We start from the raw sequence: 112,048 nt of genomic DNA on the forward strand, positions 1-112,048 counted from the left end.
GCACATGATCGCGCGCGTGCCGGGCATCGGCATGCGCAACGCGAAACGCCTGATCGAGTTACGGCGTTCGCGCCGTGTGCGCTACGAGGACCTCGTGCGGCTGCGTTGTCCGCTGGAGAAGATCAAGCCGTTTGTCGTGACGCAGGACTATCGCGCGGCGCTGCATGACGCGTCGTCGGCGCGATTGCGCCGGGTGTTGGCGCCGCCGGTGCAACTGGCGTTGTTGTGACGCGTCGCGATGCGTTCCATCGTTATCGAAGATCATTTCGTCGCGTGGCGCGCCGCGTCGCTTGGCGCTTTGGGCGAAGGCCTCGCGCCGGAGACGATCGAATGGCGCGTCAAGCAGGAACCTGAGTCGTCGCAAGAGCAGGCGCTGTTCGACTATGGCGCGACATCCCAAGCAGCGGAGCCCCGACTCTCTGCCGTGCATGTTTCAAAGGAACTGGCAGCGCTATTGCAAGACGCCGCGCTGTATCGCGAATCACAGCGCTGGGCGTTTTTATACAAGGTGCTGTGGCGTTGGCAGCACGGCGACCGCTCGGTCGCCTCGCCGGCAGACGCGGATGGAGCACAACTCCATCGCATGGCGAAAAGCGTGCGGCGTGCCAAGCACGACATGATCGCGTACGTGCGGTTTCGCAAGCAGACGTCAGCGTCGGCGTCAGCGGTGCAGACACCCGAATACATCGCCTGGTACGAGCCCGAGCACGATGTCCTCGCGTGGGCCGCGGAACATTTTGCGCAACGCATGGGACGCTCGACCTGGATGATCACGACGCCGCGCGGCGCGGCCTTCTGGGACGGTCAGCAACTGCATCTGGAGCAACGCCGCGCCCTGCCCGGCGACCATCGTCGCGATACCGCGGACGAAGCCGAGGCGTTATGGCTCGCCTATTACCGCAGCACGTTCAATCCGGCGCGCCTGAACGAAGCGGCGCTCGAGCAGCACATGCCGGTACGCTTCTGGAAAGGCTTGCCGGAGGGCCATCTGATCCCCGCCATGATCAGTGAAGCGAAAAGCGGCGCGCGCCGCGTGGCGCAGGCGAGCGGCGTCGGCGCGCTGGCCGGCAAAACCATTCCGATCGAAGCGGACATGGCGCAGCCGGTCCGCGATCAACCTTCGTCGCTCGATGCATGCCGACGTTGCGACCTGTGGCGTAATGCGACGCAAGCTGTCGGCAGTTCGGGGCCGAGCGGCGCGCGCATCATGCTGATCGGCGAGCAGCCCGGCGATCAGGAAGATCTGAGTGGTCAACCGTTCGTCGGGCCGGCGGGGCAATTGCTGACGATAGCGATCACGCGCGCCGGGCTATCGCGCGACCAGATTTATCTGACCAACGCGGTGAAGCATTTCAAATGGGAACCCCGCGGCAAACGCAGGTTGCACAAAACGCCGGGACAGCGCGAGATCGAAGCGTGTTCTTACTGGCTCGAACGTGAGTTGCGCACGGTGCGCCCGGCGGTGATCGTCGCGCTTGGCGCTACGGCGCTCACCGCCCTGTTGCGTGGCAAGGTCAGCCTGAGAGACCATCTTGACGCGCCGTTCAAAGTGGAAGGCGGCTGGGGCATCGCCACCTATCATCCGTCGTTCGCGTTACGGCAGCAGAACGACGCGGACCGCGACAAAGTATTGGCCGACATCAGCAAGGCGCTCATCCGGGCGCGTGAGTTGGCCGAATCCGCCACGCCGGCTGGCACTAAAGAGCAGTAAACAAAAAATGACGCCGCGGCGCCCTCTTTCGTGCTGTTGGACCACTGAATTTATTCCTGCTGGAACGTCATCGAGCAAAGAATCCTCGACGGTGGCGACAACCTCTGAGAATCTTCTCGCAGCATCACGATTCCCCGGCATCATCCTGCCGCACCAGCGCGACGACATTCTCGATTCCCTGCCGCGCCATCTTGGTGTAAGGGCAAAAGCGTTCGGTGTTGCGAACCAGTTCTTCGGCGACAACACGCCCGACACCTGGCAATCGAACACGGGTCTGCGCGCTCAGAATGAACAGCCCGTCCATCGGGTCGCGGCCAAAATCGACGGTGACTTGCACCGAGGCATCGGGAATCGGAATGCTCGCCTGTGCCGCAAGCAGACTCAGCGCGCCATGAAAGCAGGCCGCGTAACCCGCCGCGAACAACTGCTCGGGATTGGTGCCGCCGCCGGGCCCGCCCAGCGCCTTCGGCAATCGCAAATGGACTACGAGATTGCCGTCGTCAGAACGGGCGATGCCCGACGCGCGCCCGTGCCCCGCGTCCCCGCCTGTTACGGTGACGGTGGTCGAATACAGCGTTTGGAGGTCGCGCCCGTGATACTTGTCGAGCAGCGTCAGCGGCGGTGGACGCAACGTGGTCATGGCGCGTCTCCTAAGCTCGTGGCTTATTTCGCGGCTTGCGTCTGGGCGAACCACGCCTCGAAGGTCATCGTACCGAGACGCGGGTTTGCGCCCGGGACGAGCGTGTCGTCCTGCAACCTTGCGCCGAAATAACGGGCCTGTGGGTCTTCGACGACCTTGCGCGAATCGTGCGTCGCCACAAGGAAACGCTGCACCATGTCGGCGAGCCGCACGCGTTCCGGGCCCGCGATCTCCGCGATGCCGTTGCGCGGTTCGCCCGCCGCAAAGTCCGCGACGGCTGCCGCCACATCATCCGATGCGATCGGCTGGAAGAATGCCGGAGACAGCCTGATGGTCTGGCCGTCGCTACCCGATTGCGCGATGCCGCCAAGAAACTCGAAGAACTGGGTCGAATGGACAATCGTGTACGGCACGCCCGATTCGCGGATCAGCTTTTCCTGAGCGATCTTGCCGCGGAAATAGCCGCTTTCCGCAAGCCTGTCGGTGCCGACGACAGAAAGCGCGACGTGATGCTGTACGCCGGCGGCAATCTCCGCCGCAAACAGATTGCGTCCGGCCGTCTCGAAGAACTCGAGCACGGCGGCATCTTCGAACGACGGGGAATTGGCCAGATCGACCACGACATTCGCGCCCGCCAACACCTCCTTCAGGCCTTCGCCAGTGATGGTGTTCACGCCCGATGCGGGCGACGCGGCAACGACCGCATGACCGCGCGCGCGCAGATTCTTGACGACTTTGCTACCGATGAGTCCCGTGCCACCAATCACGACGATCTTCATGATGTCTCTCCATGAGCTTGTGCGCGGCTCTCGCGCCGCCGCCAATTGTTCGACTCCGGCTTTGCATCGCAGTGCGGAAGGTGCGGATGGGTTTGCCGGTGCTGTGCCGGACGGGCCGCGATTCGCGTGCCGTCCGTACAGAAAGCATGGTAGGCATGCACTGCGTCATGCGGTAGGGCCGCAGCGGGACGCACCGTGTTGCATGACGAGCATCAATCAACACAAGGTCGTTCGGATGCCGTCATTCGACCGTGGATAACGACGATCGCGTCGTCATCGTGGTCAGACACTGCAGGTCGAGCGCTCTCGTATGCTCGGTCATGTAGTCGACGAACACGCGGACCCGCGCGGGAAGTTGCTTGCGGCTGAGATAGCAGATGTAGTGGCCGCCATCTTCCGGCGCGTGCTGCGCAAGACAACTGACCAGCCGCCCATCGCCCAGCAGGTCGCAGACCTGATACGCAGGCAACTGCGCAACGCCCAGCCCGTCCAGCACCGCCTGCACGATCAGATCCGGGTCGTTGAATATGTGCTGTGCGACGGGTTGGCGCCGCTGCGGGAGCCCGTCGACCTTGAACTCCCACTCACTGATGCGGCCTGACGCGGTCAGGAAGTTGATGCAGCGATGATCCGCCAGTTCATCGACATGCCGCGGCAACCCGTGTTGTCGTGCATAAGCCGGCGACGCGCACACGAGCATCTGCATCGGAATCAGCTGGCGCGCCACGATCCCGCTGTCTTCCATGCGTCCGTCGTGAAACGAAACGTCGACGCGATCGGCCGTGAAGTCGGCGGGCCGATCGTTCAGCAGCAGTTCGAGGGCGATCTCGGGATAGCGCGTATGAAAGCCCCGCAGCAAGGGCGCCACGATCTTGCGGCCGAAGCCCGGCGTCGAGACGATGCGCAGATGGCCGCGAGGCGGTCCGTTGCGCAGTTCCCGCATGTCTTCCAGCGCCTGGGCGATGCGCTCTATGGCAGGCTGGCAGTTCTCGTAGAAGAGCTCGCCCTCGCGCGTCAACGACGTGCTGCGCGTTGTGCGCAGGAAGAGGCGCGCGTCGAGCTGGGCCTCGAGCTTCTGCACGTTGCGGCTAACGGAGGAGCGGCCGATACCGAGGCGATCTCCCGCGCGGGCAAAGCTGCCTTCGTTGGCAACAGCGAGAAAAGAAATGACGCCGGCGTAGCTGGTCGCAAAACTGCTTGCGAACGGGTCGGCGGCGCCGGCGATGGGACGGCGTGGCGGGTTGTCTGACATGGAAGCGCGGTTCGTGAAGTCCATAGCGACTAGACGTATCAGCGCTGCCGTTTGTGACACGGTCCACCATTTTTTTTAAACCGGATGCGGCGCCCAGAGGCGGCTATTTCTCCGGAATCAGAACGGGCGCGCCCTTATCCTTCAGCAATAGCACGATGAACCTGGCCGGCTTGGTCTGGCTTGCGTTGCGTCCAACCGTGTGAACATCGTTCGGACCTTCATAGAAGGTCTGTCCGGGCGTCAGCGTGACGGCCTTGCCGCCCTTGACCTGCATCACGATCGTTCCTTCCAGGACATAGATAAAACCGTGCGCATGATGTCGATGGACAGGATCCGCCGCTCCCGGCGGGTACTCGACGCTGATCATCAAGGCTTCCTTGCCCGGATAGTCGTCGAGCGGCTGCGTCATCAGCGGCGTGACGATTGCGGCGGGCGCCTCGGCGCGGGCCACACCCAACGACGCGCCCACGACGACGAGCGCGGCCAGAGCCGTATTTCTCAAACGAAGCATGATAGTTTGTCCTCAAGTAACGCGGCCCGCCGGCGCGGGCCTAACTGAAGAACCAGCGAAACGCTTCCGCTCAGACGAGGTTCGCCTTGTCCAGACCGAATGCCTTATCGGACGAACCCGGCACCGTCTTGAACGCGACATTCGCGCGGTTCCATCCGTTGATCGCCATCACTTCGAACGTCAGGTCCGAGAGTTCCTTTTCGGAGAACTGGGTGCGCACGCGCTCGTAGATATCGTCGGGCACGCCGTGTTCGGGAAGCCTGGTCAGCACTTCCGTCCACGCCAGTGCGGCGCGTTCGCGCGGGGAGAAAAGCGTCGACTCGCGCCACGTCGCGAGGTGATGGACGCGCAACTCGCGCTCGCCGTGAAGGCGCGCTTCCTTCACGTGCATGTCCAGACAGAATCCACAGCCATTGAGTTGCGACGCCCGGATCGATACCAGGTCACGGATCGATTCTTCGATTGCGCTGTCTTTCAGCAGATTGCTGAGTTCGAAAAACTTCTTGAACAGTTCCGGCGATTGCTGCACATAGTTGATACGCTGCGTCATGTTTTCTCCTGGCGACGTTGAGTGGCCACCCTGCCTTGCAGGTGCCGTTAGCGGCAGTGAGCCGCACGAATTCATCGTAGGCCAGGGCGGCGTGTCACGGTAGGCCGGTGGACGCGCTCACGGTGTTGCCCGCGAGACACCAATCGACGCGCCGCAGAGAGACCGGCGTTCAGCCGTTGGCGTGTGCCGACGCGATGCGTGCGAGCTTGTCAGGGTTGCGCTGCACATGGATGCGAACGATGCGCTCGCCGTCCGTTTCGAACGACTGTGCCGATTCGAGTTTGCCTTCGATAAAACGCAACAGTGCCCATTGACCGTTGAGCACCACGAGCTTGACGCTGAGTTCGTCGCCATAGCGCCGCGACGACGCGTAGAAAAGCTGCGCGATGCGCCGCCCACCCGCCATCGGCTTCGGGAAACTCTGGACTTTGCCGCCGCCGTCGCCGATCAGCGTCGCGTCTTCGGCCAGCAACGCGTTGATCGCGTGGAAGTCACCGCGCTGCAGCGCCTGCGCGAACGTTCCCAGCAAACGGAGATGCGTCTCGCGCGGGACCACATAGCGCGGACGATCGTCACGTAGTTGCGTTTTTGCACGGCTGACCAGTTGACGGCACGCCGCCTCAGTCTTGCCGATGGCTTGTGCGACTTCGTCATAGTCGGCGTCGAATACCTCGCGCAGCAGGAACGCCGCCCGTGCTTCCGGCGTCAGCCGCTCGAGCAGCGCCAGAAACGCCACGGAGACGTCGTCGGCGCGCTCCGTGGCCTCCTCTGGCGTAGCCGGGAAGTCCGTCATCTGTGGTTCGGGCAACCAGATGCCCGCATAGTGTTCGCGTTGAATCTTCGCCGCGCGCAAACGGTCGATGGACATGCGAGTCGTAACTGAGACCAGCCACGCTTCCGCGTTATCAATGGCTTCACGGGCTGTCGCATGCCAACGCAGCCAGACGTCCTGCACGATATCTTCGGCCTCGGCAACCGACCCCAGCATTCGATACGCAATCTTCTGGAGTCGCGGGCGCAGCCCGTTAAAGGCACGTGCATCTTCGTCCATGCACAGACTTCCTGTTATGTTGAAAGGACAAACGCTGCCCGAAGAGATGCTGGCAGCAAAGTATTGCCACGGATCGGACAAGCCTGATACGCCGGGCATTGTGTCCTTTCGATCTACAGAAACTGGAGCTCACCGCACACACTTGCAGAGCGCGGCTTCGTTTCAGGTAAAAATTTAAACTCCTTTTTCCCGCAGCGACGCGACATATTGCTTGGCTGCTTCGTTGCCATGCGCGAGCGCCCGTGACGCAAGAGAAAAACCCACCTGAGTTTCATGGGCGACTGCGCTGCGGTCTTCATCGAAGACTTTTGCCGCGCGCCGCAGATGTTGCGCCGCCTGCCCGTGAAGCTCCGACGCCGCCGCATGGTGTTGCGCGGCAGTCAAGCCGCTTTCAACGGACCCGGCCGGCAATGGCGCGCCTGAATGCTTGGCGGCGAGATTGGACTCCTCGATGGCGAACAGTGCATGGCCTTGCGCCAACACGGCCTGATGAGCCGCGTGATCGTAATTCTTGGCCGCCTCGTAGTACTGCGATGCCTCGCGGTGAAATCGCGCTGCTTGCTCGTGATGCGATGCAGCAGCATCGAGATGTACTTTTTTACCCTGCTTCGTATTCATGGCAGATCCTCCTGGAGCGGCTGCGCTTCGGTGGTAACCGGTTGCGGTACCTTTGTATAGCCAAACTCTTGCGCGACATGTCAGCGAACTGAACCGTCCGTGCATCGTTTGTGAATATCCTGACGTCCGGCATCGGCGCACACCTGCGCCGCTTCGCTCTGCAGTAATGCCAGGGACACCCGAAGCTGATTGGTACAGGCCTGATTGGCAAAAGCGTCTTGCGTCGAATACATGACTTGTTCTAATCGACGCGCGATTCACCGCGAACAAATACTACCTGAAATGTGCAGACCGCTCGGCCGCATCAGCGTTCGTTATGGGCGTCACGTATCCCTCTGCTCTTGTGCGTATTGAGTCGGCGGTAGTCCGACATAGCGAGTGAATGCAACGCTGAACGCACTCGCCGAACTGTAGCCGACGCGCTCCGCTATTTTCGCGACGCCGCTATCTTTCCGTCGCAGCAGGTTCTTGGCCAGGGCCATGCGCCAGGACAACAGGTACTCCATCGGCGCGACGCCTACCGCGCGGCTGAAGCGTTCGAAAAATGCCGAGCGGGAAAGCGCGGCTGCCGTCGCCAGTTGCGCCACCGTCCAGGACTTGTCAGGACGTTCGTGCATTTGACGTATCGCCAGCGCAAGGCGTCCGTCGGCGAGCCCGCGCACGAGGCCGGGCGACGCTGCCATTCCCGTCGACCGGAGCGCCTCGATGAAAAGAACTTCGAGCAGGCGCGCGAGCACGACATCCCGCGCGGGCCGCTGCTCGCGAGACTCCTCCCTGACGAGCTTCACCAGGGTGGCCAGCCTGCGCTCGCCGCGAACGTGCACGAGTTCAGGAAGAAGCGACACCAGCAAGGCGGCGTCCGGCGAACCGAACACGCAGTGGCCGACGAGCAGTTGAACGTCGGCTGGGTCGCCCTCGACGCCCAGCCTGAATCCGCCATCGAGCAGCGCGACGGGCGAGGTATCGGTGTCCTCCGGGTCGGGCGGCTCGAGGCTCGACATCGTGAAGCCGCATACCTCCGGGATCAGAACGAAATCATCTGCCTGAAGGATGACCGGTTCGCGCCCGTTCGTGACGAGGCGGCACGAACCATCGAGGATCGCACAGTAGAACGGCTGCCCGGCGTCCGAGCGGCGAACACGCCAGCGACCGGCGCCGCTGACCACCTTCGAGAACGTGGCGACCGGCTGTAGCAGCGTGACGATCTCGGCGAGAGGGTCGACCATAGCCGGACTCCTTCGAATGAAAACTGGACGTTCGATTGTAGCAAGTCCACCAAGGGCGAATTATCGTGTCGGTACTTCGACCTTCTACAGGAATCGCCATGAAAACCGTCCTGATCACCGGATGCTCGTCCGGATTCGGCCTCGAAACCGCCCGCTATTTCCTCGATCACGACTGGCGCGTCGTCGCCACCATGCGCACGCCGCGGGAGGAGGTTCTGCCGCGCTCCGAGCGTCTGCGCGTGCTCGCCCTCGACGTGACAGACCCTGAAAGCATCCGTCACGCCGTGGACGCGGCCGGGCCGCTCGACGTGCTCGTCAATAACGCGGGGATTGGCGTGCTGAACGCCCTCGAAGGCACGTCGATGGACATCGCTCGCGAAGTCTTCGAAACGAACACCCTCGGCACGATAGCGATGACCCAGGCGGTCCTGCCTCAGTTTCGGGAACGGAAAGCAGGCGTCGTCGTCAACGTCACCTCGAGTGTGACCTTGAGGCCGCTGCATCTGCTTTCCGTTTACACCGCCAGCAAGGCGGCGATCAACGCGTTCACCGAATCCGTCGCGCTGGAACTCGAGCCATTCAATGTGCGCGCGCGCCTGGTCCTGCCGGGACGCGCGCCGCAGACCCGCTTCGGCGAGAATGCGCAGTCCCGCATGCAGAGCGGCATTCCCGAAGCGTATTCGGATCTGGCACAGCGCGTTTTCACCCAATGGCAGCAGGAGTCGGCAATCACACGCTCGCTCGACGTGGCGGAAGCCGTGTGGCGCGCAGCGAACGATCCATCGAGCCCGCTTCGCATCGCCGCCGGTGCCGACGCTATCGCGTGGGCCAATTCACGGTGAAGCGGGAAGGCAAGCGCCGAGGTTTGTCGTCGCCGTGAGCGTTCTTCGTGGCGACGACCGGCTATAGCCTTCGATTCGAGGCCGGTGGCACATTCCGTTGCGTTTGCGTTCGAAAGGCTGCGATTGGGGATGCTACTGGCCAGCTAAACCGGACGGCGCCGGTTAGCGCACAGCGTTCTCCCCTTGCCCAAGCGGCAACATCGTCGGCACGAAATCGCCCTTGGCCAATACGGGCTACTTCTCAGCGCCAAACTCCCTGCTGACCGTAAAAGGGTCGCCGATCAGCCAGCGCCAACTGCCATCTTGTTGACGGCGCGCAACCTCGATCGCGTACACCTTCATCGGCTCCGGTCCGGAGACTGTCCATTCCGTATGCATCAGCGCAATGTCTCCGGTCTCGATCACCTGTTTGACCTGGAAGTCGAAGCGAACCTTCATCGCCGCGAGCGGCGCCAACTCCTGCCTTAAACCTTCCCGGCCCTTGCTGACGTCGCGCGATTGATTCAAGAAGACTGCGTCGGGGTCGTACACGCTCAACGCTGATTCAAGATCGCCCTCGGCCATGTACTGCTGGAACAGGCGACAGATCTCTTCAGGATTCCTGGCGGGCATGATGCTGCCTCCTATCTTTTCGGCCCGGTGGGCACTTCCATCGGGCACCGGGTTGGACCGGCCGAATGCGGAATGACGCCCGCATGTTGGGTGCCTTCCGCACAAAGGGGGATGGTTAGGATGCCGATCGTCGTTTGTGTACTCACAGGTAAGCCGGGTGCCGTCATTCAGGCGGCGAAGGCCCTCCGTTCCAGGATGATGCACTTGTTCTGGCCTTCCGTCCTCGATCGACGCCCGTGATCGGCTGTTGCGGCGCATCAACCGTAAGACCCACTCCGGGTGCGCGGAAAACTACACGTCCCGCCCTTTCAGCGCTCGTCCGCTACGCGTCGTCCAATCAAATTTGCATGGATTTTCCAGGGTTAACGTTGCTATCCGCGCGATTTCCGACACTTTATGCTGCACCTCACTTGCCATACCGACCGGTCGGTTAATTAATAAAAAACAAGGGCTTTTTGTCCTCAACCAGGAGATATCAATGGCAAATGAGAACGTCACGCGCCCAGACGGCGCGCGCACGCGGGTCACCCGGTCGTGTTTGGTATGGGGCATCGCGAGTCTTTGCAGCGTATTCGTCGCTGCCTGCGGAAGCGATGACGTGACAGCACCCACTGTCGCCAAGACTAATGCTTCCAGATGCGCCACGCTCAACGGCCAAACCATCGGCGGGATCCAGATTACGGCCACGAAGCGCACCGAAGCGAACGGCGACGTTCCCGCCTACTGCAAAGTGAGCGCGACCAGCGTTCACGGCACCACGCTCGACATCGAGGTCGATCTTCCGGATAACTATGCGAACCGGTTGTTCCATCAGGGCGGAGGCGGTTTCGACGGATCTATTCCGACCGTCGAATCTGTCAATCAGACTTACCCACTGACCAAACCGTTGCAACGCGGCATGGCCTTTACGGGCTCAAACGGTGGCAACCGGGACGGCAATCCTGCCGATTTCATTAGCAATGCCACGCAAAGACAAGACTACTCATACGCGGCATCGGGCACCACCGTGCATTTCGCCAAAGCGGTGGTAACCGCCTTTTACGGTCAAGCACCCAAGTACACCTATTTCCAGGGTGCATCGAACGGCGGCCGAAACGCTTACCTCGTCGCGCAGGATTGGCCGGGTGAGTACGACGGCATCATCGCTGGCGCCGAAACCATGAATATGGCGACGCAGACCATGGCATGGCTGAACATGGCCTCCAGGATCGGGACGCCCGCCATGCCAAGCAGCGCGCAGTGGACGGCAGCCTATCAGGCAGCGTTGCAACAATGCGGGAACGCAAACGGCGTGATACTGAACCCGGACGCCTGCACCTACGATCCCGCTCCACTTCAATGCGGAACGGCGGGCGCGCCGGTAGCGACCTGCCTCACACCGGCTCAATTGCAGACGGTCCGGCAACAGATCGGCGTGCTGAACACAGGTGGCGGAACGCTGCTCTATTCCGGTTACTACTGGGCCGACTTCGGCAGCCCGCTCGGTGTCGGCGCGTACGGCACGCTGGGAGGCGGATTCGCCGGGATCGCGACAGGCGATGGCAACTGGCTCTTACCGGCACCGACCGCAGGAAGTTTGCAGGCGACCTTCAACGTCGATAACGCCTATCCGATCATCACCGCAGGTTTGCAAACCGCGGGCGCCGATCACAGCCTTCAGGCTATCGCGCAGTATCTGGTTGCGGGCAAAAAGCTTATCTCGTTCCACGGCGGCGCCGATCCATTGCTGTCGGCTCGCGACCATCTCCGCAACTGGCTGACAATGACGCAACTCGCGGGATCGGCGGCCAATAACGCGCGGTTCTACCGTGAGCCCGGTGTAGGTCATGTACAAGGCGGTAATGGACCGGATCAGTTCGACTACATTGGTCCCATGATCGCCTGGGTCGAGCAAGGCGTCGCGCCTGGTCAATTGACCCTGACCAAACTCGACGCGAACGGCGACGTTACAGCGACACTTCCTGACTGCCCGTATCCGACGGTGCCCCACTACGACGGCTCGGGAAACATCAATCAGGCAGCCAGCTATAGCTGCGCAAGCAGTTAAAAGCGCAACGACCCGTGTTGCGGACGAGAGCGGGTCACGAGCGTTGTCACGCGTCCGACGCATGGGTCGTTTCCGGTTGTCAAGGTGGTTCGCGCCAAGGTCTGGGGACTCCTCGGCCCCGGCGTACCGGCATATCTCTACGCTGCGTTGCGCCAACCTCTTGCCTCGAGTGGGCTGTCACGACTTCTTCGTACGCGGCAGCGCCGCATTCAGAAACGGATTGAAACTGCTCGACTTGGCCGGCGTATCGACTTTGTTCGAGCGACGTCGCTTGCTGGGTTGAGCGCTGCCCGATAATTGCGCCAGCAGTTCGTCCGCGCCGGTGTCTTCGTCTTCGTCTGCGTCGGACGTTTTCTTGCTTCTGGTACGCCGTGGTTCAGCCTCTTTGGCGGATTTGCTCGCAGCGCTAGCCGAAAGCACGGTTTCCGCGATGTGTTCGACCACCGTCATGAACGACGTTGAAGCCGACTGCAGGTCATCGCGCGGAAGCATTGTCTGTACGACGATTTCATGCAGCGAGCGGCCGTCCACTGAACGGCCAGTGGAAGTGCCATGCCAGTCGGCACCCGCCTGCGCGAACGCGCCAATGACGCGCTCTAGCACCGCTGGCGACAGAACGCCGCCGTCGTAAAGGCTAATGACCACCCGCTCGAAAATTCCAAATGCAGTTGATGGAGAGGCTTTCGGCACGAGTTCTTGCTCCTTGATGGTCCCGTTGTTAAGCGCCTCGCAATGAGGCGGCCCATACCTCATGAACTGCACTCTGGAATGTACCGCCATCACGGGAACAGGCGTTGCTCGCTTCGTCTGAATTCAGTCCACGCATGCAATCGCTCGATGTACCCATGAAACAAATTGGCGACGTACGCATAGGCATTTCCGGTTGGCGCTACAAGGGATGGAGAGATAGCTTCTATCCCCATGGGCTAAAACAGGCCGCCGAATTGCAGTTCGCGTCGTCGCTTTTCCAGAGCATTGAAATCAATGGTACGCATTACAGCCTTCAGTCGCTCGACAGTTGGCGGCGTTGGTATGCCGAGACTCCTGCCGACTTTGTCTTCAGTGTGAAAGGCGCGCGGTATCTGACGCACCTATTGCGTTTCCGCGACGACAGCGCGCGAGTCGCCAGTGCCAACTTTTTCGCGCAGGGCCTCCTCTCGCTGAACGAAAAGCTCGGGCCTATTCTGTGGCAGTTCCCGCCTTCGTTCCGCTTCGAACCGGCGGCCATGGAACGCTTTTTACGTTTTCTGCCGCGCGACACCGCCGCCGCGCTCTCTTTGGCGGAGCAACACGATGAGCGCGTCAAGACGCCGTATCTCGCGATGGACCGCAAGCGGAGACTGCGCCACGCCATCGAGGTACGCCACGCCAGTTTTATGGACCCTGCCTTCGTCGATCTGCTCAGGCAGTACGAAACCGCGCTGGTTGTCTCCGACTCGACCGAACCGTGGCCGCTGGCCGAAGACGTTACCGCTGACTTCGTCTACATCCGACTGCACGGCACCGAATCGCGGTATTCCGGCGCCTACGCGGACGAAGCGTTAGACGACTGGGCCGCCCGGATCGATGCATGGCGCCGCGGTTCGCAGCCAGCCGACGCGCGGCTGATCGCGCCGCATCTCCGTCCACCCACTCGGGCGCGGCGAGACGTGTACTGCTATTTCGACAACGACGCCAAAACACATGCGCCCTTCGACGCGCAACGGTTGATGGAACGGCTTGGCTTACAGGCAGCGCAATCGGCGGCGTGAGCGCAAGGCGCTCGGTCCAGCGTGGGCTACGGCATCAGTTGGACCGCTTGTGCTTGCGACTCAGCTTGTCTGCGTCCTGAAGGGCCGAGACAATCGCGTCATACGCGCGTTGCCGCGTTGCGGCATCCGGCGCGCGCAATGCAAACGACGGATGATACGTCGCAACAACCGTCCGCTCGCCGTGCTCGATCGTTTTGCCGAGCGTGTCCTGTAACCGCGCGTACGAATCGTTCAGCACCGCCTTTAGCGCAGTAGCGCCTAACGCAACGATCACGAGCGCCGCTGTACTCCGCAGTTCCTGTTCGAGCCAGTATCCGCACGCTTCGACCTCCCGCTGTCCCGGCGTTTTGTGCATGCGACGCTTGCCGCGCGGCGTCCACTTGAAATGTTTGACGGCGTTCGTCACATAGACCTTTTTGCGTTCCAGCCCGGCCTCTTCGAGTGCCTTATCGAGCAGTGCTCCCGCTGGTCCGACGAATGGTCTGCCCTACAAGTCTTCGGCGTCCCCCGGCTGCTCGCCAATCAACATGATTGCCGCATGTTTCGGCCCTTCGCCGGCCACCGCTTGTGTCGCATTGCGCCATAGCGCGCAACGGCGGCATTCGTCTAATGTCGCCGGTTGCTGGTCGCGCTCGACATCTGGGTCGGCCTGCGTGCTGCCGCGCGGACGGCTCTTCGGTTTGTCTTCAGACATGGTCGGTTGTGGGGAGCCGCAAAACGTTGCGAGGCGTCGGAGGATGCAACGCCTGCTGTTGAATTGCATACCGCTATGGCTCGGTCTGGAAGCAAAACACAGGCCCGGCTGATGGATGTTCACCGCATGGCGCGCCAATGCTGGGGCATCGGTAATTCCGCCTGTATCCTGCCCTAGCGCCCGACGGTATGCATCTTGCGATAGGTTCAAAACATCCGCCAACTCTGGTCGACCGCCCTGCACGGAACCAGAGTAGGCGCTGAAGCGCCAACTCGGGTCGACAGGAGACCGGCATGACCACTCTAAAAATCGAACGCCTACGTCCCACCCAGATGACACACGGCGCACGGGAGGTCCGCGAAAAAATCAAACAATACAAAGCGCTGAGCGGGCACGATCTGGAGATGGCCATCGCAGAGAAACCGATACCCGTGGTCTACGGGCCGAACGACGCGCCGTTTGCGATCGATCATCATCACGTGGCCGCCGCGCTCTGGCACGTGGGCATCAAGTCCGTGCCGATTGTTTTGGTCAGGGATCTGTCCTCCTATTCACAGGCGTCATTCTGGCTCAGCATGGAAAACAAGCGATGGACATTCCCGTACGACGCCGAAGGCAGACGTCGGCCGTTTTCCGATTTACCGGAACACATCTGGGCGCTGGGGGATGACGAGTACCGCAGCCTCGCAGCGGCAGTCCGCGATGCCGGCGGCTATGAAAAAACCAGTGTCCCTCTGGAAGAATTCCGATGGGCCGACTTCTTTCGCTCGACTCTGCCGCGGCCGGACAGCGACGAGACATTCGCCGCGCTAGTGAACGAAGCGATCAGACTGGCAAAGAGCAACGCGGCACTGGGATTGCCCGGCTACCTCGGTCCGGACACGGACGGTTAGCCTCTGCACCACAGGAACCCGCGGGCGTAAGCCGAATGGAGATGAAACCGCCATGGAACTCGTCAATTGGAATGTTCAATGGGGACGCGGCGTGGACGGCAGGGTCGACCTCGCCCGAATCGTGAGCGAAGCGCGCGCGCTGTGCGATTTCGACATTCTTTGCATGCAGGAAGTCACGCGCGGTTTTCATGAGGACCCGATGTCGGGAGGTTTGGCCGGCCGCCCCTCCGCCGATCAATTCGCCGAACTGGCCGCATTGCTTCCGCAGTTCACGGTGCTCGACGCAGTGGGCTCCGATCTTCCAGCGCTCGGCGCGAGCCACCATCGGCGTCAGTTCGGCAATGCGATCGTGACGCGGTTGCCCGTCAGGCAGGTGTTGCGCCACGCCCTCCCGTGGCCTGCGGATCCCGCCAGACCGTCGATGCTGAGAGTGGCGCTCGAAGCCGTGATCGAAACCGATATCGGCGCGATACGGGTGGTCTCCACGCATCTCGAGTTCTATTCGGAGAAACAGCGGCTCGCGCAACTCGCCCGATTGCGGGAGTTGCACAGGGAAGCATGCGATCACGCACGAGCGCCCGCCAAGGCGGAAAAAATCGACAGCCCGTTTTCCGACACCGCGCGGCCTATGAGCGCGATTGTCTGTGGCGACTTCAACAGTGCGTTTGAAAGCAGCGCGTATTGCCGGATGCTTGAACCGATCGCCGATGCCCCTTGTTTTATCGATGCGTGGGCCAGCGCCCACCCTCGCGCGCCGCGCGCCCCGACGGTGGGTTTATATGATCACGAGCAGTGGCCGGATGGTCCATTCGCCTGCGATTTCATTTTCGTAACGGACGACCTGACATCACGCGTTGCGGCTTGCGAGGTCGATCCGGACAGTCAGGCCTCGGATCATCAGCCAATGTGGCTCGAATTGCGTTAGGTCGTCCATAGCTAACGAAGTGTGTGCGGATCGGACTCGTCGTTGAATATTTGCGCAGCGCCTCGAAGAAGACTGAGTGCCTGACGTCCGGCGGCTCGGAAATTGCTCGACCTCTGGACACTTAAGGCAACGAGCCGACGGGAGAACAGCATGGAATATCAGAGACGCAACGCCGGCTCCCGATCCAGCCGAGCAGGCAACGCAGTGGCCGTCATGAGGGACGCCGTCGAACGATTTTCGTCGGACCGGTGCGCGATGATGGGCGCGAGCATCGGCTTCTACTCCGCGTTTTCGCTGGCTCCGACTTTACTGATCGTTCTCGCGATTACGGGCTGGTTCGTCGGCCGCGACATCGCGCAGGGGCAGTTCTTCGGCCAGATCAGGCAGTTGCTCGGCAACGAGGCTGCCACTGCGATGCAGGCTGTTGTCGAACACGCGCATCGTTCGAGTGGCAGTGGCGTGGCTGCGGCATTCTCTGTCGTGCTGCTTCTCATCGGTGCTTCGGCGACGTTTTCGTGCCTGAATACAGCACTCGATGTGGTCTTTGCGGCGAAATCGCCTAGAGGCCTTGCCGGCCTGGCATGGGTGATACGGGCGCGACTCGTCTCGCTCGGCCTGCTCATGGGACTCAGCTTTCTGCTGGTGGTCTCACTGGTCCTCGACGCCGCGATACAGACAGCGGGCCGTGCTGTATTTGGCAGTTCGACCCTTAGCGTTCTTGCCGACGTCGCGCAGTCTATTTTTGGCCTCGTGATACTGACTTTCGGACTAGGTGCGCTGATCAAGTGGCTACCTGACAAGCGAGTCAACTTCCGCTCCGCGTTGATAGGCGGAGCCGTCGCGGCGGCGCTGTTTACCGTGGGCCGGCACCTGTTTGGGCTATACCTCGCGCACGCAGGAACGGCAGGCGCATTCGGCGCAGCGGGCTCGCTTGCAGTGCTGATGATGTGGCTATATTTTTGCGCCATCGTTTTTCTTTTTGGCGCGGAGGTCACTGCTTCGCTGGGTCAAACGCCGAAAGACGGCAACGCCGCGGACGTCAAGGCTCGCTTGAGCGCAGCGCATTGAATGACCAAAACAACGACCGGTGAAGTATCCAAGGCCGCGAGCGTCCTATATCGACGCTCTAGCGAGTGAGCCGCATCTGCGGTCGCTCGCGCCCGCGCAACGCCGGCGCTACCGTTTTTCTTTTCCTGCCGCATCCGCATCGCCGCCAGGCATGTCCTGCAGTTGCTCTTCCGGCGCAATCCGGCCGCCCCGCTCCCGATCCGCCGATTGATCGACGTTGGGTTCTGGACTGCCCTGCGCATCATCACCCTCGGCTTCGATCTGCCGGCGCGCTTCCTCCCAGTGCTTTTCGGCGTTGCTGTCCGGCGACGGATCATTTTCCCAGAGCTGATACGCCCGGGTGCGAATGCGAGCTTCGAGATCGTTGTCCATGCTGCGTTTCTCCATAAAATGCGGCGGCACCGCGCTACAGATGGCGTGCGGCGATGCGCGCCGATATCGCTGCCTGTCCGGCGCCTTGCTGTCGTTCGCAATCGACTCGTGCGCGATGGCAATGAAGGTGAGCCGCGCGCCGACCAGAACTACTGGCTCGCGCCCGAGGCGCCGCCGCTCATGCCACTCGCGGCAGACGGAGCGCTCATCGCTCCCGTGCTGCTGCCGGCATCAGCAGCTGCACCGCTGCTGTTGTCGGCGCGCTTGCAGCCTGCGCCAACCATCGTCAGTATCGCGATTGCCGTGATCACCATGACGTTCCTGAAGTTCGGTTTCATCGCTGAATCTCCTGCATGGTTGGAGTCGCGGCCAAACAACACGCCGCCCCTCCTCGACGGCGCAATAAGCATGCCCATAGATGCGTCGAGAAGATGCGGTTTTCATACGGCCTACGACGCTTTGCACAAATTGCAACGCAGCGTAAAAATTCGCGGGCACACGTGTTTCTTCTATAAACCGCTAAGGGCTTGAGCCCAGCGAAATCGCCGGTTGCCCTCTCTCGACTGAGCAGTCGCAGCATGGCAATGACATGCACGCCCTAGTGCGCAGAATATTGTCGATTTCGACGCGCAATCCTAACGTTCGATGAACTCGCGGACTATAACGATACTCATACAGCGGACGTCCTGCGAGCGGCCGATCGGCTCTGGCTCCTGTCCCGCATGACCGGCCATCCGGAGTTCAGTATGCAATCGACCGACGAGCAAATCGAAGCGGCACCGGACGATCCCGCCGTGCAGGGGATGACAACCCGGGACAGCGCACCGCTCCAGCACGATCGTTACCGGCTCACCGTGCGTGCAAAGGCAGGCAACTTGAGGGTCGTTGCCGCGTGGCAGGTTCTCGGTTGCGAGGCGCCCCAGGCGGACCACGTTCGGATCCGTGTGGATCGCCGTCACAGCTTCGAAGAAATGACCATTACGTTCGCGGCAGTGTCGCCCGATACACTCGCGACGATGGTGGGCCGCCTGGTCGCACTACCATGGGCGCTTGATGCGTACTTTTGCCCCTGCGCATTGCCTCAGGCGTAAAAACTTTCCTGCTCGCTTCCGCCGCCCGACGAGTACCCTGCGCGCACGCGTGCCGCGCTCGACGGATCACCTGGAGAACTCAGGAATCCGTGTCCGCCCTCGGCGATGACGCACTGTTGCCAATGCCGTTGTGTCCACCCGGAACACCGATTCCGCTGTCGTCCTTGCGCGAGCATCCGCTGCACGACGCGGCAATGACAACGATGAGAAGAATTTTCGTCAATGTGCTGACCATTGTGATCTCCACTCGCATAGCGCACGGGATATCGCGCGTGCGGCCCCTGACCATGCGCGGGCGTCGCAGCCTGCTCACGGACAGATGCATCGGACGGATTCCTCGCAGGCGCTTCGGATGATGTCCACGCCCACGCCGACTCACTTCCCTTCGATGTCGCCCCAGCCCTGAGCACCAATCAACGGTACAAAACGCACGAGGTCGAGCATTTCCTCGTGGTAAGTCGTGCTGCTGTTACGAGTCAGCCGGATCAGCCGCTGATGTTCCGGGCCCGGACCCACCGGCATCACGATCCGGCCGCCAATCTGCAGTTGCGCGCTCCACGCCGGCGGCACGCCCGGGCCGGATGCGGTGGCGACAATTGCATCGAACGGTGCATGCGCCGGCAGTCCGAGTGTGCCGTCCGCGGTGTAGACGTTCACGTTGTCGTAGCCGAGTGTGCGGAGCCGGTCCATCGCGCTCTCAGCGAGTTGCGGATGACGCTCGACCGTATCGACGTGTGCAACGATTTCCGCGAGCACGGCCGCCGCGTAGCCGGAACCTGTGCCGATTTCCAGTACACGGTCGTCCGGCTTGAGCCGCGCCGCCTGCAGCATCCGCGCTACCATGAACGGTTGGGTGATGGTCTGGCCGGCTTCGATCGGAAGGGCTGCGTCGGCATAAGCCCATGCGCGCAGGTCGGGACTCAGAAAGGCCTCGCGCGGCACGCGCCGCATCGCGTCAAGAATGCGCGGCTCCGCAATGCCGCGCGCAATCAGTTGCCGCTCGACCATCGTTTCGCGCGACACCGCCAGATCTTCATGCACAGTGCTTCTCCCCTTGTTGTGCAGCGGCTCGCTGTCCCGGGGGCTGCCCAACCATACATCACCATAGCGCGGAAAATGCCAAAAGACATGACCTGAGAAAGAAGACAGGTGTGTTCACGGCAGAATTCCGATTTTGATTCACACCCCTTTATCTTTTTTTCAGCAACTGACGTGCCTCAGGATCGCTTGCACGTGCAGCTCATCACGCCCGGCTACTCAGATGGAAGCGCCGGTCGACATGGGCGAGAATGCTGCGCGACAGACGTGCCGCGCGTCCCTGAATCATGCGGTCGGAGGCGCGCGAGAACGCATACGACGCGGCGAGCACGGCCAGCACGGTCGCGACGAAGAGCACAAGCGACGTCTCCCGGCCACTCTGCCCGAACACGCCTTCGAAAAAGTGCAACGTCGCGTAGACGCAGATGAAGTGCCACAGGTAGATGCCGTAGCTTTCGCGACCCAATGCGTCGGCACAACGGCGCATGTATGTACCGCGAGCATCGCCGCCCGGCGCGGACCGGTTGCGTGAGCAGACGAAAAGCAGAAACGCGACTGCGCTGCATGCGGCGAAGACCGGCGCGAGTTCGTGCGCTTTCGCGAGCCACACGCCGAGCGCCGCCGTCGCGAGCGCGAAACCCGAGGCGAGCGAAAAAATCAGCCACGTCGTGCGCCGCGTCACGCTGGATCTGCCCGTCAGATGCGAGCGGAATGCGTACCACGCCCACATGCCGACGATGAAGCATGGCCCTTGCACCGGCGGCCAGAAATAGCTGAACGAGTTGTTCGTTACATGACAGTCAAGCGTGCCGTGACAGTCACCGATCGACAATGCCACGACCGACAGCGCCAGCAACGACACCGTCGCGATCAGCAAGCGCGTGCGGTTCATCGCGACGAAAAACAGCAGCGGCGCGATCAGATAGAACAGCATCTCGACACCGATCGACCAACCGCCCGGCACCACGTTGTTGATCGCAGTCGGCGACAGCGCATGCAGAAACAGCACGTTGAGCAGAATATCCGTTGCGCCGTGGGCACCGAGCACCCATGCGGGTTCGTAGCCTGAGCGCGTCGCGCCGTAACTGATCAGTCCATACACGGCGATCGCGGCGTAATACATTGGGGCAATGCGAAAGAAACGCTTGATATAGAAACGCAATGTCACGTGACGTGGGCCCGCGCAACGTTCGTGGTCCGCTTCAAGCGTCATGAAAATCGTGATCGCGCTGATCACGAAGAACAGCTGCACGCCGTATTGGCCCATGCGCGCCAGCAGCGTGACGCTGTGCGGCAGATTGGGAAACTGGAACGACAGGTGTACAGCAACGACACCGACGATCGCGAGCGCCCGACCGACGTCGAGCGCGGCAACACGTCCTTTTTCCATCGATACGTCCTCCTCGCGGTTCATGCCGCCCGCTCAGGCGGGGGCGAGCTTCGTGGACAAGGCACGGTTCGCGGAAGTTCCTACTTTTTTCGCTACTGAATGGCGCTTGAGAGTTCGTGCAATCGATCGGGTTTCTGATCGTGTCGCGATGAACGGGGTCGTGAACGGCGTCGGCGTTGCGCTTGCGCTCGCGGTTGTGCGGTTCCTGTGGCGTGCGTGGCGTCCGCGGTCGCGTCGATCAGATGAAGGGCTATCGCGACGTCGCCCGCAATCCTGAGGGCCGTTGCGTTCCGGGGCTCGTCATGCCGCGGTGGGATGCCACGTTCTTCTTCGCCAACACGGAGATTTTTCGCGAGCGCATGCTGCAGGCCGTGCGCGAAGCGGCGACAAAAACTTCATGAATCGCCCTCGCAACACTTCTTTCCTACTGTCGGACGGGCGTTAAATCGCTATCTGGAGTCGCATCCGGTCGGATGGCACGAATGGGAGGATCACGCCTACGCGTGTCGCGTTACAGAAGCGGCGTGGTGGCGGTTGTCTTGGTATGGAGAATTCTGCTGGTCGAGCTGACCAGCAGAATCCGCGGGCGATCACCGCGCCTGCAAGCGCGGTAGCGCAGCTCAATGCCGGGCGCTGCTCCAATGCCGCCAGTAGTGATGGTGCCCCATCTGTCTGAGTCGTTTTCGACGCATTTGCTCCTGGTGATAGTGAGCGGCGACGAATACGGCTGCCGTCGCCATCACGAACGAACCTACGACGATTGCCACTGCTTCATTCATCGGAACCTCCGTTGCCGACTATCGGCTTCATTGCAGGTGTTGCCCGCCGTTGATGGCAATGTTGGCTCCGGTCACGAAACCGGCTTCGCGCGAGCACAGGTACAGCACGAGTGCGGCGACTTCGTCGGGCTGTCCAAGCCGGCCGACCGGAATCTGCGGAATGATCTTCGTCTCGCGGATCTCCTCGGGCACCGCCATCACCATCTTCGTCGCGATGTAACCTGGCGAGATAGTGTTGACCGTGACGCCTTTCTTCGCCACTTCGAGCGCCAGCGATTTCGTGAAGCCATGCATGCCGGCCTTCGCCGCCGCATAGTTGGTCTGCCCGAAGCCGCCCTTGGAGCCGATGATCGACGACACATTGATGATGCGACCCCAACCCCGCTCGACCATGCTGTCGCACACCGGCTTCGTCATGTTGAACACCGAATCGAGGTTGGTTCGGATTACCGCGTCCCAATTGACCTTGTCCAGCTTCTTGAAGCTTGCATCGCGCGTGATGCCGGCGTTGTTGATCAGGATATCGACCGGTCCGACTTCTGCCTTGATCTGCGCCATGCATTTTTCGCACGAGTCGTAGTCGGCGACATCGACCGCGTACGCGCGGAACTGTCGTCCCTGGGCTTCCATCCGTGCGAGCCACTCGTTCGCGCCGGTGTTGGCCGGCGAACAGGTGACCACGACTGCATACCCGGCGTCATGCAGCTTGACACTGATTGCTTCGCCAAGTCCGCCCATTCCACCCGTCACCACCGCGATCTGCTTTGCCATCGAATCGTCCTCGCAAAAAATTGGCCTCGTAGATAACTTGAGCCACACTGCATTCAGTCAAGAACTTGATGTATTGGAAAAACCGGATTCCGCCACTCCCTAAGTATTCCTTCATATAAATCGAGTGCGGCAACGCGGGCATCGCTGCCCGCGTCGGCCTTATCCCTTCGCGCCGGCGGCTGCGGGAACCTGCTCGGCGTTGCGTCGCGCGGCCTTTGACGCTGTGGCTGTTACCGCATCGAAATTATCTCCGGCGACCAGCACGGCCTGTTGCCCGGTCTTCTGTAGCGTTTCGTACAGAGTCGTGGTGGCGCCGATCGCGGATTTCCACGCAGCAATCGCCGCTTCGGAACCTGCCGGAGCATTCTTCGCCGCTTCCTCGACGAATGCCTGCACACGGGCGTTGTAACGCTCGTACTGCGCCTGTGCGAATTGAGTGACTTCAGCCTGCGTAGTCGATGCGATGTCGAACACTTGCCGGCCGTACGACAGCGATTTTTCCGTGAAAGGTCCGGTGAAACCTGATTGCAGCGCGAACCACTGCAGCGGGTCTGTCGTGCCGGGCGCCTTCGTCATATTCTCCTGCGCCTCGGCCAGCGTGGACCTGACGACCTGCAGGTTCAACGCGGCCAGTTTTTCAGCGCCTTCAAAGACCTTCCCGGTCAATCCGAAGAATGCGTCGAGGCTGGCCTTGGCGGCAGCGGCTTGCTCGGGACTCGATAGAGCCATGGTTGAATTCCTCAAAATTCGATCCGATGCACGAAACCCCCGGTCGGACGGGTGTGTTGCGACGGATCGCGATGGTGGATAAATCAAAGCGCAAGGACGCCTGTCAGGCAGAATGCGTCGCGAGAACTTCGACGGTCGTTACATCAACAGGCACTACAAACCAACCCGCAACTGAGACGTTTCGTTCATGACTGTTTCGTCGGCGCGTTCGCCGGGAGGCGCACGCCGCAGATGGCTAGCGCATCCGGGCGACGGCCTTGAGAATGGAATCGCCGTCGCTTGTGACTTGAGCACGCGGGCGTCCTGAGGCAAAGTTTTCCAGTGATATGAGTTGCCGCTCCAGCAGCGTATCGAGTTCAGCGCGGCCCAGTTCGAGCTGGTCCGGCGCGTCCTTGACGAGCATCAAGGTGGCGAATTCATGGGGACTCAACATGGCGTCTCCTCGATTTAGTCTCTCTGCGCGGAGAGCATCAATTACCTCTCCTGCGTGAATGCCGGCAAATATTCCTGCCGCCCCCTCCGTGACGCAATCATGCGAGAAATCGAATCACGGAGACGCCATCATAACCGCTCAATTTTTGAACGCAATATGTGAAATGCTTTTTTTACGGCCATCGGTTTTATTTTTATATCGGAGGACAACGCGCTGCATGTTCTGTCGGTCAATGTCACCGCGGAGAAGCCCGACCGGCCTGGATTGCATTTATCAGGAATGCATATTACAGTTTTAATAGCTCACTTACTTAACAACACCAATTCAACGGAAATCTATTGATCGATTTATATGTGAATATCGTATTTATAGGCCGCCAGCCTATTGTTATCATTACTCCAGAATTGCGAAATATTTATTACAGCGCACGGATTGGGCTCGTTGCGCCGGGGTACAAGATGGGCTATCGCTCGGAGCGCTCGGCAGGCCATGTCGGCCGTCTGTGGCTTCGCTGAGAGAGTCAAATACTGGCTTGAGCGGATACGTTCTGTGTCTCCGACAGAGTTATCATGGTCGTTGCTGGTCACGTCCGCGTAGGAGGAAATCATGCCCTCAACCCCGACCACACGCCCCATTCACCGGCCAGGAATTCCGGACCATCCCGTCCGCGGGGTTACGCCGGGCACACGGTCGCCGGCTCCTAAACCTGCGCCACGCACCAAGGTCGATCTTCCGGATGCTGCGGAAGCGGAGCCGGTGCCGCACGAGCATCTGCCGCCCAGGTCGGATGACAATTGAGCGCCCTGTGCGTTTGGCGTAGTGCCACCCGCCGCGTTCCATTGAGCCGACCTGGACAAGCATGCAGAGCTCGGCGGCGATTACAACGCGGCGGCCACTTCGGGATCCGCACGTGGACGTGCGTTGCAGTCGGCGAAACGAACGGCCAGGTCGGAGATCGCTCGGACTAAATTTTTTTTGCAAACCTGGCGTCTTTTCCAGAACCAGAAGCATCGCTGACAAGTCTCACGGATACCCTTGTGCATATCGCTGGCCCCTGCTCCGCGCGGCCAGTTCGACCACGAATGATCTATAACGATATGGCGTCGCAGAGTCGACGGGCTGCGTGCTGCCCGGCCAACCGACCCTGAAGTCGGCAATTCACCCGCGGAGGTTTAGCGAATACAGCCTGACGAATCCATGCGTTGTCTGTTCGAATCGCGCTTAGCAGGTATTGGAGGCAATCATGAAGTACGAGTACGGCGGCTGGGTCATTGACGCAACCCCGGATTTTTCGCTTGGTCAGTTCTTCGCGCATGCGCGGATCATCCGGGCGTCGCCTGACGACGATGTGGACACGGAAATGCACATCGAGCGCAATCTCGCCTGGTTCGAAACCGAAGACGAGGCAATCGAGGTCGCGCGGCAATGGGCGATCGATTGGATCGACGCGCGCGACGATAACCTCACCGTCACGAAGGCTGCTTCATTGAGCCGGCAGAACGATATGTCGGCGAAGGCCCCGGCCAGATGAAACTCCGCATACCGTGGTTCTGATGCCGGACGACTGACTGGCCCTGTGGCCATTGCGCAACGCCGTCGCCAGCGATGACCCAGGCTCGCTACACGGCAGACGCGGCAATACGGCCGCTCGCAAATACTCAGACGAGACACCTGATTGCTTCAGAAACGCGGATGTGTAGGATGGAATCAACGTCAGCGCTCCATGCGCGGCGTGTGTTTTCAGGCCGCAGCGATGTCTGCGGCTTTTTTTCGTTCAGGAATCTCGCCAGCATTTGCACGAGTCGTCCGGCGGCTTTGACTTCGAGGGTACAGACGATACAGGCGATACAGGCGATACCAAAGGGCCGCCACAGGAACAATCCGCCAATCAGAACTGTTCAGTAACGAACCGTCGTCAGCGTGCGAACGTGTCGTCCACTACGCGCTGCCCGGCGCTATACCCTGCCATGAGCGCCTCGGCCTGTGTCGGGAAGGGTTGCTGGATGGTTGCCCCGAGGCGGATCGGAGCAACCACGGGGCGCGTTGCGCCCACCGCGCCCATCGTTCTGACCTGCACGACGGCGACGAAGCCGCGCGGGGGCAGCAGCGTGACGCTGCCCGCGGTCTCCCACACCGGCTCCAGCTCCACGGTGACCTCAAAGCCTTTGTACCCGTAGATTCTTTTCATTGATGATCCTGCGTGTTCTGCCCGGCCCTGAAACCGTGGAATGCCCCTGCTGGAAAGTGTACATCGCAGTTGCAGCATGGAGGCGAAGGGAATTTCCGAATAGTTCCTGCCGCAATATCAGGTTCGAAAACTGTTGCCGTTCTGACCGGGTTGGGGACCGCTTCACATGGGCTCAGAGCCTGTGTGCGATGGACGCGGAGAGCACACGCGTCATTCACATCATCCGCTTGACGGTCCTCTATTTGCGCGCACACTGCATATCTACGGTGACTGCCTCCAGCAAAGGAGACCAACCATGACCAAGCCTTTTCAGCAGTGGAAAGTCTTGCCGCACGGCAAGCTCACAGAAGTCGACGAAAACGTTCTCACCTTGACCGGCGAACTCCATATGCCGCTCACCGACCTCCCGCGACGTATGACGGTGGCGCGTTTGAACGACTCGCGACTGGTCATATTCAGCGCAATTGCGCTCGATGAACTCGAGATGCAAGCGCTCGAAGACTACGGGCGCCCCGCCTTTCTGGTGGTGCCCAACGACCATCATCGGCTGGACGCAAAAATCTGGAAAGAGCGCTACCCGTTAATGCAGGTCGTTGCGCCCGAAGGGTCGCGGGCGAAGGTGGAAGAAGCGGTGCACGTCGACACGACGGACCCCGGCTTCGGAGATCCGAACGTGCAGTTCGTCACGGTCCCTGGAACGCGTGGACATGAGGCGGCGCTCGTCATCCGCACGCAGAACGGCACGACGCTGGTATTGAACGATCTGGTCGGCAACATTCGCCATGAATCCGGGTTCGGCGGCTGGTTCCTGCGCATGATGGGGTTCGCGGGAGACGAACCGCATATTCCGAAGCCGGTGAAGCTGATCCTCGTCGCGGATAAAGAGGCGCTGCGCGCTCAGCTTCTGGAGTGGGCGGAACTGCCGTCGCTGAAACGCATTCTCGTGTCGCACGGTTCGCCCATCGAAGATGATCCGAGCCAGACTCTGCGCGCTCTGGCGAACTCGTTGGCGTAACGCAGAAGCGCACAACAGCAGCGGCGTGCGGAACGCTACTGCGCCCGGAAGCGGACTCTTACCCACGACGGTGCGTGGCCGCCCGAACCACAGCGATTTCCACCTCGAATACCGAAGTGAGCGCCGTCAGCGCAGGTCGGCGCGAAGATCGCGCACTCCCCGTCCCAGGCGCTGACGCAAAAGTGTTCGTAACGTCGCTCCGTCGACGTAACCTACCTCGGCAGCGATGGCGTCGAGGCCGAGACCGCTGCCGTGCAGGAGAGACTGCGCACGTTCGACACGTAGATCCTGGAAGTAGGCCAGCGGCGATTTGCCGAGCACCTCCTGACACCGGCGTTGCAATGACCGCGCGCTCGTCGCCAGCGCGTTGGCGGCTTCCTGCAGCGAGAACCCGGCCTTGAGATGGTCTCGCGCCCACCGTTCGAAGCGAAGAATAAGCGGATCCGCCTGCGCCAGATGGTTGGGAATGATGTAAGGCGCCTGCGAGGAGCGAATATCGGCTAGCAGGTAACGGGAGACGACGGTCGCCAGTTCGGGGCTAGCCTTGCGTATCAACCACAGGGCGAGATCGAGATGCCCCATCGCCGCGCCGGCCGTCACGCCCACGTCTGTCGGCACCAGCATGCGAGACTCGTCGAGCAAAACATTTGGATAGCGTTGCCGAAATAGCGGACCGAGCCACCACGTGGTCGTCGCTTCCCGGTGATCGAGCAGTCCGGTTTCCGCCAGAAGGAACGTCCCGATGCAGGACGCGGCGATACGCGCGCCTTCAGCATGCCATTCCACCAGTTGCGCCTTGGCTTTCCTCACGTCCGGTCGATCGAGAGCTGGGATCAGTTGCTCCGGCGTTCCGGTATTCAGTGCAGGAACGATGACCCAGTCCGGCTTCAAGTCCGCGGTGACTGCGTGCACGGGTATGACCAACCCTTGTCCGGACCGAACCCTCTTTCGCACGCCGACGATCGACACATCGAAATAAGGTGTTCCGCCCATTTGCAGGGCTGAAAATTTATTGGCGAGCGTGAACGCGTCGAGCAGGACGGTGAGCCCGGTGTCGAACAATCCATCAAGGGCAAGTATGGAAATGCGCATGGCGTAAACGACCCTAAAGTTGGCATTTACGACGATACCGGTTTTTCTGCCCGACCGCTACAGTGATCCCCGTTGCACATCCCAATGAAGATTGACTCAGGAGGTCACTCATGAAAGTTTTCGCTATTGGATCGCTCGTTCAGCCGCTCACGCCAGACCAGCGCCAGCAGATCATGCCGAAGGAAGTTCCCGACACGCTCAAGCTCTACCTCGATGGCAAGATCGAACAGTTCTGGTTCCGTGAGAACGCGGCCGGCGTGATCTTTCTCATGGAAGTCCAGTCGGTCGAACACGCCAAGGCGGCAGTGGATGCGTTGCCGCTCACCGCTTCTGAGCTGATGAAGTTCGATCTGTTGCCCGTCGGCCCGCTCGCTCCGCTTGGCATGCTGATTCAAGGCAAGTAAGCATTGCCATGAACGGCGATCCATCTCAGCTTCGTGATCCTAACGAGCAATCGAATAAGGTTGCGCTGGCGATGGATCGCCCGCTTCGAGGAGCCGATCCAGAAAGATACCCAGCATGCACGACTTGATTAAGTCTTCGATCGAAGCTCACGGCGGCCTCGCGTGGTTTTCGAGTCGGTCCCTCTTGCCACGCGCAAGGGAAGACTCACCCGGCAAGAATGCGGTCTGTGCTTGAATCTATTCGATAAGCGGGATCGCGATTCTTGGCTTGGTACATCGCGAAGTCCGCCTTCCTGATGAGTTCACACGAGTCCTCACCCGCATTCAGAATAGCAATACCGAAGCTCGCACCGACCGTCTCAACACCCCAACGTGAATTCAGGGGAGCCTGCAGAGCAGCCGTCAATTCGGTGACCATCTGTTCGACTACGTCGGTTATAGCGTCAGTCGTGAGTACAAGAAGGAACTCATCTCCGCCGAGGCGCCCTACTACGCCACGCTCCTGTACGGTAGCCTGGAGGCGCGCCGCCACCATAGCCAGAACTTCGTCGCCGCACTGGTGGCCGTACGTATCGTTGAGGTCTTTGAAGTTATCCAGATCGACAAAAATGACAGCGACTTTTCCGACCGCGCCCGGTGCCGCGATCGCCTCGTCGAGCAGGTCCACAATTTTGCCGCGGTTCGGTAAATCAGTCAGCCGGTCCGTTTGAGAAAGACGCCGCAATTCTTCTTTACCGTTGAGGAGTTTGACGATCAGAGCAGTAATCCAGGTCGATAGTGCCGCGAGCATCACCGTGATGGTCGCGGCCATCGTCACATACACGCGACGCATCCTGTAGTAATCGTCCAGCGCCTCGTCGACGGAAAGGCCGGCGACGACGGTCAAACCATATTTCTCGAGATGGCGGCTAGCTACCACACGTTCGACATGATCGATCGGATCGGAGAAGTCGGCCAGCACCGTCTTGCCGAGTGGAACATAGCTACTCGGCAGCGCCTCACCAGACCGGCTCGGTGAATTACCCGCACGACGCGACAATATGAACCCACGACCGGACAAAACGGCAATCATGCCCCGCTCGCCCAGTGCGGCATTGTTGTAGAAGCCATCGGTCAGATAAGCCGGATCTTCCGAGACGATCACTACCCCGCCGAAACCTCCGTCAGGGCGATCGATACGGCGGGTTGCCTGAACGGACCACTGCCTGGAAATACGTCCGATCACAGGCTGGCTGATGAAGAGCCCAATGTTGGCAGGGGAAAGGTGGACCCGGAAATGTTCCCGGTCCTTGAGATCAACCGTCCCCGAAAATGGCAAAGTCGATGCAATCACGCGGCCGTCGGCACCCGCAATGGTGACCTGTAGTGCCGTGTCCGCGGTAATCAGCCCGTAGGCACGATACGCTGCCAGATCGAAGGTTTGCGGCGTACGTTCGTATCCGTATTTGACCAGCAACGCGATCTCGTCGACATCGTGGACGGTCTTCAACGTATGGGTTTCTAAAGCATCGGCCAGCGTGCGGGCAGCCACGCGCGTGTCGCGCATCACGGAAGCTTTCTCGACCTGCAAGCGCAACAGTATGGTTACCCACAAGATGCCGAGGACCAGAACGGTCAGCGCGGGCACCAGAACGAGCGCGTGGCGGGAGGATCTGATGCTGTTCGTGGCGTAAATTGTTCGATCCATGGTTCATTTTCACACTACACAGGCGAACGCGAATCTCTCAGTGCACCGAAAGTAACGGGCCGGGCGTTTCTTAGGTCGCGCAATGCTTTAACGACAAACCTCGCAAAAAGTTTATTGTTTCTGGCGAAATAAAAAAGGACGATCGTATTGTCTGATGAAATAGATGAAGTGCTATACGCGGTAGACTGAGTATCCAATCGTCGGTCGATGACGGCTGCTCCGCGACTGGCACGCCCGGAGCCTAAACTTGGAACAGTCGCGATTCCCTTTTGGCAAGCGAGAAACTTTATATTCCATTGAATTCCGACAACTCAAATATTCCGCTATAAATCAATTATCCAATGGAATGATTTTTCCATTACCAAATAACCTCCCGCTGCCGTGGCGAGCGACTCAATAACGAAACTGTCGTCGCTCCGGATTCGGGAATGTGTCGCCCGATCCGCGCCGATTTGTCCGCCGGCGCATCGCTCAGTGGCCCGATCCCCGCGTATTAGTGCTCGCGTACGTATCGCCGACGATCAGATGCACGATCTCATCGCCGTTAGTCCCGGCCACGAGCCGCTCGCCGGCGACCTCACCGCGCCGCAGCACGACGATGCGATCGGCAATGGCAAAAATGTCGTGAAGATTATGCGAGATCAGAATCACGGACACGCCTTGGGCTTTCAGCGCGGCGATCAATTCCATGACCTTGCGTTGTTCGGGTACGCCGAGCGCGGCAGTCGGCTCGTCCATGATCAGAACACGCGCATTCCAGTAAATGGCGCGGCCGATCGCAATCGCCTGCCGCTGGCCGCCGGAGAGCATCTTCACCGGACCACCGAGCTTGCGCTCGGGAATCACGATATCGAGGCGCTCGAGCACTTCGCGTGCGACCTGCGCCATGCGCGGCCGGTCGATGACCTGAAGCCCGAATTGCCGGCGCGTCGGCTCGCGTCCGAGGAAGATATTGCTGCCGACATCGAGGTTGTCGGCGAGCGCGAGATCCTGATAGATCGTCTCGATCCCCTGCGCGCGAGCATCCTGCGGGTCGCGCAGCTGCAAGGGTGAGCCGTTGAACAGCAAGTGGCCCGCGTCGGCATGGTAGACACCGGAGAGGATCTTGATGAGCGTCGACTTGCCCGCGCCGTTGTCGCCGGCGAGCGCGAGCACTTCGCCCGCCATCAGTTGCAGCGAGACGCGCCGCAACGCCTCCACTCCGCCGAAGCGGATCGAAATATCGCGCGCCTCGAGGATCGGGGTGCTCATTGGGCGCCTCCGAGACGTTCCTTGTACTGATCGATCAGCACCGACATGATGATGACGATGCCGACCACGATGAACTGCCAGAACGCGTTGACGTCGATGAATACCAGTCCGAACTCGATCACCGCGATGATCAGTGCGCCAATCAGCGTGCCGATGACATTGCCGGTCCCGCCGAATAGACTCGCCCCGCCGATCACGACTGCCGCAATCGAGTCGAGCAGCATTGGCTCCCCGGCGTTGGCAGCGCCCGCGGCAAAGCGCGCCGTATAGACGATGCCGCCGACAGCGGCAAACGCAGCGGCGATCAGATAGATCACCAGCAGATGACGCCTGACATTGATGCCGGCGCGGATCGCCGACTGTGGATTGCCGCCGATTGCATAGGTGTACTGGCCGAACCGCGTCTTCGACAGCACGACATGCATCACGACCAGCAAAACGGCGGTCAGCGCCACCGGCGTCCAGCCGCGCCCGAGCCACGCGAGGCCGGCATTGTCCACCGCCACGGTCATGCCGCTGCCCGCCGCCAGAAAACCCACACCTCGTGCGACACCATACATGCCGAGCGTGCCGATGAAGGCGGGCACACCGAGCCGCGCAATCAGTACGCCGTTGACGAGCCCCGGAATCGCGCATACCCCGACGGTCAGGGGAATGGAGAACAGCAGGATCCACGGCGAGCCGCTGCCCAGTAGCGTGAATTGCGCGACACACACGGCAGCCAGCCCCATCACAAAACCTACCGACAGATCGATGCCCGCCGTGATGATCACGAACGTCTGGCCGATCGCGAGCAGTAGCGGCGCGCTGGCCGCCAGTCCGATCGACTGCAGGTTGTAGGCGTTGAAGATGAACGAGCGATGATCCGCAATCCGCGCCCAGACTTCGAAAAACACCAGTAGCGCACACAGGAAAAGCCAGGGCCAGAGCCTGCTGATCAGTGCGAGCCTGTCGAGCCGTGAGTTGTCCATCGAGTCGTCCGGGAAATCGGAAATGACGTGCGTGCGCGCTGCGGCGCACGCCGGGATAGGTCCTCGTTCGACAGCGCTTGGCTAGTTCGAATAGATGTACTTCTTCATGTCAGGCTGATCGATGTTCGTCTTGTCGAGCACCACGAAGCCGGTGCTCTTGAAGGGCGGAATCTTCTTGCCGCGAATCACGTCTGCCGCGAACTTCACACCGTAATAGCCGATTTCATCCGGGCGCTGCGCGATCGCGATATCCACGAGGCCGCTTTTGATCTGCTGGTCGATGCCAGGCACGGCGTCGAACACCACCACCTTGACAACGCCCTGCTTGCCGGCCGCCTTGACGCCTTGGGCGGCGCCGCTGCCGGAGAACGTGTTGGCACCGAACACGCCGGCAAGGTCGGGGTTGCGCGCGAGCACCGCGGCGACGTGGGATGCAGCGCGGTTCGCATCGTCCTCGTTATATTGCGTCTGCAGCACCTTGATGTTCGGGTGCTTCTTCATCTCGTCGAGGAAACCCTCGGCACGCGCATCGGTACTCGATATGCCCGGCTTGTTGTTTTCGCAATAGACCGTGCCCTTGTCGCCGATGGCCTTCGCGAGCGAGCGCGCCGCCACGCGCCCGCCTTCCAGGTTATCCGAAGCAATGTAGGACAACGGGAAATCCGCGTCGCCCTTGCCGGTCTGATAGTGGCCGTCGCCGATATACGTATCGACCGTGATGACCTTGATGCCGGCGTCGGCCGCTTCCTTCAGCGGTCCGATCAGTTGCTGCTTGTCGACCGGTGAAACCAGCAGGACATCCGGGCGTTTGGCAATGAACGCCTTGAGGATCGGCACCTGCTCGGTGGTGTTCCATGCCTTCGGCACCTGGAATAACAACTGGACGTGTTCTTCGTTTGCGGCCCGCTCGGCGCCGCGGTGCATCGTGAAGTAGAAAGGATCGGTGACGCCCGGCAGCAACGCGACGACGGGATGCGCGGCATCCGCATACGCCGGCCCCGTGAGCGAAGATGCAACGATCGTTGCAAGTGCAATCAGATAGTGGGAAACGTTGCGCTTCATTTTTGTCTTCCTCCTGTTGAGTCCGACGAACGGCGCCTGACCTGACTCGTTCTGACTTCCCGAAGTGACGGCGTCCGGCAGTTGGCCAGTATACTGACGAGCGTCAGGAGCGACCCTGGTGTTTTCCTGCATCGTTTCCGCATAGTCGCGCTGATGGGCCGGGATTGCCCTGTGCCGTGGCTGCGGTCTCGCCTACCAGGCGCCGCGTCGGCGGCGCAGCCTTGCGGCCTGTATGGTGGTGTCTCACGGCGCCAGGTCCCGGCGATTCGAATCGATCGACCTTGAGGCAATGCCGTGCCGTCCGCCAGCACGCACGCGGTCAGTCCGGCATGCCATTGTGATCACCGATCGGCCTGATCGGCCAGTCCGTCCAGCGGTCCGCGCGCGTCAGTTCGTGCGCTTCGTTGAGCGGATACCGGATACGGTTGTCTTCGCGCGGCCGCTCACCGATCACCATCAGCCTGACTTCGTCATCGGTATTGTTGATGAAGGTGTGGCAGATACCGGTGCCGGCCGGAAACGCCACCGAGTCGCCTTCAGCAAGAGCATGCAGAACGCCGTCGATCCAGACATCGGGCTTGCCATGAAGCACGTAGACGAACTCCTGTTCGGTGCTTTCGGCGTGCGGATATGAAGTGCGCCGACCCGGCAGAAGCCTCACATGATGAATGCCGATCCGCGTAATACCCATCGCGGCGGAGAGTGGCGCGTCAAGGCCCATCGGCTCGGAATCGCCGCGATAGCAATGCGCATGGGGTTCTTCCAGTTCGGTCCAGTGTTTGATGAAATCGGGGCGACCCATCGCTTTCTCCTTGAGGACGAAAAACGATGATAACGGGTTACCGAGAGTTCGACGAAACGCCGTCATTCGCCGCACGGGCGCTGATCGACTCTCACGTTCGGCCCGTGCTGCCAGCATCAATTCAATGCGCCACTCCTTATCCGTTCCAGCGACGCCAGTATCGGCGCGACCTTCGCCAGCTCTGCGCGCATCTCGTCGATCAGCCATTGGGACACCTTGCGCACCGATCCCGATGGCTCGCGCGTACGGCATTCCAGCACGTAATTGCAACCCGTCTCCACCAACCGGTCCGACGCCGGCACGACCGCCCCTGTATTGAGCGGCGCGGCGACCGCGAGGAGCCAGCCGAGCAGCGCCCCGTGCCCGAGCATGGCGCCCTGCAGCGCGAGGCCCGGATCGGAGTAGCTGGCGTGTTTCGCGGATGCATGGTTCATCACCCGCGTCAGCTCGAAATAGTCGGCCCACGTATGCGTCGTCGGCTCGAGGTGAATCAGCGTGTGGCCGCCCGCCTGACGCGGCGCGTCGAGGGGGCCGTGCTCCGCGAGATAGCCCGGGCTGCACACGGCGATGATCAGCTCCGGACAGAAACAGAGCGCATCGTGCTCGGAACCGGGCTTATGCAAACGAATGCCGAGATCGGCACCGTCGAGCGGACCGTACAGGCGGCTTGCCATCACTTGCAAGCGCAGGTTCACCGAAGGAAACGCATGCTGAAAGCGCTCGAGGCGCGGCAGCAGCCACTGCGACGCGAACCCGCTGGAGATGGAGAGCGTGACCGTCTCGCTCTCTTCCTTGCGGCTCTTCAGTTCGGTGATCGTGTCGCTCACCTGGCCGAAACCCAAGGCCACCGCGACGTGCAGTTTCGCGCCCTCGTCGGTGAGGGCCAGTCCGGTTTTTGTGCGCGCGAACAGCTGGAAGCCGAGCGCGTCTTCGAGACGCGCCACCATGCGGCTCACCGCGACCGGCGTCACGTTCAGTTCGAGCGCCGCACGCGTGAGGCTCATGTGACGCGCGGCGGCCTCGAAAACGAGCAGCGCCTGAAGCGAAGGAAGTCTAAGTCCCATCTGCTAACACCATGTTATCCACGTTGACGAACATGTAAATTGACGCGCTTTCAGGGCAACTCTACTTTGTCGGCAGACCCATCGAAAGAGTCCCGACATGACAGAGCACAACGCGGACGAAGCGCGGCCAGCCGCTTCGTCTGATCCCTTGCTGCAACCGCTGACGCTCAAGCACCTGGTGCTGAAGAACCGCGTGATGAGCACGAGCCACGCGAGCCGTCTCATTCAAAACGAATTTCCGCAAGAAGTCTATCAACGCTATCACGAGGAAAAGGCCAAGGGAGGCATCGGGCTCACCATGTTCGGCGGCTCGTCGAACGTGAGCATCGACAGTCCCAACACGTTCCAGCAGATCAACATGGGCGTCGACGAAGTCGTCCCGCATCTGCGGCGCTTCTCCGAACGCGTGCACGCCCACGGCGCCGCGCTGATGTGTCAGATCACCCATCTCGGCCGGCGCGGCGATCCGTACGCCGAACCGTGGCTGCCGATGCTCGCGCCGTCGCCGCGCCGCGAAACGCTGCATCGCACGATCCCGCAAGCGATGAGCGAGCACGACATCAAGCGCATCGTGGCCGACTTCGGACGCGCGGCGCGCCGCTGCCTGGAAGGCGGGCTCGACGGCCTGGAGACGCATGCGGGCGGCCATCTGATCGGGCAGTTCCTCAACCCGGCCGTCAACCTGCGCAGCGACCGCTATGGCGGCTCGGCCGCGAACCGGTGCCGCTTTGCGATCGAGGTTCATGAGGCGATCCGCAAGGAAGTCGGCGATGCCTATCCAGTCGGCTTGCGCTTCGCGCTCGAAGACGGCTGCAGCTTCGAAGAAAGTCTGGAAATGGCCCGCATCCTGCAACAGAGCGAGCTTTTCGACTTCTTCAACGTGGTCTACGGACGCATGGACACGAAGATGTCGCTGGTCGTCAACAGCATGCCCGGCATGTTCATGCCGTCCGCGCCGTGGCTCTCCAAGGCCGCTGCGTTCCGGCGCGCGGTGCGGCTGCCGGTCTTTCACGCCGCCAAGATCGCCGATCTCGCCACCGCGCGCTATGCGATCGGCGAGGGCCTCATCGACCTGGTGGGCATGACGCGCGCGCACATCGCGGAGCCGCATCTCGTGCGGCTCATCGAGACGGGCCGCGAGGAGGCCGCGCGCCCTTGCGTCGGCGGCTCGCATTGCCGCAATACGAAGGCGACCTGTATCCACAACGCGGCGACCGCGCGCGAAACCTTCCTGCCGCACGACATTGCGCCGGCCGCGGCGCCTCGCCATGTGCTGATCGTCGGCGCGGGGCCGGCCGGACTCGAAGCGGCGCGCGTGTGCGCGAGCCGGGGCCATCGGGTCACGCTGCTCGAAGCGGCCGACCGCGCAGGCGGACAAGTGCTGCTCGCGGCATCGGGAAGCTGGCGCAAGGATCTGATCGGCATCGTCGACTGGCGTCTTGCCGAACTGGAGCGGCTGGGGGTCGACATCCGCTACAACCAGTACGCCGAACTCGGCGACGTACTCCAGGAGCGCCCGGACGTGGTGATCGTGGCGACCGGCGGCACGCCCGATCTCGACGCGCTGCCGGGCGGCGAATCGTGCCGCTCGGTGGTCGATGCGTTGTCGGATACACCGCCGCGAGCCGGCCGCGTGCTCGTCTACGACGGCACCGGCCGTCATAACGCCTATCTATGCGCCGAGCGCTTCGTGTCGGCGGGACTCGACGTGCGCCTCGCCCTGCTCGACGCGTTGCCCGCGCAGGAAACCGGCGGCAAGGGCGACGACCTCGTGTGGATGCGCAACCTCGAAAAGTGGCAGGTGCCGGTGCGCGCCCATCTCGAACTCGTCGAAGTGCGGCGCGAAGTGCGGCAGGACAACGCGGGCATGCTGCGCGCGATCTTCAGGCATCAGTTGACCGACGAACTCGTGGAGCTGGAAGCGGAGCATGTGGTCGTCGAACGCGGGACCCTCGCCGTGGACGATCTATTCGAGGCCGCCCGCGTGCACTCGGTCAACGACGGCCAGATTGACCTCGCCGCATTCGCCCGCGGAAACGCGCAGCCGGTCTTGCAGGCGGCAAACGGCGACGCGCAGTTCCATCTTTACCGGATCGGCGACGCGGTGGCGTCGCGCGACATCCATACAGCGATCTATGACGCGTATCGCCTCTGCGTCGCGATGTAGGCGAACACCCTTCCCGCTCGATCAGAACTCAAAGGACAGACCATGGCCATGCCTCCCGACAGCGATAATCCCGACCTCGAACGCAGGCGTGCCGTGAAAACGCTTCTCGCGGCCGGCGCCGCCGCAACCGCAGGCTGGTCCGCATGGGCCGGCGCGGCCACGACCGCGACTGCGGCCGCCGTTGCGAAGCCGCGTCAAGGCGGCATCCTGCGCGTCGCGACGGCCAACCAGTCGCAGTCCGATTCGCTCGATCCCGCGAAGGCCTCGCATACCGCCGACTACTCGCGCATGTTCATCTTCTACAGCGGCCTGACCGAGTTCGACAGCAACTTCAAGGTGCAGAACGCACTCGCCGAGTCGTTCGACACCAGCGATCACAAGCGGTGGACCGTCAAGCTCAAGCCGAACGTGCATTTTCACGACGGCAAGCCGCTCACGGCGGACGATATCGTGTTCTCCCTCTCGCGCCACAAGGACCCGATGACGGCGTCGAAAGCCAAATCGATTGCCGATGCCATCGACTCTGTCAAGGCGACAGGGCCGCTACAAGTGGAGATCGTGCTGAACGCGCCCAACGTCGATCTGCCCGCGCTGCTCGCCGTGCCGCATTTCGTCATCGTCGCCGCCGGCACGAAGGATTTCTCCAAGGGCAACGGCACGGGTCCGTTCGTCTGCAAGGAATTCATGCCGGGCGGCCGATGCGTCGGCACGCGCAATCCGAACTTCTGGAAGCCGGGACTGCCGTATCTCGACGAAGTGCAGCTCGTCGGCATCGTCGACGATGCCGCGCGCCTGAACGCACTGCTCGCCGGCGATATTCAGCTCGTCTCGCCGGTGCCCGCGCGGGACGTCGAGCGCCTCAAGCGCGCCGGCGGCTTCGGCGTGCTCGAAAGCCAGTCGGGTCTCTACACCGATCTCATCCTGCGTCAGGACGCGACGCCCACCCGCAACCCCGAATTCGTCCAGGCGATCAAGTCCCTGCATGATCGCGAGCGCATTCAAAAGACACTGCTGCGCGGCTATGCGACCATCGGCAACGATCATCCGGTTCCCGCGTGGCACCCGTACTATCTCGCGGGACTGCCGCAGCGCACTTACGACCCCGACCGCGCGAAGTCGCTCATCAAGAAAGCCAATCTGTCCGGCACGGCGGCGGAAATGGTGGCGCCGCCTTCGATCGAATCCGCACTCGATTCCGCGCAAATGTTGCAGCAAGCCGCGATGCAGACCGACCTCAAACTCGACGTGCGCCGCGTGCCCGCTGACGGCTACTGGTCGACGCACTGGATGAAGCATCCAATGACCTACGGCTCGATCCTGCCGCGGCCGACGCTCGATCTGCTCTACACGCAATTCTTCAAGTCGGATTCCGTGTGGAACGAGTCTGGCTGGAAGAATGCGCAGTTCGACGAGCTTCTGGTGCAGGCGCGCCAGGAGAAGGACGAAACCAGGCGCAAGCAGATGTACGGCGATATGCAGACCATCGTCTACGAGAAAGGCAGCATCATCATTCCTGCGTTCATCAACTTCATCGACGCGCATAGCAGCCATGTCAAAGGGCTGGCCGGTTCGCCTTCGGGACGCTTGATGGGCTACCGCTTTGCGGAATTTGCCTGGCTCGACGCTGCGTGATCGAGCGTTCGCGGGTGCCGTAACTGGCCTCGCGAATGCCAGCGGCGCCAAAGACAATGCTCGCACGTTCGACGAACCTGCCTCCGCAAAAGGGAGGCGTCACGGAGGGAAGTGATCGCGCCTCGTCACTCAGAAGCGATTGGTATAGGAGATCGCGACGGTGTGGCCGCGCGCATCGCGACTGAGGGTGATGGCCCAATTGGTCAGCAATGCCCCCGACAACGCGCCCGCCAGGTCCGCAACCAGATCCTTGTAGGAAAAGCCGCTGCTACGGCAGGTGCCGTCGATGCCTTCCTTGATCAAGCCAGGTACCGTGCCGATGAGCGTGCCGTAAATGACGGGATGCTCGGTGTCGCGTGTCAGATAAGCGCCGAGCGCACCGAAAGGCGCCGAGACCGCGAAATGCTTCAGCTTGTCGCTTTGAAACCAGCCATCCGATGTTTGAAAGCGGTATCCGCCGCGTCCGCCGTCGCAGTCCACATCGGCGTGCGCGGCAGCACTTGCCGCGAGCATGATCGCGAGTGAGATGCCGTGTCCCCATGTTGTCAACATGTGTTACTCCCCGTTTGTTTTTTCGATTTGGTTTTTTCGGGGACGCGCACCGAGCCAGTACCCGTATTGCGCCGTCACCCAGTCCTGAGTTCTACAGAGACGATGCGCAGCACAATGTGCGCCGGATGACTAAACTTCCGCCATGTGTGTGTGCTGTGCCGCAGATATGGACGCCGTTCGGCTATCTGGCGGCACACCGCATGCGCCGGATGGCTCGGTCGAATTGTGGATTCTTGGCTCTGTTGACCGAGCCGTGCGCGGGGTATCGTGAGCATCGTTCCCTGTGGAGACACACATGCCCGCCTCGCTTCGCTTCGTTCACCTCGACACGCCCGATGCGCTGCTGCCCGCATTCGACGTCATGCGCCAGTTGCGCCCGCACCTGACGGACGCGCCCTCGTTCGCCGCGCAGGTGGCCAGACAGCATGCCGAAGGCTATCGCCTGCTCGCTGCGTCCGACGCGGGCAGCATCGTCGGCCTCGCCGGTTATCGCACGCTGACTAATCTGCTGTATGGCCGCTTCGTCTATGTCGACGATCTGGTTGTCGATGGCAGCCTGCAGCGTGGCGGCGTCGGCGCGCAACTGCTCGACGCGGTACGGCAGATTGCGCGCGAAGCCGGCTGCGCACAATTCGTGCTCGACACGGGCCTGCACATGCCGCTTGCGCAACGCTTCTATTTCCGCAATGGACTGCTCGCTCGCGGCATGCACTTCGTCGAACCGCTCGCCTCTCTTTCCCATCCTGCCGGACTAACGTCATGAGAATTTTGCTGCTCAATGCCAGCCCGCATGGCGAGGCGAGTCACGGCTACCGTTTCGCCGACGAGATCGTCGGCATGCTGCGCCGGCACGCCACACCCGCTGCATCGGCCATCCAGGTGATCGAACGCGACCTGGCAGCCGCACCGCTGCCGCCCGTCGCCCGCGACTATGCCCGCGCTGTCACGTCGCGTACGCCGGATAACGCGCAATTCGACGTCTCGGAGCAACTGATCGGTGAAATCGAAACGACGGATGCGCTCATTATCAACACGCCGATGCACAACTTCACGGTGCCGGCAGCGCTCAAGCTGTGGATCGACTACACGCTGCGCATTCATCGCACGTTCGCCTCTACGCCGGAAGGCAAGGTCGGACTGATGCGCGACCGGCCGAGCATCGTGATCGTCGGTTCGGGCGGCGTGCATAGCGGCGAACGCGCGCGGCAGCCGGATTTCCTGACACCGTATCTGCGCTACGCGCTCGGCTCGATCGGCATCCAAAGCGTGCAGTTTCTTCTCCTGCAGGGGCTCGTAATGGGCGAAGCAACGGTGGCCGAAGCGCTCGATGCGGCGCGCGCCCAACTTACCGGAGATGCAGTGTTCGCCTCGCTCGCCGCGCTGGCGGCCGGCGAAGCGACGGCGACGGCTGGTCCGGCTGCGCGGAGCGCATAGAGCACGCGGACGGAAAGCGTTCCGAGAGCGCTCTTGTCGCATCGTGCGAAGGCGTGCCGCGCCGCGCCAATTCGCGATCTGGAGACATACCCCGCGCGTCAGCCGTCCAGACACGCACGCAACGTTCGCGCGAGACGGCCTGCTTCATCCGCATCGGTAATGTTAGCGAAGCCCATCACGAGGCCGCGCAGCGTGCGCCGCGCGCGGCCATTCGCGTACCAGATCGAAAGCGGCAGCACCGCGAGCCCCGCCTCGCGGGCGCGCGCGGCGACGGCGACATCGTCGACCGGGCCATTGGGGCCTTCGGCGAACTGCACTGCGAACTGAATTCCACCTGGCGGCAAATCGACAATCAGCCGTTCGCCAAACGCCTGCTCTAGCGCGCGCACGATCAGCACGCGCCGCTCGGCGTACAACGCGCGCATGCGCTTCAGATGCCGCGCAAAATGCCCCTGCCCAATGAAATCCGCCACGGCGGCCTGCAATAGCGTCGGCGATCCGGCGTTCATGCTGCGCGCCACCCGCCCGACGCGCTCGACGGCCCGCTCCGGCACCACCACATACGCGAGCCGCAAACCGGGAAACATCACCTTGCTGAACGTGCCGCAATAGATCACGCGATCGCGCCGGTCGAGGCTCTTTAAAGCCGGCAAGGGCCGGCCCAGATAGCGGAACTCGCTGTCGTAGTCGTCCTCGATGATCCAGCGGGACGCCTTGCCTGCCCAGTCCAGCAGCGCCATGCGTCTCGCGAGCGACAGCGTGTGCCCAAGCGGGCTTTGATGCGACGGCGTGACCATGGCGAAGCGCGCCTGCGCATCCAGCAGTGTGCCGCGCTCGACGTCGATCCCTTCGCTATCCACCGGCACCGGCACGAGTTGCACGCCGGTCTCGGCGAGAAAACCGCGCGCCAGCAGATAGCCGGGATCCTCGAACCACACGCGATCGTTCGGGCGGGCGAGACTGCGCAACACGAGTTCGAGCGTCGCACGGTAGCCGCCGGTCACCAACACCTGTTCCGGCAGGCAGGTCACGCCGCGCGACAGCCCGAGATAGGTAGCGATATGTTCGCGCAGCGGCCGGTAGCCGGCCGGGTCCGGATACGCGAGCATCGCGCGTGCGCCGCTGCGCGCGCGATGCGCAACGAGCCGGTTCCAGACCTTGGTTGGAAACGCGTCGAGCGCGGGCAGCCCGGGTTGCAACGGCCTTGGCTCGCCGCTCATGGTGACGGTGACGGCCAGCTGGCGCGCCGCCACTTGACCATCGCGCGATTCAATTGGCGTCCGCGGCGTCGCGGCACCTTCAGCGCCTTGACTGCCGCGAGCATCCTGAACACCTTGCGCACGCGACGAGCGCATCACCGATGCCGGCAGCGACGGCGATACGAACGTGCCCGCCGCGCCGCGCATCTGCAGGTAGCCCTCGTCGACGAGGATCGTGTAGGCGAGCTCGACCGTGCCGCGCGCCGTGTTCAGCTGCGTGGCGAGGCCGCGCAGCGCGGGCACGCGATCGCCGGGACGCAGATGTCCGGCGGCGATCGCGGTCCTGAAGCGCTCGCAGATCTGCAGATAGATCGGCAACTGCTGCTGTCGATCGATTTCGATGGTCAAAGCGGGAGTCGGTACGGTCATGACGGTATCGCGGGCAAGGTGAGCGGCAAACGGGCTGGACTAGTCGGGTCGATAATTCTTGGCACTTTTCGATCGAGCATGATTCTTCCACAATGGCCTCACGCGATGCGACGGCGGCGAACACTTTTACGCGATACGCCACTCGCCCCGCGCGTTCCTTTACTCTCTTCTGGAGAATCTGCCATGAAAATCGTCGTAATCGGTGGGTCCGGCCTGATCGGATCGCGTCTCGTCGCGCTGCTCAGCGAGGCGGGCCATGAAGCACTCCCCGCGTCGCCGCGTACCGGCGTGAACAGCGTGACGGGCGACGGCCTGAGCGACGCGCTCGCGGGCGCGGACGTCGTCGTGGATGTGACGAACGCGCCGTCATGGGAGCCGCAAGCGGTACTCGACTTCTTCCGCACCTCGGCGCGCAACCTCGGCAAGGCCGAAGCGGCTGCAGGGGTGCGCCATCACGTCGCGCTATCGATCGTCGGCTGCGACCGCTCGCCGGAGAACGCGTATTTCACGGCCAAGGTCGCGCAGGAAGAGGTGATCAAAGCCGCGGGCGTGCCGTACACGATCGTGCGCGCGACGCAGTTCATGGAGTTCATCGGCGGTATCGCGGATTTCAGCACGGACAGCGGCACCGTGCGCATCGGCGAAGGACTGTTTCAGCCGATCGCCGTCGACGATGTCGTGGCGAACCTCGCGCAGGTCGCACTCGCTGCGCCGCTGAACGGCACGGTCGACATCGCCGGCCCAGACCGCGCGCCCTTCGCGGAAATCATCGCGCGTTATCTGAAATCGGTGGGCGACGCGCGCCCGGTGGTGACGGATCGCGCCGCGCGGTACTACGGCGGCCTCGTCGAGGAACAATCGCTCGTGCCGCTCGGCGACGCGCGGATTGGCCGCGTCGGTCTCGAGCAGTGGCTGGCGCAGGCTAAAAACGGTTGATTGCGGGTTTAAGCGAAACCTGAATCAACGCGTCTACATTTGCGTTGATCGGAGCCGTCCGCTCAATCGGCGTTGGAACCGAATTAAAATTTTTTGGGTAAAGCATCATTCGAGAGTTCCTGGCATCACGCTTTGCACGCGTCGATCTTCTTCGTGCGAAATCCCTCTGCGATGCGCAATGCCAGGTGGTTCCTTTTTCAGCCCACGCCGTGAGCGCTATGAATGTAAGTTGAGGACGAGCGATCGGTTTAAAGCAGCGCACCTGGAATAAACAGACGCCTCGAGTGTTCCGTAAACGTCGAGGCTTCAGAAGAAACCGTCTCGTTTTGAGACGGCGCGCTCAATCCTCGCCTAAAGTTCATATCCATTTCGCTGGGTGACAAAAATGCCGAATGTGAAGAAGCACTACACGATAGAAGAAGCCATGGGAGCGATTGATCGTAGCAACGGTCACGAACTGACAAACGGGCCAGGCTCACCCCGCCCTGTCGGACAAGTACCTGACGGTCGAATCCCTTACAACAATACCGGAAAAAAGCAAGGGCATGAATACATGCACCGGGGACACATCGAGCAACGAAATCATAGTGGCGATCACCCGTCAGGCCTCGTTACGCTTAACCCGCTCCAAAAGAATATGCTGAAAAAGAGCCGTACCGAGAATCGGTATACGTCCGCCCGGCTCACTCAATATCTGCTGAACAGCACACAGGGACAACAAGCGCTCGACGAGTTGGACAATAACTTCGGTAACCCGCAGAAATGGATCCAAAATATTCCGGTAACAGACGGCACAATTTACGGGTTTGAGCAAAACGGCGACGTGCCTAAACAGGTTACGAGCGCTGCGATCAATATTCGCAAAATCGGCGGCGAGTTATTTATCGCCTCCGTCTATCCAATGGGATTTTCCGGCGAACGGAATTACGAGTTGGATACCTTTTTCTGATCTCGATTGAAGGCAACGGCTGCTGCGGATTGCCTGGCGCCGGCATCGGTTCTTCGCGATCCTCGCAGATGTCACTCAGTTTCGCTGTCGTCGGTGTCCGCATTGGCGGGCACCGTTTCCTGATTCATGGCGGCGGCTGCCAGCGTCGTTGCAAGCTCCGGGTGCGCTTCCTTGCGCTCGCTATAGCGATCGTTCAGGTAGTCGGAGCGGTCACGTATCAGTAGCGTAAACTTGTACAGCTCTTCCATCACGTCGACGACGCGATCGTAATACGACGAGGGCTTCATCCGGCCATCCGCATCGAACTCCTGCCACGCCTTCGCCACCGAGGACTGATTCGGGATGGTCACCATCCGCATCCATCGGCCGAGAATGCGCAACGCGTTCACCGCGTTAAACGATTGCGATCCGCCGCACACCTGCATCACCGCGAGCGTACGGCCCTGCGTGGGGCGAACACCACCGCTTTCAAGCGGTAGCCAGTCGATCTGGTTCTTGAATACGGCCGTCAGTGTTCCGTGACGCTCCGGGCTGCACCACACCTGCCCTTCCGACCACTCCGAGAGTTGGCGCAGTTCGACCACCTTCGGATGATCGGCTGGCACGCTGTCCGCAAGCGGCAAGCCGTGCGGATCGAACACCCGCGTTTGCGCGCCGAAATGGCGCAGGATGCGTTCGGCTTCCAGCGCGAGCAGCCGGCTGTATGACGTGGGGCGCAGCGAGCCGAAGAGCAGGAGGATTCTTGGGGGGTGCTGCGAAGCCGTGCGGGGTTCGAGTTTCTGCAGATCCGGCGAGTCGAGGTGCGGTGCGCTGAGGTTGGGCATATCCTGCGTCATTTGAGGAGCCTCCGGCCTTCGCTATCGACGACCTGCTCGCCGTCCTCTTTGGCGAACGAGCCTCTCTGCCCGGCAGGCAGGATCTCGAGCACGACCTCGGAGGGCCGGCACAGGCGCACGCCAAGCGGCGTAACAACAAACGGACGATTGATCAGAATCGGGTGCTGCATCATGGTGTCGAGCAACTGCTCATCGCTCAGGGACGCGTCGCCCAAGCCAAGGTCGGCGTAGGGCGTACCCTTTTCACGCAGCGCGGCGCGGACCGTCAAGCCGGCGCGAGAAATCAGCCCCTTCAGTGTCTTCCGATCGGGCGGCGTCCTGAGATACTCGATGACTTCGGGCTCGATCCCGGCATTGCGGATCATCGCCAGCGTGTTGCGCGACGTGCCGCAATCGGGATTGTGATAGATCGTGACGCTCATACATTTTGCCCCTTGATGCCGTGTTTCGCTTCGTACCAATGCTGCGAGCGGTTGACCACGCCGACGACGAATAACATCACCGGCACTTCGATCAGCACGCCGACTACAGTCGCCAGGGCCGCGCCTGAACGGAAACCGAACAGGCTGATTGCCGTGGCGACCGCAAGCTCAAAGAAATTGCTCGCGCCGATCAGACTGGACGGCCCCGCCACGCAGTGCGCGACACCGAGCCGCCGATTCAACAGGTACGCGAGGCCCGAATTGAAAAACACCTGGATCAGGATCGGCACCGCGAGCATGGCGATCACGAGCGGCTCCTCGACGATCGCCTGCCCCTGAAAGGCGAACAGCAGCACGAGGGTCGCGAGCAGTGCGCTGATCGAATAGGGACCGAGACGCGCGACCGCCTGGCGGAAATGCGCGTCACCTTCGGCGAGCAGCTTGCGGCGCAGCAGTTGCGCGAGGATGACCGGGACCACGATGTATAGACCAACCGAGATGATCAGCGTATCCCACGGCACCGCGATCGCAGACAGGCCGAGCAGGAGTGCGACGAGCGGCGCGAACGCCACTATCATGATGGAGTCGTTTAGCGCCACTTGTGAGAGCGTGAAATACGGATCGCCCTTGCAGAGTTGCGACCATACGAAGACCATCGCCGTGCAGGGTGCGGCGGCCAGCAGGATCAGGCCGGCGATATAGCTGTCGATCTGATCGACGGGAAGCAACGGCGCAAACACGTGGCGGATGAAGATCCAGCCGAGCAATGCCATCGAGAACGGTTTGACGAACCAGTTCACGAACAGCGTGACGCCTATGCCGCGCCATTGGCTCTTAACCTGGGTCATGGCGGCAAAGTCGATCTTGACCAGCATCGGGATGATCATCACCCAGATCAGCACACCGACCGGAAGGTTGACCTGAGCCACTTCCATTGCGCCAATCGACTGGAAGAGCCGGGGTAATAATTGGCCGAACAGAATGCCGCCCACAATGCAGAGAGCGACCCAGACCGTGAGGTAACGCTCGAAAAATCCGATCGTCGGCCGTGCGCCGCCGTTCGCCGTATCAGTGCCGCTCATTGGCTTCCCCTGTGGACTTCTCGCCAATCGCGCGCATTTCTCGCAGTGGCGCTGCGCTAAAGCACATAGTCATCTCGGCCAACTCCACATGGATGTGCATCCGTTTCATGGTTTGTCTCCGCAGCAGCTGACGATGTTGCTTGCCGCACAGGTTGCACCGGCGCAGCAGTTCTCCGTCAGGAAAGCGATCAAGCCCGACATGGCGTCGAAGTTCGCCGTGTAGATGATGAAACGCCCCTCCTGTCGCGGCTTCACCAGGTCTGCATGTGACAGGTCCTTCAGGTGGAAGGACAGGCTGGAAGGGGAAAGCCCAAGCTGCTGAGCGATTTCGCCGGCAGCCATGCCATCAGGGCCGGCCACAACCAGCAGACGGAAGATCGCAAGGCGCGATTCATGGGCGAGCGCGCTCAAGGCGCGTACAACGAGGTTTGAGTCCATGCCCGAACAATAAATCATCCATTTCCATATTTCAAGGATTGTTGAAATGAAGATCGGATTCAGGCGAATGGCACTCGATAGCCGAGCGGAGGTCGCGCACGCGAACGTCCACCAGCGCCCGCTCGAGTCGCAGGGTCAGCGCCTGGTCAGCGACCGTGCGATGACTCGATACCGCTGAGGATGAGATCGATCCCGGCGAGAAAATCGACCCGGTCGTCGTGAACGCGCAACTGTCCGGCGAGGCTGCGTGCGAACGGATACTCATTCGGATCGAGCTGGGACCATACGGTCGCCATCGCGTCCAGGAAGTCGGATCTGTCGACGCCTCGCGTCCGGGCGAACTGCGTGTTGGCGGCGTTCTGTCCAGCGACGCCAAGGATGTAATGCAGCAGCGCGGACACCGCTGCCCACTGGTCTTCATCGGGCACATCAAGCGCGCGAACCTGCTGACCCAGGCATTCGACAATGCGCACCATGGGCAACTGCCCCGCCACACGTGTGAGCGCCGAGCCAACCCACGGATGCGCGTCGATCGCGTCGAACATGCCCAGCGCGAGGGCGCGAATTGTCGCCTGCGGTGTCGCGCCGGCCACGCACGACGCCATCGTGCGAGCGACGATCGCGTCGCAGGCGGCGGTCAGCAGATCGCTCTTGTTCTCGACGTGCCAATAAATGGCGCCAGCACCGGTGGCAAGCCGTTCGGACAGGGTCCGAAATGTCAGTCCGCTTTCTCCACTGCTGTCCAACAGCACGATCGACGCCTCGATGATGCGATCCCGCGAGAGCGATTCTTCTCGTCGCTGAGGGCTACGTGGAGTGTTACGTGAATTTTTGGTCATGCCGCATCTTGACACATTTGGAATGTCGTTCCAATATCGTGGAATGACGTTCCATACCCATCTGCGGGGTTCCGGGTGGCGGCCTCCAACATCGAAGGAAGCAGGATGAATAATCCAGTCACGGTCAACCGCAAGCAATCCGCACAGAATCAATCTATTCACGACGTGATCATTTCCGGCGCAGGCCCTGTAGGCTTATTTCTCGCCTGTGAACTGGCTTTGGCCAAATGTTCCGTCCTGATACTGGAAAAGACGGAGGATCCGCACTCGCCATTGAAGCAGCTGCCTTTCGGCATACGCGGACTCTCCGCGCCAACTATTGAAGCGCTTTACCGTCGTGGATTGCTACAGGAACTTGAGATCCATAAACGCCTCAAGAATCCCCACCAAAACTCCGGCGAAGGGTCGCGTCGTCAGGTGGGACACTTCGCCGGCATTCCGTTTCATGACGGCGATATTGACACCTCTCAGTGGACGTATCGCCTGCCGAGTTCGACCGCAACCAGTTTGATATCCGAAATGGAAGAGCTTGAAGTGGTGCTGTCTCGCCGCGCAGAAGCCTTGGGCGTCGAAATCAAGCGCGGGTTTCCCGTTACCGACTTTCATCAAGCCGAGGACGGAGTCACTGTTCAGTGCGGAAACCAGACTTTTGAAAGTCAATGGCTCGTGGGTTGCGATGGAAGCCGCAGTGTTGTTCGCAAGGCAGGCGGTTTTGAATTCGTCGGTACTGAGCCAGAATTCACCGGCTACACGGCTAAAGTCGACATTGCCGATCCGGAGAAGCTCAAGTCGGGCCGAAACGTGACACCCGCAGGCATGTACTTGCAATCGCAGCCCGGTTACCTGGTGATGCAGGATTTTGATGGCGGCGCATTTCATAGCGCAGGAACGCCAATCACGCGAGAACACGTGCAGGAAGTTCTACGCCGCATCTCGACCACCGACGTGAGTATCAATGCTTTGCACATCGCGGCCACGTGGACGGACCGGGCACGCCAGGTAACAACCTATCGCAACGGACGGGTTCTTTTAGCTGGCGATGCCGCGCACATTCATGCGCCGCTTGGAGGCCAAGGGCTCAATCTTGGCCTCGGCGACGCCATGAACCTGGGCTGGAAGCTCGCCGCCACCATCAAGAGGAAAGCGCCGGAAGGCTTGTTGGACAGTTATCAGACGGAACGACACCCGATCGGTGCACGGGTTCTGGACTGGTCACGCGCCCAGGTCGCAATCATGAGACCCGACCCACAAGCCCGCGCACTAAATGCAATTATCCGCGACCTGATGAACACGCGCGATGGTGCCACCTACTTTGCAGGAAGGGTGTGGGGCGTTTTCACAAACTACAATCTTGGTGGCGGCCATCCCCTCGTAGGCCATAGCGTTCCCAACTTTGAGTTCGAAGACGGCGCAACAATCGGTGAGCTAATGCGCGATGGCCGAGGCGTACTGCTTGATTTTGACAGCAACGCTTCGCTCAAAACTTTGGCGAACTCAGATGACGATCGAATCAAGTACGTTTCTGGCCGGGCGAAAGAACAATCGGGCTTGAGCGCTGCACTGGTACGTCCTGATGGGATTATTGCCTGGGCCTCTGACAACGACCCGGATTACAGCGAACTCCAAAAAGCCGCGGCTCGCTGGTGAAGGACGGAATCAGAATGAATACTCCAGTCACAATCATCGGTGCCGGGCTCGGCGGCCTGACACTCGCTCGCGTCCTCCACGTTCACGGTATTGCAGCGACGGTCTACGAAGCGGAAGAATCGGCAACCGCGCGCGCACAGGGAGGATTGCTCGATATCCACGAATACAACGGGCAGCTCGCACTTAAAGCAGCGGGGCTCTTCGACAAATTCCTCGGGATCATCCGAACTGGCGGCGAAGCGACCCGGGTGCTCGACAAGGACGGCAATGTCCTGATCGATGAGCCCGACGACGGTACAGGCGGTCGACCTGAGGTACACCGAGGAGACCTTCGTCGGATTCTGCTTGACTCACTTCCTGCCGACACGATCCGCTGGGGACACAAGGTCACAGCGGTCCGTCCGCTCGGCGACGGCCGGCACGTGTTGACCTTCGCCGATGGCTCGACAGTGACTACCGACCTCCTCGTCGGCGCAGACGGCGCCTGGTCGAGAGTTCGTCCGCTTCTTTCCAAGGCTAAGCCCGCATATCTCGGCGTTTCATTCATTGAGATGTACCTGTTTGACGGCGACACCCGTCACAAGGCAAGCGCTGAAGCGGTGGGCGATGGCGCGCTGTTTGCGCTAGCGCCGGGGAAAGGCATCCTCGCACATCGCGAGTCCGATGATGTGCTGCACACGTACGTGGCCTTGATCAAGCCGGAGGATTGGATCGCTCGCATCGACTTCTCCCACCCGCCCACTGCCTTAGCCCGCGTCGCCGAGGAATTCGACGGCTGGGCTCCGGAGCTCACAGCGCTCCTAACCGATGGTGAGACTGCCCCTGTGCCTCGCACTATCCATGCGCTGCCGGTCGAGCACAAATGGGATCGCGGGCCCGGCGTAACTTTGCTTGGCGATGCAGCGCACCTGATGTCACCGTTCGCTGGTGAAGGGGCCAACCTCGCGATGTACGACGGCGCTGAACTCGCGAAAGCCATCGCCGCCAACCCCGGTGACGTTGAAGCTGCGCTCATCGCCTATGAAAAGGACCTCTTTGCCCGCAGCGCGTCCACTGCTGCGGAGGCTGAACGGAACCTCAAGCTGTTCTTCAACGACAACTCGCCTCAGAGCGTCGTTGAATTTTTCACCAATTACCAGTCCGTCAAGTAGCCCTCGGCACGCCAACAAATCGAGCCCTTTGGCGGGCGCCGGAGGGCGTCCGCCACTCCCTTCGTTAACTGGTTTCTGGACGGCCGTCGTTTGTCGCTGTCATTCCGGGGTTAACTGGTAAGTTGTCGACGACCGTCTACAGCCTAGTCCGCCTTCACGCCTTCAACCTGAATCTGCAAGCGAGTCAGCGTCTTGAAGCCATATTTAGTGCCCCAAGTCACGCCGTAATCGGCGCGGTCGAATTGCGCGCTGGCTTCCGCACCACACACCTCACGCTTGATCAGCGGGTTGACGAAGCACTTGAACGAATCAATCTTCAACGTCAGCGGCTTGGTCACCCCATGAAACGTGAAGTCGCCCGAGACCTCGGTCGGCGTGTCGCCATCAAAGCGGAGTGCATTGCCTTTGAACGTCGCGGTCGGATACCTGGTGACATCGAAAAATTCATCCGACCTCACGCGCGTATCGAGTTGCGCATTACCGGTGTCAATCGACGCGGTGTCAATCGACACGTCGATCGTGCCAGTCTTCCCAGCGCGGTCAAGTGTCACGACGCCGCTGCTTTTCGTGAACTTACCTCGCCACACCGAAATGCCGCCAAAATGGTCAGCTTCGAAGCTGGGATAGGTGTGCCTCGGATCGAGGTCGTAAGTCGTCGGGGTCGCCATGGCGGCGCCCGTGATCAGCGCCAGAATGCCAGCTGCAATCAGGTTCTTGTTCAATTCAGATTCCTTGGGTTGGTCTGGTAAGAGTCAAAAAGGCAGCCTGTATATCCACTTTGTCTGGACGGTTCGGGAAGACGAAATCACCCGGGCAAAGATCGGGATGGATCGCGCCAGGTCAGTATTGGAAGAAGGAGCGCCTCGGGGCACGCCGCCGGCGATGTTGAGCACGGACATGTGCCTAACGCTGAAACGTTATCTCGACAATCTGCCTAGTTACATCTGGATTACTAACGAATCTCTCTATGACGCAGTCGCTTTATCGGCGATGTCCATGCGATCATCCTATCCGCGTAACTTGACTAGGGCAAGTGAACAGGTTATCCATTCCTTTGCCAACCATGCAACAATGACACCGAGTCAGCGTGGGAAGGGAATCGCAATTGAGCGTCCATGGGCAAGATTTCTGGCCGATGGACTTGATTTTGACTTTCTGAATTCGGAGACGACGCGCGGCGGGAAGGCGACAAACTGGCTTGGAAACGGCGATGATCCGTTGAACTGGCTCGAACGGCACGCCATTGGATTCAACTGAAGCGACAGTCGCGATCCCCGCCGATACGACTTCGGCAGAACTCGACGCCGTCGCCGCCAACTGCACTACGCTGTCTGGGGCGCAAATCCAGATGAAAACTGTCGGTCAGAATTCGCTGGAAATCAATACTGCATGACTTCAATCAGACGGGCTGAACCGCGAATTGCCAAGGCTCGCCGCGTAACGTTACTCCCGTACACCGTCTACGCGGCGACCATCAACGGCCCGAGCTGAGACCGTGCAACGTCAACGAAAGCCTGCATTGCACTCGAGACATAGGCATCATGCCGCCGGATAAACAGTGTTTCGACTTGCGCCTTCTCTGGCGATATAGCGTGGATAGTAACGAGATCCTGTTCCGCTGCCGCGGAGACCACGCCTCGGGGCAATAGCGTGATACCGATACCCGCGGCAACGCATGCGATGATCGCATCCATCGAGCCAAATTCGAGGGGCGCTGCCGTGAGCACTCCCATTTCGGCGAGCAGCGCGTCGAGCCGCTGACGGTACGAGCAACCTGAACGGAAGACAATTGTTTTGAGGTCCTGCACCGATCTGATCGCCTCGAGCGTGCGTACGGTACGCGGCGTAACCAGAACCAACTCCTCATGAAAGACTGTCTCAATGTAAAGGTCCGGATGGTCCAGCGGACCCGCTATAAACGCCCCGTCCAGCCGACATTCCGCAACATCGGCCGTGAGACTGCAACTCGTGCCCGTTGTCAGAGACAGTCGAACCTGCGGATACATTCGAGCGAAGTTACTTAGTATTGGAGAGAGCCTCAACGCCACAGTCGTCTCGAGTGTTCCGAGCGTGAGAGTGCCGCTCGGTGCGCCGTCATCCAGCGCTGCCACCTTGGCATCTGCAATGAGCTTTGCAATACGCGCGGCATACGGAAGCATGCGCTGCCCCGCAGGGGTCATGCTCACGCCGCGCACATGCCTTTGAAAGAGAGCGACCCCGACCTCTCTCTCCAGAGATCGAATTCGCGCTGTCACATTGGATTGAACGGTATTGAGCTCGGTAGCTGCCCGGTTCATACTTCCGTGACGAGCTACGGCTTCGAAGACCTTGAGGTCGGCAGCGTCCATGCTTTGCACCTCTATGAAATGTCCACAACCTCGATAAAAGCTTCGATGTCCGAGCGGCAAGCTATCAACAACTTCGGCTCGATAACTTCGTTTTATTCAGACGCTTGCACGACAAACTGATTGAACAGCGTGCAGACCATCGGCAACTGTCGGAGGCAGCCAAAATTCACGAACCGTACGGCGGTTCGCACAGCGCTGCACAGCGAACTTATCTTGCATGCTACACCAAAGCGAAATTGAACATTCGAGGCAAACAGTACCCTTTGGTCGCTTCGCAAAAGCGAGAAATAGCGCAGGAACAGAGCAGCGTTGGTGCGACGTTCAGCGCACCGCCGAGCTTGGAGGAGTGCCTGCTTCTATCTGACCCGAAAGTGTACAGAGCGGATCTCGACGATCCGCCCTCGAACTGAATAACGCGCTATGCGACCTAGTCCTGTGGCCGACCACTCCATCGGATACCCTCGCGAGTTCGACCACTTAACGGCGACAAAATCTCTGTACGCCACTCCCGGATCTATTGACCAACCGGCCCCGCGAATACTGGATGCTCCTGTAGAGTCGCACCCCGCGCCCGGTCAGCATCCGCCTGTTTGCTATGGTCCAGTATGGATATCAACCAGCACGTCATGAACGCGAGCGGCATAGTCACTATGGTCGGTGGATCGATCGAGAAAAGCGGCTTCGCATTCCCAATAACATGCACCCAGACGGCTGGGCCTGCGACCGTCAGCAAGATGGCAGAGACCAACCCGACAGTTCCACCCACAACGGCTCCAATCGTGGTCAATCGTTTCCAATAAAGGGCAAGCAGTAACACTGGAAAAGTCGAGCTACAGGCGACCGAGAAAGTAAGTCCAAGCATGTAAGCCACATTCTGTGTCCTGAATGCAATGCCTAATGCCACCGCGATGACCCCAAGAACCAGAGTCGATATCCTTGATACCCGTACTTCATTGGCTTGACTCGCGGCACCTTTGCAAAAGACACGGGCGTAAAGGTCATGCGAAACTGCCGAAGAACCCGCGAGTGTCAACCCTGAGACAACCGCAAGAATGGTAGCGAATGCGACTGCGGAGATAAACCCAAGCAACGCGTTTCCTCCTACCGCCTTTGCAAGGTGGATAGCAACCATATTTACGCCGCCGAGCGGTTTTCCCGCGCCATCCAGGAAGTCCGGATTGGAGGCGACCAGCGCGATAGATCCAAACCCGATGACAAACACGAGTGCAAAGAACAGGTTGATAAATGCACTTGCCCAAAATACCGAGCCGCGTGCAGCCCGTGCGTCGGGAACCGTGAAGAAACGCATGAGAATGTGCGGCAATCCCGAGGTACCAAACATCACCGCAAGATCCAATGAAAATCCCGACACAGGATCTCTCACCAGAAACTGTGGACTGAGGATTGCACTGCCCTTTGGATGAATTTCCACGGCACGCCGCAACAATTCCGAGAAGTTAAAGCCAAAATTTCGCAGCACCAGAAAGCTCATCACAATCGTGCCGAGCAGCAGCAACGTCGCCTTCACTAGCTGTACCCAAGTCGTGGCGACCATCCCTCCGAAGGCCACATAAAACATCATGAGAGCGCCAACAAGAATTTCGGCGTAGACATAGTCAATACCAAACAACAGCTTGATCAGTTGCCCTGCCCCCACCATTTGCGCGATGAGGTATAGCGAAACAATGCATAGCGATGCGCAAGCCGAGAAGATACGAATCGGTGTCTCGCCAAGACGCGTGGAAACCGCATCAGCGACTGTATATTTACCGAGTTTTCGCAGTCTCGTCGCCAGCAGAAACACAACAATTGGCATCCCCGTCGCATACCCTACCGCGTAGACAAGACCATCAAACTCACTACTGAACACCAAAGCTGTCAGACCAAGAAATGCACCGGCTGACATGAAGTCACCCGCGATTGCAAGACCATTTTGCAATGCGGTTATTCCACCTCCGGCTGCGTAGAAATCGTCAGTCGACTTCGTTCGCTTGGCGGCCCAGTAGGTAATAGCAAGCGTCGCCAGTACGAAAGCAAGAAAAAACGCTATCGCCACGCCGTTTCCGGTACCTACGCCGCTCCCAGCAGCAAAGGATCCGGTACTCGCAACGCATGCGGATGCTGAAAGCGCGAGAAAAGCGCCATGTCGAAGAATGTTCATAACGGGTCACCGGGCAATTTACGATTGAAATTCAGCGGAATCGATACGAAATTTTCGCGAATCTGCTGCGTTTTCGATCAGGACATACAACCCGATAAGCAGCACGCTAACGACCAGAATGATTATTCCGTATAGGAACGCAACCGTAACCTCCGACCCATCTATCACCGGCGAAGCGAGCGTTGCCGGCGACACGACGGCAAGAGTAATGAACCCGAAGAACATCAGCACTTCGACGAGCGTCAAAAATATTGCCAGCCCCACTTTCTCACTTCCGGCAGCGACACCGTCGACCGCCATCTTTGCTCCGTTCACTTCTCCTCCATATTCTTTTCTACTACATACTATATATTCCAAAAAACGTGTTTCTCACCAGACCTGACACAGACAATGCTATGGTTTATCCATATCTTCAATCGTGCTGCATGCACTGCATGCACTGCCTTCCAGCCGCCGGACGCCACGCCCGGCGGAACTCGGAACAAGAACTTAGCGCACAGTTTGGCGCGGCTACCCGGTGGACTTCTTGAAGTCCTCTCCATTGATCCGACTGGAAATGCTGATATTTTCAGCCGGATGTTCGTGCAAGATGACGTTGATAATCTTGGGGTCCGATCCGATCGAGTCGTGCGTGACCTGGATGATGTCCCGGATGAGTTGTTCACGTCGTTCTTGCGTAAGACCGCTCTTGATATGGCATTCGATGAAAGGCACAATATTTCTCCGTCAGATCTATTTAAGACGTTCAATCAGTTCTTTATCGTTCGCCGCACCCTCGACATACTCCGGAAGATGCTCACCGTGTTCGACGAAATTGATTCCACGTCCCTCGCGAATCACGAAAAAGATGTCATTCTTCATTTCACCTGTCGCGGCGCTGACCACCCGGAGTAAGCCGGCGGCAAGTTGCCGCTTTTGCTCGTCGGTCCGGCCAAAACGCATGTCACAAGAAATGAGTGCCATATATAGCTCCTAAATGCCTTTATGGATTATTGAATTCCCGGATGCATCGCCGGGAATCGTGGCTCCGGACTGACTTTCGCCAAGAGGTTCATTAAGTCTTCGATCGGATGTTCATCCAGCTCCGAGACAAGCTCGATGATCTGGTCTCGGAGTTCCTTGTCCGCGTGTTGTTCGCTTAACCAGTTAAATTTTTCGACGGTGCGTTCCCACGTGAACGGATTGTCCAGCCCGCCTTCGAAGCCGATATGCTCAGTGACCAACACGCGACCATCCTTGCATTTGATCGTCACGCGCGTGTTGAGAGCGTGTGGGTATTGCGCTGAAAATTCAGCGTCAGGTTTCACCGACACTCTTCTGAGCAATGCCTGTGCATCGGGTGCCTGTACACGCTCGGGTTCAAGCTGAGCCGGACCGACCTGGCCATCGAGCAACGCAGCCGCAATCAGATACTTGAGGTTGTAGTCCGCCTGTTCTTTGGTCTGCGGGTCATCCTTCGGGCCGAAGCTGCCGCCGCCGGCAATGTCGAATCCGCTTTGGAAGATGTCACATTGGACTTCGTCCACGTCATCGCTCGTCAAATCATGTTTTCGCTTTAACGCGAGCGTCGCTTCAAGGACAGGTTGACCATGAATGAGCGAACAGTATTTCTTCATGATCGTCTCGTGAACGACCTCAAGCCGCTGGTCTTCCCAATCGACGTCGAGTGGTTGGTCGAACATTCGCACCAGACCATTGGGCCCTTCGAAAAGGCGAATTGGACCTGTGAATCCACGCTTGGCAAGAGATGCAGAATAGACGGCTCTCATGCCCGTGATACCGGGGGAAAAGCCTTTCCACTGTGAAACCGGCTCGGAATGGACGCACGTCAGTGAAATATTGTCGATCGTTGCGATTGCAATCGCGTTAGCAATCTGATCGGCATCGAGACCGAACAGCTTTCCCGACCCGGCTGCGGCGGAGATCGCCAACTGAATAGCGTGGTTAAACCCTTTGGCCATAACCGGCACGATTGCGGTAATACGGCAGCCAATTTCATAGGCTGTTGCCAACGCCAGCATGAACTCTTCGCCACTTGCGGAAGCATGCTCAGCGGCTGCCAGAATGGTCCCGAAGCTATCGCTCGGGTGACAGAGTCCGCCGGGGGACATGTAGCTGTCCAGCAGGTCTACATACCGCACCAGGCCTGAGTTGTACAAGGCGGCCTGGTCGGGCGAAGTCTTACCGCCTCCAATCAACGAACATGTCCCCGAGCCGCGGTACTCATCGAACTGATCGCGAAGCGCCTTGAACGGCTTACCAGGCAGCGCTGCTATTGCACAACCAAGACTGTCAAGAATATTCCGCTTGAGAATTGCCCTCGCGCCGGGAGTAAGATGGTCTGCACGTGCGTCGTATGCAAAGCGGCCGATACGCTGAGCAGTCGTGGGTGTACTCATTTGAAATCTATCCCTCAAAAATTTCCGGATCGCCTCGAACGGCAGTCCGATTCTCAATTGGCGACTCGCGTGCATTTCTTTCAATTGACGCGCTTCGCCTTCCGTCTACACACGCTTATAGCTGTAGGGCTGCGATTTCGCTTCGTTGCCCGGCGACGTTGAACCAGCAGCAGTGACTCCGCCAACTGCCATCTCCTACCGAAGTCGGGTTTCGATGTGGCATTGCCGTGTCTCCAACCAATGAGACAAACTCGCATCATTCGAACTGGATATCAAGCGAAGGTATTAAATACGGTTATCTATCTCAGAGATAACCCAGTCATTCCGGGCCCCTGGCCCATCCGGCCAGTGCGCCCCGGAGCCGCTCATAGGATTCCGCTCAGGTGCTTTGCAGGTTGCGATGCTTCTAAACGGTCAACCGATTTTCGGATCATTTCGTCGCTGGAATCGAGAGATCACCGCGACCAATCGACTGATCAGTTACGCACGCGTATTTCGCGTCAGGTTGGTGTCGCCGAAGAACGCTTCACCCACGAAGGCTCATGAGTAGAGGCCGCCCGACGGCGCAGCTGTACTTTCCGACTTACGGCTCCCTCCGTGCGCGGACACGCCGCCGGTCCAGAATCGCGCTTATCGACTCCTGCCGAGGGCCAGGAATTACCTGAATCGACGAACCTGCGGAAATGAATCCAGTTTTGAACACGCTTAAATAAACACCGGAGTACCCACTGGCCATCATGTGTTTGGCAGCGCGCGCGTATCCCATCACGGCGTTAAACTTGTAGCAGGGATTTCGGGGAGACTCGACACGAAATTCGACCTCATCGATCAAGATGCGATCTCCGACCCAGAGTTGAGTTTCGAGCAGCCCACTCGTCGTTAAATTCTCTCCCATCGCAGCAAACGGCAGCGGATCGTCCGCGCCCATTACGCCTGCTTCAAGCCGGCGTTCGCGCCACCATTCGTAGTGTTCGACCGGATACATATAAACAGCTTTCTCGAGGCCTCCATGCACGCTAAGGTCTACTTGCTCATCACCGACCAGCCCTAGCCTCTTGACCTCGATACAAGCACGGTAGTGAAGCACGCTGACAGGGGTTTTGCGTATTCCGGAGTTAACCACCATCCCTGGAAAGGTACTACCCACGTCCAGCGGAGCACTCGAACCTACACTGGCCGCGAGTAGTCGGACGACGATTGGGTTGGTCGTTTCCGTAGTTGTATGCTGCACAAACTGTCGTTGCATAGCCATATCCGTGTTGTGCTACTTCGGCACAGACTCCATCCAATAAAGCCGACCAAGTCCGAGGCGCAAGTGCCGACGCAAACTGCTCTCTCAGCCAGGTCTCGTCGTCATCGTACCCGTCACCTCGGCGACAAAAACGCAGTCGAGATGGTCTCTCTCCACGTCTTCGACAAGTGAACGCGATGTACCGATCGAAACCTCCAACTCCACCCGGGGCCACCTGCCATGGTATTTCGAAAGCAAAGCCGCAAGGCGTGCCGCTGCGGTAGATTTCGTAGCGCCAATGCTCAAGCGCGCGCACTGCTGCTCAGGTTTCATCGCAAGTCTCGCCTCTTCCGCGAGGTACAGGATTCGTTGCGCATAGTCCAGCATCGTGCGGCCACTTGGCGTCAACCTCGTCCGCTTTCCACTTCATAGAAAAGCTGAACCTCCAGTTCCTCTTCAAGCTGTTTTACGCGCATCGCCACATTTGACTGAACACGGGCCGAATGGCGTGCTGCTCGGGTCACACTTTGCTCGCTGGCGACGGCACAAAATATTTCTAACGATGAGAAATTCATTTCGCCCGCCGTTTGCTTCTCACTCGGGAATGCGACTAATACGAGAGTTTGGTTTGACCGGACGTGCAGTCAATCGGTAGGCAATAAAAACACTCTTTCCATTGCGGCAAGACGGGCAGTGTCACTCCTGGATCGCCACCGACGGAGTGCATAGTTATCGTTAGAAATTTGTTACAGAGAGGACCCTGCACGATGATCCGCGACAGGGGAAAACGACGCGGCAGGCCAGTGCCTGGGAACTACACGCAGACAGAAATCAGACGCCGCATCGTGCCGCACGCGACGCCCGATCACCTTTATCGAATCGGCTCGCTTACTTTGCCGTGGGCATTGCAAATTCAGCGCCCTTCTCCGTGCTCTCCGGCCAGCGCTGCATGATCGACTTCTGCTTCGTATAGAATCGAACACCTTCCTCGCCGTATGCATGCGTGTCGCCGAACAGACTGCGCTTCCAGCCGCCGAATCCGTGCCAGGCCATCGGGACCGGAATAGGGACGTTGATGCCGACCATACCTACTTCGATGCGTCGCCCGAATTCGCGAGCGATGTGCCCGTCGCGGGTGTAGCACGCCACGCCGTTGCCGAACTCATGAGCATTGATCAAATCGACCGCTTCCGAGAAGTCCTTCACACGGACGCAGGCAAGAACGGGCCCAAAGATTTCTTCCTTGTATATTCTCATCTCCGGTGTAACGTTGTCGAACAGCGTACCGCCCGTGAAGAATCCGCCCTCATGACCGTCGACCTTGAGGCCGCGACCATCAACGACCAACTTCGCACCTTCGTCGACACCAATCCCGATGTACCCTTCTATGCGTTCGAGCGCCTGTTGCGTAACGACAGGGCCCATTTCCGCATCGGACTCCATGCCATTCTTTACAATAAGACTACGCGCACGTTCGGCGAGCTTCGGAATGATCTTGTCAGCCACATCGCCGACGAGAACAGCGACCGAAATAGCCATACAACGCTCGCCAGCGGAGCCGTACCCAGCGCCAACCAGCGCGTCGACCGCTTGATCGATGTCGGCATCGGGCATCACAACCATATGATTTTTGGCCCCACCCAGCGCTTGCACGCGCTTGCCGTTCTTCGCGCCGGTCTCGTAGATGTAATTCGCGATTGGCGTCGATCCGACAAAGCTCACCGCCTTCACGTCCGGGTGCGCGAGCAAAGCATCAACAACGACCTTGTCGCCCTGAACCACGTTGAAGATGCCGTCCGGCAGACCGGCCTCCTTCAACAGCCTTGCCATGAACAACGACGCCGACGGGTCACGCTCGCTTGGCTTCAGAATGAAGGCATTGCCCGCCGCAATCGCAACAGGGAACATCCAGCAAGGCACCATGCACGGGAAGTTGAACGGCGTAATGCCCGCGACAACGCCGAGCGCCTGACGCGTTGTCCAGTTATCCATGCCCGTTGAGACCTGCTCGGTATAGTCCCCCTTAAGAAGCTGCGGAATGCCGCAGGCAAATTCGATGACATCGATACCCCGCGCCACCTCGCCTTGAGCATCCGAGAAGACCTTTCCATGTTCGGCCGTGATGATTGCGGCCAGTTCATCCCGATGCCTGTTCATCAACTCGAGAAACCGCAGCATGACGCGGGCGCGGCGGATCGGTGGCGTGTTGCTCCACTTCGGAAATGCAGCCTTGGCGCTTGCGACAGCGGTGTCGACATCTGCGATCTCCCCCAGCAGGAGTTTGCGTGGGCGTTCACCGGTCGCAGGATTGAAAATCGCCTGGGTACGCATTCCTGACCCACGTACTGGCTCGCCATGAATAAAGTGGGTGACGTCGGCTGTGTCGTTGAACGCTTGCATCTCGCTTCCTTGATTGATGGGTGGTGAACAAAGTCTAGGAGTCGGCATTACGTTTGCAAAGGCGTTAAACTTGAAATGATCGTTTCCAACGGCGAACAATAGACATATGGATACGCGAAAAGTCGAAGGCCTTTGGACTCATTTGCACTGGCTGACGGTTCTTGCCGAACAGGGCACGTACACTGCGGCGGCCGCGCGCCTTGGCGTGAGCAAGGCCGCAATGAGCCAACGCATCGCAGAACTCGAGCGAGCCTCGGGTGTCGCACTGGTGCAACGTAACACCCGCAGCGTACGACTCACTGAAGCCGGGCAGCGACTCGTCGACAACACACGTCTGGAGTACGAGCACATTGCGACGAGTTTTGCGATGGTTAAGGAAATGGCGGGCGTTGCACGCGGATTGATCAGGGTAACCGCTCCAGTGGCGTTCGCGCGGCAGCAGTTGGTGCCGAAGATGTCTGCGTTTCTGCGGGCGAATCCCGAAGTACGGGTTCAACTCGAAGCGTCTGATCGTCTGACCTCGATTGCCACGGAAGGCTTCGATCTTGCCGTCAGACATAGCTCTCAGGTCCCTGAGACCCATGTCGCCTGGAAGCTGTGCGAGACGCAATCCGTCATTGTCGCGACACACGCATATCTGGAGCGTCGAGGTTACCCTGAATCGCCAGCGGATCTCTCCGCTCACGATTGCCTGTTCTATCCTCGTGCTTTAGGGTCCGGAATCTGGTCGTTCGAACGCAGAGCCGCGCGGCGGACGCAGTCGGCTCCTTTGATGATCACGGTAAACGGCCCCTTCTCCGCTAACAATAGCGAAGCCTTGAGAGACGCGGCCCTTGACGATCTGGGCATCGCGCTGCTGCCCGATTTCACGGCGCAAGCAGCGATTCAATCGGGAAAACTCATTGTTCTCCTGCCTGACTGGCGGCCAATAGGCGCCTTTGCCGAGCAGCTCTATGTGGTCCGGCCATACACCCCGCACGTACCGCGCGCTGTCGAACTGTTTGTCACGTACCTGAGGGATACTTTCGCTGAAGGATTTCCTCCATAGCCGTTCGCGCCGCTACGTTTTCACGAGAAGCCAGTGGATTTCGAAACGGATTCCCAAGCGTCAATTTCGTGGCTCAGCACTGACATTCTGTCCCGGACTACACTTAACGCATCATCGCCAAGCACGAGGTGAACCGGCGGATCAACCTCGTCGATCAGGTCCAACATGATCTGCGCCGCCTTCACCGGATCCCCAGGCTGTTTCCCATCTTTCGCCATACGGGCGCGGCGGATCGGAGCAAACACCGGGTCGTAGTCGTCGATACTGTGCTCAGTGCGCACCATCGATCTGCCCGCCCAATCCGTTCGAAACGCGCCCGGAGCAACAGCCGTCACCTTGATACCGAAACTGCGCACTTCCTGTTCCAAGGCCTCTGATATGCCCTCAAGTGCGAACTTGCTACCGCAGTAGTATGCAATGCCGGGAAATGTAACTAGCCCCGCCATCGACGTGATATTGATGATGTGACCGGTGCGTCGAATTCGCATCGACGGGAGCACGGCCTTGATCATAGCGACTGCGCCGAACACATTCACATCGAACTGACGACGGAGTTCATCGAGCGGAGATTCCTCGAGGATTCCTTCATGACCGTATCCTGCACTATTCACGAGAACGTCGATTGCACCAACGCGCTCGGCGACTTCCTTGATCGTCGCATTGATTGAATCGAAATCAGACACATCGAGGATCACACCGTGGGCGTGATGTGCATGCAATCCCTCAAACTCAGCCTTCGCACGCTCGCTCCTCACAATGCCAATCACCGTGTTGCCGGCGGCCAATGCTGCTTTCGCCAAGGCACGACCAAAACCGGAACTCGCACCGGTAATCAAAAAAATGCGCTGGGCGGCGTGGCTCATGTTTGGAACCTCCCGTTGGATAGTCTTCGAACTGCCGTTCCAGCAGCTACTTTGATAAGAAATCGGGCGCTAGATACGATGAGTAGGTCTGCACCACGCGCTACCTGAACCACTTCGTCCATGACTCAACACGACTCAAGCAGGCTGAATTCGCGGATCGAAATCGAACTCGAGTCTGATGCCGCCCGGCTCGTACAACATCGTGTGACGCTTGGGTCCTTCACCCATGTTCTCAGGTGCGAACTCAACCACTACCCCTGGCCATCCGGAGACCCGTGCGAAGATTGCGTCGAGAGCCTCTTTACTACCGACCCGCAGCGCGAGGTGATGGAGACCTACATTCGTTTTGCGGTCGAACGCCACGCAATTCTGCAGATCCTTGACCTCCCAGAGTGTCAGCGTGATGTGCCCGTCGGACACAAAAGCCGCCGGGTAGTCGGGCCTCCCGCCAACCTGTGTCCAGCCCAGGACGTTGATGAAAAAGTCCCGGGTGACGATCAGATTACGGACCGTCAGACCAACGTGGTCTATGCCAAGTGTTAGAGGTGCATCAGTCATCCCCAAGCTCTCCATTTGAACTTAGATGATATTCGCCAACTCCGAAGCGGCCTCGCGTGTAGCGTATTGCTCGACACGAGAAGGTTTCGCGACAGTTGCCATCATCACGGATGTACTCTTTGAAAACCCGACGGAACGTATAACGACGTTCCTGCGTTCGGATAGTTGACGCATCACGTAGAAAGCAGCTTAACAATGTTTCGAGAGTGCATAAGCGGTTTGTGATGATATGGGTATCGAGAAAATAGATACCCTTTCCTTAACCAGTACTACGGTCAGAATAGCCGCGAAGAAAATGGTGGCGCCGGCAACGACAGCAACATGCTCAAGCTGACGACTGTCGTGAACGCCTCGAATACGCAGACGATGAGGTTTCTCCGCCGGTACGCCGCTACGCCGCCGCCATCAAAGGCCCAAACTCCGAGCGCGAGACCTCGACGAAAGCGCGCATGGCGCTCGACATGTATGCGTCATGCCGTCGGACGAAAAGCGTCTCGACATGTGTTTTTTCAGGTGAGACCTCATGGAGGGCAATGATGTCCTGCTGCGCCGCTGACGCGACCACGCCTCGCGGTAGCAACGTGATCCCGATACCGGCCGCTACACACGCAATGATTGCGTCCAACGAGCCGAACTCGAGAGCCGTCACAAGAATCCCCATCTCGACAAGCAGCGCTTCCAGCTGCTGCCGATACGCGCACCCGACGCGGAACACAATCGTTTTCAGGTTCGGGATTGACGCCAAAGACTCCAGGGAGTCTATGGTCCGAGGGGTCACAAGCACCAGTTCTTCATGGAGAATCTTTTCGCTGTGAAGCTCCGGGTGGTCAAGAGGACCTGCTATGAACGCTCCATCCAGACGGCATTCCGCCACATCCGTCGCGAGGCTGCGGCTTGTTCCGGTCGTCAGCGACAGCCTGACTTGCGGATACATCCGCGCGAAGTTGCTCACTATCGGTGAAAGCCGCAGCGCCGCAGCGGTTTCCATGGTTCCCAACACCAGGGAACCACCCGGAGGTCCGTCGTCCATGGCCGCCACGCGAGCGTCTGCAACGAGCTTGGCGATCCGCGCCGCGTAAGGAAGCATGCGCTGCCCCGCCGGAGTCATGCTCACACCGCGGACATGCCGCTGAAAGAGCGCAACACCAACTTCTTTTTCCAGTGAACGGATCCGGGCCGTTACGTTGGACTGGACAGTGTGCAACTCTACGGCTGCCCTGTTCATGCTCCCGTGGCGAGCGACCGCTTCAAATGCCCTGAGGTCCGCAACATCCATAACGCTACCCTATGAAAAATTTCCGAAGTCGACGACGAGCCGACATTGCGGCGCGAAAGTCATCGCGGAAGTCACTGCGGAGGATGCCTCACGCTTCCGTCAGAATTTGTCGGATGGCGTCCTCAAAGGCTTCGACAGGCTGTGCGCCGGTCAGCATATAGCGATTGTCAACGATGATTGACGGCACCGAATGGATACCCATCGCCTGATATTTCTCTTCTTCCGCACGAACTTCATCGGCGTAGTCGCCGCTTTGCAGAACGGTGCGCGTCTGCTCTGCGTCGAGCCCCACAGATTCCGCGGCGTCGACCAGAACGTCATGGTCGCTCGGGGCCTTACCCTCGCCGTGATAGGCCCGTAGTAGCGCCTCTTTCAGCGGTAACTGTTTGCCTTTGATAGCGGCCCAATGCAACAGGCGATGCGCATCGAAGGTGTTGTAAATGCGTGTGCGCGGGCCAAAAGTAAAGCCGACATTCGCGCCACGCTCGCGCAGCGCGACCTGTGCCTCGGCTATCTGTTCCGGGGTGCGCCCGTATTTCTTTCCGATATGTTCGACGAGTGCTTCGCCATCGTTGCCCATCTGCGGATTCAGTTCGAAGGGATGCGTGACTAATTCGACGTCGACGGCCTCGCCAAGGCGCGCGATCGCAAGTTGCAGCGAGGAGAGACCGATAGCACACCACGGGCACGCTACGTCGGAGACAAAATCGATTCTGAGTGGTTTTTTCATTGCTTTCATGATGAAAATGACCTGTTACGCGAACGACTCGATACGAGGGCAACAGAGACAGACAGGCACAACCGAATTTGTGAATGCCTGCGGGATCGTTCGCCTGATCACGGCGCACCCAAGGTCGGAAACCGCGACACGACATGGGTGGCGAGTTCGTCGAGCACCAGAGCCGAGCGGGACAAACGTCAGGCGAATGCGCACGGAAGGTCCGGCGGGCCTTCGGCAGAGCGGCTGGCGCTGCTACCACGAGTCATCTTCACGGATGCGTGTTGCGGGTTAGTGTTCATGTGAATAGCCTGACCACGTCAAGAGACACCATGACGTTTCGGCTGTGATGGGGATGCCTCGTATTCTGAACGACTTTCGATGCGAGATGATCGCAGTCTGTGGTAATTCAATTGTTCCTGTGCGTCAACCATTCTGCGATGCCATCATCACCGGTCGTGCGACGCCGCGCGAATTTCAATTGTTGGCCGGTGTTCAAGTGTCCACGCCACTGTATCGGCCAAAGAAAGAGGAATGCAAAGTAGGATAAGCGCTTGCCGGCGATAGCTTTCACATCTTGATGCTCAGCATCGTTAGGGTCACCAGGCCCAGCGCCGATACATACGTTTGGCTGGTATCCATGCCGAAGGTCGCATTGTCAGGCTGGGAATCCAGGCTGGATCATTCCCATCGCTCGTGCCATCGCGCCGACACCGTTTCTTTTATTCACGGAGGAAAGAATGCCGCTAATTCGTATCGATGTCCTTCAAGGAAGAACGGAGGCTGAAATCAACTCCTTGCTCGATGCCGTACATCGAGCCGTAGTCAAGGCTTTCGAAGTACCCCAAACGGACCGCTATCAGGTGTTGACGGAACACAATCTCCGCCGGTTAGTCGCGGAAGACACCGGGCTCGGAATCGTACGTACCGAAAAACTGACGCTGGTTTCAGTCACCACTCGTCCACGTTCTGACGAGTCAAAGCGCAAATTCTATAGTGAGCTTACGGCCGAATTAGCGGCAAACTGTGGCACGGGTGCAAATGATGTGATCGTCTCCATCACCACCAACTCAGACTCGGACTGGAGCTTCGGGAACGGCGTCGCTCAGTATTTAACCGGCGAACTTTGACACGTGTACAACGTGGTCGCTGCTGCCTGACGGGCTCCAGATCACTCTGACCGCATTGCCAGCCTGGCTCCCACCCCGTGGCCTGCCATGGAGCGTTAGCAAAGGATTCGGGTGCACCGCTTTAGCCCCGCACTCGGTAAGCCGCAGTAACAACATCGTTCATTCAGAAAATGGTTTAAAGGCTTGTTTTTGCTATCAATTCTGAGAGGCCCGACGGATAAATCCCCAGTCAGTCGAACGCGGTGCGGTATGCAAACAACGAAGGAGTACCCCCACTCATAAGAAACAGAACCTTTTTCCCCGCACCGAAAGCTCCATTCTCGACGCTCTGAATCAGACCCGCGAACGCCTTGCCGCTATATACCGGGTCCAACAGAAGGCCTTCCTGACTGGCCAAAAGATTGACTGCCCGGCGCATTGAGTCAGTAGGCAATCCGTAGCCGATTCCGAGTTGGTCACCATGGAGAACAACGTCGTCGCCGGATACCGTGAGACCAGAACCCATCAAGTCAAGCGTCTGCTGCACTTTTTCGCACGTGGTGGCATACGCTTTTTCGAGCGGCGCAAGAACCGTGTACCCCACTACTTTCATCGGCGACACACCAGCAGCGATCGCCCCCGCTATAAGCCCGGCCTGCATGCCACCACTGCCATTTGCGACAACGATATAGTCAAAGTCAATTCCGCCGCTCCTCGACTGGTCGAGAATCTCAATTGCACAGGAAACATAGCCCAGACAGCCGACCGGGCTCGATCCGCCGAGCGGACACACATACACTTTTCGGCCTTCGCCACGCAGCTTTGCGGCCCGCTCTTCCGCAACCTGCAGCGCATTAACGTTCCCTGGAACATCATGGATGACCGCACCAAAGAGGCGATCTAGTACCACGTTGCCATTTTCGACATAGTCATCGTCTTCGATCGGAACCAGCCTCGAGAGCACCAGTTCACATTTCATTCCAATGCGCGCAGCCGCCGCTGCCGTCAACCGGGCATGATTCGACTGTCGGCCGCCAACCGTGATGATCGTGTCGGCGCCTGCCGCCTGCGCCTCCCCGATCAGAAACTCGAGCTTGCGCAGCTTGTTGCCGCCGCCTCCCAGGCCATCAAGATCTTCCCGCTTGACATAGATCTCGGCACCTCTTAAGTGCTGACTCAATCTAGGCAGTGCCAGAATCGGTGAAGGCCCGTCGCGCAATTGCGCCTTGGGAAACCGGGAAATATCCGGTACTCGCAATGTCATTTAATCACCCTACAAGTTGGTTGATCGTTCGTCGGTACGGAGAGTGTCGTCGTTGGGTGGCCGGTTTGAACTCACGGTTGGGCGCGCACGCGTACCGGCTCCTAGTCGTTTCCACGGCAGATCGGCCGGATCAGCCGCCATCGGGCCAGGCGACTTGGCTACGAGAATACGCTCGGCAATTGGACCGAAGTCCGCGCGGAAATGCACGGAACTCTTGTTCACCAGGATCCTCATCTTCTCAGGCTGAATACCAGCCATTCTGAAAAGGTTGCGATCGTTCATCGGTGCCTTAACGGAACTCACAACGACTCTCACGTCGTCAATTCGAAGGCAGGCAGTCGGACCGACATCGACGTGCATTCCGTGCATCATCGGACCGTCAAAGATACATTTTCCGTCCGAAAGATGTTCAACTTCGAATGTCGCTTCGAACGGGAAGTCACCAACGACCTCAGACTTGCCGCCCAACGCTACTGTGATGTAACTTCCTTTGCCCGCCTTGTGAGCCACTCGAACGACTTCAGGGTCCCACATCAGGCCCAGTGCAGCGCCCTGAGCTTTGTTGCGCACCAGTGCCCGGAGCATTCCCGTCGTATTTGAATCCGCGCCGCCATGAGGGTTATCCTGCGTGTCGGCGATGACCACCGGACGGTTCGCGCGGGAAGCGATTCGCTGCGCCTCACGTACAGCCTCGTCCGGGTTAAGAAATTCGACCGCCCATTCGGACTCCCGCTCGATGATGTCGTCATAAATGGCTGCCACCGCCGCATCCGCGTGGTCTGGTTCGGTGGCATAGCACCAGACCATCGGTCCGCATTCCGGAAAATCCGCAGCGGGGAATCCCGGTGTGAACGAAATTGACAGTACTGCGGTATTTTCCTGAGCTGTCAGATGTTGGTAGACGCTACGCGCCGGCTCAAGCAGTGTGCACATCGCATTCACCGGAATGAGAAACGGGATGCGCCGATAGGCCATCGTGACCGGCGTTTTGCTGGCTATCAGCCGTCGCAATAGATGCGCCGCAGCCCTTCCCGTATCGGCCATGTCCACGTGAGGGTACGTCCGGTATGCCACGAGACCGCTTGCATTGCGCAGCATCTGCTCCGTTACGTTCGCATGCAGATCAAGTGACGCGACAACAGGTAGGTCACTACCGACAATACTTCGAATGCGTGCCAGCAGTTCCCCTTCCCCGTCATCGACATGCTCGGCCACCATGGCTCCGTGCAGGTCCAGATAAATCGCGTCCACCTTGGTGGTGCGGACCGCTTCGACGATTTCACCAGCAATCCGCTCGTAAGCTGATCGGGTTACGTGGGCCGAAGGGCTCGCCGCCGCCCATATGATCGGGATCAGGTGATGTCCTTCCGCTTGCATCTCCTGGATAAATCCTCCGATCGGGATGTTCACGTTTTGCAGTTGGAATACGTCGTCTTTGCAGACCATAGCTGGAAATCCTTCCCCGCGGACGAAATTCTCATAGTCCGCCTTGGACGGCGCAAATGTGTTTGTCTCGTGCTGGAACCCGGCAATCAGTATTTTCATGATGTGGCGTCCTTCAAGCCTCTCGTTTGGATCGAATAAGCGCTAGAACGCACGCTCCCACCATCAACAGAGCAACCGTTGGCAGAAGTGCAGTCTGCATGCTCCCGGTTGCGCTTTTTACCCATCCAATGATGCTTGGGCTGATAAAACCCCCAACCAGCCCAATCGTGTTGATCAGCGCAATGCCGCCGGCCGCCACGTCCCCCTTCAGATGCTCTGACGGCATGGCCCAGAATACCGTGTACGCAGCCCACGTGAGAGCCGTCGCCAACGTAATGCTGGCGAACGATAACCACAGTGAGCCTATCGAAAATGCTGAAATGGCCAGCGCAACCGCACCAACCATTGCAGGCACCGCGCTATGCCAGCGACGCTCAATCCGCTTATCAGAGCTTCTGCCTATCACCCACATCGCGATCACCGCAAGACCATAGGGAATGGCTGACAGGAAGCCAATGGTCATGAGATCTGACACGCCTCCTGACTTGAGGATTGTCGGAAGCCAGAAACTGACGGCGTATATGCCACATATAAGGCAGAAATACGCGAATGCCATCACGTAGACGCGACCGTCGGTGCAGACGTCCCTGAACCCCGCGTGACTCGCCTTCCGGCTTCCGATGTCTTGCAAAAGTGATGCCTTCTCATCGCTGGACAACCATCGCGCCGATTCAATGCGATCGTCCAGACAGAAGAACGTAACGACTCCGAGGACAACGCAGGGCAAGCCCTCGAGGAGAAACATCCATTGCCAACCAGCAAGCCCGTGCGCACCCGAAAGCAAGGCCATGATCCCTGTCGACAAAGGTGCCCCGACAATCCCACCGAGAGGCGCGGCCGCCATCACGAAAGCCATCACCTGCGCCATCCGCGCCTGTGGGTACCAACATGTCAGATAAAAGACCATTCCCGGCGCGAAACCGGCTTCGAAGACTCCGAGCATGAACCGCAGAATGTAGAACGAATGCACATCGTGAACAAACATCATGGCAGCGGATGTGAGTCCCCATAGCACCATGATTCGGCTGAGCGTTTTGCGCGCTCCGAGGCGAGGAAGCAGCAGGTTGCTCGGGATTTCAAAGAGCATGTACCCCAGAAAGAAAATCCCTGCACCGACCCCGAACGCCGCGTCGCTGATTCCGATGTCGGATTGCATCTGTAGCTTCGCGAAGCCGATATTGATCCGATCAAGATAGGCGAAGAGATAGCAGCACACCAATAGCGGTAACACATGCAAGTCTATGCGACGATAAACAGCTCGCTTGCCATGCGAGAGCGCAGCGGAAGACAGTGTAGACATCAATTCGCTCCAGTTTCGATAGCGGATCCGGCGGTTCTGGTGTCTGCATCGTTACCCAAGAAAAACCTGGTTGCAAGAGCAACCGTGGACCGCTATCGTTGTCTTTTGAGCAACACGGGGATTTACGCCATGCGGGAAATAAACCAACGCAGGCTTCGTTATTTTCACGAAGTGCTGACCCACGGCTCAATTCGCAGCGCCGCCGACAGCGTCAACACGGCGCCGTCGGTCATTACGCGGCAGATCAAGCTGCTGGAAGATGAAGTCGGGATGGTCCTGTTCGAAAGGCAATCCCGCGGCGTGGCACCAACCGAGGCGGCACATCAGTTGCTGGAATACTGGAGAGCCTGCCAGGCACAGCAGGAGCATCTTCAGGACAGGCTAGATGAGTTGCGTGGGTTGCAGCGAGGTCAGGTTCGGATCTCCATCAGCGAAGGCTTCGTCGATGACTTCCTGGACGAAGTGCTGAACAGTTTCTCGGCGCAGTACCCGAAGCTGGATGTCGTAATGAATGTGGCACCGGTCAACGAGGTGGTAAGAGAAGTCGAAGAAGACATCGCGCACATCGGGATAGCGTACAACCCGCCCAACTCCCCACACACCCGATACCTTGCAAGCGCCCCGGAGCCCGTCGTCGTACTCGCCGCAAGAGATCATCCACTGTCACAGGGCGATACCCGAACACCGATCTCTGTCCATCATGTACTTTCTTATCCGATCGGTCTCATGCCGGTGTCCTTCGGTCTCGGTCAGCTCATGCAGGCCCTCGCTTTCGCGGAGAATCTGCGTCTCGCGCCAGTACTCACTGTTAATTCCCTGCGTGTGCTGATCAGGTTCGCGAAGACGGGACGTGGCGTCATTTTCGCAACCAAGTTTGCTGCCCGCGCCGAGCTCGAGGCAGGAACCTTGGTTTCTAGAACGGTCGACCATCCGCTGTTTTCGTCCGCGCAAGCCAGAGTCCTCGTGCGCAACGGGCGTCCTCTTTCCAAGGCAGCTGACGAGATCCTCAAACGCATCCTGTACGATATGACCGTATTTCAGTCACACAGATCGTCAGCACGGAAACGAAGCACACGCAAAAAAGGATGACGCGTACATCGGTGGGAAAACATGACGCACACCGTATTGACCGTCTACACAGGGTCGTGTCGCACGCGACTACGTCGGGAGGCGCGATCGGGCACTGCCTCAACGTTGGGCCGTCAATAGCGAATGTATTTCGGCCACTACGCCGGCACCTTCCCCGACGGCGGACGTGACACGCTTAATCGAAGTCGAACGCACGTCGCCGATTGCAAAAACGCCCGGAACACTCGTCTGAAATGCGAAATTGGCCGTCGTTGACTCCGTCGAACCCGTGCGGTCGGTAATAACGAAACCTTTGTCATCAACCTCCACTCCGCATCCACGCAACCAGCCGGTGGCAGGGTCGGCGCCGGTAAAGAGAAAGAGATGGCGAGTCGGGATTCGTGTGTGATTTCCGTCCGAACAAAAATGAACCTCCGTCACGCCGTCCTCGTCTGATGCGACAGATTCGATGGCAGAGTTGCTATGAATCGTCACGTTGGCGAACGAGCTCACGCGATCGATCAAATATCTCGACATCGTTTCGTGCAAGCTCTCGCGTCGAATCAGCACATGGACATGTGCTGCATAGCTCGCCAGGAAGACGATTGCCTGTCCAGCAGAATTCCCTCCTCCCACGAGTACGATTTCCGAACCCTGACAGAGACGACCCTCGATCGATGACGCCCAATAGTAGACGCCGCGAATCTCGGACTCATTGAGGCCCGTGATTTGAGGGCGGCGATAGGCAGCACCGGATGCTATAACGACCGTCTTCGCGTGGGCGCAACGACCGTCCCTGAGTTCGATCATGAAGGGCGATTCGGCGCAATGCAGCTTTGCCACCTCGGTCGGTATGACTATTTCCGCGCCAAATTTAACAGCCTGCTCATATGCGCGGCTAACCAGAACATGACCGGAGATGCCGGTTGGAAACCCGAAATAATTTTCGATCCTGGTACTTGCGCCGGCCTGTCCACCAAAGCCCTTTGAGTCGAAAACGAGCACGGAAAGTCCTTCTGACGCGGCGTACACGGCCGCAGCGAGTCCGGCTGGACCCGCACCGACAATGACGGTGTCGTACGTGCCGGCTTCATCGAAGCCGAGCAGCAGACCGAGCTTCGACGCGAGAAGCGTTTCATCGGGATTGTGCAGGATAGAGCCGTCAACCAGTACGGCTAGCGGCATCTGTCCTTCTACGCACTGTGTCTTCGAAAGGAAATCGCGAGCCTCATCGTCCGTGGCCGGATCGAGGATCCGATGTGGATGATTGGCGCGCCTCAGCAGATTTGCGAGAACGATGAGTCTCGCGTCAGTCGAAGATCCGATCAGGATCGGGCCACTACCATCCTGAATCAATCCGACGCGCCGAAGAATGAACGCGCGCATGATCTCCGAGCCGAGTTGAGCTTCGGCAATCAGAAGCGCCCGGAGCCGCTCAGGCGCGATCAGGAACGCATCAACGTCCGTGATGGCAATCGCGTCAACGAGGTATGGCTTGCCGCTGAGTGTGGCCGTCTCTCCGAGAAAGTGCCCCTCACCAACCTCCTGAAAAAGCCGCGACTGCCCAAATCCGTTTCGCACGATCAAATGCACGGTTCCACGAGTCAAGATCCTCATGCCGTCGCTCTGCTCTCCGGCGCGAAACATGACGTCGCCGGCTTTCCAATGTTCCGTCGTCCCGAAGCGAGCCGTCTTGGCTATCCGCGTTGCGGTCAAACGGGGATACATCTGATACCGACGCCGCTCAATCTGGGTGCGTTGACCTGCCTCAACGGTTTCGTAATCTTCAGGCGCGACACGGACGCCGGGTGGTGCACCGTCTTTCAACGTCATGGAAGTTTCCTTGTTCAGCCAGGAGGTAGTTGGCATTCGAATTATTCGCTGCCGAATCGCTCGGGTTTGGCCTCGAGGAACTGCGTAGCATTGCAAGAGTCTGCAACGAGGGATACAGCTGGAATACGCTCCGGCAAGCGCGATCTGTCTCAACTGACGCCGACAAAACTATGTCTGCGGTCGACACATCCGACCCATGCCAACCCACAGCCTCCAGTAGGAACTATAAGGTTTTCGACGACGCTGAATAAAGGCCAAGGCATGAACAACACCTTTTACATCTGGTAAATAGAGAATGTCATGGGAGGTCGCAAAGATGATGTCTTCTCTACTTGGGTTCAGCATGGATGCACGATTCTGGTTCCCACCCGGATATGTGTAGACATGGCAAGCACTGTTTGGAAATGACCGCCAGATGTTCTGGATTCCTCCAAACTTCTCTGACTTGGGCGATCACCCGTTTGCTCATCCGACCCAATTCACTAAAAGAGATTTCAACCATCACAAATCATCATTTGAAGTGATTGAACGGTCCATATATCGTTCAAGAAACAGAAAGCTGCAGCCCGGGAGGTGGACCAAGCAATCTCCTGATGGGACTACGCATCAAAAACCTTCCATGGACGGAGACAAACTGATGGAAACAACTGCAGCGGCCGGTATTCGGTGCGGATTCAACTGGCTATTCGATGCACCGGTTGCAAACTCGGGCAGGCCAGCGCAACGACTATTGCGGGGATAAGCCAATGAACCTCGCCCATCAACTCCTCCTTACCACCATCGCTAACATCGAGTCGTACAGTCACGGCCAATGCCTGATTGGTGCGCAGACGATGTCGGGCGCATCCGAAGCGGCAACCCACTTGGATTTCGGCTGGCGCCTGCCTTGAAGGCTGACCTTGACCTGCCGGTGTCAGCCCTCTTCATGGCCCGACCGTCGTCTGAAAACACACGCAAGGAGGTAGGTATGAAACTGCGGGACAATGGCCTCGGGTTCTCACCCGTCACTATCGCGCTGCATTGGCTCGTGGCCGCTCTGCTACTCTCGATTATCGGCTTCGACATCGCCATATCCCAAACAGCCGGCGAGGTGCAAAGGGCGGGCTTGACGCGGATCCAAAACCTGCTCGGCACCATATTGTTCGTCATCTCGATCTATCGATTCGGGGCGCGGATGTCTTCCTATCATCCCCTGCCCGTCGGCACGCCGAACCCCATTGAGGTGATCGTCAGCAGATCCGTGGCAGTTTCCCTAGCCTTGGCGATGGTTCTGCTTCCGATCGCCGCATGGCTTTCAAAGTCGGCCGCAGGTGAAGGTATTGGTCTGCCAGGCGGATTCGCGATACCTGCTCTCATTGAACCCAACGCGCAGGTCAAGCGAGTTGTCGATATCCTTTTCAACGTCGGCGCGACAGCCTTTCTCCTGGGCTTGGCGCTGCATATTTTCGGCGCGCTCAAGAATCACCTGGTTTTACGGAATGACGCCCTAAAACGAATGATCGGAAAACACGTGGAGCTTTGAAGCCATGCGCGAAGTCAAATCGGATTTTGCCGTGGGCGAGGTCACTCGACTCTGCGGCGTCAGGTACCCCATCTTTCTCGCGGGTATGGCGGCAATTTCTGGCCCCAAGCTTGTCGCCGCGGTGGCGAATGCCGGCGGAATGGGTACGCTCGGCGGCCTGCGACTGCCGCCGCTGGCCCTGCTCAAATGGATACGGGAAACAAGGGAACTGACAGACATGCCCTTCGGAGTCAACCTCGTTCCGTCGTTCGGTGGTCCTGAGGTATTCGAAGCGCAGTTTCAGGTGATCCTCAGGGAGAAGCCGCGGCTGCTTTCGCTGTTCTACGCCGAGGACTATGTCGAGATGATTCCCCGTGCCAAGGATGCCGGGCTGGTGGTCTCGGTGCAGGTTGGCACAGTCGAACTCGCCGAAATGGCAATCGAGCGCGGGGCGGATATGATCGTGGCGCAGGGAAGCGAGAGCGGTGGCCACCTCAACCGGGGCACCATTGGCCTGATGTCGCTGCTACCGGCGATTTGCAAAATCGCCCAAGGACGGCCGGTCCTGGCGGCAGGAGGCATCACCAATCGCGACGACGTCAAGGCCGCAATGGGGCTCGGCGCCGCGGGTGTCCTCGTAGGTACGGCGTTCGTGGCAAGCCACGAGTCGAACGCACATCCGCTCTACAAGCAAAAGATCGTGGAAGCCACCGTGGACGATACTGAGTATCGGACGGGCTACTCATTCGGCTGGAAGTACGGCACCCCGCACCGAGTGATTCCAAATCGCGATAAATGGAACTTGCTGCGCTTCATCGGCGGCGGAGCACGCGTGATTGACAAGCCGCGGATGGCACAGAAACTGTCGCTTTACGCTGGGCAGGGTGTTGGAAAGATCGGCAGTGTCGTCTCTGCGGCAGAACGGGTAGCTGAACTCATCCAAGGGCTACCTGTGTCATCCGCAGCCCCGGAAATGCGGGGCGATGATGCAAGCGACCACCACGCATTGGCGCCACTTTGTCATGATGCAGGCAATGCGATCTAACCGCAGCGGCCTTTCAGTCAACATACTCGCCGCACACGGAATCGCATCAGCAACCACTTCTGAGCGTACCGTCTGTCGGTGAGTATGCGTCTGTATAGCCGACCCCGGACATGCAGAGGCACGCCGTGCTACCCCTCGTTATCGCGGCGCTTACCCCTCACACGCTGGGCCGCCGGCGCAATCGCGTGATCCCTAGTGAACGTTGAGCTTCGGCGCGTTGGTAGCGGCATGTTTCGCTGGCGCGACTCTTTCCACGACGATTTTCGTATCTTCGTTTACCCGGATGAACTGATCTCGCGCCAGACTAATGAAAGCGGTCAATGCTGGGGTGATCAAGGTGTCACTCCTACGAATGAAAACGGTCTTGACATTTGCGATCTCGGGCGGCAGCCGATGATAGCGGATCGTCTGCCGAGATACATAGCTTTCGACGACAGTCTTCGGCAACAACGTAACGCCTATGCCCGCAGCGACACATGACAGGATGCCATCAAGCGTTCCCAGTTCCATCACCTGATTGGGAACCAGCCCGCCCTGATGAAACCAATGCTCGAGTGTAGAGCGGTAAAAGCATCCCGTCCGGAAAACAAGCACCGTTTGTTGAGGCATGACGCGGATAAGCGCTGCCAGCGAGTCAAACTCACAACTGCTCACCAGGACCAGTTCTTCTTCGAACGCCTCCTCCTGGGACAGACCTGTGTTCTCGTGAAACCCGCCCACGAACGCGCCATCGAGACGATAACTTTCGATGGCCTTGATCAATTCGACGGTGGTGCCCGTCAACAGAGATAACTTGACCTGGGGATGCTTTGCCCGGTATTTCGTCAGCACCTGGGGCAGTCGTATCGCAGCCGTCGTTTCCATCGATCCGAGTCGAAGGTGCCCGGCGGGCGTTGCAGTATCCATCAGCGCATTGCGACTCTCCTCCGTGAGCTGCAGAATGCGGCGTGCGTAGCCGAGGAAAGTCTGTCCGGCCGACGTGAGCACCACGCCACTCTTTTGCCGAATGAACAGTTGCTGACTCAACTCAGCCTCGAGCTCTTTCACCCGCATGGTGACATTGGACTGCACGGTGTGCACTTTGTCCGCCGCCGCAGTGAAGCTGCCCTCTTCGGCCACAGCACAGAAGATTCTCAACTGACGCATTTCCATGACGGCATCCTATCGATCACTGAAAATGACGAATGGCGTAACGCAATGCGACGCCCTTTCACCCAGGCTTCAGACCGTTGTTAGCGCATGATCTACGTCACGGTCCAGGCGCTGTGAAATTGCCACCATCGCATTAGGGATAGGTCCGGGAAGCGAGCGGAAGAAATCAATGCAGAAATCGACGAAGGTCCTCAGTCTCACAGGAAGCAATTCCCGGTGCGAGTAGAAAAGACATACCTCCGCGCCGCTTTCTGACGTGGAGCACTGCGGTAAGATGTGCGTGAGATGCCCCGCGGCAATGTCTTCACGAACCATAGCTTCGGATATGGTCGCAATGCCGGTTCCCGTAAGTGCCGCTGCCCGAAGCAGCACCTCGTTACCGTCCATGGACGACATCGGCAGCACACTCATTCGTTTTCCTGTTTCCAGAAGATCGATGAAATTCGTGCCCTTCTGTTTAGACGCAGGGTCCAACAGAAGGAAATGGCTAGCCAGATCCGAAGCGGCTTCGGGTGTCCCGCATCGTTCAAGATATCCTGGTGCGGCGACAAAAATGTGCCGCGACCTGGACAACGTACGGCGAATTACCCCAGACTGCTCCACTAGGTGAGGCGGAAGAATCGCCATATCGAAGTGGCCGTCATACAGGTTCACCGCTTCTTCCCGAACGGAAACCATGAGATTCACATTGGGAGCGATTGCTTGATAGTCGGACAAAAGTCGCGAGAAGGTTTTGTTCACCAGCATCGGGTGCACAACGAGTCGTAACCTTCCACTATCGATTTCCCGTTCTTGCGCGATCCGACGATTCGCTTCGTCAAGTTCTTCGAGGAGACGGCAGCAACTCAGATAGTACGACTGTGCCGCATCTGTCACTGAAACAGATCGGGTTGTTCTATGCAGGATCAGCGTCTGGATGCTCTCTTCGAGCTTGGCGATAGCTTTGGAGATCGAGCCCGTGGTCACGCCCAACGATGCAGCCGCCTTACTAAAGCTTCTATGCTGTGCGACTGCAACGAATGCTCGCAACATGTATAGCTGATCCATCGCCTACCTCGCTGATAAATTTCACAAAGCAAACATCCCCTGACTGGAACTTTCGTGGCTGTAAAGATCCGAAGGCTGCCATCATTGCCGACAAATCCATCGAAGGTCAGACAAACCATATAGCGACGTTCTTACATTGAGATTGTTGACATATCGCGCAGGAAACAGCTTAGCAACGTTTCCAATACGCATAGGCGGTTTATGGCGATAGGGGTATCACGTAAACAGATAACCGACAGTTCCTGCGGAGTTCCGGCGGAATCGATCGGCAGCTAGCCGCCCGGCGGGACCGCTCACTGCACGCCTAACTTGTTCTCGCCGGGAAAGAGTGTTTGCCTATCGTGGGTATTCAAACTCGAAGGCAACGAGCTTACGATTCGCAAATTATCAGCATCGCAGGTTCGATAGAAGCTGGACCCAACGTGGGCAAAGCGCTCCTCGTCTGTTCGTCACGATCTGCACGCATGAACGGTGACGCGCAGGAATGCAAGCCGCTACGCTCCGGCAGGCCTGGGAATATCGCATGATCCATTGGCTCAGCCGCTTCGTTCCGTCACCCATCTCTGTCAACTGGTCTGAACGCATTCGTTCGTGCGTGGGGGTATCGATCGGCATTACGGTCACCGCGCTAACCATGCGCAGCTTCACTCAGAGCGGCGTATTGGTTCCATTCCTGGTTGCGCCCATGGGGGCATCGGCGGTCTTGCTCTTCGCCGTGCCGGCAAGTCCAATCGCTCAACCATGGTCCTTTATTGGCGGAAATTTGATTTCCGCCACGATTGGCGTCGCATGTTCGCAATCTATTTCTGACCAGGTGCTCGCTGCAGCTGCCGCAGTCCCCATCGCGCTATGTGCGATGTTTTCGCTTAGATGCATGCACCCACCTTCTGGTGCCGTCGCCCTCACCGCCGTGCTGGGAGGGCCCGGCATTCACTCCCTTGGATATGGCTTCGTGTTCGCGCCAGTAGCGGTGCAATCGTTGATCATGCTGGTGTGTGCGATTATCTATCACGCGCTCACTGGTCACCGTTATCCGCATGCTAGCCACAAGGGCACCGTCATCAATGATGTCGATCGGTCGCGCCGAGAGATCTCGCGTGTTGACCTGGAGTCTGCCGTACGTCGACGCGGAGAACTCCTGGATATAGGAACCGATGATCTTGCCTCGTTGCTGGAGGAAGCACAGATGTTGGCTTACGCTCGTAGCTTCGGCGAACTGACATGTGGCGACGTTATGTCACGTCCCGCCGTCTGTATTCCAGCAAAAACCTCGTTGAATGAAGCTCGTGACATTTTACTCAGACATCGCATTAAAGCTCTTCCAGTAACCGATGGATCGAAACAGGTTATTGGCATCGTCACGTGGGCGGATGTCTACGGACGCGTAGAGACTGTCAGCCTTGCCGAGGCCTGCAATTCGTGTCTCGGTCCCTGGACCGTTCCCAGCCAGGAGACGCGGGTCGATAGTTTGATGACAGCAAGACCGGAAACGGTCGAAGCCAAGACGTTACTGATGACCGTTGTTCCGATGTTCGCAAAGCACGGACATCACCACATACCCGTTGTTGACTCTCAAGGCCGGCTAGTTGGGATGATGACCCAAGCGGATGTCATTTCTGGCCTCTATCACCACAGTCAGGCATTCGCCTAATACCTGCAAACCATAAGGAACATCAACATGTCTATCGAGAAAATGCCCGAACTTGCCCAAGCCGTCGAGCTATATTTTCAGGCACTGCACGAATGCGATCTGGACAAGTTTGATCGGGTTTTCCACACGAGTTGCAGCTTGTTCGACACGGACGACGGAAAACTGACTGTCGTCCCCTTTGCCGACTACCGGGAGGTCATCGCTGAACGTGTGTCGCCAATGAGTAAAGGCCAAAGGCGTGACGATGCGTTGATCTCGGTAGACTTTCTGTCGACCGACATTGCAGTCACCAAAGTTCACCTGCGCATCCACGACAAGGTTTTCATCGATCACTTGAACTGGGCGTATGTCAACGGCTCCTTTGTGATCGTGGCCAAGCTGTGGCACGACATATCGACCGTGACCGTCTGATCGTATTTGTCCGTTCCTGATGAAACATTCCATGGTCGCTGGCCAGTTCGCCTCGGCCATCGGGTAATAGGTCTTTTTGCGGCATGAAGGGACGTTCCTCCTACCCTACCCTGCCCTTCTTTTGTCGCGGCGCACATTCTCGGAAGTGCGCTTTTTTTGTGAGCTATCCCGATCACCCATTGACGGTTGCGCCCCACAAACTTTGTGCGGGACCACAGATGGGTCGTCTCGTTCGTTGCCGGCGTAGCGTTATCTATCAATCAGATAGCCGTATATTTTCCCTTCGCTTGTCAATCGCTCCGGACAGTGCGAGCGTATGACGTCAATCATGCTCCTGACTGTATGCGTGATGCTCTAATGGTTAGTTTCCCCTGTACATATCTCTAACGGAGAAGCAATGACACTTACCCACAAACAGCAATCGATCAAGGACGAGTTCATCCGCGTGCGGAGTACGTGGGCTCCGCAATGGGAAAGTATTCTTCGTGTCGACTGTGATTTTCTGCATGCGTACCTTAACCTGTCAGCGGTGCCACTGCGACACAACCACCTGGAGGACAAGGTCAAGGAGTTCATCTATATCGCCGTGAATGCGTCCTCGACCCATCTCTTCGCTCCCGGCATCCAGATGCATCTGAAGGCGGCGGTGGATTTTGGTGCCACACGTGAAGAACTGATGGAAGTGCTCGAGCTGACCAGTACGATCGGTATTCACGCTTTCAATGTTGCCATGCCCATCCTCGCAGAAGTGCTTGAGGAAGATGGTCTCCGCGAGCGGACAGTGTCTGCGGATAGCCGCAGGCAAACATTGAAGCGACGCTTTACCGAAGTACAGGGGCCTTGGGATCGCATCTGGGACGATGCGCTGGAACTCGATCCGGATTTCTTCGAGGCGTACCTCGAATTTTCGTCGGTTCCGTGGCAGAACGGAGTTCTCGAACCGAAAATCAAGGAGCTTGTGCTTTGCGCGCTCGATGTCGCCGCCACCCATCTTTACGAGCCGGGTATCAGGATTCACATGCGCAATGCACTTCGTCACGGTGCAACCGCGGAGGAAATCATGGAGGTCATCGAGATTGCGAGTGTTATCGGAATCCACGGTGCACTGATCGGTACTCAGATGCTGGAAGACGCAATCGCGGCCACGCAGGATATATAGACAGCAACGAAGGTACACCGTTTTTTTCCACAACGGGTCCGTCAAACCGGCGGTGATTTCAAAACGACGAATTCGTCGGGCGAGAGCGCATCACTCTAAACGAGGCATTTGCGTCGCGCTCTGCCCATTACTGACGATAAGTCGTGGCTTATCGATGGCGGAAGACAGGAGCGCGCTTGGCCAGGAACGCGTACATGCCTTCCTTTTGACCTTCGGTGGCGAAGGCGGCCTGAAAAAGCCGACGCTCGTGCAGCACACCCTCGCTCAGCGGTGTCTCGAATGCACGATTGACCGCCTCCTTGGCAAGCCGTACGGCAGGCAGGTTATAACCTGCGATGGTATGCGCTGTCTCGAGCGCGGTTTGCAGCAAATCGGCCGACGGAACAACGCGCGCAACGAGGCCGGCTGCAAATGCCTCATTAGCGGCCAAATTCCGGCCAGTAAGAATCAGATCCATCGCAAGCGACTTTCCGACTGCACGTGTCAAGCGCTGCGAACCGCCAATACCAGGCGGAATCCCGAGCTTGATCTCCGGTTGGCCGAATTGGGCATCATGGGCCGCAATGATGAAATCGCAGGCCATCGCCAGTTCGCAACCGCCGCCGAGTGCGTAGCCGCCAACAGCCGCGATGACCGGCTTTGAAATGGTTCGAATGCGATCCCATTCGGCGAACAGGTCTTTGGCGTGCCAGTCGGCGAAGGACTTGTCGACCATTTCCTCGATGTCCGCCCCAGCTGCAAATGCGCGCGCATTGCCTGTTATCACGATCGCGCCGATTCCATCGTCATGATCGAACGCAATAAGCGCCGCGAGCACCTCGCGCGACATCTGAACATTGAGCGCGTTAAGGTTCTTCGGGCGGTAGAGCGTGATCAGGCCGACGCGCTCCCTTCGATCGATCTTGATGGTTTCGTACACACCGTTTTCCGACACCGCTCCCACGGCATCTGCATTCGCGCCTGCGACAGCAGGTCCCACGTTCGGTTCGATCACTTGCATCTTGGTTTGCTTGGCGGATGCTTCCTGCACTGCTGAAACGTCGGTCTTCATATATTCACCTGTCAGTTCAAAATTGCGGCGTCATGCAGCAAGGCTCGTGGAGCGCTTCATTTCATCGACGCCTGATTCGGATTCAGCCTGCGACGCGTAGGCGCCCGACGAAGCCATCAGTTCAGCCAGAATCGCTTCGCGATGCTCGTCAACTGCCGGCGCTCTCCTGACCACCGTGACGTCCTCGTCGGGTGAGGTATTCATCTTGATCGGATTGCCGGCGGTTTTCACTTTCCGCTCGGACTTACCCTGGACGTGGATGAACATATTGCGCGCCTGAAGTTGCGGATGATCGAAGACCTTGTCGATCGTGTTGATCGGAGCACAGGGCACGCCGGCCTCGTTCAGCTTGTCGAGCCAGACACTGACCGGTGCGGAGCGGGTTACCCGCTCAATGGCCTCGATCATGGCGGGCCGGTTTTGCACGCGGAGATCGTTCGTCAGGAACAACGGGGCGAAGGCCACTTCCGGCACGCCCAGGGCGTCTGCCATCAAAAGAAAAAGCTGATCGTTGCCTGCGGCGATGATGAATCGCCCATCCTGGGCAGCAAAGCTTTCGAACGGTGCGAGTGACGGGTGGGCGTCGCCAGTCCTCGTAGGCACCTTCTTTTCGACATCGAACCGGGCAAACGCCGTTTCCATCAACGCGGCCTGGCAATCCAGCATCGCGATGTCCACGTGCGTGCCTTGTGCATCTCTGGAGCGCTTGTAGAGCCCCGCCAGGATGCCTATCACGGCGAATAGTGCTGCACCGAGGTCCCCGAAGGCTGTGCCAACCCGTGCGGGCTGACTGTCGGGCCACCCCGTCAGACTCATGACTCCGCCCATGGCCTGCACGACGGTGTCGTAACCGGGCAGATCCTTGAACGGGCCGGTGTGGCCAAAGCCCGAAATCGATGCGTAGACGATGTGCGGATGCGTCCTCGCCAATTGCTCTGCGCCGTAGCCGAGCCGATCCATCACCCCGGGCCGGAAGTTTTCGACCACCACGTCAGCCTTGTCCAGCAATCGGCCGAGCAGTTCGCGGTCACGCGGAGACTTGAAGTCGAGCGCAATGCTCTCCTTTCCGCGGTTGAAGCACATGAAGTACGCCGATTCGTCGTCGACGAACGGACCGAACGCCCGAGTATCGTCTCCCGTGCCCACACGCTCTATTTTGATGACGCGTGCTCCGAGGTCAGCAAGCGTCATCGCGCAGTACGGTCCTGACAGCACACGCGAGAAATCGATCACCGTGATTCCTTCGAGGGGTAAGCGCTTCTTCACCCCGGTTTTGTTCTCAGTCATAGCCAATTCCTGGTTGAATAGAGTCAAACGCCTTGCTGAATCCAGCGCGAAGCTTTCTCTGCGATCATCATCGTAGGAGCGCTCGTATTGCCGCTGGTGATCGTCGGCATCACGCTCGCGTCCACCACCCGAAGTCCCGCAACGCCGCGCACGCGAAGATGGCTGTCGACGACAACATTCGGATCCGCGAACGTGCCCATCTGCACAGTACCCACGGGGTGGAAGATCGTGGTGGCGATGTCACCGGCCAGTTTCGTGAGTTCAGCATCCGATTCGTACTGCGGACCCGGCTTGTACTCTTGCGGCCTGTATTCCGCGAGGGCCGCCTGGCTCGCGATGCGTCGCGTCAAGCGGAGGCTGTCGACGGCGACTTTGCGATCGTCTTCCGTGCTGAGGTAATTCGGCGCAATGGCCGGCGCATCCTCGAAGTTACCGCTCCTGATATGCACCGTGCCCCGGCTTGTGGGGTTCACATTGGCCACACTGGCGGTGAACGCCGGGAATGTGTGCAGCGGCTGCCCGAAAGCGTCGAGACTCAGCGGCTGCACGTGATACTCGATGTTGGCGTGCTCCCTTGACGGATCGCTCCGGGTAAAGGCCCCGAGCTGAGAGGGCGCCATGCTCATCGGACCCGAGCGGCGCAGCGCATATTCGAGGCCGATCTTCGCCTTGCCGACCATGCTCGACGCAAGAACGTTCAGCGTCTCGCAGTTTTCAACCTGGTAGACCGCGCGAATCTGAAGGTGATCCTGCAAGTTCGCACCGACGCCCGGTGTGTGCTGGACAATATCGATGCCGTGTTTTTTCAACAGAGACGCCGGCCCAATGCCCGAGTGCTGCAGAATATGCGGCGAACCGATCGCACCAGCGCTGAGCACCACTTCGCGCGCGGCGCTCACCGACACGAGTTCGCCATCGCGAACAAGTTCCACACCGGTGCAACGCAGCACACCGTGTTTGTCACGGTCGATCCTGAGCTTCTTCACATGGGAGTTGGTCCACGTCGTGAGATTCGGCCGGTGTTTGATCGGACGCAGGAACGCCTTCGAGGTATTCCAGCGCCAGCCGTCTTTCTGCGTGACGTCGAAGTAGCTGACGCCGAAATTATCACCAGTGTTGAAATCGTCGATGATAGGAATGCCCGCCTGCTCCGCCGCTTTGGCGAACGCATCGAGGATTTCCCACTTAAGACGCTGCTTTTCGACACGCCACTCGCCACCGCTTCCGTGAGCCTTTGCGATCGCGTCGACACGGCTGTTCAGCAGGTCACGTTGCTTCGGATCGAGTTTGTAGAAGTCTTCGTGAGCCTTGAAGTCCTTCAATGAGCTGCTCCAATTCCATTCCGGATCGCCCGTCAGGTCCGCCCAATGATCGTAATCGCGAGCCTGGCCACGCATGTAGATCATCCCGTTGATACTGGAGCAACCACCCAACGTTTTGCCACGTGGATAAAGAATCTGCCGGCCGTTGAGGCCTTTGTCCGGCTCAGTGCGGAATTGCCAGTCCGTGCGCGGATTGTCGACGCAATATAGATAGCCGACAGGGATATGGATCCACATGTAGTCATCGGTGCCGCCCGCCTCGACCAGAAGGACATTTCTGGTTTTGTCGGCGCTCAGACGATTCGCGAGCAGGCTGCCCGCGGAGCCGGCGCCAATCACAATAAAGTCAAATGTCGTACTTTGCATGTGCATCCTATTTGTCCACACGAGCGGCTTCCAGCGCTGCCCATCTAAATTAGACCGATCGTCTATAAAAACAGAAAAAAAGCCGCCTAACCGAGCGCAGCGAAAAAAACGTTCGCAAAAGTACGCAACGCTTCAGGCCCGCCTTCGAGCTTCGCCCTCAACACCGCGCCCTCCCAGCCTATCCAAAAAAATGCGGCAAGTTGCGAGCAATCGGCCCCTTCCGCAATCTCACCCGCAGCCTGCGCTTCCATCAGGCACTTCGTTGTGCGGGCTTCCCAATCGGCAAAAACCTCGCGCAGCCGTACACGATGAGCTTCCGGGAGTACGGCCATTTCTTGTCCGAGATTGCCCACGAGACACCCACGCCGAAAGCCGTAACGCCCCATCCCTGCCTCTGCGTCCGAGACGAAATCCTGCAAGCGCTTCAGGGGCGATATAGATTCGTCCGCGAGGAACTGATCGAGCTTTCTCGCGAAATACATCGCGTAGCGGTCGATCAATTCGAGGCCGAACGCTTCCTTGCTCCCGAAGTAGTGATAGAACGATCCCTTCGGCACGTTCACGCTGCGCAAGATTTCGTCGAGTCCGGTTGCAGAGAAGCCTTTTTCCGTGAGCGCAACGACCCCAGCGCGCACGAGAAGCTCTCGGGTTTCGCTATAGCCTGCGAGTTCTTTCGGCGGGCGCCCTCTGCGGCGCGGTGCGGTATGCGTATCCATCCCACTGATATTAGACCGCTCGTCTACGAAATGCAAGGCAATGGCGCGCGTTGCGATACGCTGGGCAACCGCACCCGGCTTTTCTCTCTAAAGACGTCGCACCTCGACTCAAGACTGCCCGGCGCGAGGTACATCGGAATCAACGGTCCTGCAGGCCGTCAATCGCCAGGGCGTTCCGAAGATCATCGAACACAATTGCGGCTTAGACGAGCGTAAGCGTCACGTCTATGTTGTTCCGCGTTGCGTTCGAATAAGGGCACACAATATGGGCCCTGTTGATGAAGTCCTGAGCCGCTTCTCGTGCCATGCCCGGTAACGATATCTTCAACTCGACTTCGATGCCGAAGCCATTGGGGATCGGTCCGATGCCCACTATTCCGTTCACCGACACATCAGTAGGGATAGCAATTTTGTCGCGCGCAGCAACGAATTGCATCGCACCGATAAAGCATGCGCTATAACCGGCCGCAAAAAGCTCTTCGGGGTTTGTGCCCTTCTCGCCCTTTCCGCCCAACCCCTTCGGCCTCGTCAGCTTCAGGTCCAGTCCACTTTCAGGCGCCACGGCGCGCCCTTCGCGGCCTCCAGTAGCCTCTGCGTGAGCACGGTAGAGAACATTTTCGATCGACATTGCCAACTCCTTATCGATAAGTCAGTTAACGGGCGCAACCTGTAGCGCCCGACGATGCTTCAGTGACCAGCGCTCTGACCGCCGTCCACGTGCAGGATTTCGCCCGTCACGAACGGCGCCGCATCCAGATACAGGATCGCGTTCACGATATCGCTCATCTCGCCCATGTGGCCCACCGGGTGGAGTGCGCCGAGTGCCGCGTGCGTTTCGGGCGCATGCATCGGCGACTTCATAATGCCGGGTGCAACCGCGTTCGCGCGGATGCCGCGCTTCGCGTATTCGATTGCAAGCGACTTCGTGGCCGCGTTCAGACCGCCTTTCGTCAGCGATGCCAGCACCGACGGCACACCGTTGATGGCATGATCGACGAGACTGGTCGTGATGCTGACCACATGGCCGCTTTTGTTCTTCTCCATTTCAGCGATCGCCAACTGCGTGATGTAAAAGAAACCGTTCAGATTCACACCCGTCATCGCAGCGTAGTCTTCAGCGGTATAACCCGTGAACGGCTTTGCGATGAAGATACCGGCGTTGTTGATCAGCGTGTCGATGCGGCCGAAGCGCGCCACACCTTCCGTAATGACGCGATGCGCCGTCGCCGGGTCAGCGATGTCACCCGCCACGGTCAGAATGCCGGGGTCGTCCGACGGCTTGATGCTGCGTGCCGTTGCGACGATGCGATAGTCCAGCTTGCGGAATGCTTTGACGGTCTCTGCACCAATACCTTGCGATGCACCCGTCACGACTACGACCTTTTGCGATGCGCTCATTCAAACCTCGAAGTTTGGATTGGGCTCTCTTGCCCACCGGGCCGGCGGCTCCGATGCGTGCCTAATCTAGGTGTATTTATGCTTCGAGCAAATACCCGCCATGGACAAACTATTTTTCGTGCGCGGAACAAATCCGGTCGCGGCCGCATGATTCATGGGTTAGCGTGGACCGAGGAAGTTTCGATTCTCGGTCTTTGACAGATCACCTGGCGCTCGCTACGCGTCATCCCTTATTCGCGAATGCCAGCGCGATGGCGTTTCCCAATTCGTCGGCGAGGGGCGCGGCTGCACCCGCCGCAGTGAAAATCGTGAACTCGACATCAGGCAGTGAAGGCAAGCCTGCATCAGGCGGGACTACGTGCAAGCCGTGTACGAGTTGCGTCTGCACGACCGGCGTCACCGCAAAGCCGGCCTGCGCCGCGGCACATAGACCGGCGCCGCTCGAACACACCAGCGCAATCCGGTAGTCGATGCCCGCGCGGGCGAGCGCGGCCAGTGCAGCCTCCCGATACGGACACGGTTCTGGCAGCACCGCAAGCGGCACCGGAGCGCCAGGCGTAAGCGACGCCCATTCCGCACCGGCCCACACGAGTGGCTCGCGCCAGAGCACGCGTCCAGAACGGGCACCCTCGCAGCGACCGCCAATCACCAAGTCCAGTTCGGCCTGATCCATTGCGTGCAGCAGTTCGCCAGGAATGCCAACCCTGACGCTGAACGCAATGCGCGGGTAGCGCACCGCGAACGTCTGCATGACATTCATCAACCTGACGTTGGCGAGGTCTTCGGAAAGGCCGACACGGATCGCGCCCTCGCTCGGTGCGCGCGAAAGCTGCGCCTGCGCATCATGGTTGAGTGCCAGGATCGCCCGCGCGTAACCCAGCAGCAGTTCGCCGTCGGCCGTGAGCGTGACCGAGCGCGTGGTACGCGCGAGCAGATCGCGGCCGGTCTGTTTTTCCAGACGCCGCAGATGCGCGCTGACGGCAGACTGCGTCAGATTGAGACGGGCGGCGGCGAGCGTGAAGCCGCCCTCCTGGACCACGGCCACGAAGGATCGCAGCAGGACGGTATCGAACATGGGGGTCCTCGCTTATATAGTGCAAACCAAACTGAATATGGCGATGATACTTCGTTTATATTTTGAATCGAAATATGTTGTGATGGCGACTCCCAACCCACATGGAGTAGTCCCATGCCTACCTTGCTGCATATCGAATCGTCGCCACGTAAGAAGCGGTCTGCCTCCCTCGACGTCGCACGCGCGTATCTGGATGCTTATCGCGACGCTCATCCGGGTCATCGGATCGACGTGCTGGATCTGTGGTCGGTGGAGATGCCGGAGTTCGACGGCGACGCGCTCGATGCCAAATATGCGGACCTGAGCGGCACACCGCTCAGCGAAGACCAGCAGCAGGCGTGGACGAACATCCGAGAACTCGCGCAGCGATTGCACGACGCGGATACGTTGCTGTTCTCCGTGCCGCTATGGAATTTTTCCATTCCCTACAAGCTCAAGCATTTCATCGACGTCGTGTCGCAGCGCGGCATCCTGTTCTCGTTCGATGAGCGTGGGCTACAGGGCTTGCTGAAAGACAAGAAGGCGGTGGTCATTTATGCGAGGGGCCTCGACTATTCAGTGGGCTCGAGCACACCCGCTCATTCGTTCGATTTTCAGCGGCCGTTCATGGAAGCGTGGCTGCGATCCGTCGGCGTGAGCGACGTTAAATCGATTGTGGTCGAGAAAACACTCCTTGGTCCTGAAGTCGATTACGCGGCAAGACAGGCTGCACGCGAGCAGGCAATGGCGCTTGCGCGGGCGGCTTCCGTTTCAGTCGGCAAATGAAATATTGCGCGGCGCATGTGGCGCATCACCTCGCCTGAAGAAAGGTGACTCTCGACCACGTAACGCCGCCTACATTCTTACTTTTTAACGAGGCACCATTTTGAATACGCTGATCAAGCAAGGGTTGTCGTTACTCGTCGTCGCCGCTGGTCTGATATCCGCCGCCACTGCGCAGGCCGCGTCCGATCCTGATCTTGCAGGCAAGAACGTTGTCCTGGTACACGGCGCTTTCGCGGATGGATCGAGCTGGAATAAAGTCATTCCTCTCCTCGAAGCAAAAGGCCTCCACGTGACGTCCGTGCAAAACCCACTGACATCACTGGGCGATGACGTTTCGGCAACGACTCGCGCGATAGACCGGCAAAACGGTCCGGTGGTGCTGGTTGGCCACTCGTGGGCCGGCTCCGTCATCACGCAGGCGGGTAACAACGACAAGGTCAAAGCGCTCGTGTACGTTGCAGCGTTTGCACCCGACAGCGAACAATCCGCCAACGACATTCAGAAAGGGCTGCCGGCGCCTTCGTGGGCGGCCGAGCTGCACCAGGACGCTGCCGGTTTCCTGACGCTGTCCGATAAGGCGATGGTCGAAGACTTCGCGCCCGATGTCTCCCACGCGCAAGCGCTTCTACTCGCTGCGACACAGGGGCCGTGGTATTCGGGCTGTCTCGCCGAAAAGATTGGTCACGCCGCGTGGCATGACAAGCCGTCCTGGTATGTTGTCTCGATGAAGGACCGTATAGTCCCTACCGACTTCCAGATGAAATTGGCGAAACAAATCGGTGCGACTGCCGTCGATGTCGATGCGAGTCACGTACCGATGCTGTCGAAACCTCAAGAGGTCGCTGCTGCAATTATTTCGGCGGCACGCCAGGTAAAGTAGCGGGATGCGCCCGTCGACGGGAAATCAGCCGACAGATCTGTAGAGGGTTCGCGGTGGGCACCGGACATATGACTCCGGCTTTGATATGTTCCGGCCTCCTGTATGTCCGGTGTCGCCTGCCCAACCTCCGGTGCAAGAGTATGGTTGGCACATTTCAACACTGCACGTATCCACGACTCGCTTTGCGCCGGATCGCAATCGTAAGCAAGGTTATGCCCGTCTAACCTTCTTCATCAAAAAGTCGACCAGATCCTGCTGTACAGTGTCGAGCACGTCGCCTGCGCCGACCAGCGCAAGTTCTGTTGGTGGCACTGACGGCATATCAGAGCATATTCGATGCTCGGGTAAAACCGCCGACTTGGGTGACACCGAGATCGCCAAACCTCCGGCAACGGCAGCCTGAATCGCAGTGAGCCTTTGACTGCCGAACGCGACTCGCCACGCGCGCTTTGCCTTGTCGAAGCTGCGAATCGCGCGCTTCCGGTAGATGCATCCTTCTGGGAAAAGCGCCGGCGCAAAAGGCTCCTCCGAATCCAGTTTCTGCAATCAGCGTCGCGACCGCGCACCCACACGAGTGTCTCCGGCCACGATGCGAAGCAGTCGCCACTGTCAGGCTCGCGTTTGACGAGGGCAATATCGATTTCGCCGGCGGAAAGCTTTTGTTGCAAAACCGCGCACATGCGACGCCATTACCGACGGTCACGTCGGTAATGGCAAGAACACCGCGTACGGCACCGATCCGAAATGGAATCAGGTCAACGTGCAAGCCGTCTATTTGTTCTCGAGACGCATGGACATTTATATCGAAGGTATGTATCAGCACGCGATTCATGGAGGCTTAGGGAGGACGGCTGGCGGCCACGCCGAATCATCGCCGAGCAGCCACCGGCTGGCGACCCGGCGTCTCAAGCGGTTTCGTACCGACAAACCGACGCCATGCGAGAATAAGGCTCCGCTTGTCGAAATGACGGATATTGTCATGGACCATCCCGGTACCGCCCTAACCTCACCTATCATTTCCCGCGACGCGGCTATGTGGTTTTCCGCCTATGGCTTCGGCTGGGGATATTGTGCCTTTGCCTTGCCTGCCGAAACGGTTCGTGAAAAGCTCGGAGCTGCGAGCGAGACTCCGAGGCAACTGACGCTCGCTTTCGAACTCGGCAGACTGCGAATATTGCAGGCAGTCCAGCAAAAAACGTTGCCGGCGACTGGGGAGCGGGTAGAGCTATCCGCAGCCGATCTTTAGCAGGGCGGGTCTAGCTGCATCGCTAACAAACACCTGGCATTGTCGCGTCGCGACGCACTCTCGCCTGAGGCGATTCAGGCTGCGCCCCTTTCCTCTCTGAACAGATAAAGCGCCTCCTGTATGGGCCGGTCGGAAAAAGAGAACAAGACGCTGTCCTCGCCTGCTTCGTGCCGCACGTGATGCCAGGACGGGACGACAAAGATATCCCGCTTGCTCCACTCCACGGAGATGTCGTTTCCAATCCGACTGCGGCCTCGCCCTTCGATAGGCACAAAGACTGTCGCATCAGTTGAACGGTACGCCTCCGTCGAAAACCCTTTGGGCAGCAACTGCATGAAGGTAGCCATCGTCGCCATCGCATACTTTCCGTTGTTTGGGTTGACGTATCTCATCTTCAACCCATGACAGGGATCCCACGCGTTCGCGCGGCGCATCCGCTCAAGCGCTTCGCGTGTCCGTGTATAAGGATAGTTGAAGATCGGCGAGGTTCCACCGCCAGGACGATGGTCTACCGGAAGCAGATTGGCCCCATAGCGGACGTCACTGTCGCCGACGGGGCGCGTAATTGGTTGCTCGTCCTCCCCGAGATGCTCGGCAAACGACGCGTTCACAAACTTCACCACCGGTATGTCCAGACCATCCAGCCAGAAAATCGGGCTGTCGCTTTCATTGCCATGATCGTGCCACGCCATCGGCGGCGTGATGATGAAATCCCCTTCGTTCATCATTGTGCGTTCGCCATTCACCGATGTGTGAGCGCCACCGCCTTCCATCACAAAACGAAGCGCCGTCTGCGCGTGACGGTGCGCGGGTGCGACCTCACCGGGAAGGACCAGTTGCACCCCCGCATACAGATCGGTTGTGATCTTCGATTCACCACGCAGGCCGGGGTTCTCTAGCACGAGCACGCGCCGTTCGGCTTCTTTTGCGGTGATGATGTCGCCCGCCTCCATCATGGCCGCGCGGACGTCCGCGAAACGCCAGTGAGCCGGCACGCATTTGCTCCGTGGTTCGGGCGTAATCAATTCATTCAGCGACGTCCATAGCGGCGCGAGGTTCTTCTGGCCGATCCGTTCGTAGAAAGCCTCGCGCTCCGGCGTCGCTATCACACTCATCTTTTCAGAGTTGGCGGGCATCATTTCCCTCGTTCTCTTCCGGATCGATTCCACGTTTATTGAAAATCCGCGCAGGAGCTGTTTCCTTCAACGCTGCGACTGCAATGGCTCCAGCGCAGATTGTCCAAAGCGGCATGGTCACCGCATGCTCGATGCCGAAATGCTTGGCCAGATAACCGGCATACGCAGGTGCCACACCACCGCCAAAGACCTCACCAATACCGATGATCATGCCCGATGCCGTGGACATCAACTGGACCGGCACGGCTTCCGCCGCGACCGGACCGACGGTCAGCGTGATCAGGCTGTACAGACAACCCATAGCGATCATCAGGCAGATGAACAACGGAACCGGCGCCGCCCCCGTTCGCAGGAAAATCCACAGCGACAGAAATACGCCCGCCGTTGAAAGCAGCATGACGGGCTTGCGGCCGACGCGGTCCGAAAGGGCCGGCAGCACGAGAGCGCCGATCGCCCCGCCGAAGCCTAGCGACGAAAGAATGAAACCCATCTGCTGCATGTCGAGATGCAGATAGTCCACGAGATAATTGGGGAACAGCGCAGCAATGACGATCTGGCAAGCGAGCCAGCACAGCATACAGATGATGCCAAGCGGTACATTGCGATAGCGAAATACCTCATACCAGCGATGCTGGCCAGTATCGTGCGTCGCCGTGTGCTTCGCAATTTCAGTCGGCGACGGTCGGCGCAATACCCGTTGCGCGAGGAACGCTACAACGAGACCCGGAAATGCTACAAGCAGGAAAATCCAAGGCCAGCTCATCACCTTGAGCAGTTGCGTCACCACGATCGGGGTGAGACCAAGCCCGAGCAGAGCCGGCATCATTTGCTGGATCCCGACGTTGCGTCCGTGCCGGCTCGGTGGCGACGCATCCATCGTTGCAATGATGCTAGCAGGCGTGAAGGCACCTTCGGCTACCCCCATGAAAGCGCGGATGGCAATCAGGCTGCCGACCCCCGTCGCCAGGCCACCGAGACCTGCCAGCAACGAAAATCCGACCATGGCCGGTACGATGACTCTCTTGAAGCCGATCCTGTCCGAGAGATTGCCCGTCAGCAGTGCAGACAAGCCCCATGCGAGCGCCAATGCTCCCGTGATATGCCCAAGGTCCTGGTAGTCGAGCTTCAAATCGCGCATCAGTACCGGCATCAACGGCACAATCAGGAAGCGATCTATGCCGACCAGGCCCATGCCGAGAGCCATCAGCGTGACAGCCTTCCATTCATAGCTTTTCGACGACTCAGCATGAGACTGCGCTACCGTTGAGGGCGCCAGCGGAGGGGTGATGTTCATTGGAAGTCCTTCTGGTTGGACGGCATCGCACGTACGAACGCCGGCATTTGCGCGTGAAGCAACTTGTCGGCAACAACAGCGTCGAATCTGCCCGATGCGCTCCTATAGTCGGGATCGCCTGACGCCGGATCAACAACACGCGACGACTGGCGATCCACTTCGCACAAGATCCCGTCAAAGCGGCTCGCGAATTTGGACGCGCCCTTGTGATATGCGTGAGCGGCTATGCCCGCCGCCGAAAGTACATCGATCATCTTCGTCTCCTACTCGATTTTGTGCTGTTACTAACTATCGACTCGGCCGTGATCACTGTCCAACGATAAAAATCGACCGCCTGATCTCGATAAGTGATTACCAGTCAAACGGGTCGAACTCGCACTCCCTATCCTAATTATGTAATGCGAACTATCTTTAATATCCGTTTGACACGGAGGATCCGGATTGGCCTATCGGGGACGTTCGATTTGCGCCGAAACCGCAACGATCTTTCCCGGCAAGAAATGATGCGCGGTAGTGGTAACCCCTATTACACTACGATCACTGACTGCAGACACGGACGTCTACAGCGCTAAACCAAAACATCCAGACTGCCTCCATGAAACCCTTCATCAATCTGCTAATCGCCGCATCCGCTCTGGCCGTTCCGGTTCTGTCCTTCGCCCAGCAATCTTCGCCGCCTGTCACACGTGCTCAGGTGCGTGCAGAACTCGGTCAACTCGAGGCCGCCGGTTTTAAGGGCGCCTCCACCGGTCCTTACTACCCCGCGAACCTTCAGGCTGCGGAGGCTCAGGTCGCCCGGCAGAAAGTCGCTGTGCAAGCAACATCCAGCAACTATGGTCCGTCGACCAGCGGCTCATCGCAATCTGGCCAGCCGGGAGTTTCGGCGGACGCGCAATAGTCGGACTACGGACATTTAAAGCCAAGGCAGGTGCGCGCCAAGCAACGGCCGGTCTGCGATTACCGCTCTATCGCATATACACTGAGCCGATTGTCGACTGAAGAGACGCCAGGCACGCTCCTGGCGATCTCTCCAGCGCGATCCACCTGATCACTCTTCGGCACAGAACCAGACAACGTTATCGCGCCAGCCTTCGCGTAGACGAACAACTGCGTCATGTCGATCCCCTTTGCCTTCGCCATTGCAGTTCGCACATTTTTGGCGAGCTTGCGATTAGCGGCCCTGATCGATTTTGCGCTCGATGCGCTGCCCGCAGCCGCCGACGCGACCGCTGCACCGTTGTTACCGTCCTGTGCAAATGCCGCCAACGGTGCGATGGCAGCTGACAACGCGGCCACCAATCCAAATCGTACGATTGCTCTCATTTTGCTTTTCACTTTGTTGGAGATGTTTGAGACCTGCCTGGATTCACCCATCAACTCGCGAGTCAAATGGCGATACCGTCCATTAGGGAGGCACCGCCACAGCAACGCCTTCCCGATACAGACCGCCATTCGTCAAGCGGCCGGTCTGACGTCTTTTCGCCTTAGAACGAATGCCGCACGCCGATCTGCACACCGGTCTGACTGCTGTCGGCGGACGCCGTCCGGTAGGCTGCAGACGTGCCGTTGTATGAGTCGAAGTTAAGCGCTGAGTGACGCGAATAACCCACCACGACGTACAAGTCGGTGCGCTTCGATAACAGGTAATCGCCGATGGCCATAATTTGCTGCGGGCTGGCCGGCCTCGTCACCTCGCCATTCGCTCCGGTCGCCGTCTGAATGCGGTCGTAGTAGTACGCAAGGGTCAGTATCTTGTCGACCGCGAACAGGTAGCGCGTAGCCACCCAGAAGTAATCGTCGCGTGCGGCGTACCCGGCGAGCGGATCGTTCTTTCCGTACCGGTATCCCCCCATGAACTTCAGCGCGGCGGTCGAATAGGTAATACCGATAGCCGCCTTTTCGAACCGCGCATAGTTACTGCCAATCCCCTCAGAACGATGAAGGTTGTCATATCCCAAGCTTACGGAGAGTGTGCCGTTATCGTATGCGGCCGCACCGCCGTAACCCGAACCATTCGAGAACTGCCCTGCAAGATTGCTAAAGGAGTAGTGCCCCGTCAGCGTCACTGGTCCGAAAGAGTTTTTGTATTTGACGACATTGCTCTCCCAAAGATTGGAGCCCACTTCCGCAACGACCGGCTCGTAAGTTCCCGAGAGGTCCGTCGGCGACGACGGGTAAAGCGCATCCACGAGCGATGTGTATTGCCGACCAAAGCGAAGTGTGCCAGCCTTCGGCGATGTCAGACCCACCCACGCGCTACGGCCAAAAAATTCCTGCATCAGAGCGCCGTTAGGAACCAGAAACCCGCTTTCCACCTGGAATTCCGCCTTCAGACCGCCTCCAAGGTCCTCATTGCCAGTCAGACCCCAGCGTGAGCCACCCGAGCGAGCCCCATCGGCCATTGACCAGCGATCACCGCTCGTCCCCGACTGGCCGGGATTGACAGGCCAATGGTTGGTGAACTCGATTGCGGTGTCGAGAATGCCATAGAGCGTTACACTCGATTCGGCATGCCCACAAACCGCAAACGTCCCGGCCACCAGGCCGGCGAACATCTGCCTCTTCATCAAAAGTCCCCTCCGTTTAGAATTGCCATTTCGAAACTCTTTGCATCCCCGTGTATTTCGTTTTTTTTCAGCGGGAACTCTCCGTCGCGCGGAAGCTGTGGTCAACTTTTTTATTTAGCATCACTACCAATTTAGAAATCCATTTTCCTCAAAAGAAAATTGGATCAGTTACGCTCCTGCTTGGTGACTTAGGCACACCATCGCCACATTCTTCAATTTCGGGCGTAAGAATTCCCCCCAACATTGCAAGATGCCGGTATCTAAGGGTTTAGAATCTTTTGTCGCCGATGGTTCAAGCCAGAACCGAAGCGTCAATCGTGGGGAGGCTTCAGAACTTTGTTGCCTCCGTGTTTGCGTTTCGCATTGCTGCAAACTATCGGGGTTGCGGTGATCGCTGTCTAACGATTAAAAATAACTACGCGATCTCGATAGCTAATCACCCGCATTCAAAACTCGGAGAAAGGGCCGATACGATCTATCGGTCCTGTGGTTGGAGAAGCATCTGACCGGCGATCCCGGCTGAAATCTCACGAAAGTTCGCGACCGCCGGATTGTCCGTGTTGGAATTCCATGCGACGATCAGCTCATAAGGCGTGAGCAGTTCGTCAAGAGGGATGTAGACGACGTCGAGTTGCTGGACCCGCGCAACCCACTGAGGCACCAGCGTAACGCCAAGGCCCGCGCTAACGAGCGCGAGCAGAGTGTGAAGCTGTTCGGCCTCCTGGACGATTCGAGGCGCAAACCCGGCCGAAGCGCAGCACGCAACGATGATTTCCAGAATCCGGCTGTTCATTCTGCGGGGAAACAGAACAAACGACTCGTTCGCTAGTTCGACGATTGAAAGCGTCGGCCGTGCGGCGAGCGGATGATCCTGCGGGATGGCCGCCACCAAAGGGCCCGTGGCAAGTTCTGCAGACTTGAGCGCATGGCCGGGCGACGGCGAGGGCATGATCCCTATATCGATGGCTGACGTCCGAATCGCCTCGATTTGCGCGCTTCGATCGAGCGGATGCAGCGTCAATTCGACCTGCGGCCACCGCTGGCGAAAGTCTCGGAGTATCGGCGGCAGTATGGACCATAGTACGTTATCAACGAAGCCGATCGCCAGCCGCCCGACCGTACCATCTGCCGACTCACGGGCGCGGCGCATCGCTTCATCGGCTCGACGCAGCAGATCGCGTGCTTCAGGTAAAAATATCTCGCCGGGAACCGTGAGCCTGACGTTGTGGCGTGAGCGCTCCAGCAGCGAAAATCCGAGCTCCTCTTCAAGCAGTTTCACCTGATGGCTCACCGCTGACTGCACGACGTGCATACGCTGTGCGGCCCGGCCGAAATGCAGCTCTTCGGCAACCGCCGTGAAATACCGAAGTCTACGCAGGTCCATGATGAGAGAGCGACATAAGGTTGCGAAAGTCCCATCGAAGGTCCGCGCTTTCAGGCGCTTTCCCAATGAGATGAACCGTGGCCAATAGACGGCGGCCCGCCGGGCAATTGACGGTAGCCGTGCTTCCGTAGAGCGGCCAAGCGGGATTAGCGAGCCGCGTCGAGCACGAGTTTGCCGCGCGCATGACCGGTCAGGTTCTGTTGCAAGGCATCGGCGGCACGCGACAGCGGAAAGACCGTCTCGACGTCGACCATGATTTCGCCGGAGTCAAAGTGTGCTGCGATCGCAGCCAACTGCTTGCCGTCGGAGCGGGTGGCGAAATGCCTTCCTATCACACCTCTTGACCTGGCACGCTCGGCGTCTGGCGGGCTGACCGGCGACACCAGGATGCCGTCAGCTTTTAACAACGACCAGGAACGATCCTGCGTTTCGCCGCCAACCAGATCCAGGACGATGTCCACGGACGACACCCTCTCTTCGAAGCTCTCGCTCCGGTAGTCGATGACCTGCATCGCACCCAGCTGTCTGACGTACTCGAGATTGCCGGACGACGCTGTTCCGATTACCTCCGCGCCGGCGATTCTGGCCAACTGCACCGCCATGCTGCCTACTCCGCCCGCGGCGCCGTGAATCAGCACGCGCTGACCCGGCTTAACACCGGCGTGCTCGTGCAACGCCTGCCATGCCGTCAACGCGGCCGCTGGCACCCCTGCCGCTTCAAGCAACGAGAGCTTTTTCGGCACCGACGCCAGGCGTTCAGCAGAGGCAACCACTCTGGTGGCATAGCCGCCGACGATACCGATGAAACCGAAGACTTCGTCTCCCACGGCGAAGCCCTTGACCCCAGCACCCAGCGCAGAAATCTTTCCCGACACTTCGACGCCCGGTGTATAAGGCAGTGGCAGCGGCAGGAAGGCTTTCATCCTGCCCTCCAGAATTTTCCAATCGACCGGGTTGACGCCGCTCGCCGCGACGTCGATCAACACTTCGCCCTCGCCCGGGACGGGGTCAGGGATATCTTCCAGCGTCAAACGATCGGGCCCGCCATAGGCGTAGGCACGTATAGCTTTCATAGGTAACTCCTGATTAAACGACCGTACATGTACAGCCGCGGTGACGTATCAGATGACCGAGAGCAGGCCGCCATCAACAAGCAACGCAATGCCGGTGACATAGCTCGACATGTCCGAACCGAGCCACGCAACGGCGTCGCCAATTTCTGACGGCTTCCCAAGACGGCGCAGCGGAGTGCGTTGCCGAAAGCCTTCCGAGGCTGCGGCAATGCCGGGATTGGTGCGCAGCAAATGCGTGTCGATCGTGCCGGGGCAAACCGCGTTGACGCGGATAGCGTCAGGCCCGAGTGCATCTGCGAGAGCCTTCGCCATCAGCACGACGCCACCCTTGCTGGTGGAGTAAGCGACCGTCATTCCGGCGCCCGCGATACCGCCCATGCTCGCCATCAACACGATGCTGCCTGGCTTGCCGCGCGCCTTCATCTGACGCGCCGCCGCTTGCGCACCGAAAAGCACGCCGTCGAGATTGACCGCCATTAGCCTCCGGTAGTCGCTCTCGGCGACCTCGGGACCGTCCTCGCGCAGCGTGATGCCGGCGTTGCAAACCATCACGTCGACTCCACCGAACTCAGCCGACGCATCGACCAGCGCGTCGACTTCACCGTGCTGCGTCACGTCGGTGCGCTGAAACCGCGTGCGCACACCCAGTTCTTCAATCTCGGCGGTGGTCGGTCTGCCGCCCTCGTGCGGGATTTCAGTGACGTCTGAGACGATCACTGCCTTCGCTCCATGCCGCGCTGCACTAATCGCAATGGCCCGGCCAATTCCGCTAGCCGCACCGGTGACCAGCACGACCTTGTCCTTAAGAATATCGCTCAATTTGGTATCCTTATAAATACGCTAACTTAGCTGTATGTACTGAACCGACAGTCTAGCGGTGCGTAGCGGGCATCACGACGACGCTACGTAGGCACAGCCGGTTCTTCACGCCTTCGTCTCGCCTGCAGGAAAAGCACCGAGTTGCTGCATTACCGAGAAAAGGTTGGCAACACCCCAGTGCTCCGCGATCTTGCCGTTGCGCACGCGCATCGCGTCGACTGTTTCAAAATGGATCTTTCGACCGGTGGGCGGCACGCCGAGGAACGTGCCTTCGTGTGTGCCGTGATACGTCTTGTAGGTTGTCACCAGATCGCCGTCGGCAACCTGCCAATGGATATTCGCGTGGAAGTCGGGGAACGCGGCACGCAGCGCGTGATAGAGGCCGCGTGCGCCATTCTTATCTGGCGTGCAGTTCGGCTGTGGCGTGTGGTCGACGAAGTCGTCCGCGAACAGTTCTTCGAATACGTCGAAGTTACCGCCGCCTTGTACCTCTTCGGTATTGCGGCGAACTACAGCCTTTGCTTCTTCGCTTGGGTTGCTACGGGTCATGTGATGCTCCAGAACAGTTGAAATGCGAGTGTTTTCAGTCCACAACTCCAGGGGCCGGTCACGGCAACTCGAGGCCACAAATGATCATCCTTCCGTCGACCACCAGCATCTGGCCGATCACGCAACTTGCCACCGGCCAGGCTCAACGCGCTATTCGCGACCACGGTGATTCCTCACACGCAATCCTTGATAGGACTCTTCATTAGCATAACGATATATTGTCGTCTTTCGTCGGGCGATAATGCGTGGCTCATTCAAAGACTTGCCAGGAAAAGCGTTAGCCGAACAGCTTCGCCGCCGTCTTCGCCACCAGTTCGCCTTGGTGGCGTGCGCCGGCCAGATCGATTTCACTCGGCTGACGCGACCCGTCGCCGGAAGCGACGGTGGTTGCGCCATAAGGCGCGCCGCCGACGATCTCGCTCATGTTCATCTGCCCCTGATGGCTATAAGGCAGGCCAACGATAACCATGCCGAGATGCATCAGGTTCGTGATGATCGAAAAAAGCGTGGTTTCCTGCCCGCCGTGCTGAGTGGCAGTCGACGCGAAGGCGCCACCAACCTTGCCGTTAAGTGCCCCACGCATCCACAAACCACCGGTCTGATCGAGGAACGCGGCCATCTGGGACGACATGCGACCATAACGGGTGCCGGTACCCACAACGATCGCGTCGTAGTTCTCGAGGTCGGCGACGGTTGCGATCGGAGCCGCCTGGTCGAACTTGAAATGCGCGCCTTTGGCGACCTCCTCAGGCACCGTTTCCGGTACGCGCTTGACGTCGACCTGCGCGCCCGCGCTGCGGGCGCCTTGCGCGACGGCCTCAGCCATCTGCTCGATATGTCCGTACGACGAATAGTAGAGAACCAGTACCTTGGCCATCGCAATCTCCTTTGGGTGATGAAGCGGACCGTCATGGCGCCGCGGGGGTGCTACAGATGTATTACCGCGACGACCCGGGGCCGCCCCGAGCGTCGTTACTGTGCGGTACCCGCCACCGGCAGTTCGCGACGGTTATCAAAGCTGAATGCGCCTGCACCATAAGCCGCGACCTGAATCAAACCGCCGGCCATCGCGACGTTCTTGAGAAAGTGGAACACCTGGTTCTGGTCGCCAAGCGCGTGGTGGAAGATGAGTGCGGTAATAATCGAATACACGGCCAGCAGCACGGCAACGAGTCTCGTGCGATAGCCGACGATCAGCAGAACGCTGCCAACCAGCTCAAGCGCCATCGAGCCGAGATAGCCGAGTAGCGGCACTGGCAATCCCAGCGACCCGATGTAGCCGATGGTCGCTCCCGGCGCTGCGAGTTTGCTAAGGCCGCTCACGAGAAAGATGGCAGCGATGAGGATGCGCCCAATCAGCGGAAGAGTCGGGTAAGAATTTGCAGAGGTTGAGTTCATAACGAATGCCTTAAGTTTAAGAAAAAGAGAGGAATGCAAAATGGACTGCTTGGGGTGACTACCGGATGCGGCCGCGAAAGCGAAGCTGTTCGCCAATTCGTGCGATCTGGGCTTCTCCCGCTTGCAACGCGGCCTCTGATGTGTGCACCGAGTAGTAGCCGAGCACCAGCTCATGCGGGTGTTTTACCGCGGACGCGAAAATGAATTCGGAGTCGGTGTCCGCGATGAAGTCGAGAGCGTCTTCGGACTCGTTGAAGACCGCGAGCTCGCTACGCAGACGCTCACCGGCGACGCAAAGCGCGCCCCGATGCACATGGGTCCAGGCCACTGTATGTCCTGCGGGCGGCACATAACGCCATTGCTCGCCTGCCCTGAGCCGTACATGCAGATAGTTGATTCCATCAGGAGACAACACCGGGCTGTGCGTGCCCCTGTAGCTGCCGAGAATGACGCGTGCAGGACCGACACGCGGGATGGCCTGCGCGGGAAGATATTGGGTTTGCGGTTCCCCATTCTCGACTTCGCGCGGCAATGCCACCCACATCTGGTAACCATGAAAGCGCTCGAGGTCCGCGGGACTGGCGTCGTGCCAGATGCCGTTGCCCGCGTTCATCCATTCAACGCTGCCCGCGGACAACACGCCCGACGCGCCCGTTGTGTCTTCGTAGCTCAGGTTGCCAGAGAGCAGGACCGTGATCGTCGCGATACCCGAATGCGGATGCATTGGAAACAGTGCGTCGCTCGACGGCGTGAAATCGAAGTAGTCCAGGAACACGAACGGCTTGATCAGTTCGCCCAGTTCGGCGGGACTGACGATGCGCGTGACCGGCCCGTGGCGGCGCCCTTGGGTACGCGCCACAACGGCGCGCGGAAGACTAGCCGGCCGGACAACGGGATTGTCCGCTTCCAGTAGATCAGACACATTCGCCATGACAATTTCCTTTTGAGGATGACATGACCGAAGGTTAGATGCTGACCCACCCCAACGGAAGCCTATATATTTTAATGGAACCCATCGTGTTGACTTATGGGTTCCCTGCGACGGACATCTCCGCGCGGCGGTTTGCAGATGCGATCGACCACGCAATGTTCAGGCATCAGGTGAACTTTCCGAGTTCGAAGTACCGGGCCGTATTGGGTGGTTTGTCAATGGGCGGCTTCATGAGAGGAAGCGCCTGAGATGGTGAACGCGCTGCTTGTCGAGTTCCTGGATGAAATACAACCGTGTAAAGAGGCGTCACCCGGCCGCGACCATCAGTCTTCGTTTGAGGTTTGCTTTAGTCGACCGAGGAACCAACGGCCTGCAGGGCCCGGCGGTGTATCTCTGCGATAGATCGCATACATGGCGATCGGCGGCGTTCGGGGTTGAAAGTTTTCGATTCGCAGCGGTACCAGATCGCCTGAAGCCAGATCGGGATGCACCATCGCCGTAGGCATGTGTCCCCATCCGAGGCCCGCTCGTAAAAACGCATGCTTTGCGCCCAGATCCGATAACCGCCAGATCTGCGGAGAGAAGACCCCGAACGACTTCCCATCGGTCAGCGGCGTGCGATCCGTCAGTACAAGCTGCACATGCTCTTCTAACTCGCGCGATCGGATCACTCTCTTAAGCGATGCCAGCGGATGTTTCGGAGCGGCAACGGTGACCATCGGCACATCGAGCAGTTTCTCGGCATCAACCGTTTCGGGCACGGCCGGCATGGAACCACTAATGCCGAGCCTGCACGTGCGCTCCAGCACTCGCTGCACTACCGCACCCAAAGCCTCGACATATAACCGCAATGGAGTGTGAGGAAACGCGTCGCGGAATTCTCCAACCGCCACCGTGAGTGAGTCCATCGGATACATGACGTCCACCACGACGGAAAGCTCCGGTTCAAGTCCTTCTGCGATTGCTCGCGCCGTCGACTTGAAACCATCCATGCCGCCGACGACGAGCCGCGCCTGTGACAGCAATACGGCACCTTGCTCCGTGAGTCGCGGATAGCGACCGCTGCGGTCGAACAACGACACATTGATCTGGCTTTCCAGATTGGCGAGCGTCTGGCTCACCACGGACTGTGTCCTGCGAAGCTTGCGTCCTGCCGCAGAGAAGCTTCCTTCGTCCGCGGCAGCGATGAAAGTACGCAGCTGATCCATGGATACGCCGTCGAGCATTTATCGACTTCCCGAATGGTATCTGTCGAGAAATATAGCCTTCCGAGCGTCGTGTCAAGTGCTTAAGGCCAAACCAGCTTGCCTCCGTCTCGGTTGAAAATAGCAAACTGCAGCGCTTGCACCGTCCAGCCTCGATAGCGTGCAGCCCGTGACAAGAGCAAGCACTCTTCAGTATCGGCTCGTGGGCTCGCCATCGAGCCATGGATAGCGTTCCGTGTCGGCCCCCGCGTAGTCGGGATCAAGATAGACGAAGCAGCGCTGAATCCGGAAGTCGCGAATTTCTAATACGTCACACCATCGCCCGGCATGTGTGGTCCCTGCACGCCACCCCGCGCCACTCTTTAGCTTCCCGGACGACGTGGCTTCGACCACCACCCGATCGCCTTGCTGAACAAAATTCGCATAGGCCATGTCGTGCGAAATCTCAGCGAGAATCCCGCTCAGGTCTTCGAGAAACTGGGCAATCTCTCCACGACCATGAGCGACGCCCCATTTCGGAAAATAGAATTCGGCCTTCTCATCAAATAGTTCAAGAACGTCGCCCCCACGATCTACGCGTCTGAAGAACTCTATCGCGATAGCTTTGCGCTGCTCGTCTGTCATTGGTTGAATTTGCATGGCAGTCTCCGGGAATGGTTGCACGTCCAAGTTCCTTGCACGTGGCTTCGACAAACTATCGGAGAGGTCGCGATCACTGTCTAATGATAAAAATTGGGCGCTTGATCTGCGTTGGTGATCGTCGCTCGAAGACCAGACTTTCGCCGCGAGACTCGGGAGGCACTCACTGGCAACGACGCAATATTGAATGTGAGGGTTGCGCTGCACAAAAGCCCGGCAGCCAACCCGGAGTGAGGCGTCGTGATCTGACTTTGAGATCACGATGTCAGTATTCATCGTTGGACGCGGATGCAGCGCGCAACCATACTTCCTATCACTTGAAACGAGTTCAATCACGATCACTGGTCTCTGACAGGCCGACGTAGCCGTTGCGTTCGTGACCTCGACCGATCAGATTCGACGGTACGGCAGAATCCATTGCGCCCTTGTCGCTGTACGACGACGCCGGCCGAAGACCCACGGGCAACCCATAGGAGCTAGTCATGAAATATGCCACCCTGGCGGCGCCAGGCCGAGAAATGCCCACAACGGATGCGCTGACGTTGATGCACGTCCCCGCAAAGTTCGACGTAACCCAATGGCCCCGAGAAGTCGAAGCATTTCTCCACAAGACGACTAATCCGCATCATCGGGCCATGTTAAAGAACTACTTGCGCCATTTGCTGCTGGAAGTGGCGGGATACTGGGATCAAATCATCGTTCCTGAACTCACCGTCGAGGAACCGATGTATCGCGTTGGCGACCGGCGCCGGATGCACGTCCTGACGGGCAAGGTCGCCGTCGAAGGTTTCTATCGCGAAGCCGCTGAAACACGCCAGAACGTGATGGGCGCACGAACTATGAACATGGGCGTCGACGACTACGGCGTCACGACGGAAGCCGTATGGACTCACGTCGTGCCCGGCGTGTGCCTGAAGGACCACGGCATCGACGCCGACCCCGCGGCGCACTACCTGATGACGCATCACCTCTTCCAGATCTTCACGTACACGAACGAGCCGAAGCCGAAGCTCATCGCGGAGCGTATCTACGACGACCCGGAGAGCTACACCTACGAGAAGCTCGCACCCTCCGAGGTCGTGACGCCGGAGATCGCCCGGGAACTGCTCGCCCCATTTCTCGCTCGAGCCACGCTGGACTGAGTGCATTCGAGTCCAGGTTCCGGGAGTGACGACGATCTTTAGAACGACGTCACTCGTCGTGGCCACTAGAGCGCCGGCCGAGTATCTGGCTCTGGGCCCGTCGCAATACCAATCGAATCGATATGGAAGACGAGACCATCCGCATTCCGAACGATGCGGACTATGGCCTCTGCGGGAATCTCTACTCGCGACACCAGAAATGTAGCTCCGGCATTGCCCTGTGCACAGGCAATGCCGAAGCATCGCAGACACGCCTCTTTAGAAGCCGACGCTGTGGCGTCCCTTGAGATTCAACATGGCGCGAGCCTCATCAGGCGTCGCCACTTGAAGCGACAGGGCTTCAATGATGGTGCGAACGCGCCTTACCTGCGTCGCGTTGCTACTTGCGAGCTTGCCGGGGCCATCCCAAAGAGAGTCCTCGAGTCCGACACGCACGTTTCCGCCGACTGAGGCAGAAATCGCCGCGAGCGGCATCTGGCTACGCCCGGCCCCGAGCACAGACCAGACATAATCTTTCCCGAACAATCGATCAGCCGTACGGCGCATATGCATGAGATCCTCGGCATGTGCGCCAATGCCACCGCGTAGACCAAATACGGACTGTATGAGAAGGGGTGGCTTAACGAGCGCCCTGTCAAGAAAGTGCGCGGCCGTATAAAGATGGCCAATGTCGTAGCACTCAATCTCGAACCGGGTTTCGTTCTCGCTACACGATTGCAGGATGTAGGCGATATCCTTGAATGTATTCTTGAAGATGCGATCGTCGCTTCCTTCCAGATATGGGCGCTCCCAGTCATATTTAAGCTTGTCTTTGAAGCGCCCGAGCATTTCGTACAACCCGAAGTTCATTGAACCCATGTTGAGCGACGCCAATTCGGGCCGCAATTCAAGTGCCGGTTGCAGCCGCTCCTCGACCGTCATCGTAGGCGCCCCGCCCGTGGTGATATTGATGACCGCATCCGAGGCTTCCTTGATGGCGGGCACGAACCGGCGAAACAACTCCGGTGCCTGGGATGGACGGCCATCGAGGGGATCGCGCGCGTGTAAGTGGACGATCGCCGCTCCGGCCTGGGCTGCTTCAATGGCGCTCTGCGCGATCTCGTCCGGCGTAACAGGCAGATAAGGCGACATCGACGGAGTATGGATCGCTCCAGTTATGGCGCAGGTGATAATGACTTTGCTCATGCGCAGACTCCGTCTTCAGTGTTCTCGAAGAAGTAGCCCGGCACGTCGGGCCCCCATAGATAGAGTGAATCATCAGGCGGATGATTGCCGCCGGCCCATTGGCCGCCAGGGGCGATAAAGTCGATATCGGCCGAATACTCCCAGAATGAACCCCACGGGTCGCGCACGTAGTGAAAGTAGTTGGAGCCGAGCACGTGCCGGCCGACGCCCCAACCGTCGCGGTATCCAGCGCGCTGCATCTGCATTTGGCCGAGGCCAACGTGGTTGACGTCGGGAACGTCCCATGCGCTGTGATGCCAACCCTTTGCCGCCCCCTGAACAAACGCGATCATATGGTGGTCGCTGCCGTGAGGCGCGTGCATGAAAGCCACGATACCTTCCGAGCCATCGGACAGACGCACGCCGACCGAACGCTCATAGAAACTGACCGCGCGACGAATGTCCGGGGTGAACATCACTACGTGCGCAAGCCGTAACGGCTGAACCGGCTCTGCGTTCTCGCGGGCGACCGCGCCGCGTAGCCGAGGCAGCGCGGGTTCAGCGTCACGAGGCGGCTTGAAATTTGGCGACGTCTTGGGCCCTGCCTCGAGCTGTAACAGATTGCCGTCCGGGTCTTCAAACCAGAACCCTTCATGTTTGGCGGACTCAATTCGAGGTGTCGCTTCTTGTCCACCCGCTTCGATGATCTGTGCGCGGATCTTCGAGAAGTCATCGGCGAAGCAGTTCAGAGACAAATAGGCCAATCGCTTACGCGTGCCGGCAAAAATCCGCGCCCACACATGGGCACTGCCGGCAGTACGGAGCAGCAACTGACCTTCTTCCTCCTGCACGCGAAATCCAAAGGCCGTGAGGAATTCTCTCGCCTCGTCGAGTCGAGGAACTTCGAGCGCGAAGTGATCGACCGAGTGTATGCCGGCTGTTCCTACGCTTACAGTTGAAGCGGTCATGTCATTCTCTCCCGGCAAGAGTCGAAGCTGTAGCGCTATGCGAAGTCGTAGCAGACATGCTTTGCGGCTCCCGGCCGAGTATCTGCGCGAATACCCGCCGCAAGGTTCCTAAAGGGTCGGCGACGAGATCATTGGCCCGATACGCGACAAACCGGTCCGGTCGAACCACCACGCAACCACCGTCCTCGATTTCCCGGAGTTCTCCCCAGCGCCCATAAGCGTCGATGGTCGATGAGCCGTGAGCGATGACCCACCCATTCACGGAAATGCCGAATTCGTTGCCGACCTGTCGGAGTGCTTCGACCCAGGGTTGGCCGCCCATGCCCGTCAAGAGCGCAAAGGAGCCTTGCCCGACGAGGTCAAGCGTAGAGACGCGCCTGCCCTCGTGTTGAATCCACGCGTGGGGTGTATACGCGCCGGGTGTGGTGGTCGCGTGATAATACAGTTCCGCGTCCCGGCTTGGCTCGGGAAAGCGGGCGCCGTCTCGCACGACCGCGGCGGAGGTATACCGCTGACCCAATTCGACGCCGTGGCAGTTGAATTGGTAATTTTGCAGATCGATCGCCGAGGCCAATTGCTTCCTGCGCGTGCGGCCCACGGACGTATTGGAGAAAAGCTCGTCCAGTGAAGCCCACCCTTCGTCGGCTCCCTGGCCATCGCGGAAGCCCAAAGCCTGTGAAATGGGCAACATATCCGTCATCGACCTGATCGCCCGGTTCACCACTTGCTCGGCCACGGGTTGTCGCTCATCGGAGTATGTCTGCAGCAGCGAAGGAGCCGCTTGTCCCTTGACGATCAAGGCGAGCTTCCAAGCCAGATTGAATGCGTCCTGCACTGATGTATTCGATCCGAGCCCGTTGGCGGGCGGATGGCGGTGCGCCGCATCGCCCGCGATTGCGACACGTCCCTTCACCATCTGGCGCGCGACCATGCGGTTAATCGTCCACTTCGATACCGCCTTCACTCGCACCGGAATATCCGGGTCGCCAATCGTCGCGCGGGCCCTCTGGATGATCGCGTCCTCACTGAGGTCCGGTTCCCCATCGGCGGGGTTATACATCGATACCATCACCCATTCGTTCCACGGGCGCACGCAGATCCACACCCCGCTGCCCACCCAATAGTCACAGCCGGGCTGATACATCCAGTACAGCACCCCAGGACGGTGTGCACAGTATTGACTGAGATCGACCTCAAGCCAGCAATTCAATGCGTAACCGAGCCCCATCTCTCCTTCGAGTTCGAAGCCGATATCTTTGACTACCAGGCTTTGTGCGCCGTCAGCGCCTACCGCGTATTCTGAAATGACCTCTATTTCCTCCCCCGTTAGCCGATCAACCACGCGGGAAAACACGGCCTCCTCGGTCTGACGTATCGACACGAGTTCGGTATTGAAGAGAACCTTCGCGCCGAATTCGCGTGCGGCCGTCAATATTGCCGGTTCCAGCAAATGCTGCGGCGCGTTGCACATCTCGGACGGACTGGCCATCTCATAGTCAGCCTTTCGCTGTTCTCCCGTCCCCCAGGTTTGAAGGCGGCCGAGTTCAGTTCCAGTGAAACTCGTTGCCCAAACGTTGTTGGTCATCAACTTGTTCGACGTGGAAAGCGCGCGCACGCGATCTTCGATGCCAAGGTCGCGAAACACTTCGACGGTACGCTGATTTGTTATGTGTGCGCGCGGCGAGTGTGCGGTGCCAGGGTAGCGGGTAATAGCGAGCACCTCCACGCCGTATTTCGCCAGCAGCGCGGCGGTTGTCAGTCCTGCGGGGCCCGCGCCAACAACGAATACGGGGACGCGAATTTGTCTCATAGTTCCTCCGATCTCTTATGCCGTGCTGTCAGTCCGCCGGCTTTTCGTCTTGCACAGTATTCTTCAGTACACCGAGCCCTTCGATTTCAACCTCGCAGACGTCGCCGTCGCGCATAATCAGTTTCGGCTCTCTTGCCCAACCAACACCGGCCGGCGTGCCAGTGACGATGACATCGCCCGGCGCAAGCGTGATGGCCTCGCTGATGATCGCAATGAGTGTGGCCACGTCGAATACCAGGTCGCTCGTGTTGGCCGCCTGCACGACCTTCCCGTTTAGCCGGGTCTCCAGTTTGAGTCCCGCGCCGCCTGCGGGCAACTCATCGGCGGTCACGAATGTGGGCCCGAAAGCGCCAGTGCCGTCAAAATTCTTTCCCACAGTCCACTGGGGCGCCTTGAACTGGTACTCGCGGATCGAACCGTCGTTGAAGATCGAATATCCCGCCACGCATTCCAAGGCTCGGGCCTTTGGAATATGGCGACCGCCGCCGCCAAGAATCACGGCCATTTCGCCTTCGAAGTCCAACGAATCGGATACGAGGGGACGGATCATGGGTGCCAGATGTCCGATCAAACTGCTATCAAAGCGGGGAAACAACGTTGGGTAGCTCTGCGGCTCGAAATGGCTTTCTTTAGTGTGGTCCGCATAGTTCAGGCCAACGCAAACGATCTTACCCGGACGAGCAAGAGGCGGCAGCCACCTCACGGTGTCAGCAGAATACTCCGTGCCTTTGACAATTCCGGCCTTCGCATATGCCGTCAGGTTCGTTCCCGACGCCAGCAGCTCCTCAAGCGTTGCGTGGCCCAGAGAGGTGATCGTCGATCCCTGCAACACGCCCAGCAGACGTTGGTGCCCATCGGGCGAAAAGTGTACGTATCTCATTACGGCTCCACGGTGGTTCAAGAGTTCGTTCGTTGTCTCGCAACGTTTGATACAAATTTAATAAATATATATATTTTCGTCTTTGCATGTTAACCCTGACACTGGATATAATTTCTCGATACCTATAGTGGTGCAGCCGGGAGGATTCTGTGGACGATATGTTTGACATGCCGGGCTCTACTGGCCGAACCATGGCATCTGTGCTGGCTGAAACGATTCTCCAGGACATCGTGACCGGCGTGCTGGCGCCTGGCTCGAAGCTGAAGATCCGTGAACTGGCGGACCGTTACCAGGCTGGCGCGATTCCGCTGCGTGAAGCAGTTTCACGACTGGCAATGAGCGGATTCGTTGAAGCCGAGGACCAGCGCGGATTTCGCGTAACGAAAATTTCTCGCGCGGACCTGGAAGACATTACGGCAGTGCGGCAGCGTATCGAATGCGACGCCCTTCGTGACGCGATTGAGAGTGGAAACCTCGAATGGGAAGGTGCGTTGCTAGCGGCCTATCACCAGGTGAACAGCCTACCGCCCATTATCGGAAATCCAGAACGCGTCAACCCGGCATGGGATCTCGCGCACGACAAGTTTCACTCCACCCTGCTGGAAGGATGCAGATCAAAGTGGCTCAAGCGTTTTGCCGCGACCCTGCGCATCCAGACGACCCGCTACCGGCATCAGTCGATCCAGGCCCCTCATGCGGCTTCACGCAATTTCGCGCAAGAGCACGAGGACATCGTAAAAGCTGTGCTCGCGCGTGACGCCGACCGGGCATGCGAACTGCTGCGTCAGCACTTCGCCGCCACGACTGAGCTGGTGCTCGAGGACATTGCTAGCGGCAACGCCGCGAAGAGCGAAGGCACAGCGCGAGGTCGGGC

At 59.1% G+C, this 112,048-nt stretch carries 116 protein-coding genes and 2 pseudogenes (2 of these 118 cut by a window edge); 38 read left to right on the top strand and 80 right to left on the bottom strand.

The features are described 5' to 3' along the window. Positions 1 to 229: the final stretch of a putative DNA modification/repair radical SAM protein gene (locus tag P0D73_RS07650; protein WP_408430665.1), read on the top strand. Its footprint begins 980 nt before the window's first position; only the last 229 of its 1,209 coding nucleotides appear in the window; its start codon lies beyond the left edge, outside the window; its stop codon occupies positions 227 to 229. Positions 230 to 238: 9 nt separating this feature from the next. Further along, positions 239 to 1,711 (top strand): UdgX family uracil-DNA binding protein, encoded by a 1,473-nt coding sequence (locus tag P0D73_RS07655; RefSeq protein ID WP_408430667.1) that lies wholly within the window; start codon positions 239 to 241, stop codon positions 1,709 to 1,711. A gap of 124 nt (positions 1,712 to 1,835) precedes the next feature. Here the strand turns inward: P0D73_RS07655 and P0D73_RS07660 are convergent, their stop codons facing one another. The 8 genes from P0D73_RS07660 to P0D73_RS07695 form a co-directional block, all read right to left on the bottom strand. After that, a complete protein-coding gene (locus tag P0D73_RS07660) occupies positions 1,836 to 2,351 on the bottom strand; it encodes an Ohr family peroxiredoxin (RefSeq protein WP_408176120.1) in 516 nt (171 codons plus the stop codon). 23 nt (positions 2,352 to 2,374) lie between these two features. After that, positions 2,375 to 3,130, bottom strand: coding sequence for an SDR family oxidoreductase (locus P0D73_RS07665; RefSeq protein WP_408176118.1), 756 nt, complete (start codon positions 3,128 to 3,130; stop codon positions 2,375 to 2,377). A gap of 241 nt (positions 3,131 to 3,371) precedes the next feature. After that, positions 3,372 to 4,382, bottom strand: coding sequence for a LysR family transcriptional regulator (locus tag P0D73_RS07670; protein ID WP_408176117.1), 1,011 nt, complete (start codon positions 4,380 to 4,382; stop codon positions 3,372 to 3,374). A 103-nt stretch (positions 4,383 to 4,485) separates the two neighbouring features. After that, entirely contained in the window at positions 4,486 to 4,893 is a 408-nt protein-coding gene (locus P0D73_RS07675) for a cupin domain-containing protein (protein WP_408430671.1), read from the bottom strand. A 70-nt stretch (positions 4,894 to 4,963) separates the two neighbouring features. Continuing rightward, entirely contained in the window at positions 4,964 to 5,443 is a 480-nt protein-coding gene (locus P0D73_RS07680; protein WP_132374160.1) for a carboxymuconolactone decarboxylase family protein, read from the bottom strand. 169 nt (positions 5,444 to 5,612) lie between these two features. Continuing rightward, positions 5,613 to 6,494, bottom strand: coding sequence for an RNA polymerase sigma-70 factor (locus tag P0D73_RS07685; protein WP_408430674.1), 882 nt, complete (start codon positions 6,492 to 6,494; stop codon positions 5,613 to 5,615). Between the two features lie 174 nt (positions 6,495 to 6,668). Continuing rightward, complete coding sequence (locus P0D73_RS07690) at positions 6,669 to 7,217, bottom strand: hypothetical protein (protein ID WP_408176112.1); 549 nt, start codon at positions 7,215 to 7,217, stop codon at positions 6,669 to 6,671. 218 nt (positions 7,218 to 7,435) lie between these two features. Further along, positions 7,436 to 8,338 carry an AraC family transcriptional regulator gene (locus tag P0D73_RS07695; protein WP_408430677.1) on the bottom strand — a complete coding sequence of 301 codons (903 nt, stop codon included), beginning with the start codon at positions 8,336 to 8,338 and terminating at the stop codon, positions 7,436 to 7,438. A 98-nt stretch (positions 8,339 to 8,436) separates the two neighbouring features. On the opposite strand from P0D73_RS07695, the gene P0D73_RS07700 reads away from it, so the two are divergent. Continuing rightward, positions 8,437 to 9,180: an SDR family oxidoreductase gene (locus P0D73_RS07700; protein WP_408430679.1), complete on the top strand. Its 744-nt coding sequence runs from the start codon at positions 8,437 to 8,439 to the stop codon at positions 9,178 to 9,180. A 234-nt stretch (positions 9,181 to 9,414) separates the two neighbouring features. On the opposite strand, the gene P0D73_RS07705 is transcribed toward P0D73_RS07700, so the two are convergent. Continuing rightward, entirely contained in the window at positions 9,415 to 9,792 is a 378-nt protein-coding gene (locus tag P0D73_RS07705; protein WP_408430681.1) for a YybH family protein, read from the bottom strand. 343 nt (positions 9,793 to 10,135) lie between these two features. Between P0D73_RS07705 and P0D73_RS07710 the strand changes: the two genes are divergently transcribed. Then, the gene (locus P0D73_RS07710) at positions 10,136 to 11,839 is read left to right on the top strand and encodes a tannase/feruloyl esterase family alpha/beta hydrolase (protein ID WP_408430684.1); all 1,704 of its coding nucleotides are present in this window, start codon (positions 10,136 to 10,138) and stop codon (positions 11,837 to 11,839) included. A gap of 177 nt (positions 11,840 to 12,016) precedes the next feature. Here P0D73_RS07710 and P0D73_RS07715 read toward each other — a convergent pair whose 3' ends face one another. Continuing rightward, positions 12,017 to 12,529 (bottom strand): hypothetical protein, encoded by a 513-nt coding sequence (locus P0D73_RS07715; protein WP_408430687.1) that lies wholly within the window; start codon positions 12,527 to 12,529, stop codon positions 12,017 to 12,019. Between the two features lie 155 nt (positions 12,530 to 12,684). Here P0D73_RS07715 and P0D73_RS07720 point away from each other — a divergent pair, with 155 nt between their 5' ends. Continuing rightward, on the top strand, positions 12,685 to 13,590 hold the full coding sequence (locus P0D73_RS07720; protein WP_408430690.1) for a DUF72 domain-containing protein: 906 nt from the start codon (positions 12,685 to 12,687) through the stop codon (positions 13,588 to 13,590). A 34-nt stretch (positions 13,591 to 13,624) separates the two neighbouring features. Here P0D73_RS07720 and P0D73_RS07725 read toward each other — a convergent pair. After that, a pseudogene (locus P0D73_RS07725) lies at positions 13,625 to 14,284 on the bottom strand (UdgX family uracil-DNA binding protein). 293 nt (positions 14,285 to 14,577) lie between these two features. Between P0D73_RS07725 and P0D73_RS07730 the strand changes: the two are divergent. The 3 genes from P0D73_RS07730 to P0D73_RS07740 all read left to right on the top strand — a co-directional run bounded on the left by P0D73_RS07730 (position 14,578) and on the right by P0D73_RS07740 (position 17,170). Continuing rightward, on the top strand, positions 14,578 to 15,177 hold the full coding sequence (locus tag P0D73_RS07730) for a ParB-like protein (RefSeq protein WP_408176105.1): 600 nt from the start codon (positions 14,578 to 14,580) through the stop codon (positions 15,175 to 15,177). Positions 15,178 to 15,229: 52 nt separating this feature from the next. Further along, on the top strand, positions 15,230 to 16,102 hold the full coding sequence (locus P0D73_RS07735; RefSeq protein ID WP_408430694.1) for an endonuclease/exonuclease/phosphatase family protein: 873 nt from the start codon (positions 15,230 to 15,232) through the stop codon (positions 16,100 to 16,102). Between the two features lie 150 nt (positions 16,103 to 16,252). Next, positions 16,253 to 17,170, top strand: coding sequence for a YihY/virulence factor BrkB family protein (locus P0D73_RS07740; protein WP_408430697.1), 918 nt, complete (start codon positions 16,253 to 16,255; stop codon positions 17,168 to 17,170). 108 nt (positions 17,171 to 17,278) lie between these two features. On the opposite strand, the gene P0D73_RS07745 is transcribed toward P0D73_RS07740, so the two are convergent. Further along, complete coding sequence (locus P0D73_RS07745) at positions 17,279 to 17,542, bottom strand: DUF2934 domain-containing protein (RefSeq protein ID WP_408430700.1); 264 nt, start codon at positions 17,540 to 17,542, stop codon at positions 17,279 to 17,281. A 180-nt stretch (positions 17,543 to 17,722) separates the two neighbouring features. On the opposite strand from P0D73_RS07745, the gene P0D73_RS07750 reads away from it, so the two are divergent. Next, the gene (locus P0D73_RS07750; RefSeq protein WP_408430702.1) at positions 17,723 to 18,073 is read left to right on the top strand and encodes a hypothetical protein; all 351 of its coding nucleotides are present in this window, start codon (positions 17,723 to 17,725) and stop codon (positions 18,071 to 18,073) included. A gap of 215 nt (positions 18,074 to 18,288) precedes the next feature. Further along, entirely contained in the window at positions 18,289 to 18,633 is a 345-nt protein-coding gene (locus P0D73_RS07755) for a hypothetical protein (protein ID WP_408176098.1), read from the top strand. Positions 18,634 to 19,008: 375 nt separating this feature from the next. Here P0D73_RS07755 and P0D73_RS07760 read toward each other — a convergent pair whose 3' ends face one another. Together P0D73_RS07760 and P0D73_RS07765 are read right to left on the bottom strand one after the other, a co-directional pair. Beyond that, entirely contained in the window at positions 19,009 to 19,674 is a 666-nt protein-coding gene (locus P0D73_RS07760; RefSeq protein ID WP_132374146.1) for a protein-L-isoaspartate(D-aspartate) O-methyltransferase, read from the bottom strand. Between the two features lie 202 nt (positions 19,675 to 19,876). Continuing rightward, positions 19,877 to 21,061 (bottom strand): acyltransferase family protein, encoded by a 1,185-nt coding sequence (locus P0D73_RS07765; RefSeq protein ID WP_408430704.1) that lies wholly within the window; start codon positions 21,059 to 21,061, stop codon positions 19,877 to 19,879. Between the two features lie 242 nt (positions 21,062 to 21,303). Between P0D73_RS07765 and P0D73_RS07770 the strand changes: the two genes are divergently transcribed. Continuing rightward, positions 21,304 to 21,462, top strand: a complete 159-nt coding sequence (locus P0D73_RS07770) for an STAS domain-containing protein (RefSeq protein WP_408430707.1) — start codon at positions 21,304 to 21,306, stop codon at positions 21,460 to 21,462. 219 nt (positions 21,463 to 21,681) lie between these two features. On the opposite strand, the gene P0D73_RS07775 is transcribed toward P0D73_RS07770, so the two are convergent. The 4 genes from P0D73_RS07775 to P0D73_RS07790 form a co-directional block, all read right to left on the bottom strand. After that, positions 21,682 to 21,840: a hypothetical protein gene (locus tag P0D73_RS07775; RefSeq protein ID WP_408176092.1), complete on the bottom strand. Its 159-nt coding sequence runs from the start codon at positions 21,838 to 21,840 to the stop codon at positions 21,682 to 21,684. A gap of 27 nt (positions 21,841 to 21,867) precedes the next feature. Further along, a complete protein-coding gene (phbB, locus tag P0D73_RS07780; RefSeq protein ID WP_132374144.1) occupies positions 21,868 to 22,611 on the bottom strand; it encodes an acetoacetyl-CoA reductase in 744 nt (247 codons plus the stop codon). Between the two features lie 159 nt (positions 22,612 to 22,770). Next, positions 22,771 to 23,340: a TIGR01841 family phasin gene (gene phaP, locus P0D73_RS07785; RefSeq protein WP_408430841.1), complete on the bottom strand. Its 570-nt coding sequence runs from the start codon at positions 23,338 to 23,340 to the stop codon at positions 22,771 to 22,773. Positions 23,341 to 23,575: 235 nt separating this feature from the next. Next, positions 23,576 to 23,773: a hypothetical protein gene (locus tag P0D73_RS07790; RefSeq protein ID WP_132374142.1), complete on the bottom strand. Its 198-nt coding sequence runs from the start codon at positions 23,771 to 23,773 to the stop codon at positions 23,576 to 23,578. Between the two features lie 1,243 nt (positions 23,774 to 25,016). Here P0D73_RS07790 and P0D73_RS07795 point away from each other — a divergent pair. Next, positions 25,017 to 25,304, top strand: a complete 288-nt coding sequence (locus P0D73_RS07795; RefSeq protein ID WP_408176089.1) for a hypothetical protein — start codon at positions 25,017 to 25,019, stop codon at positions 25,302 to 25,304. Positions 25,305 to 25,688: 384 nt separating this feature from the next. Here P0D73_RS07795 and P0D73_RS07800 read toward each other — a convergent pair whose 3' ends face one another. After that, on the bottom strand, positions 25,689 to 25,961 hold the full coding sequence (locus P0D73_RS07800; protein WP_132374139.1) for a hypothetical protein: 273 nt from the start codon (positions 25,959 to 25,961) through the stop codon (positions 25,689 to 25,691). A gap of 295 nt (positions 25,962 to 26,256) precedes the next feature. Between P0D73_RS07800 and P0D73_RS07805 the strand changes: the two genes are divergently transcribed. Next, a complete protein-coding gene (locus P0D73_RS07805; protein ID WP_408430709.1) occupies positions 26,257 to 26,976 on the top strand; it encodes a hypothetical protein in 720 nt (239 codons plus the stop codon). Positions 26,977 to 27,102: 126 nt separating this feature from the next. Here P0D73_RS07805 and P0D73_RS07810 read toward each other — a convergent pair whose 3' ends face one another. Further along, positions 27,103 to 28,068, bottom strand: coding sequence for a GlxA family transcriptional regulator (locus tag P0D73_RS07810; protein WP_408430712.1), 966 nt, complete (start codon positions 28,066 to 28,068; stop codon positions 27,103 to 27,105). A gap of 110 nt (positions 28,069 to 28,178) precedes the next feature. On the opposite strand from P0D73_RS07810, the gene P0D73_RS07815 reads away from it, so the two are divergent. Next, positions 28,179 to 28,472, top strand: coding sequence for a hypothetical protein (locus tag P0D73_RS07815; protein WP_408176085.1), 294 nt, complete (start codon positions 28,179 to 28,181; stop codon positions 28,470 to 28,472). 205 nt (positions 28,473 to 28,677) lie between these two features. Here the strand turns inward: P0D73_RS07815 and P0D73_RS07820 are convergent, their stop codons facing one another. From P0D73_RS07820 to P0D73_RS07845, 6 genes are all read right to left on the bottom strand, one after another. Further along, entirely contained in the window at positions 28,678 to 30,159 is a 1,482-nt protein-coding gene (locus P0D73_RS07820) for a diguanylate cyclase domain-containing protein (protein WP_408430715.1), read from the bottom strand. Between the two features lie 471 nt (positions 30,160 to 30,630). After that, a complete protein-coding gene (locus P0D73_RS07825) occupies positions 30,631 to 31,410 on the bottom strand; it encodes an ATP-binding cassette domain-containing protein (protein ID WP_408176081.1) in 780 nt (259 codons plus the stop codon). Beyond that, entirely contained in the window at positions 31,407 to 32,381 is a 975-nt protein-coding gene (locus P0D73_RS07830) for an ABC transporter permease subunit (protein ID WP_408287541.1), read from the bottom strand. The genes P0D73_RS07825 and P0D73_RS07830 overlap by 4 nt, the downstream gene beginning before the upstream one ends. 81 nt (positions 32,382 to 32,462) lie before the next feature. Further along, positions 32,463 to 33,443, bottom strand: a complete 981-nt coding sequence (locus tag P0D73_RS07835; RefSeq protein WP_408430717.1) for an ABC transporter substrate-binding protein — start codon at positions 33,441 to 33,443, stop codon at positions 32,463 to 32,465. A 319-nt stretch (positions 33,444 to 33,762) separates the two neighbouring features. Then, positions 33,763 to 34,245 carry a cupin domain-containing protein gene (locus P0D73_RS07840; RefSeq protein WP_408251057.1) on the bottom strand — a complete coding sequence of 161 codons (483 nt, stop codon included), beginning with the start codon at positions 34,243 to 34,245 and terminating at the stop codon, positions 33,763 to 33,765. Positions 34,246 to 34,361: 116 nt separating this feature from the next. Beyond that, positions 34,362 to 35,309 carry a LysR substrate-binding domain-containing protein gene (locus P0D73_RS07845; protein WP_408176075.1) on the bottom strand — a complete coding sequence of 316 codons (948 nt, stop codon included), beginning with the start codon at positions 35,307 to 35,309 and terminating at the stop codon, positions 34,362 to 34,364. 97 nt (positions 35,310 to 35,406) lie between these two features. Here P0D73_RS07845 and P0D73_RS07850 point away from each other — a divergent pair, with 97 nt between their 5' ends. Together P0D73_RS07850 and P0D73_RS07855 are read left to right on the top strand one after the other, a co-directional pair. Then, on the top strand, positions 35,407 to 37,476 hold the full coding sequence (locus P0D73_RS07850) for an oxidoreductase (protein ID WP_408430720.1): 2,070 nt from the start codon (positions 35,407 to 35,409) through the stop codon (positions 37,474 to 37,476). 42 nt (positions 37,477 to 37,518) lie between these two features. Next, a complete protein-coding gene (locus P0D73_RS07855) occupies positions 37,519 to 39,108 on the top strand; it encodes an ABC transporter substrate-binding protein (protein WP_408430722.1) in 1,590 nt (529 codons plus the stop codon). A gap of 129 nt (positions 39,109 to 39,237) precedes the next feature. Here P0D73_RS07855 and P0D73_RS07860 read toward each other — a convergent pair whose 3' ends face one another. After that, on the bottom strand, positions 39,238 to 39,660 hold the full coding sequence (locus P0D73_RS07860) for a hypothetical protein (protein ID WP_408287556.1): 423 nt from the start codon (positions 39,658 to 39,660) through the stop codon (positions 39,238 to 39,240). Positions 39,661 to 39,955: 295 nt separating this feature from the next. Between P0D73_RS07860 and P0D73_RS07865 the strand changes: the two genes are divergently transcribed. Both P0D73_RS07865 and P0D73_RS07870 read left to right on the top strand, forming a co-directional pair. After that, positions 39,956 to 40,423, top strand: a complete 468-nt coding sequence (locus P0D73_RS07865; RefSeq protein ID WP_408176069.1) for a GNAT family N-acetyltransferase — start codon at positions 39,956 to 39,958, stop codon at positions 40,421 to 40,423. Further along, entirely contained in the window at positions 40,420 to 41,094 is a 675-nt protein-coding gene (locus tag P0D73_RS07870) for an FMN-dependent NADH-azoreductase (protein WP_408310743.1), read from the top strand. The genes P0D73_RS07865 and P0D73_RS07870 overlap by 4 nt, the downstream gene beginning before the upstream one ends. Before the next feature lie 98 nt (positions 41,095 to 41,192). Here P0D73_RS07870 and pdxR read toward each other — a convergent pair whose 3' ends face one another. Then, positions 41,193 to 42,722 carry a MocR-like pyridoxine biosynthesis transcription factor PdxR gene (gene pdxR, locus P0D73_RS07875; RefSeq protein ID WP_408430725.1) on the bottom strand — a complete coding sequence of 510 codons (1,530 nt, stop codon included), beginning with the start codon at positions 42,720 to 42,722 and terminating at the stop codon, positions 41,193 to 41,195. Positions 42,723 to 42,905: 183 nt separating this feature from the next. Here pdxR and P0D73_RS07880 point away from each other — a divergent pair, with 183 nt between their 5' ends. Together P0D73_RS07880 and P0D73_RS07885 are read left to right on the top strand one after the other, a co-directional pair. Beyond that, entirely contained in the window at positions 42,906 to 43,658 is a 753-nt protein-coding gene (locus tag P0D73_RS07880) for an SDR family oxidoreductase (protein ID WP_408430727.1), read from the top strand. Between the two features lie 385 nt (positions 43,659 to 44,043). Continuing rightward, entirely contained in the window at positions 44,044 to 44,607 is a 564-nt protein-coding gene (locus P0D73_RS07885) for a hypothetical protein (protein ID WP_408430730.1), read from the top strand. Positions 44,608 to 44,678: 71 nt separating this feature from the next. Here the strand turns inward: P0D73_RS07885 and arsH are convergent, their stop codons facing one another. The 5 genes from arsH to P0D73_RS07910 form a co-directional block, all read right to left on the bottom strand. Then, the gene (arsH, locus tag P0D73_RS07890; RefSeq protein WP_408430732.1) at positions 44,679 to 45,443 is read right to left on the bottom strand and encodes an arsenical resistance protein ArsH; all 765 of its coding nucleotides are present in this window, start codon (positions 45,441 to 45,443) and stop codon (positions 44,679 to 44,681) included. Continuing rightward, a complete protein-coding gene (gene arsC / locus P0D73_RS07895) occupies positions 45,440 to 45,865 on the bottom strand; it encodes an arsenate reductase (glutaredoxin) (RefSeq protein WP_408310732.1) in 426 nt (141 codons plus the stop codon). Before arsC ends, arsH begins: the two co-directional genes overlap by 4 nt. Continuing rightward, a complete protein-coding gene (gene arsB / locus P0D73_RS07900) occupies positions 45,862 to 46,947 on the bottom strand; it encodes an ACR3 family arsenite efflux transporter (protein ID WP_408310729.1) in 1,086 nt (361 codons plus the stop codon). The genes arsC and arsB overlap by 4 nt, the downstream gene beginning before the upstream one ends. Positions 46,948 to 47,052: 105 nt before the next feature. Further along, entirely contained in the window at positions 47,053 to 47,385 is a 333-nt protein-coding gene (locus tag P0D73_RS07905) for an ArsR/SmtB family transcription factor (protein ID WP_132374118.1), read from the bottom strand. 146 nt (positions 47,386 to 47,531) lie between these two features. Then, positions 47,532 to 48,386: a TetR/AcrR family transcriptional regulator gene (locus P0D73_RS07910; protein ID WP_408430735.1), complete on the bottom strand. Its 855-nt coding sequence runs from the start codon at positions 48,384 to 48,386 to the stop codon at positions 47,532 to 47,534. Here P0D73_RS07910 and P0D73_RS07915 point away from each other — a divergent pair. Both P0D73_RS07915 and P0D73_RS07920 read left to right on the top strand, forming a co-directional pair. Next, entirely contained in the window at positions 48,330 to 49,871 is a 1,542-nt protein-coding gene (locus P0D73_RS07915) for an FAD-dependent monooxygenase (RefSeq protein WP_408430738.1), read from the top strand. The two genes, P0D73_RS07910 and P0D73_RS07915, sit on opposite strands and share 57 nt — an antisense overlap. Before the next feature lie 14 nt (positions 49,872 to 49,885). After that, a complete protein-coding gene (locus P0D73_RS07920; RefSeq protein WP_408430740.1) occupies positions 49,886 to 51,022 on the top strand; it encodes an FAD-dependent oxidoreductase in 1,137 nt (378 codons plus the stop codon). A gap of 143 nt (positions 51,023 to 51,165) precedes the next feature. On the opposite strand, the gene P0D73_RS07925 is transcribed toward P0D73_RS07920, so the two are convergent. Then, entirely contained in the window at positions 51,166 to 51,690 is a 525-nt protein-coding gene (locus tag P0D73_RS07925; protein WP_408176190.1) for a YceI family protein, read from the bottom strand. A gap of 46 nt (positions 51,691 to 51,736) precedes the next feature. On the opposite strand from P0D73_RS07925, the gene P0D73_RS07930 reads away from it, so the two are divergent. Beyond that, positions 51,737 to 52,279, top strand: coding sequence for a CGNR zinc finger domain-containing protein (locus P0D73_RS07930; protein ID WP_408430742.1), 543 nt, complete (start codon positions 51,737 to 51,739; stop codon positions 52,277 to 52,279). Between the two features lie 203 nt (positions 52,280 to 52,482). Here the strand turns inward: P0D73_RS07930 and P0D73_RS07935 are convergent, their stop codons facing one another. The 10 genes from P0D73_RS07935 to P0D73_RS07980 form a co-directional block, all read right to left on the bottom strand. Next, entirely contained in the window at positions 52,483 to 53,370 is an 888-nt protein-coding gene (locus P0D73_RS07935) for a LysR substrate-binding domain-containing protein (protein ID WP_408310717.1), read from the bottom strand. A 514-nt stretch (positions 53,371 to 53,884) separates the two neighbouring features. Beyond that, positions 53,885 to 55,531, bottom strand: a complete 1,647-nt coding sequence (gene actP, locus P0D73_RS07940; protein ID WP_408430745.1) for a cation/acetate symporter ActP — start codon at positions 55,529 to 55,531, stop codon at positions 53,885 to 53,887. 18 nt (positions 55,532 to 55,549) lie between these two features. Further along, positions 55,550 to 55,846, bottom strand: a complete 297-nt coding sequence (locus P0D73_RS07945) for a DUF485 domain-containing protein (RefSeq protein ID WP_408430748.1) — start codon at positions 55,844 to 55,846, stop codon at positions 55,550 to 55,552. Between the two features lie 195 nt (positions 55,847 to 56,041). Further along, positions 56,042 to 56,245: a tautomerase family protein gene (locus P0D73_RS07950; protein WP_172162416.1), complete on the bottom strand. Its 204-nt coding sequence runs from the start codon at positions 56,243 to 56,245 to the stop codon at positions 56,042 to 56,044. A gap of 18 nt (positions 56,246 to 56,263) precedes the next feature. Next, positions 56,264 to 56,494 (bottom strand): tautomerase family protein, encoded by a 231-nt coding sequence (locus P0D73_RS07955; protein WP_408430750.1) that lies wholly within the window; start codon positions 56,492 to 56,494, stop codon positions 56,264 to 56,266. Positions 56,495 to 56,520: 26 nt separating this feature from the next. After that, positions 56,521 to 57,930: an MmgE/PrpD family protein gene (locus P0D73_RS07960; RefSeq protein ID WP_408430752.1), complete on the bottom strand. Its 1,410-nt coding sequence runs from the start codon at positions 57,928 to 57,930 to the stop codon at positions 56,521 to 56,523. 583 nt (positions 57,931 to 58,513) lie between these two features. After that, a complete protein-coding gene (locus P0D73_RS07965; protein ID WP_408430755.1) occupies positions 58,514 to 59,176 on the bottom strand; it encodes an MOSC domain-containing protein in 663 nt (220 codons plus the stop codon). 90 nt (positions 59,177 to 59,266) lie between these two features. Beyond that, positions 59,267 to 59,548 (bottom strand): LysR substrate-binding domain-containing protein, encoded by a 282-nt coding sequence (locus P0D73_RS07970; RefSeq protein WP_408287600.1) that lies wholly within the window; start codon positions 59,546 to 59,548, stop codon positions 59,267 to 59,269. Between the two features lie 17 nt (positions 59,549 to 59,565). Further along, positions 59,566 to 59,736 carry a LysR family transcriptional regulator gene (locus P0D73_RS07975; RefSeq protein WP_408176041.1) on the bottom strand — a complete coding sequence of 57 codons (171 nt, stop codon included), beginning with the start codon at positions 59,734 to 59,736 and terminating at the stop codon, positions 59,566 to 59,568. 313 nt (positions 59,737 to 60,049) lie between these two features. Continuing rightward, the gene (locus tag P0D73_RS07980; RefSeq protein WP_408430757.1) at positions 60,050 to 61,561 is read right to left on the bottom strand and encodes a CoA-acylating methylmalonate-semialdehyde dehydrogenase; all 1,512 of its coding nucleotides are present in this window, start codon (positions 61,559 to 61,561) and stop codon (positions 60,050 to 60,052) included. Positions 61,562 to 61,667: 106 nt separating this feature from the next. Here P0D73_RS07980 and P0D73_RS07985 point away from each other — a divergent pair, with 106 nt between their 5' ends. Then, entirely contained in the window at positions 61,668 to 62,609 is a 942-nt protein-coding gene (locus P0D73_RS07985; protein WP_408287606.1) for a LysR family transcriptional regulator, read from the top strand. A 20-nt stretch (positions 62,610 to 62,629) separates the two neighbouring features. Here P0D73_RS07985 and P0D73_RS07990 read toward each other — a convergent pair whose 3' ends face one another. The 4 genes from P0D73_RS07990 to P0D73_RS08005 form a co-directional block, all read right to left on the bottom strand. Then, entirely contained in the window at positions 62,630 to 63,472 is an 843-nt protein-coding gene (locus P0D73_RS07990) for an oxidoreductase (protein ID WP_408430760.1), read from the bottom strand. Positions 63,473 to 63,607: 135 nt separating this feature from the next. Continuing rightward, positions 63,608 to 64,030, bottom strand: coding sequence for a VOC family protein (locus P0D73_RS07995; RefSeq protein WP_408310691.1), 423 nt, complete (start codon positions 64,028 to 64,030; stop codon positions 63,608 to 63,610). Positions 64,031 to 64,421: 391 nt separating this feature from the next. After that, positions 64,422 to 65,306, bottom strand: a complete 885-nt coding sequence (locus P0D73_RS08000; RefSeq protein WP_408310688.1) for a LysR substrate-binding domain-containing protein — start codon at positions 65,304 to 65,306, stop codon at positions 64,422 to 64,424. An 88-nt stretch (positions 65,307 to 65,394) separates the two neighbouring features. Further along, positions 65,395 to 66,036 carry a DsbA family oxidoreductase gene (locus P0D73_RS08005; protein WP_408430844.1) on the bottom strand — a complete coding sequence of 214 codons (642 nt, stop codon included), beginning with the start codon at positions 66,034 to 66,036 and terminating at the stop codon, positions 65,395 to 65,397. A gap of 728 nt (positions 66,037 to 66,764) precedes the next feature. Between P0D73_RS08005 and P0D73_RS08010 the strand changes: the two genes are divergently transcribed. Next, entirely contained in the window at positions 66,765 to 67,154 is a 390-nt protein-coding gene (locus P0D73_RS08010; protein ID WP_408176030.1) for a tautomerase family protein, read from the top strand. A gap of 229 nt (positions 67,155 to 67,383) precedes the next feature. Here the strand turns inward: P0D73_RS08010 and P0D73_RS08015 are convergent, their stop codons facing one another. The 3 genes from P0D73_RS08015 to P0D73_RS08025 are packed head-to-tail and all read right to left on the bottom strand — an operon-like array spanning position 67,384 to position 71,242. Then, positions 67,384 to 68,397, bottom strand: coding sequence for a D-cysteine desulfhydrase family protein (locus tag P0D73_RS08015; RefSeq protein WP_408430762.1), 1,014 nt, complete (start codon positions 68,395 to 68,397; stop codon positions 67,384 to 67,386). Between the two features lie 9 nt (positions 68,398 to 68,406). Beyond that, positions 68,407 to 69,942 carry a M81 family metallopeptidase gene (locus P0D73_RS08020; protein ID WP_408430765.1) on the bottom strand — a complete coding sequence of 512 codons (1,536 nt, stop codon included), beginning with the start codon at positions 69,940 to 69,942 and terminating at the stop codon, positions 68,407 to 68,409. A 13-nt stretch (positions 69,943 to 69,955) separates the two neighbouring features. Continuing rightward, complete coding sequence (locus tag P0D73_RS08025) at positions 69,956 to 71,242, bottom strand: MFS transporter (protein WP_408430767.1); 1,287 nt, start codon at positions 71,240 to 71,242, stop codon at positions 69,956 to 69,958. A gap of 129 nt (positions 71,243 to 71,371) precedes the next feature. Between P0D73_RS08025 and P0D73_RS08030 the strand changes: the two genes are divergently transcribed. Beyond that, positions 71,372 to 72,331 (top strand): LysR family transcriptional regulator, encoded by a 960-nt coding sequence (locus P0D73_RS08030; RefSeq protein WP_408430847.1) that lies wholly within the window; start codon positions 71,372 to 71,374, stop codon positions 72,329 to 72,331. Positions 72,332 to 72,430: 99 nt separating this feature from the next. Here the strand turns inward: P0D73_RS08030 and P0D73_RS08035 are convergent, their stop codons facing one another. Then, positions 72,431 to 74,143, bottom strand: a complete 1,713-nt coding sequence (locus P0D73_RS08035) for an FAD-dependent oxidoreductase (protein ID WP_408430770.1) — start codon at positions 74,141 to 74,143, stop codon at positions 72,431 to 72,433. A gap of 746 nt (positions 74,144 to 74,889) precedes the next feature. Here P0D73_RS08035 and P0D73_RS08040 point away from each other — a divergent pair. From P0D73_RS08040 to P0D73_RS08050, 3 genes are all read left to right on the top strand, one after another. Further along, complete coding sequence (locus P0D73_RS08040) at positions 74,890 to 75,033, top strand: hypothetical protein (protein ID WP_408430773.1); 144 nt, start codon at positions 74,890 to 74,892, stop codon at positions 75,031 to 75,033. 77 nt (positions 75,034 to 75,110) lie between these two features. Next, entirely contained in the window at positions 75,111 to 75,665 is a 555-nt protein-coding gene (locus tag P0D73_RS08045) for a cytochrome b (protein WP_408310670.1), read from the top strand. Between the two features lie 4 nt (positions 75,666 to 75,669). Next, positions 75,670 to 76,689, top strand: a complete 1,020-nt coding sequence (locus tag P0D73_RS08050) for an NAD(P)H-dependent flavin oxidoreductase (RefSeq protein WP_408310667.1) — start codon at positions 75,670 to 75,672, stop codon at positions 76,687 to 76,689. 192 nt (positions 76,690 to 76,881) lie between these two features. Here P0D73_RS08050 and P0D73_RS08055 read toward each other — a convergent pair whose 3' ends face one another. Further along, entirely contained in the window at positions 76,882 to 77,841 is a 960-nt protein-coding gene (locus P0D73_RS08055; protein ID WP_408430775.1) for a LysR family transcriptional regulator, read from the bottom strand. 69 nt (positions 77,842 to 77,910) lie between these two features. Continuing rightward, positions 77,911 to 78,888 carry a LysR family transcriptional regulator gene (locus tag P0D73_RS08060; protein WP_408176019.1) on the bottom strand — a complete coding sequence of 326 codons (978 nt, stop codon included), beginning with the start codon at positions 78,886 to 78,888 and terminating at the stop codon, positions 77,911 to 77,913. Between the two features lie 484 nt (positions 78,889 to 79,372). Between P0D73_RS08060 and P0D73_RS08065 the strand changes: the two genes are divergently transcribed. The 3 genes from P0D73_RS08065 (at position 79,373) to P0D73_RS08075 (ending at position 82,109) form a co-directional block, all read left to right on the top strand. Then, on the top strand, positions 79,373 to 80,539 hold the full coding sequence (locus tag P0D73_RS08065; protein ID WP_408176018.1) for an HPP family protein: 1,167 nt from the start codon (positions 79,373 to 79,375) through the stop codon (positions 80,537 to 80,539). A gap of 27 nt (positions 80,540 to 80,566) precedes the next feature. Next, on the top strand, positions 80,567 to 80,950 hold the full coding sequence (locus P0D73_RS08070; RefSeq protein WP_408176016.1) for a nuclear transport factor 2 family protein: 384 nt from the start codon (positions 80,567 to 80,569) through the stop codon (positions 80,948 to 80,950). A gap of 397 nt (positions 80,951 to 81,347) precedes the next feature. Continuing rightward, positions 81,348 to 82,109, top strand: coding sequence for a carboxymuconolactone decarboxylase family protein (locus tag P0D73_RS08075; protein ID WP_408430778.1), 762 nt, complete (start codon positions 81,348 to 81,350; stop codon positions 82,107 to 82,109). A 148-nt stretch (positions 82,110 to 82,257) separates the two neighbouring features. On the opposite strand, the gene P0D73_RS08080 is transcribed toward P0D73_RS08075, so the two are convergent. The 7 genes from P0D73_RS08080 to P0D73_RS08110 all read right to left on the bottom strand — a co-directional run bounded on the left by P0D73_RS08080 (position 82,258) and on the right by P0D73_RS08110 (position 89,324). Then, positions 82,258 to 83,160 carry an enoyl-CoA hydratase-related protein gene (locus P0D73_RS08080; protein ID WP_408176014.1) on the bottom strand — a complete coding sequence of 301 codons (903 nt, stop codon included), beginning with the start codon at positions 83,158 to 83,160 and terminating at the stop codon, positions 82,258 to 82,260. Positions 83,161 to 83,190: 30 nt separating this feature from the next. After that, entirely contained in the window at positions 83,191 to 84,474 is a 1,284-nt protein-coding gene (locus tag P0D73_RS08085; RefSeq protein ID WP_408430781.1) for a CaiB/BaiF CoA transferase family protein, read from the bottom strand. Further along, on the bottom strand, positions 84,471 to 86,135 hold the full coding sequence (locus P0D73_RS08090; RefSeq protein ID WP_408310657.1) for a GMC family oxidoreductase: 1,665 nt from the start codon (positions 86,133 to 86,135) through the stop codon (positions 84,471 to 84,473). Before P0D73_RS08090 ends, P0D73_RS08085 begins: the two co-directional genes overlap by 4 nt. 86 nt (positions 86,136 to 86,221) lie before the next feature. After that, on the bottom strand, positions 86,222 to 86,851 hold the full coding sequence (gene acuR / locus P0D73_RS08095) for an acrylate utilization transcriptional regulator AcuR (RefSeq protein ID WP_408282532.1): 630 nt from the start codon (positions 86,849 to 86,851) through the stop codon (positions 86,222 to 86,224). A gap of 202 nt (positions 86,852 to 87,053) precedes the next feature. After that, on the bottom strand, positions 87,054 to 87,479 hold the full coding sequence (locus tag P0D73_RS08100; protein WP_408282535.1) for an organic hydroperoxide resistance protein: 426 nt from the start codon (positions 87,477 to 87,479) through the stop codon (positions 87,054 to 87,056). Between the two features lie 59 nt (positions 87,480 to 87,538). Further along, entirely contained in the window at positions 87,539 to 88,249 is a 711-nt protein-coding gene (locus P0D73_RS08105) for an SDR family NAD(P)-dependent oxidoreductase (RefSeq protein ID WP_408282539.1), read from the bottom strand. Positions 88,250 to 88,472: 223 nt separating this feature from the next. Continuing rightward, complete coding sequence (locus tag P0D73_RS08110; protein ID WP_408282542.1) at positions 88,473 to 89,324, bottom strand: LysR substrate-binding domain-containing protein; 852 nt, start codon at positions 89,322 to 89,324, stop codon at positions 88,473 to 88,475. 114 nt (positions 89,325 to 89,438) lie between these two features. On the opposite strand from P0D73_RS08110, the gene P0D73_RS08115 reads away from it, so the two are divergent. Next, entirely contained in the window at positions 89,439 to 90,089 is a 651-nt protein-coding gene (locus P0D73_RS08115; RefSeq protein ID WP_408282545.1) for an FMN-dependent NADH-azoreductase, read from the top strand. A gap of 100 nt (positions 90,090 to 90,189) precedes the next feature. Next, positions 90,190 to 90,969 carry an alpha/beta fold hydrolase gene (locus P0D73_RS08120; protein WP_408282548.1) on the top strand — a complete coding sequence of 260 codons (780 nt, stop codon included), beginning with the start codon at positions 90,190 to 90,192 and terminating at the stop codon, positions 90,967 to 90,969. A gap of 210 nt (positions 90,970 to 91,179) precedes the next feature. Here P0D73_RS08120 and P0D73_RS08125 read toward each other — a convergent pair. Continuing rightward, a pseudogene (locus tag P0D73_RS08125) lies at positions 91,180 to 91,649 on the bottom strand (LysR substrate-binding domain-containing protein); the annotation flags it as partial. Between the two features lie 110 nt (positions 91,650 to 91,759). Between P0D73_RS08125 and P0D73_RS08130 the strand changes: the two are divergent. Then, on the top strand, positions 91,760 to 92,215 hold the full coding sequence (locus P0D73_RS08130) for a hypothetical protein (RefSeq protein WP_408310654.1): 456 nt from the start codon (positions 91,760 to 91,762) through the stop codon (positions 92,213 to 92,215). Between the two features lie 74 nt (positions 92,216 to 92,289). Here P0D73_RS08130 and gtdA read toward each other — a convergent pair whose 3' ends face one another. The 3 genes from gtdA to P0D73_RS08145 form a co-directional block, all read right to left on the bottom strand. Beyond that, a complete protein-coding gene (gtdA, locus tag P0D73_RS08135) occupies positions 92,290 to 93,354 on the bottom strand; it encodes a gentisate 1,2-dioxygenase (protein WP_408282557.1) in 1,065 nt (354 codons plus the stop codon). Continuing rightward, positions 93,335 to 94,555: an MFS transporter gene (locus P0D73_RS08140; RefSeq protein WP_408310652.1), complete on the bottom strand. Its 1,221-nt coding sequence runs from the start codon at positions 94,553 to 94,555 to the stop codon at positions 93,335 to 93,337. Before P0D73_RS08140 ends, gtdA begins: the two co-directional genes overlap by 20 nt. 86 nt (positions 94,556 to 94,641) lie before the next feature. Continuing rightward, positions 94,642 to 94,899, bottom strand: coding sequence for a hypothetical protein (locus P0D73_RS08145; RefSeq protein WP_408282563.1), 258 nt, complete (start codon positions 94,897 to 94,899; stop codon positions 94,642 to 94,644). 341 nt (positions 94,900 to 95,240) lie between these two features. Between P0D73_RS08145 and P0D73_RS08150 the strand changes: the two genes are divergently transcribed. Beyond that, the gene (locus P0D73_RS08150; RefSeq protein WP_408282566.1) at positions 95,241 to 95,543 is read left to right on the top strand and encodes a DUF4148 domain-containing protein; all 303 of its coding nucleotides are present in this window, start codon (positions 95,241 to 95,243) and stop codon (positions 95,541 to 95,543) included. Between the two features lie 59 nt (positions 95,544 to 95,602). Here the strand turns inward: P0D73_RS08150 and P0D73_RS08155 are convergent, their stop codons facing one another. From P0D73_RS08155 to P0D73_RS08205, 11 genes are all read right to left on the bottom strand, one after another. Next, positions 95,603 to 96,019, bottom strand: a complete 417-nt coding sequence (locus P0D73_RS08155) for a BON domain-containing protein (protein WP_408282568.1) — start codon at positions 96,017 to 96,019, stop codon at positions 95,603 to 95,605. A gap of 110 nt (positions 96,020 to 96,129) precedes the next feature. Next, positions 96,130 to 97,200, bottom strand: a complete 1,071-nt coding sequence (locus P0D73_RS08160; RefSeq protein ID WP_408430784.1) for a porin — start codon at positions 97,198 to 97,200, stop codon at positions 96,130 to 96,132. A 487-nt stretch (positions 97,201 to 97,687) separates the two neighbouring features. Then, positions 97,688 to 98,596 (bottom strand): LysR family transcriptional regulator, encoded by a 909-nt coding sequence (locus tag P0D73_RS08165; RefSeq protein WP_408430787.1) that lies wholly within the window; start codon positions 98,594 to 98,596, stop codon positions 97,688 to 97,690. Between the two features lie 146 nt (positions 98,597 to 98,742). Beyond that, on the bottom strand, positions 98,743 to 99,669 hold the full coding sequence (locus P0D73_RS08170) for an NADP-dependent oxidoreductase (RefSeq protein ID WP_408175989.1): 927 nt from the start codon (positions 99,667 to 99,669) through the stop codon (positions 98,743 to 98,745). 48 nt (positions 99,670 to 99,717) lie between these two features. Continuing rightward, on the bottom strand, positions 99,718 to 100,488 hold the full coding sequence (locus tag P0D73_RS08175; protein WP_408175988.1) for an SDR family oxidoreductase: 771 nt from the start codon (positions 100,486 to 100,488) through the stop codon (positions 99,718 to 99,720). A 105-nt stretch (positions 100,489 to 100,593) separates the two neighbouring features. Then, positions 100,594 to 101,037, bottom strand: a complete 444-nt coding sequence (locus P0D73_RS08180; RefSeq protein ID WP_408175986.1) for an ester cyclase — start codon at positions 101,035 to 101,037, stop codon at positions 100,594 to 100,596. A gap of 277 nt (positions 101,038 to 101,314) precedes the next feature. After that, complete coding sequence (gene wrbA, locus P0D73_RS08185) at positions 101,315 to 101,914, bottom strand: NAD(P)H:quinone oxidoreductase (RefSeq protein WP_408175985.1); 600 nt, start codon at positions 101,912 to 101,914, stop codon at positions 101,315 to 101,317. A 95-nt stretch (positions 101,915 to 102,009) separates the two neighbouring features. After that, entirely contained in the window at positions 102,010 to 102,435 is a 426-nt protein-coding gene (locus P0D73_RS08190; protein ID WP_408430849.1) for a DoxX family protein, read from the bottom strand. Positions 102,436 to 102,493: 58 nt separating this feature from the next. Continuing rightward, positions 102,494 to 103,366 (bottom strand): pirin family protein, encoded by an 873-nt coding sequence (locus P0D73_RS08195; RefSeq protein ID WP_408430791.1) that lies wholly within the window; start codon positions 103,364 to 103,366, stop codon positions 102,494 to 102,496. A 323-nt stretch (positions 103,367 to 103,689) separates the two neighbouring features. Further along, complete coding sequence (locus P0D73_RS08200) at positions 103,690 to 104,592, bottom strand: LysR family transcriptional regulator (protein WP_132374071.1); 903 nt, start codon at positions 104,590 to 104,592, stop codon at positions 103,690 to 103,692. A gap of 168 nt (positions 104,593 to 104,760) precedes the next feature. Beyond that, on the bottom strand, positions 104,761 to 105,210 hold the full coding sequence (locus tag P0D73_RS08205) for a nuclear transport factor 2 family protein (RefSeq protein ID WP_408175980.1): 450 nt from the start codon (positions 105,208 to 105,210) through the stop codon (positions 104,761 to 104,763). 482 nt (positions 105,211 to 105,692) lie between these two features. Between P0D73_RS08205 and P0D73_RS08210 the strand changes: the two genes are divergently transcribed. After that, complete coding sequence (locus P0D73_RS08210) at positions 105,693 to 106,352, top strand: hypothetical protein (RefSeq protein WP_408430794.1); 660 nt, start codon at positions 105,693 to 105,695, stop codon at positions 106,350 to 106,352. Positions 106,353 to 106,610: 258 nt separating this feature from the next. Here P0D73_RS08210 and kce read toward each other — a convergent pair whose 3' ends face one another. From kce to P0D73_RS08230, 4 genes are read right to left on the bottom strand one after another with little or no spacing between them, the layout of a single operon-like run. Beyond that, on the bottom strand, positions 106,611 to 107,537 hold the full coding sequence (gene kce, locus P0D73_RS08215; protein WP_408430797.1) for a 3,5-dioxohexanoate:acetyl-CoA acetone transferase: 927 nt from the start codon (positions 107,535 to 107,537) through the stop codon (positions 106,611 to 106,613). After that, positions 107,534 to 108,502: a VOC family protein gene (locus P0D73_RS08220; protein WP_408430800.1), complete on the bottom strand. Its 969-nt coding sequence runs from the start codon at positions 108,500 to 108,502 to the stop codon at positions 107,534 to 107,536. Before P0D73_RS08220 ends, kce begins: the two co-directional genes overlap by 4 nt. Continuing rightward, complete coding sequence (locus tag P0D73_RS08225) at positions 108,486 to 110,294, bottom strand: FAD-dependent oxidoreductase (RefSeq protein WP_408430803.1); 1,809 nt, start codon at positions 110,292 to 110,294, stop codon at positions 108,486 to 108,488. The genes P0D73_RS08220 and P0D73_RS08225 overlap by 17 nt, the downstream gene beginning before the upstream one ends. Positions 110,295 to 110,322: 28 nt before the next feature. Continuing rightward, positions 110,323 to 111,174: a fumarylacetoacetate hydrolase family protein gene (locus tag P0D73_RS08230; protein ID WP_408282589.1), complete on the bottom strand. Its 852-nt coding sequence runs from the start codon at positions 111,172 to 111,174 to the stop codon at positions 110,323 to 110,325. Positions 111,175 to 111,365: 191 nt separating this feature from the next. On the opposite strand from P0D73_RS08230, the gene P0D73_RS08235 reads away from it, so the two are divergent. Further along, positions 111,366 to 112,048 carry the 5' portion of a GntR family transcriptional regulator gene (locus P0D73_RS08235; protein ID WP_408176183.1) on the top strand. The gene runs 22 nt beyond the window's last position, so the window shows 683 of its 705 coding nt (coding positions 1–683); its start codon is at positions 111,366 to 111,368; its stop codon lies off the right edge, out of view.

It is taken from the genome of Paraburkholderia sp. RL18-101-BIB-B (genome assembly GCF_046026985.1).
Classification (GTDB): Bacteria; Pseudomonadota; Gammaproteobacteria; order Burkholderiales; family Burkholderiaceae; genus Paraburkholderia.

Bases quoted from the DNA above. Each gene is read 5' to 3' on its own strand.
- P0D73_RS07655 (WP_408430667.1), top strand. From the start codon at position 239: ATGCGTTCCATCGTTATCGAAGATCATTTCGTCGCGTGGCGCGCCGCG.
- P0D73_RS07660 (WP_408176120.1), bottom strand. From the start codon at position 2,351: ATGACCACGTTGCGTCCACCGCCGCTGACGCTGCTCGACAAGTATCAC.
- P0D73_RS07665 (WP_408176118.1), bottom strand. From the start codon at position 3,130: ATGAAGATCGTCGTGATTGGTGGCACGGGACTCATCGGTAGCAAAGTC.
- P0D73_RS07670 (WP_408176117.1), bottom strand. From the start codon at position 4,382: ATGTCAGACAACCCGCCACGCCGTCCCATCGCCGGCGCCGCCGACCCG.
- P0D73_RS07675 (WP_408430671.1), bottom strand. From the start codon at position 4,893: ATGCTTCGTTTGAGAAATACGGCTCTGGCCGCGCTCGTCGTCGTGGGC.
- P0D73_RS07680 (WP_132374160.1), bottom strand. From the start codon at position 5,443: ATGACGCAGCGTATCAACTATGTGCAGCAATCGCCGGAACTGTTCAAG.
- P0D73_RS07685 (WP_408430674.1), bottom strand. From the start codon at position 6,494: ATGGACGAAGATGCACGTGCCTTTAACGGGCTGCGCCCGCGACTCCAG.
- P0D73_RS07690 (WP_408176112.1), bottom strand. From the start codon at position 7,217: ATGCACGGACGGTTCAGTTCGCTGACATGTCGCGCAAGAGTTTGGCTA.
- P0D73_RS07695 (WP_408430677.1), bottom strand. From the start codon at position 8,338: ATGGTCGACCCTCTCGCCGAGATCGTCACGCTGCTACAGCCGGTCGCC.
- P0D73_RS07700 (WP_408430679.1), top strand. From the start codon at position 8,437: ATGAAAACCGTCCTGATCACCGGATGCTCGTCCGGATTCGGCCTCGAA.
- P0D73_RS07705 (WP_408430681.1), bottom strand. From the start codon at position 9,792: ATGCCCGCCAGGAATCCTGAAGAGATCTGTCGCCTGTTCCAGCAGTAC.
- P0D73_RS07720 (WP_408430690.1), top strand. From the start codon at position 12,685: ATGAAACAAATTGGCGACGTACGCATAGGCATTTCCGGTTGGCGCTAC.
- P0D73_RS07730 (WP_408176105.1), top strand. From the start codon at position 14,578: ATGACCACTCTAAAAATCGAACGCCTACGTCCCACCCAGATGACACAC.
- P0D73_RS07735 (WP_408430694.1), top strand. From the start codon at position 15,230: ATGGAACTCGTCAATTGGAATGTTCAATGGGGACGCGGCGTGGACGGC.
- P0D73_RS07740 (WP_408430697.1), top strand. From the start codon at position 16,253: ATGGAATATCAGAGACGCAACGCCGGCTCCCGATCCAGCCGAGCAGGC.
- P0D73_RS07745 (WP_408430700.1), bottom strand. From the start codon at position 17,542: ATGGACAACGATCTCGAAGCTCGCATTCGCACCCGGGCGTATCAGCTC.
- P0D73_RS07750 (WP_408430702.1), top strand. From the start codon at position 17,723: ATGCCACTCGCGGCAGACGGAGCGCTCATCGCTCCCGTGCTGCTGCCG.
- P0D73_RS07755 (WP_408176098.1), top strand. From the start codon at position 18,289: ATGCAATCGACCGACGAGCAAATCGAAGCGGCACCGGACGATCCCGCC.
- P0D73_RS07765 (WP_408430704.1), bottom strand. From the start codon at position 21,061: ATGGAAAAAGGACGTGTTGCCGCGCTCGACGTCGGTCGGGCGCTCGCG.
- P0D73_RS07770 (WP_408430707.1), top strand. From the start codon at position 21,304: ATGAAGGGCTATCGCGACGTCGCCCGCAATCCTGAGGGCCGTTGCGTT.
- P0D73_RS07775 (WP_408176092.1), bottom strand. From the start codon at position 21,840: ATGAATGAAGCAGTGGCAATCGTCGTAGGTTCGTTCGTGATGGCGACG.
- phbB (WP_132374144.1), bottom strand. From the start codon at position 22,611: ATGGCAAAGCAGATCGCGGTGGTGACGGGTGGAATGGGCGGACTTGGC.
- phaP (WP_408430841.1), bottom strand. From the start codon at position 23,340: ATGGCTCTATCGAGTCCCGAGCAAGCCGCTGCCGCCAAGGCCAGCCTC.
- P0D73_RS07790 (WP_132374142.1), bottom strand. From the start codon at position 23,773: ATGTTGAGTCCCCATGAATTCGCCACCTTGATGCTCGTCAAGGACGCG.
- P0D73_RS07795 (WP_408176089.1), top strand. From the start codon at position 25,017: ATGAAGTACGAGTACGGCGGCTGGGTCATTGACGCAACCCCGGATTTT.
- P0D73_RS07800 (WP_132374139.1), bottom strand. From the start codon at position 25,961: ATGAAAAGAATCTACGGGTACAAAGGCTTTGAGGTCACCGTGGAGCTG.
- P0D73_RS07805 (WP_408430709.1), top strand. From the start codon at position 26,257: ATGACCAAGCCTTTTCAGCAGTGGAAAGTCTTGCCGCACGGCAAGCTC.
- P0D73_RS07810 (WP_408430712.1), bottom strand. From the start codon at position 28,068: ATGCGCATTTCCATACTTGCCCTTGATGGATTGTTCGACACCGGGCTC.
- P0D73_RS07815 (WP_408176085.1), top strand. From the start codon at position 28,179: ATGAAAGTTTTCGCTATTGGATCGCTCGTTCAGCCGCTCACGCCAGAC.
- P0D73_RS07820 (WP_408430715.1), bottom strand. From the start codon at position 30,159: ATGGATCGAACAATTTACGCCACGAACAGCATCAGATCCTCCCGCCAC.
- P0D73_RS07825 (WP_408176081.1), bottom strand. From the start codon at position 31,410: ATGAGCACCCCGATCCTCGAGGCGCGCGATATTTCGATCCGCTTCGGC.
- P0D73_RS07830 (WP_408287541.1), bottom strand. From the start codon at position 32,381: ATGGACAACTCACGGCTCGACAGGCTCGCACTGATCAGCAGGCTCTGG.
- P0D73_RS07835 (WP_408430717.1), bottom strand. From the start codon at position 33,443: ATGAAGCGCAACGTTTCCCACTATCTGATTGCACTTGCAACGATCGTT.
- P0D73_RS07840 (WP_408251057.1), bottom strand. From the start codon at position 34,245: ATGGGTCGCCCCGATTTCATCAAACACTGGACCGAACTGGAAGAACCC.
- P0D73_RS07845 (WP_408176075.1), bottom strand. From the start codon at position 35,309: ATGGGACTTAGACTTCCTTCGCTTCAGGCGCTGCTCGTTTTCGAGGCC.
- P0D73_RS07850 (WP_408430720.1), top strand. From the start codon at position 35,407: ATGACAGAGCACAACGCGGACGAAGCGCGGCCAGCCGCTTCGTCTGAT.
- P0D73_RS07855 (WP_408430722.1), top strand. From the start codon at position 37,519: ATGGCCATGCCTCCCGACAGCGATAATCCCGACCTCGAACGCAGGCGT.
- P0D73_RS07860 (WP_408287556.1), bottom strand. From the start codon at position 39,660: ATGTTGACAACATGGGGACACGGCATCTCACTCGCGATCATGCTCGCG.
- P0D73_RS07865 (WP_408176069.1), top strand. From the start codon at position 39,956: ATGCCCGCCTCGCTTCGCTTCGTTCACCTCGACACGCCCGATGCGCTG.
- P0D73_RS07870 (WP_408310743.1), top strand. From the start codon at position 40,420: ATGAGAATTTTGCTGCTCAATGCCAGCCCGCATGGCGAGGCGAGTCAC.
- pdxR (WP_408430725.1), bottom strand. From the start codon at position 42,722: ATGACCGTACCGACTCCCGCTTTGACCATCGAAATCGATCGACAGCAG.
- P0D73_RS07880 (WP_408430727.1), top strand. From the start codon at position 42,906: ATGAAAATCGTCGTAATCGGTGGGTCCGGCCTGATCGGATCGCGTCTC.
- P0D73_RS07885 (WP_408430730.1), top strand. From the start codon at position 44,044: ATGCCGAATGTGAAGAAGCACTACACGATAGAAGAAGCCATGGGAGCG.
- arsH (WP_408430732.1), bottom strand. From the start codon at position 45,443: ATGACGCAGGATATGCCCAACCTCAGCGCACCGCACCTCGACTCGCCG.
- arsC (WP_408310732.1), bottom strand. From the start codon at position 45,865: ATGAGCGTCACGATCTATCACAATCCCGATTGCGGCACGTCGCGCAAC.
- arsB (WP_408310729.1), bottom strand. From the start codon at position 46,947: ATGAGCGGCACTGATACGGCGAACGGCGGCGCACGGCCGACGATCGGA.
- P0D73_RS07905 (WP_132374118.1), bottom strand. From the start codon at position 47,385: ATGGACTCAAACCTCGTTGTACGCGCCTTGAGCGCGCTCGCCCATGAA.
- P0D73_RS07915 (WP_408430738.1), top strand. From the start codon at position 48,330: ATGAATAATCCAGTCACGGTCAACCGCAAGCAATCCGCACAGAATCAA.
- P0D73_RS07920 (WP_408430740.1), top strand. From the start codon at position 49,886: ATGAATACTCCAGTCACAATCATCGGTGCCGGGCTCGGCGGCCTGACA.
- P0D73_RS07925 (WP_408176190.1), bottom strand. From the start codon at position 51,690: ATGGCGACCCCGACGACTTACGACCTCGATCCGAGGCACACCTATCCC.
- P0D73_RS07935 (WP_408310717.1), bottom strand. From the start codon at position 53,370: ATGGACGCTGCCGACCTCAAGGTCTTCGAAGCCGTAGCTCGTCACGGA.
- actP (WP_408430745.1), bottom strand. From the start codon at position 55,531: ATGAACATTCTTCGACATGGCGCTTTTCTCGCGCTTTCAGCATCCGCA.
- P0D73_RS07955 (WP_408430750.1), bottom strand. From the start codon at position 56,494: ATGGCACTCATTTCTTGTGACATGCGTTTTGGCCGGACCGACGAGCAA.
- P0D73_RS07960 (WP_408430752.1), bottom strand. From the start codon at position 57,930: ATGAGTACACCCACGACTGCTCAGCGTATCGGCCGCTTTGCATACGAC.
- P0D73_RS07965 (WP_408430755.1), bottom strand. From the start codon at position 59,176: ATGCAACGACAGTTTGTGCAGCATACAACTACGGAAACGACCAACCCA.
- P0D73_RS07970 (WP_408287600.1), bottom strand. From the start codon at position 59,548: ATGCTGGACTATGCGCAACGAATCCTGTACCTCGCGGAAGAGGCGAGA.
- P0D73_RS07975 (WP_408176041.1), bottom strand. From the start codon at position 59,736: ATGAATTTCTCATCGTTAGAAATATTTTGTGCCGTCGCCAGCGAGCAA.
- P0D73_RS07980 (WP_408430757.1), bottom strand. From the start codon at position 61,561: ATGCAAGCGTTCAACGACACAGCCGACGTCACCCACTTTATTCATGGC.
- P0D73_RS07985 (WP_408287606.1), top strand. From the start codon at position 61,668: ATGGATACGCGAAAAGTCGAAGGCCTTTGGACTCATTTGCACTGGCTG.
- P0D73_RS07990 (WP_408430760.1), bottom strand. From the start codon at position 63,472: ATGAGCCACGCCGCCCAGCGCATTTTTTTGATTACCGGTGCGAGTTCC.
- P0D73_RS07995 (WP_408310691.1), bottom strand. From the start codon at position 64,030: ATGACTGATGCACCTCTAACACTTGGCATAGACCACGTTGGTCTGACG.
- P0D73_RS08000 (WP_408310688.1), bottom strand. From the start codon at position 65,306: ATGGATGTTGCGGACCTCAGGGCATTTGAAGCGGTCGCTCGCCACGGG.
- P0D73_RS08005 (WP_408430844.1), bottom strand. From the start codon at position 66,036: ATGAAAAAACCACTCAGAATCGATTTTGTCTCCGACGTAGCGTGCCCG.
- P0D73_RS08010 (WP_408176030.1), top strand. From the start codon at position 66,765: ATGCCGCTAATTCGTATCGATGTCCTTCAAGGAAGAACGGAGGCTGAA.
- P0D73_RS08015 (WP_408430762.1), bottom strand. From the start codon at position 68,397: ATGACATTGCGAGTACCGGATATTTCCCGGTTTCCCAAGGCGCAATTG.
- P0D73_RS08020 (WP_408430765.1), bottom strand. From the start codon at position 69,942: ATGAAAATACTGATTGCCGGGTTCCAGCACGAGACAAACACATTTGCG.
- P0D73_RS08025 (WP_408430767.1), bottom strand. From the start codon at position 71,242: ATGTCTACACTGTCTTCCGCTGCGCTCTCGCATGGCAAGCGAGCTGTT.
- P0D73_RS08030 (WP_408430847.1), top strand. From the start codon at position 71,372: ATGCGGGAAATAAACCAACGCAGGCTTCGTTATTTTCACGAAGTGCTG.
- P0D73_RS08035 (WP_408430770.1), bottom strand. From the start codon at position 74,143: ATGACGTTGAAAGACGGTGCACCACCCGGCGTCCGTGTCGCGCCTGAA.
- P0D73_RS08040 (WP_408430773.1), top strand. From the start codon at position 74,890: ATGAACCTCGCCCATCAACTCCTCCTTACCACCATCGCTAACATCGAG.
- P0D73_RS08045 (WP_408310670.1), top strand. From the start codon at position 75,111: ATGAAACTGCGGGACAATGGCCTCGGGTTCTCACCCGTCACTATCGCG.
- P0D73_RS08050 (WP_408310667.1), top strand. From the start codon at position 75,670: ATGCGCGAAGTCAAATCGGATTTTGCCGTGGGCGAGGTCACTCGACTC.
- P0D73_RS08055 (WP_408430775.1), bottom strand. From the start codon at position 77,841: ATGGAAATGCGTCAGTTGAGAATCTTCTGTGCTGTGGCCGAAGAGGGC.
- P0D73_RS08060 (WP_408176019.1), bottom strand. From the start codon at position 78,888: ATGGATCAGCTATACATGTTGCGAGCATTCGTTGCAGTCGCACAGCAT.
- P0D73_RS08065 (WP_408176018.1), top strand. From the start codon at position 79,373: ATGCAAGCCGCTACGCTCCGGCAGGCCTGGGAATATCGCATGATCCAT.
- P0D73_RS08070 (WP_408176016.1), top strand. From the start codon at position 80,567: ATGTCTATCGAGAAAATGCCCGAACTTGCCCAAGCCGTCGAGCTATAT.
- P0D73_RS08075 (WP_408430778.1), top strand. From the start codon at position 81,348: ATGACACTTACCCACAAACAGCAATCGATCAAGGACGAGTTCATCCGC.
- P0D73_RS08080 (WP_408176014.1), bottom strand. From the start codon at position 83,160: ATGAAGACCGACGTTTCAGCAGTGCAGGAAGCATCCGCCAAGCAAACC.
- P0D73_RS08090 (WP_408310657.1), bottom strand. From the start codon at position 86,135: ATGCAAAGTACGACATTTGACTTTATTGTGATTGGCGCCGGCTCCGCG.
- acuR (WP_408282532.1), bottom strand. From the start codon at position 86,851: ATGGATACGCATACCGCACCGCGCCGCAGAGGGCGCCCGCCGAAAGAA.
- P0D73_RS08100 (WP_408282535.1), bottom strand. From the start codon at position 87,479: ATGTCGATCGAAAATGTTCTCTACCGTGCTCACGCAGAGGCTACTGGA.
- P0D73_RS08105 (WP_408282539.1), bottom strand. From the start codon at position 88,249: ATGAGCGCATCGCAAAAGGTCGTAGTCGTGACGGGTGCATCGCAAGGT.
- P0D73_RS08110 (WP_408282542.1), bottom strand. From the start codon at position 89,324: ATGTTCGATACCGTCCTGCTGCGATCCTTCGTGGCCGTGGTCCAGGAG.
- P0D73_RS08115 (WP_408282545.1), top strand. From the start codon at position 89,439: ATGCCTACCTTGCTGCATATCGAATCGTCGCCACGTAAGAAGCGGTCT.
- P0D73_RS08130 (WP_408310654.1), top strand. From the start codon at position 91,760: ATGGACATTTATATCGAAGGTATGTATCAGCACGCGATTCATGGAGGC.
- gtdA (WP_408282557.1), bottom strand. From the start codon at position 93,354: ATGATGCCCGCCAACTCTGAAAAGATGAGTGTGATAGCGACGCCGGAG.
- P0D73_RS08140 (WP_408310652.1), bottom strand. From the start codon at position 94,555: ATGGCTCTCGGCATGGGCCTGGTCGGCATAGATCGCTTCCTGATTGTG.
- P0D73_RS08145 (WP_408282563.1), bottom strand. From the start codon at position 94,899: ATGATCGATGTACTTTCGGCGGCGGGCATAGCCGCTCACGCATATCAC.
- P0D73_RS08150 (WP_408282566.1), top strand. From the start codon at position 95,241: ATGAAACCCTTCATCAATCTGCTAATCGCCGCATCCGCTCTGGCCGTT.
- P0D73_RS08155 (WP_408282568.1), bottom strand. From the start codon at position 96,019: ATGGGTGAATCCAGGCAGGTCTCAAACATCTCCAACAAAGTGAAAAGC.
- P0D73_RS08160 (WP_408430784.1), bottom strand. From the start codon at position 97,200: ATGTTCGCCGGCCTGGTGGCCGGGACGTTTGCGGTTTGTGGGCATGCC.
- P0D73_RS08165 (WP_408430787.1), bottom strand. From the start codon at position 98,596: ATGGACCTGCGTAGACTTCGGTATTTCACGGCGGTTGCCGAAGAGCTG.
- P0D73_RS08170 (WP_408175989.1), bottom strand. From the start codon at position 99,669: ATGAAAGCTATACGTGCCTACGCCTATGGCGGGCCCGATCGTTTGACG.
- P0D73_RS08180 (WP_408175986.1), bottom strand. From the start codon at position 101,037: ATGACCCGTAGCAACCCAAGCGAAGAAGCAAAGGCTGTAGTTCGCCGC.
- wrbA (WP_408175985.1), bottom strand. From the start codon at position 101,914: ATGGCCAAGGTACTGGTTCTCTACTATTCGTCGTACGGACATATCGAG.
- P0D73_RS08190 (WP_408430849.1), bottom strand. From the start codon at position 102,435: ATGAACTCAACCTCTGCAAATTCTTACCCGACTCTTCCGCTGATTGGG.
- P0D73_RS08195 (WP_408430791.1), bottom strand. From the start codon at position 103,366: ATGGCGAATGTGTCTGATCTACTGGAAGCGGACAATCCCGTTGTCCGG.
- P0D73_RS08200 (WP_132374071.1), bottom strand. From the start codon at position 104,592: ATGCTCGACGGCGTATCCATGGATCAGCTGCGTACTTTCATCGCTGCC.
- P0D73_RS08205 (WP_408175980.1), bottom strand. From the start codon at position 105,210: ATGCAAATTCAACCAATGACAGACGAGCAGCGCAAAGCTATCGCGATA.
- P0D73_RS08210 (WP_408430794.1), top strand. From the start codon at position 105,693: ATGAAATATGCCACCCTGGCGGCGCCAGGCCGAGAAATGCCCACAACG.
- kce (WP_408430797.1), bottom strand. From the start codon at position 107,537: ATGAGCAAAGTCATTATCACCTGCGCCATAACTGGAGCGATCCATACT.
- P0D73_RS08225 (WP_408430803.1), bottom strand. From the start codon at position 110,294: ATGAGACAAATTCGCGTCCCCGTATTCGTTGTTGGCGCGGGCCCCGCA.
- P0D73_RS08230 (WP_408282589.1), bottom strand. From the start codon at position 111,174: ATGAGATACGTACACTTTTCGCCCGATGGGCACCAACGTCTGCTGGGC.